The following is a 113,105-nucleotide window of genomic DNA, read 5'->3' on the forward strand; positions in this document are numbered from 1 at the left end:
GAAGCCCACCATCTTCGTGTACGACGGGCATCCCGGCGGTGCAGGCTTTGCGGAACGGGCCTATGAAGCCGCCGAACTGTGGCTGACCGCCACCCGCGACGCTATCCGCGCCTGCGAGTGCGAGCGCGGCTGCCCCTCCTGCGTGCAGTCTCCCAAGTGCGGGAACAAAAACAATCCCCTGTCCAAGGCCGGTGCGGTGACCCTGCTGCAGGTGCTGCTGGACAACGCCCGCAGCAGGGAAACCGAACCCGGCTCCGGCACTGCTCCCGCTGCGGCTGCGGCAGCGCCGGTCCGGCAAGCGGGCTAAGACCAGACTCACGGCGGAGGTCCGGCGCGGGCATGCCCGGTGGCAGGCTGCGGCAGCAGCGGGATCGGTACCCGGGTTTCCACCTGGACGGTCTGCTCTCCGGCTTCCACCGTGCATGCTGCCAGCACGGCGCCGTTGCGCCCGGCCACCTCTGCAGCCACCACGCACGGCTCTCCGCTCCGAAGCTCACGAACCGTGTCAGCGGCCGCGAGTGCTGCCAGATCGGCCGCGGTGGCCGCCCTGCTTGCGGCCACCGCGGTTTGCAGCAGTATCAGAACGGCTGCGCACAGGATCAGCAGCAATAGTCCGGAACCCAGCACCATGACCGTGCCCGCGCCCTCCTCGGTTTTATCTCCTTTCCCGGCCGCAGCGGCCGCTCGCGCTTCTCCCACGGTGGTTCGTCCTCTCGGCTGGTCGTGGTCCGATCTGTCCGGTTGCCCGGCGGCACGCTTCCTCTGGCTTGTTTAGTTTCCGGGTGGCAGGGATTCCGGAAGCGCCGCGGCAGATCCGGTCAGCTCAAGCGGCAGCCGGTCCAGCAGCGGAGCCGAGACGGAGGTCCCTACTTCCACCAGCATCCATTCCCCGTCCGCGGTGACGGTCACCCGTGCACCGGGTCCTGCGATCCGGCGGGCCGCATCCTCCGCTTCGGCGGTGCCTCCGCGCATGATTTCCCGTGCCGCCGCCCGCGCGGCTTCTTCCACCCGCAGTTGGGTGGCTCCCGCTGCCACTCCCGTCAGGACGGCGGCTAGGAGCAGCACGACGGCGGGCAGGCCCACGGCCAGTTCGGCGGTCACCGCTCCGCGTGAGGACTCTGCCGGGGGATTCTCTCGCTGTACGCTACCCAAGGGTGAGGGCACTGCGGATCAGTCCCATGAGCAGGGACCGCACCTCGCCGCTGCCCAGGACCGCTACCAGAAGGGCGGCAAAGGCAACGGCCGCCAAGGTGGCAATCGCATATTCTGCCGTTGCCATTCCTGCTTCGCGGTCGTGGAAGCTCCTCCGGCGGCGCTCCACTCTGTTGAGGGGAATCGAAAACACATTCTCCGTTGCCCGGGGGTAGAGCACGGTCACTGTGCCGAATCCCGAGCCCCAGGGTTGGCTCCCGGAAGCCGGCGCCCCGGGACTGTGCTCCGTTGAAATAATGGGCGCGTCCGGCTCGCAGTTCGGCTCACCGGTGCTGCCCCGGCCGCGCTGGACGGTGGTAACGGATCTGCTTAAACCTGGCATGGTTCCTCCTGATGTGATTGCTGTGAGCTGTAACTGCACCGCTGTTGAGGCGGTGATCCGATCCTTCATCGGCCGGCCCCTCGGAACCAGTGAGGGTGTTGCCGTTCCGGACAACGCCCGCGGGCAAGACGGTTGTGGAGGATGCGCAGCACCCGCGCAGATGTGTCTTAGGGAAGCGACGGCAGCAGGGACATCAGCAGCGGCACCACTGTCAGGGCCACGAATGCCGGGAGCGCACACAGCCCCAGGGGAACCACGAGCCGGACACCCAGAGCCGCGGCACGGCGTTCCGCTTCGCGGGCCCGGCGGCGGCGTATCTGCGCCGCCTCCGCCACCAGGACCGCAGCTGACGGCGCCCCGGTGGTGGCTGCGAATCTCAGTGCTTCGCGGAGGTGTGCTGCGGGCTCGGGGAGTCGGCTGCGCTCCGGTGCTGCCAGATCCCACGCGGCCGCCCAGGGGGCACCCAGCTCCAAGGCAGCCTGCACCCGGCAAAGACACACTGAGGTTTCCGGTTCCACTACCTCTGCCAAGACGGAAAGTGCCTGGAGGAGCGGCTGCCCGGCCTCCAGCATGGCTGCCGTCAGATCCAGCATCAGGGCAGGATCCTCTATGCCTGCCCCGGGAACCGCGTTGTGTCCCGGGGCCCTTTGCGCACCGGACCCGTTTGGGCAGACAGTTAGCGGCGCGGTATTCCATCCCGGGAGCAGGAGCAGCGCAACGGCGGCAGCAAGAAATACCGTCACCAGGGCTCCGGTCATCAGATGCCTGCTGCCTGACGCACCAGCGCACGCGACCAGATCCTTCCAGCCAGGGACAAGGCAACTCCTGCCGTCCCTGCCAACCATCCAAGAGGACTGCCCAGCAGCACGCCCACGGGATCTGCCCCCAGCAAATAGCCAAGGCCCAGCCCTCCCACCGGTAACCAGGTCAGCAGACGGACGGTTGCCTGGGGTCCGGCCATTGCGGTCTCCCGCGCCGCCTGGCTGTCCAAACCGCTCTCCAGCTGCGCGGCATACCGTCCGAGGACACCGGCCAGGGGTGCACCGCTGCGCTCCGTCACGCTTACGCACGCTGCAAGTCCGGTCCACAACCCGGCTAGGGATGCTGCGTCACGGCCCCGGCCCGGCCGCCGCGTCTTCCGAACTGTTCCAGTCTGTTCCTGCGCAGCGGCACGGAAAACCGGTACAGGGCTGATGCCCAGGGACGCGGATTGCGCGGCGGCTTCCAGCACCGGCAGCAGCCGCGCGGGCAGGGAACCGGCGGATTCCTTCCCGGCCGCTGCCTGCAGGGTTGCTGCGTCAGCCCAAAGCTGGTGCGGGGCGCGGCCGGCCGCCAGCAGACCAGTGAGCTGATGGATCAGAAGTGGCAGCTCCTGCAATGCCGGCTCAGAACGGGACCGTCGAAAGTTCGAAGATAGCTGATGCAGAAGCGAGGGTCGCAGGAACCGGTCCTCTGCCCGGCCGGGACCTGAAAGGCGGCGGCCAAGGCCCGGACTCAATTGCCCCGGGTTTCGGGAAGGCGACAGCAGCAGAACCGACGACAGCCCGAGCAGCCCGGTAATCCAAAGACCGGTCATGAAACGGAGGTCGCCAAGGCCCCGGCGATTCCGCAGGACGGCTGTTGCCCGTCTGGGCGGGACGGTGCCGCTTCCTCCCCGGAACCCCCGATCCGACGCTGAAGCGCAGCCCACCCCTCGCCGTGCCGATCTGCAGCATCCGTTGGCACCAGCGGCCGCAACGCCGGCACCGCCAGCAGCCGGCCGTCAGCCGATGCCGTGATCACGGCTATTTCAGCGATCCGGCGGCCGGTGGCGCTGCGGGCCAGATGCACCACCACGTCCAGGGCGCTTGCAGCCTGCAGAGTGACCGCGGTGCTGCTCATGCCGGCGAGCGCCCCGAGAGCTGCCAGCCGGGCGGGAACACTGGCAGCCGAGTTGGCATGGATTGTGCCGCCGGCGCCGTCGTGACCGGTGTTCATGGCGGCCAGGAGTTCACGGACCTCGGCGCCGCGGCACTCCCCCACAATCAGCCGGTCCGGCCGCATCCGCAAGGCCTGGCGCACCAGTTCGGCCTGATCCACTGACCCGGCTCCTTCGACGTTGCCATGCCGGCTTTGCAGGCCCACAACATGCGGGTGGCGGGGATCCAGCTCGGCGGCGTCCTCCACGAGCACCAGCCGTTCGTGCGGGTTGCTCAATGACAGCAAGGTGGAAAGCAGTGTGGTCTTTCCCGTGCCGGTGGCTCCGCTGATCAGAAAGTTCAGGCGGGACGCGATGATGCGCCGAAGCACTGCGGCGCACTCAGGATCCATTGTTCCGCCGGCCTGCAGTTCCTCCATGGTGAAGGTGAGCGTGCGCCGGATGCGGATGGAGAGCAGCGTGGAACCGGTGGATACCGGACGCAGCACCGCGTGGACCCGGTAGCCGCGCAGCTGCACATCCACGCACGGATTGGAGTCATCCAGCCGCCTTCCGCCGGCGGCTATCAGCCGGGCGGCGAGTCCCTGAACCTCCGCGTCGGAGCTGAACCGCAGCCCGGTCAGTTCCAGCCCGTGCCCGCTGTCCACCCATACCCGGTCCGGCCCGTTCACGAGGATGTCGCTGATCCCCGGGAGTAACGCCAGTTCCTGCAGCGGGCCGAGCCCCTGCAGTTCCGCCTGCACCCGGTCAACGGCGCGCAGTGCCCCCTGGGCGCCGAGCAGCCGCCCGCTGGAGTGCACGGCAGCTGCCAACCGGGCGGCGGTGACGGGCTCGCCGTCGTCCAGCATCCTCCGGCGGACCTCCCGCACCATGGTCGAATCACCGGCGCGGGGCGCCTGGTCATCTGCGGGCAAGGAAGATGCTGACCGGCGGCCCTTTGCCCCGCTCATGACAGCGGCCTTTGCCTCGGGGCAGCAGGCTGGGGCGACTCGGCGGCAAACCGTTCCACCAGCTGTCCGGTTACCCGCCGGATGCTGCGGCTGCGGCCACGCTGCAGCAGGAGTCCGCGTGCCTCGGCGTGTTCGAGGCGGCGCGTCGCGGGCAGGTAGCCGGCCAGGGGCAGTCCGGCGGCGTCAGCTGCACGGGCATCGTCCAGTCCGTCGCCCAGCGGTCCGCGGACCACTGCTGCCTTGGGTACGGTGCCTCCCAGGCTCCGACTCAATGATCTGGCTGCGAGTACGGGCCGCAGCCGTCCCGGAACCACCACCAGCAATGCGTCGCAGGAGAGCAGCAGCTGACCGGGCAGGTGCCGTGCGCAGTCCACAATGGTGAGGGCAAAGGCCGCACGGGCTGCGTCCATGACGGCCCGGATGCTTTCTTCTGCGGGAGCGTCAGCCAAGGACTGTGTTCCCGAATACCCGGGTCCCGCCTCGCCGTCGTCGGCATCGGAATCCGCGGAACCACCGGCGAGCAGCGCGAAACCCGACACCCGAGGCAGCGCAGAAGTGAGCTGCACCGGGTTCAACGCCCCGCGGACCTCCGCCAAGTCGGGCCAACGCACTCCGGGGACTTCACCGCTTCCCAGGCTGGCGTCCAGTCCACCGCCGAGGGGGTCGCCGTCCACCAACAGCGTTTCCATCCGGTGTTCGGCAGCTTCCTGGGCCAGCCAGCACGAAAGGGTGGAGGCCCCGGCTCCCCCGCTTCCGCCCATGACTCCCAGCACAAAGCCCGAATTGTTTTCTCGCCGGCGACCAAGGTATTCCGCCAACCAGCCCGAAGCCGCCGGAAGCACGGCTACGCGCGCGGCTTCGAGCCGGGCTGCCTGTTTCCACAAATCCGTGTCCTGCTCGAAGCCCACCAAGATGGTTTCCGCCCGTCGACGCCGGTTCCTGTCCGGTGACATACGGTGTCCGGGTCCCACACCCGCCAGATCGCTGCCCAAGAGCATCACTTCAGGGTTGCGCTGGAATGCGGCGGCTGCGTCCGGCATCACTTCCAACTCCACGCCCGCTGCCGCAGCAATTCTGGCCACCTCATCCTGGAGCCGTTGGGATGCACTGATCAGGATGACCGGTGCCAAGGTGATTGGACCGCGGGCAGTGGCATGGGAAAGGGCGCCCTCCGTGCGCAGGCTAAACCGAGCCGGTGCCCGTGTTTGTTCCGCCGGGAACTGTGCCCGCAGCGCGCGTGCCTTCCGGGACCCGGAAGACGGGACCCACAGCTGTTCTTCGCTCATGCCACCAGACTCGCCCAGCCGTATCAGGAGTACAGCGGACCACTGCAGCGCTGGGGACAAGCCGAGGTTGCCCGTGGGGTGTGGAGGACGGGAGCGCCGGCAGCCCGCGTGGGAGGATGGAGGGGCTGCATCCGCGGTGAAAACAGAAGTGGAACAGGAAGGTATGCCGGACGCATGACGTACCTGCAGATCAACGGCATGGACCTTTATGCAGAGGTTGCCGGCGACGGCGCCCCTGTTCTCCTGCTCCACGGCGGCTTTTGCTCCCTCGAATCGATGCGGGAGCTGTCCGCCTCGCTGCGGACGGATCACCGGGTGCACGCGTTCGAGCGTCCGGGCCACGGCCGCTCTGCCGACATCGACGGCGACTACAGCTACGCCCGGGGCCTCGCCGACACCATCGCGTACCTCGACAGCCAGAACCTCGGGGCGGTTCATGTCATCGGTTACAGCGACGGAGCCATCCTCGGCCTGCTCCTTGCCATGGAGCAGCCGGACCGCGTCCGTTCGCTGACCGCTATTAGCGCCAATCTGGATCCCTCGGCCTTCAGTACCGCAGAAGAGCACCAATCACTCCTGCTCACGCCTGCGCGGCGTGATTCTACGCCGGCCGCGGACGCCGCCACCGACGCAGGCAGCCTTCCGGCCGCCAAGCCCGACGTCGAACGCCTGCATTACGAACGGCTGTCACCCGACGGTCCGAAGCACGCCGACGTCGTCCTCGATAAGTTGTTCCGGCTGTGGACCACTGAGCCAAACATCGACCCGGCCGACCTCGCCCGCATCACCGTGCCTGTCCTCATCATGGCCGGGGACCGCGACTCGATCAGGCCGGACCACGCCCTCCTGGTTGCAGCCTCCATTCCGGGCGCCCAGCTGTGCATAGTGCCGGGCGCATCACACGGGCTGCTGGCCGAACACCCGGAACTGATCAGCAGCGTAATCCGCCGTTTTCTGCACTCATCAGCCGTCCGGCAAATGCGCGCCTAAGGTGAACGGCGCAGCAGCCAGATGAAATAGGGCGCACCGATTAGCGCAATCATCAGGCCGGCGGGAATGGAGGCGGGAGCGATGAGCGTGCGGCCCAGCGTATCCGCAACGCAGACGAGCAGCGCTCCGACCATCATGGACACGGGGATGATGCGCCCGTGCCGCGCTCCGATGAGTGCCCGGGCAAGATGCGGAGCCACCAGGCCCACAAAGCCCACTGCTCCGACGGCGACCACACTGAGTGAGGCGAGGACGGCCGCGATGGACAGCACCCCGAGCCGTGTCCGGTCCAGCTGTACGCCAAGGATGCGCGGAGTGTCCTCATCCACCGCGAGAAGGTCCAGCTGCCGCCGCATGCCAAACAGCAGCGGAACCGCGACAACGAGCGCGATCGCGACCGGAACGACGTCGGGCAGCGTCCTTCCATACGTTGTGCCGGACAGCCAGGTGAGGATCCGCGGCGTATTCCATGGATCGGCGCGGAGCAGGGAAAAGGTCGTCAGGGCGCTCAGCCCGTAGCCGCAGCCGATGCCGATCAGCACAAACCGGTCCGGCAGGAACCCGCCGCGCCAGGTCAGGAGGGCAATCAGGCCGAACGTAGCCAGTCCCGTCGCCACCGCCGTGAGGATGAGGAGCGGCCGTCCGCCGCCGAGCATGGTGACGACAATGACAGCGCCGAGCCCCGCGCCGGCGGTGATGCCGAGGATCCCGGGTTCGGCGAGCGGATTGCGCACCGTGCTCTGCACCACGCAGCCAGCCAGCGCCAGTGCGGCACCGGCCAGCAATGCTGCGGCCACACGCGGCATCCGGTCATCCAGTGCCCGCCCGATCAGGTCCGGTGCCGTGCCGTTGAGCCACAGGGCAACGTCGCCGGTGCGCAGCCACAGGCTGCCGGCGAGCAGGCCCGCCACAGCGGCGGCCGCGAGCAGGACGCCGGCACCGGCCAGTACCAGCACGAAGCGGCGCCGGGTGCGCAGCCCGCCGCGCGCCTGCGGAGGCTGCCGCACCGGGCCGGAGTCCCGCAGCCGCAGGGCAAGCAGAACAATGACCACTGCCCCAAGCAGGGCGGTGGGGATGCCGGTGGGAATCGACGAAGCACCTTCAGCACCGAGGAGAGCCCGCAGCGTCGCGTCGGCCAGCAGGATCAGGAGTGAACCCAGGAGACCGGACACGGGAATCAGGAAGACGTGGCGGTTCAGCACCGGGAGCCGGCTGGCGAGCAGCCGCGCGAACACCGGCGCCCCGAGACCGACAAAGGCGATCGGGCCGGCAAGGGTCACGGAGACGGCGGTGAGCACGACGGCGGCAACAACGGCGGCGATCCGGGTTGAACGGAGCGGCACGCCGAGCGAAAACGCGGTGTCATCGCCGAGGCCGAGAACGTCCAGCCGCCTGGCAAGCAGCAGGGCACCCGCGAGCGCGACAATGATGACCGGCGCTGCACGTACGGACGCGTCGAGGTTCAGCTGCGCCAGGGATCCGCTGCCCCAGGCGAAGAGACCTGTCGTGTTCTCTTTAAAGAGGATCAGGAGCATCGCGGTGGCCGCATCCAGGGCCATAGCGGTCGCGGACCCGGCAAGGATGAGCCGTGTGGTGCCCGAGCCGGCGGATGTTCCGGCGAGCCCCAGCACCAGGGCGGCAGCGGCCAGCCCGCCCACAAACGCGACGCCGCTGGATGCCCAGAGCGGAACGGCCAAGCCAAAGGCGGCGACAATGGTGAGCGCGAAGTAGGAACCGGCGGTGACCGCGAGCGTGTCCGGCGACGCGAGGGTGTTCCGGGAGATCGACTGCAGCAGCGCTCCGGCAACCCCAAGCGCAAAACCGACCCCCACTCCGGCGAACAGACGCGGCAGGCGGGAACCGGTCAAAATGTCGCTGACCGGAACGCCGCCAATGTCCTCCCGGGCACCGCCGGCCAGGCGCACCAGATCCAGCATGCCAACTCCGGACGTGCCCTGGGTCAGGTGCCACATGCCCGCCAAAACGACGGCGGCGAGCAGGGCGGCCAATACGGCCGCCCCGCTCATCCCGGCACGAAGACCGGCGCGAAGACCGGCGTCCGGGACCGGCTGACGATCGTGTCCGGTGCCGGGCGGCGCTGTTCGGGTGGAGTGGCTCAACCCTGCTCGGTAATGATGTTGACGTACGCGTCGATTGCCTGCTGGTTGGACAGCGGACCGCCGGCGCCCCAGACTCCTGCCGGGAACGCGTGCGCACGGCCTTCCTTCACGGCAGGAAGAGCGGTCCAGATCGGGCTCTTCTCGAACTCGCTGACATACCCGTCGGCACCCTCGTCGGCGGAGTAGAAGAAGGTGGCGTTGCCGACGGCGGTGAGGCCCTCGATATCCGTCTGGCCCAGGCCGTACGAGGGATCGACGCCGCCGCTGCCGTAGGAGGCATCAATCTCGTCGGTCCAGGCAGCGGTGAGGCCAAGCTCCTCGCCCAGCGCGGTGAAGAGCGCACCCTCACCGTACGGGCGGATCACCACGTTGCCGCCTTCCATCCATCCGTCGAAGAAGAGGAAGTCGGTGGTCGGCAGGTCCACGGCCTGGACCTTGTCCTTGGCAGCAGCCAGGTGTGCGTCGAAGTCCCCCAGTACTTCTGCGGCACGATCGGTGCGGCCGGTCGCCTCGGCAATCATGTTGAAGACGTTCTTCATGTTGCCGATCGGGTCCGCTCCGTCCGCGCCGACAGTGGCGAGCACGGGAACCCCTCGTTCCTCGAGCTGGGCGATGAGTTCATCGTCGGCACTGTAGGCCTCGATGATGATCAGGTCAGGGTCCGCTGCGTAGAGTGCGTCCATGTCGGGCTCGCCGCGGGTGCCGATGTCGGCAACGCCCTCCGGGATGGTTTCGGCGCTTACGTACGTTCCGTAGCCCTCGGCGTCGGAGACAGCCACAGGTGTTACGCACAGTGTGAGAGCGTCCTCGATCTGCTGCCACTCAAGCACCGCGATGCGCTCGGCGGGCTTATCGAGCTCCACCGTGCGGCCCACGCCGTCGGTCATCGAGACCGCATCGGTGGAGGTGGTCGTCGTGTCGGCCGCGCAGCTCTCGGACGTTGCGGCGGCGACATCGGCAGCTTCGCTGACCTCGGTGGTGCCGCAGGCGCTGAGGGCGAGGGCGGCGACGGCAAGTGTCGCGGCCGTGCTCGCAAAGGAACGGGAACGGATCATCGGTGGTCCTCTCGGGTGGCGCTCCGGGGCGGAGCAGGAACTTGGGTTGCGGTGCGGTTGGCATGGCGTCCAACGGGATCGATGCGCAGGTGGTTAGTGCGCGGGTCGAGGGTGACCTCGACGGAGAGCTCGTACACTTCGCTGATATTCGCGGCGGTCAGTACCTCGAGCGGACTGCCGGAAGCGTGGATGCGGCCGTCCGACAGCAGGAGCAGATGATCGGCGATCCGGGCAGCGTGGTCGAGATCGTGCAGCACGATGCCGACAGCAACGCCGTGGTCATCCACGAGGTCGCGGACCAGATCGAGGGTCTCGATCTGGTAGCGGAGGTCGAGATGATTGGTTGGCTCATCCAGCAGGACGACGCCGGTCTCCTGCGCTACGCACGCGGCGAGCCAGACGCGCTGTACTTCGCCGCCGGAGAGTTCCCCGACCGGCCGCTGCGCCATGTCCATGACGCCCGTGGCACGCAGGGCACGGTTCACTGCGCTGCGGTCAGCAGCGGAAAGGCCGGCAAATCTACGCCGGTACGGGTGGCGGCCGAAGGCAACCACCTCACTCACCGTCAAGCCCTGGGGAGCCGGCCGCGACTGGGCAAACAACGTGACCTCACGCGCGAACTCGCGCGCGCTGAGCAGGGAAGCCTCGCGTTCAGGCCGATCGATTCCGGCGCCCAGCTTTACGGTTCCCCCGTCGACGCGGTGCAGTCGTGCCAGGGAGCGCAGCAAGGTCGACTTCCCGCTGCCGTTTGGGCCGACAAGCGCGGTGACCCGGCCGGGTTCCAGCGTCAGCGAAACACCCTGGACCACGAGCGTGCTGCCGTAGCGGAGTACCAAATTCTCTCCGCGCATCGCCTGAAGCGACGAGCACTGGTCTTGCACTGTGGACATAAGGAACCTGAATCGTCGCGGGCCTGAGGCGGGAGGGCGGCGTACCAAAGGCGTTTACGGACCACGCGAGTTAGGGTTGCCATACCTAATATAAACGATACTGGTGTGACCTATGTAATGACGAGTGACGCACGTTTTTATTCGTCATGTTGAGCCGGCTGAAGCACCGGCGGCATGCAGGGACAATGGAACCATGTACGTTGTCCTCTCCGCCGCCGGGCCGGCCTCCCCCACCGGGTCCCTGTTGCTGCAGGAATTGGACGACGCCGGGCAGCCCGGCGCAGCACCCGCCGTCGTCGCCCCCGGGCAATTGGCCGCCGCGGTGCGACATTACGAGGAACGGCCGCAGAACGTCCGCTGGGTTTTCGGCAGCACACGGGACATCTATCCCCGTCTGCTGGACGCCGGCGTCACTGTGGAACGCAGCCACGATCTGGCCCTGGTCCGCGGGATCCTGCGTTTTTCCGAAGCCGTGCCGGCGTCCCCTTATATCGACAAGCTGCGTGCCGAGACGCCGGGCGAGGATGCGGACCTGCTCCCGCGCCAGCTGCTGCCGGTCCAGCCGGCACCGAACCAGAGCTCGCTTTTTGAGGAACTCGAGGGTTTCGACGCCCTGGCCGGCAGGCGCGGTCCGTCGCCGGAGGACCAGGTGGCCGAGCTGCAGGACCAGCTGGCGGCCGTCGCGGCTTCCACCGCCCCAGGCAGGCTGGCGCTGCTGCTGGCCGCCGAATCCGCCGGCGGCCTGATTGCCGTGGAGATGGAACACGCCGGCCTGCCCTGGCGGCGTGACATTCACGAAGCCATGCTGGAGGCCGAGCTGGGGCCGCGCCCGCCGGAGGGGCAGCGTCCGGTACGGCTGGAACAGCTCGCAGCAGAACTGCGGGACAAACTGCGCAACCCCGGGTTCAATCCGGATTCGCCGCAGGAACTGCTGCGCGCCCTGCACCGGGCCGGCATCGAGGTGAAGACGACCCGCTCCTGGGAGCTGCAGCAGCATGAACACCCCGCCATTGCTCCGCTGCTGGAATACAAACGGCTCTCCCGGCTGCTGAGCGCCAACGGCTGGACCTGGCTGGATGCCTGGGTGGACGGCGGCAGGTTCCGGCCCGAATACGTGGTGGGCGGTGTGGTCTCCGGCCGCTGGGCCTCCCGCGGCGGCGGTGCCCTGCAGATCCCCAAGTACGTGCGTGACGCGGTGCGCCCGGATCCGGGGTACCGGTTGATCGTCGCCGATGCCGCGCAGCTGGAACCCCGGGTGCTGGCCGCTCTGGGCCGAGACAATGCCCTGGCTGCCGCGGCCCGCGGAAAGGACCTGTACCAGGGCATCGCGGACCAGAACTTCAACGGCGACCGGGCGCTGGCCAAAATGGCCATGCTCGGCGCCATGTACGGTGCCACCTCGGGTGAAGCCGGCCGGCTGATGCCCGCCCTGACCCGGTCCTACCCGCAGGCAATTGGGGTGGTGGAGCGCGGTGCCAGGGCAGGGGAAGCCGGAAAGACGGTCAGCAGCCATCTGGGCCGCACCTCGCCCCCGGTCTCTGAACGCTGGCTGAGTGCCCAGCAGACCGCGTCCGCCGAGGAACAGCGCCGCGCCGATTCCCTCGCCCGCTCCCAGGGCCGGTTCACCCGCAACTTTGTGGTGCAGTCCACGGCGGCGGAATGGGCGCTGTGCTGGCTGGCGGAAATACGACGGCGGCTGCGGGCGGCGTCGTCCTCCTCCCCGGCGGGGCAGCTGGTGTTTTTCCTGCATGACGAAGTGATGCTTCATGTGCCCGCAGACCGGGCAGAGGAGGTTAGCGCCCTGGTCACCGAGGCCGCTGCGGCGGCCACCCGCCTGCTGTTCGGCCGGATCCCGCTGGAATTCCCGGTGGTGGCCGTAACCGTGGATTCCTACGCCGAAGCCAAGTAACGCTCCGCCGCACGCGACGGCACAGGTGCCGGAGCCGGGAACCAACGGATGACGATCAGGGAGTAGGCCAACAGGAAGGCCAGCGAGAAGGGCAGGGCGGCCCACGGCAGGTCGGTGGCGTTGAGGTCCCCGAAGCCCGCCGCGCCCAGGCCGAACGCTCCCAGGTTGTTGATGACATGCAGTGCGATCGCTGCTTCCAGCCCGCCGGTGCGCCAGGTGATCCAGCCGGCCGCGACGGCAAAGGCAGCCACGTCAATCTGCCCCGCCGGTCCGTAGCCGTGGCCAAGGACAAACAGGGGAACCGGCAGCAGAATGGCGAAGGCCGGATGGCGCAGCCAGGAACCGATGCCCTGCATCAGCAAACCACGGAAGGCGTACTCCTCTGCGGTTGCCTGCACTGGCACCAGCGCCAGGACCACCAGCAGCAGAAGCCAGACATCACCGGGGTTTGGTCTCCCGTCCGGGACTCCCCCGCTTCCTCGCAAGGACTCCGGCACCAGCAGGCTCAGGGCGTTCACGGCAGCGAACAGGCCGGCGGCGAGGACAAGCGGCTTGGGAAACAACGGCCAGCGAAGCCGGCCGGTGACCGAGGAGAGTGTTCCGGCGGAACGCCTGCCGCCCCACCGCACGCCCAGTGCCGCCGCGGGCCAGAGCAGGCAGACGGTTCCGAGCAGAAAGGCGAGCTGCACCGGGTCGCCGAGGTCTGATTGCGCTGACAATGCCCGGTCAACCATGGCGGAAACCTCCGGCACGAAGATCCCCACCGCCGCCGTTGCCCCCATCGCCAGCATCATCAGGACGAAGAACAGGACAACCGTGACCAACACCGTGGTCAGCGGGTGCCACCAGCGGTAGCCGGGCAGGGAGCGGGGCAGGCGGTGAAAGGGATAGGCGGGAGAAGGGCCGTGAACCGGGCGGGCGGGGGACTCAGCGTCCGGACCAGCCGGAAGATCAGTTGTCATGCTCCCAGCCTGCCCGCCCGGCGCCGCGTTCCGCTTCGGCCAAACGGCTTCCGCCACCAGCCACATGGCGGAAAAGACTTCATGCTTTTGGCTAATTGTTCTCCGGCAGACCGCTCACTAGGATTTCTAGAATGCCGCTCCCGACTCAACGCCCCAGCCCCTGGAAGACGGCCGGCATCACCGCCGCCGCCGCGGCAGTCGGGGTCCTGGTTTTCCTGATCGTCCGCGGCTCCATGCTGCCGCCCGACGACGCCGATCCGCTGCCTTTCATGGGACTGATGTTCCTGGACTTCATTCTGGGTTTGACCGCCGTCGGCCTCCTCCCCATCGCCCTGCGCCGGGCACCGGTTGCCGCCGGACTTGCCATCATTGCCCTCAGCGGACTCTCCACCCTGGCCTTTCCCGCCGCCTGCCTGTGCATCGTCCGCCTCGCGGCCCTGCGGCGGCCGCGCCTGCTGGCCGCCACTGTGCTTGTCTTTCTTGCAGCAGTGGGAGCGGACCTCATCCTCAATCCAGTTAACGACGCCGGCGACGGGGACATCTGGTGGGTTGCGCTCATTGCCCTGGCGTTTCTGCTCGTCCTCATCCTGATCGGGCTGAACCGCGGCGCCAAAAAAGCATTGATCGTCTCCCTCCAGCAGGAAGCGGACAGCGCCCGCCGGGAACAGGATGCGCGGGCAGATCAGGCACGGCTGGCCGAGCGCACCCGGATCGCCCGGGAAATGCACGACACCCTGGCGCACCGCCTGAGCCTGATCAGCATGCATGCCGGCGCCCTCGAATACCGCACCGATCTGGAGCCGGCGACCATCCGTTCCACGGCCGGGGTCCTCCGGGAGACCGCTGCCAAAGCCGCGTCGGAGCTGCGCCAGGTACTGACCGTTCTTCGTGAAGAGCCGGAGGCCTCGGCGCCGCAACCCAATATCTCCTCCATTCCGGCACTGGTGGAATCAGCCCGGGCGGCCGGCACCGACATCACGCTGAGCATCGAACCGGCGCTGCTGGCAGCCGGAGCGGATGGTCCCGCCGATGCCACCTCCCGCCACCTGTACCGGGTGGCACAGGAGGGCATCACCAACGCCCAGAAACATGCTCCCGGCCATCCCGTGGCTGTGTCCCTCACAGGTGCACCCGGGGAGGGCATCACGGTGACGGTCAGTAATCCGGTTTCCCGCTCCACGTCCCCTGCACCGGACGGGCTCGGCCTGATTGGGCTGGCCGAGCGGGCCAGGCTCTCCGGCGGTTCCTTTGAATCGGGTGCTAAGCGCGGGGTCTACACCACCGCAGTGCAGGTTCCCTGGTGAGCGCCGCGTCAATCAAGGTCCTGCTCGCGGACGATGAACCCCTCATCCGGGCAGGGCTGCGGCTTATCCTCGACGGGGCGCCGGATATTGCCATCATCGGTGAAGCTGACGACGGCGACACGGCCGTTCGGCTTGCCGCCGAGCTAGCGCCCGACGTCGTCCTCATGGACATCCGGATGCCACGCCTAAGCGGCATCGCCGCCACGGAGCGCATCACGGCGGCGCCGGAGCCGCCCCGGGTGATCGTCCTGACGTCCTTCGACACCGATGATTTCATCCTGTCCGCGCTGCGTGCCGGTGCGAGTGGATTCCTGCTCAAGGACACGCCGCCGGCAGACGTGGTCTCTGCCGTCCGAGCGGCAGCTGCCGACAACCTGCGCTTCTCCCCCGGTGTCCTGAAACGCATCGTTGCAGCCGCGGCGGCCTCATCCGCAGAATCAGCGGAGTCCGCCTCACAGCACAATCCGCTGGCGGTCCTCAGCGAGCGGGAACACGTCATCGCCTGTGCCGTTGCCCGCGGGCTGACCAACGCTGAAATCAGCGCTGAACTCTACGTCAGCATCGCCACCGTCAAAACCCACATCGCCAACGCCTTCACGAAGCTGAACGTCACCAACCGTGTCCAGCTGGCCGTGACCGTCCTGCAGTCCCAATCAGCGTCTACAGATCGGGAACGATCTCCCGGTTTTCATCCCAGGGCAGGGTCCAGCCCAATTCCTCCAGCACGCCGTTGAGGATGATTCCCGTGAAACCCCACACCAGGACACCGTTCACGAGGAACGCGGGCGAGCGGTGCTTGTTTCGGCCGTGGCTCATCACCGCGGTGCGGCGGTTTTCGGGGTTCAGCAGGTCCGCCACCGGGACCCGGAACACTGACGCCGACTCGCCGTAATCCACCACATCCACCGGGGTGGGCCGGTCCCACCAGCCCAGCACCGGAGTCACCAGGAAGTTGCTGACCGGCAGGCCAACCTCGGGCAGCGTGCCCAGAACGACGACGCCGTCCGGGTCCAGCCCCGTTTCCTCCTGCGCTTCGCGCAGGGCGGCGGCCTCCGGGCCGGAATCCACCGCGTCCACGGAGCCGCCGGGAAAGGCCACCTGCCCGGGATGGTCGTTCAGGGTGGCGGCCCGCTCCACCAGCAGGACGTCCAATTCCTCGGGAACACCGGCGGTACGGAAGTCAGCGGGCTTGTCATCCAGGTTGCCGAAGAGGATCAGCACCGCGGCACGGCGGGCAGTGGCCGGGTCCACGCTGCGGCGCAGCAGCTCCAGATTCGCGTCGAAGCTGGTGCTGCGGGCCGAGGCTGAAACACCCAGCTCCCTCAGATCGGCGTAGGCGCTCATGCTTCCAGCCCGTAGCCCGCGGCACGCAGCTGGGCACGGGTCTCAGCGGCCATCATCCGGGCGTGCAGTTCTTCACGGCCCGGAGCCAGCTCATACTTCAGCAGTTTTTTCGCCTTTTCCGGATCTGTTTCGCCCTCGCCGTAGGACGGGCACAGCGCGGCCACCGCGCAGGCGCCGCAGGCCGGGTTTTTGGAGTGGCAGACTCGCCGGCCGTGGAAAACCACCCGATTGGACAGGGGCGTCCAGTCCTTGGGTTCAAACAACTCGGCGACGTCCTCCTCCACCTTCACGGGGTCCTTGGCAGTCGTCCAGCCGAACCGGCGTGACAGCCGGCCAAAGTGCGTGTCGACCGTGATCCCGGGGATGCCGAAGGCGTTGCCGAGCACTACGTTGGCCGTCTTCCGGCCCACTCCCGGCAGCGTGACGAGCTCCTCCAGCTTGTCCGGCACCTCGCCGTCGTACTCATCCACCAGCCGGGTGGACAACGCCTTGATGCTGGCGGCCTTGGCCCGGAAGAAACCGGTGGGCCGGATCAGCTCCTGCAGCTCCGTCTCGTCCGCCTCGGCCAGTACCTTGGCGTCCGGATAACGGGCAAACAGCGTGGGAGTGACGGCGTTGACCCGGATGTCGGTGGTCTGCGCCGACAAGACGGTGGCCACCAGCAGCTCAAACGCGTTGGTGAAATCCAATTCGGCCACGGCGTAGGGATACAGCTCCCCCAGCATCCGGTTGATCTTCCGGGCCCTGCGTTTCAGGGCCAGCAGGGAGGGATCACTCCCGGTTGCCTTTGCCACTTGGTTGGTGTCCTTCTGTTGCGCCGCTGCGGTGGTGGAGGTTTCCGGACTACTCGCCGGAATCCTCACCAACCCGCTCGATGTTGCTCAAGTCCCGCAGCACGCCGATGCGGCCGGTGCGCTTGTCCTGGACCAGGAATTCGGTGCCGCGGTCTTCCAGGCCCAATTCCCAGTCTCCCGGGTGGAACATGAACAGCGGCAGTCCGGTGCGTTCGTCCACGATCTGGCGCGGGGTTCCCACGGCAAACCAGAACGCTTCCACCACGTTTTCGGACTCTTCACGGGTGGCGCTGATGGATTCAGTGCCCGACGACGGCACCTGGGCCGAAGCCTGCGTGGCCGGTTCCGCCTCTGCGGACTTTGCCGGAACCACCGGGTTGACCGTGGTGGCCGCGAGGGCATCTTCGCTGTCCGGCGCCGCTGCGGGAGCCTGAGACGATGCGGGAGCCTGAGACGATGCGGGAGCCTGAGTCGATGCGGGACCCTGGGCTGCGGCGTTCTGGTCAGCTGAGGATTCCACCCGGGCTGAGTCGGCAGGAACAGCTTCGGTGCGGGCAGGTTCCGTGTGGCCCGCTCCGGAGCCGGCTTCCGCGGCATCTGCAGGGATGCCGTTAACGGCGGGGGCACCAGCGTCGGGGGTCACGCCGTCGTTAGCCTTGCGGCCAAACAATCCGGCCGGGGCCAGCTTGCCCATGCCCTTGCCCATCCCTGCGAAGCGCGATTCTGCAGGCTCGGCGCTGTTGCCGGCGTTCTCGCCGGTGCCGTGCGCGGCACCGGCGGCCGTGGCCCCCTGTGGTGCGGGCTTGGCCGGACGGCGGCGCAAACGGACAGCGTCGCGGGCCATGACGTGGGCCGGTGCCGCGGGGCGCTCGTCGAACTCGCGGGAGAAGGGCGGGATGTGCGGTGCGAGCGTGGTGGAGGCCACCAGGCCCAGGGCTCCGATGAGGGTGACCAGGGCGCCAATCGTGAAGTCGTTGACCACCTGCAGGAAGAAGAAGGCCACCGCCAAAACAGCTACGACGGAACCAAACTGGTCCACGGAGAGCGAGCCAACGCGGTATTTCAGTTCGGGAGCCATCCGGCGGGCGGCAAAGAGCCCGGCGACGAGCAGCGGCAGGATGATGCCGATTCCCAGGAAGAACAACGGGGTCAGTGGGGACCAGAAGGTGGCTTCCAGGCCGAAGGCAAAGCTCCACGGCAGCAGGGAACCAATCAGCATGAGGAGGACGGAGCCACCGGCCACGGTGTCGCGCAGGCCAAACGGACCCAGGACTGCCGTCCGGGCGTTGTCCTCGACGGCGGAATGAATCTCCGACGGTGCCGGAGTCTCCGTCGCCGTTCGGGCGTCGTTCTCAACGGGGGGCTGGTTCATTCGTTTCTCCATTCGCGGCCGCCGCCTGCAGGCCGGCAGAACATCTGCGGTCCGCGGCAGGGCGAGCCGCCTGCACGGGTAAAAAGCGGTTGCTTCCCTGCACAGCCTAGTCAACGCCGGCACCGCAGACTAGCCGAACTGCCGCTGCGACACGGGCCGTGATCTACCGCTCACCGCACAAATACCCCCGTTACCGGGCGTGAATGTGACGGTTAACACACTGGCGGCCGATCGGCGTTAGGGTAATTGCAACGCTACGGCAGCCCCTCGATCCGGGCTGGACCGTGGGCGACAGCTAAGCGAAAGGGTTCATGATGTCTGAACAGTCCCCCGTCAAGCAGCAAGGCGACGCACTGGAGAACCTGCTCCACGAGCGCCGCAGTTTTCCGCCCAGCGCGGATTTCGCCGCCGGCGCGGTTGCCCAGCAGTCGGTCTATGACGAAGCAGCGGCCGAAGGTCCGGAGTTCTGGGCCCGCCAGGCCCGCAGCCTGCTGACCTGGGACGAAGACTTCACCGAGACCCTGGACTGGTCCGACGCGCCCTTTGCCAAGTGGTTCGGCGGCGGAAAACTCAACGCGGCCTACAACGCCCTGGACCGCCATGTTGAAGCCGGCCGCGGCGACCGCGTGGCCATCTACTTCGAGGGCGAGCCCGGCGACACCCGCACCTACACCTATGCCCAGCTCACTGAAGAGGTCAAGAAGGCTGCCAACGCCTTTGAATCACTGGGCGTATCCAAGGGCGACCGGGTAGCCGTGTACCTGCCCATGATCCCCGAGGCCGTGATCACCATGCTCGCGTGCGCCCGCATCGGAGCGGTCCACTCGGTGGTGTTCGGCGGGTTCTCCGCTGATGCACTGCGCAACCGCATTGACGACGCCGAAGCCAAGCTGGTGGTGACCGCCGACGGCTCCTACCGCCGCGGAAAGCCCACCGCCCTGAAGCCTGCCGTGGATGAATCACTGGCGAAGGAAGGCCACACGGTCACCAGCGTCCTGGTCGTTCGCCGCAACGGCGAACCCGTCGAGTGGACCGAGGGCCGGGACATCTGGTGGGACGACGCCGTCGGTTCCGCGAGCGCCGAGCACACCGCGGTGGGCCACGACTCCGAGCATCCGCTGTTCATCCTCTACACCTCCGGCACCACGGGAAAACCCAAGGGCATCCTGCACACCACCGGCGGCTATCTGGCGCAGACGGCGTTCACCCACCTCAACACCTTTGACCTGAAACCGGAAACCGACGTGTACTGGTGCACCGCGGACATCGGCTGGGTCACCGGGCACAGCTACGTCACCTATGCGCCGCTGGTCAACGGCGCCACCCAGCTCATCTACGAGGGCACCCCTGACACTCCGCACCAGGGACGCTGGTGGGAACTGGTGGAAAAGTACAAGGTCTCCATTCTTTACACCGCGCCGACCGCCATCCGCACCTGCATGAAGTGGGGCCGGGACATTCCCGGAAAGTTCAATCTGGACTCCATCCGCGTGCTGGGCTCCGTGGGCGAGCCCATCAACCCCGAAGCGTGGATGTGGTACCGCACCGTCATCGGCGCCAACGGCAACAAGAAGGAAATCCCCGCACCCATCGTGGACACCTGGTGGCAGACGGAGACCGGCGCGCACATGATTGCCCCCATGCCGGGAGTCACGGCCACCAAGCCCGGTTCCGCCCAGGTTGCGGTTCCGGGCATCTCGATTGACGTGGTGGACGAGATGGGAGAATCCGTGCCCAACGGATCCGGCGGTTTCCTGGTCATCAAGGAACCGTGGCCGGCCATGCTGCGCGGCATCTGGGGCGACCCCGAGCGCTTCAAGGCAACCTACTGGTCCCGGTTCGACAACATGTACTTCGCGGGCGACGGCGCCAAGAAGGACGAGGACGGCGACATTTGGCTGCTGGGCCGCGTCGATGACGTCATGAACGTGTCCGGGCACCGGCTCTCCACCACTGAAATCGAGTCCGCGCTGGTGAGCCACCCCTCGGTGGCGGAAGCCGCCGTCGTGGGCGCCGCGGATGAGACAACCGGCGAGGCCGTGGTGGCCTTTGTGATCCTGCGCGGCAGCGCCAAGGACGACGACGACATTGTCGCCACGCTGCGCAATCACGTGGGCAGGGAAATCGGTCCGATCGCCAAGCCGCGGCACATTCTGGTGGTGCCGGAGCTGCCCAAGACCCGTTCCGGCAAGATCATGCGGCGCCTGCTCAAAGACGTCGCCGAAGGCCGCGAGGCCGGGGATTCCAGCACACTGGCGGACAACACCGTCATGCAGCAGATCGCGGAGTCGATGCGGAGCTAACGTCCTGCACTGGGCCAACAAACGCTGGGCCAACAAACGCTGAGCCAACAAAAGGTGCACGCCCCCGGACCGGGGCGTGCACCTTTTTGTGTTTTGTGTTCTGTGTTTTCCGGGACGCCGGTTGTCCCGCGGAGAGAGGCTGTTAGGCCGTGGTGACGTCCAGCTCCACGTCAATGTTGCCGCGGGTCGCGTTGGAGTACGGGCAGACCTGGTGGGCGGCATCCACCAGCTTCTCGGCGGTGGCCTGGTCCACGCCGGACATTTCCACATGCAGGGCCACGCCCAGCTTGAAGCCGACGTCCTGCTTGTGGATGCTGACATCGGCCGTAATGGCAGCGTCGGCGATCGGAGTCTTTTCGGCACGCGCAATCATCTTCAGGGCGGACAGGAAGCACGCCGCGTAACCGGCGGCAAAGAGCTGCTCCGGATTGGTGCCGTCGCCTGAGCCGCCCATCTCCGTGGGAGTGGCCAGGTTGACCTTCAGCTGGCCGTCGCTGGTCTGGGCTTCTCCGTTGCGGCCGTCTCCGGACGCGGTGGCAACTGCAGTGTACAAAGCGCTCATGGCAACTCCTCTAAGTCGGGGGCATCAGGTAGACTAACTAGTACGTCTACTTGGACCCTAGTAAACGCGCCTTCATCGCAAACCGCAACCCCGGGAGGACCCATGGCCGCCAGTCCGCCGGTGCGCACCCGCATCTTGGATGCCGCCGCCCTGCTCTTCTATACCGAAGGCATCCGTGCCGTGAGCGCAGACCGGATCATTGCTGCGGCGGAAACCACCAAGGTGACGTTCTACCGCTACTTCCGAACCAAAGAGGAGCTGGTGGTGGCCTATCTGCAGGCGCAGTCGGAACGGGCCCGGGAGTCAGCGGGACACCTGAGCCCCGATCCCTGCACCGGGCTGCTGGAACTGGCCGAGGCCATGGGTGCGCAGGCCTGCGTCCCCGGGTTCCGCGGCTGCCCGTTCATCAACGCGGCAGCCGAGTATCCGGACCCCGCCTCGCCGGTCCGGTCCGTGGTCCTTGAGCACAGGCAGTGGCTGCACGCAGAGGTCAGCGGCAGGCTGGCGCAGCTGGGGGCAGCAGATCCGGATTCCCTGGCAGATCAGCTGCTGATGCTGCGGGACGGCGCCATGGTCCACGGCTATGTGGGGGATCCCGCGGGTGTTTCGGGGGCACTGATCAGCGGCGGACGGGCCATTCTCGGCAGCCTCGTGGCCTGACCGGTTTTCCGCACCGGCCCCGCGCCCAACACGTCCGTTGGTGAGATGGAACTCATGGAGTTGGCACCACAGCGTCCGGGGTAGCAGAATCAGTGCTCGTGTCCACTTCCAGCACTTCCTCCCCGCTATCCGCTCCCGCACCCTCCACACCTCAGGACCCGCCGGTCCACTCCCGACGCATGGCGCGCAAGGTCGCCGGAGCGTCATTTGTCGGAACAGCCCTGGAGTCCTACGACTTCTATGTTTTTGGAACCGCAGCTGCCCTGATCCTGAACCGGATCTTCTTCCCGGAGGTCGATCCGCTGATCGGCACCCTGCTGTCCTTCCTGTCCCTGGGCATCGGGTTCATTGCCCGCCCCCTTGGAGCCGTCATCTTCGGCCATCTCGGCGACCGCATCGGCCGGAAGAAGTCGCTCATCTGGACCATCGTCCTGATGGGCACAGCCACCGGGATCATCGGCCTGCTGCCGGACTACAACACCATCGGCATCTGGGCCCCCGCCCTGCTCGTGACGCTGCGGCTGCTGCAGGGCCTGGCAGTGGGCGGTGAATGGGGCGGAGCCGTCCTGATCGCCACCGAGCATGCAGAACCCCGCAAACGCGCCCTGTATGCCGCGATCCCGCAGATCGGTTCCCCCGTCGGAACCATCATGGTCACCGGGATCTTCCTGCTGCTGACCAGCGTCCCGCAGGAAACCATGGAGGCCGGCCTGTGGCGGGTTCCGTTCCTGCTGGCCTTCCCGTTCATGGCCATTGCCCTGTACCTGCGGTTTGCCATCGAAGAAACCCCCGTCTTCAAAGATGTTGCCGGGCACCAGGCCCTTCCCCGCGTTCCTGTCCTGGAGGTTCTGAAAACCCAGCGGCTGGCCGTCCTGGTTGCCACGTCCGCGTCCCTGCTCGGCATCGGGTCCTACTTCCTGATGACCACCTATACCCAGGCCTACGGAACCGAACAGCTGGGCCTGTCCGGCACCACCGTACTCAATGCCGCACTGGTGGGCTCGGTCCTGCAGTTGGCCACCATTCCGGCATTCGGCTGGCTCGCCACCAAGATCGGCTCGGCCCGCATGGTCGCCGCCGGCGCCTTCGCCACCCTGCTCATTTCCTTTCCCCTGTACTGGCTCATCAGCACCGCGGACCAAACGACCTACATCCTCACCATCCTCATCGGCGGGATCGCGCCAACCGCCGCGTGGGCGGCCCTGGGCGGACTGATGGCTGATCTCTTCCCGGCCCGCACCAGTTTCACCGCCCTGTCCCTGGCCTACAGCTTTGCGGGCATCCTCGCCGGCTTCGCCCCGGCCGCAACGCAGGCGTTCGCCAAGGCAACGGACAGCGCGTGGTGGCATCCCGGCGTCGTGCTGGCGCTGATGTCGGTGGTGACCATCGCCGGCGCCCTGGCGGCGGGACGCATGACGCGCCGCCGGGATGAGGCAGCAGCACCGGCGCAGGTTGGCGCATAGTTAAGCCATGACTGCCTCCCGCACCCGCAACCTGCTGATCCTCAACGGCCCCAACCTGAACCTCCTGGGCACCCGCGAGCCCGGAATCTACGGCACCGAAACGCTCGACGACGTGGAGGCGCTGGCGCTGGACGCCGCGGAATCCCACGGCTGGACGGTGGACTGCATCCAGTCCAACCATGAGGGCGACCTGATCGATGCGATCCACGGGGCTCCGGGGCTGGCTGACGCGATCATCATCAACCCGGCGGCCTACAGCCACACCTCAGTCGCCATCCCGGATGCGCTGTCCGGCGTCGGTCTGCCGGTGGTTGAGGTGCACCTGAGCAACATTCACCGGCGCGAGGAATTCCGGCACCACTCCTACGTATCGGCGGTGGCGGACGCCGTCATCTGCGGGGCCGGAATTGCCGGCTACAAGATGGCTGTGGACTACCTCGCCGCCCGGCTGGACGGGGAAGCGCAGGCGGAAGCCGGCGCCTGATCCGCTACTCGCCGGAGATGCACTGCCCGGGCGAGACAGGATCGGAATATCCGGCGGCGGCTTCCGCCACCGGCCCAACCTCGCTCAGGGACAGCGCATAACCGATGGGCTGATCGCCGGTGGTCTTGGCGAAGATGACACCGGCCAGCTGGCCGTCGATGTCCAGCAGCGGCCCGCCCGAGTTGCCCTGCTGCACGTTCGCGGCGAGAGTGTAGACCTCCAGCACTTCCGGGGCGGACCCGTAGATGTTACGCACCGAGACGTCGGAGAGCTTTTCAACGTTGGCCGCCTGCAGCTGGAACGGACCGCCGGCCGGGTACCCGGCAAACGCCGCAGTGGTGCCGTCCGGAAGGACGTCGCCCAGCGGGATCGGTTCGGCGTCGAGGCTGTCCACTGCCAGCACGGCCAGGTCACGGGCGCTGTCGAAATAGACCACCTCACCCGGAAGCGCCCCGCCGCCGGGGACCTGCACCACGGGCCGGGAAACTCCGGCCACCACGTGGGCATTGGTGATCACGCGGTCATCGGCGACGACGAAACCCGAGCCCGTCTGGTTCTGCCCGCACTGATAAGCCGTTCCCGTGATCTTCACGACCGACTCCGACGACGCCTGCAAAGCCGCGGATGAGAGCGCCTCATCCGGGGCAACCACTGTATCCGGGGCGGCGCTGTCCAGGATGGTGGGCAGGCCCTCTGCGAGAGTGAAGGAACGCACTTCCGCAGTCCAGGTTTTCACCCGGTCTGGTGTGGCTTCCTCGATGCCGTTCAGCACTTTCGAGGACGTGATCTGCTGCGAAAGGAACGGAACCCCGAGGGTGTTGACGCTGAAAGCGAGCACGGACATCACCAGGGCGGATACGGCCAGGTTCACTCCCCCGCCCAGCAGCCGGTCCAGGAAACGCAGCGGCGGGAAGTTCATCCAGCGCCGGATGGATCCGCCCAGCGCAGCGCCGAGGGCATGCCCGCCCAGGACAAGCACCACAATGGTGGCGATGACAGCGGTCAGGCGCCAGCCGTCGTCGGGCACCCATTCGGTGACCAGGGGGATCGCGAAGAACGCCGCCACAGCCCCGGCCACAAAGCCCACAATGCCGCCCAGCGTCACCACAAGACCGTTCCGCAGCCCGGCGATGAGGTAGAACAGCAGCGCCAACAGCAGAATGATGTCTAGCAGTGAAAATCCGAGCACAAACAGCTCCAAGCGCGGTCTAGGGGGTGTTGCGGGGACTCTTCGAGACTGTCCCTGCCTCCCGAGTTTAGCGGCCCAAACTGGAGACTTCGTCCGCGCCGGACCGAAGAGGGCAGTACGCAGGGGCGTCCTTTTTATCATCCGTGGGCGAACAAAGCTATTACAGGTGTCACATGGGGCCGTAGTGCGAGAAGATAATGGAAGGGACAACTATTTACAGGAGATTTCATGGATATCGAGGTACTGCGCCGTGCGCCACTGTTCGCCTCATTGGGAGACGACGTCTTCGCAGCTCTGACCGACGAGTTGACTGAGGTCGACCTTTCGCGCGGCGCATCAGTTTTCCGCGAGGGTGACCAGGGCGACCAGCTGTATTTCATCGTGTCCGGAAAGATCAAGCTGGGACGCTCGGCACCGGACGGCCGCGAGAACCTGCTGGCCATCCTTGGCCCGGGCGAGCTCTTCGGCGAAATGGCGCTCTTTGATCCGAGCCCGCGCAACGCCACCGCCACCGCGGTGTCCGAAACGCGGCTGGCCGGACTGCGGCACGACAACCTGAAGGCACTGCTGGAAACGCGCCCGGAGGTGTCGGTCCAGCTGCTGCAGGCCCTGGCCCGCCGGCTGCGCCGCACCAACGAGTCCCTTGCGGATCTCGTCTTCTCGGACGTTCCCGGCCGCGTTGCCAAGGCACTGCTGGATCTGGCGGACCGCTTCGGCCGCCCCGCCACTGACGGCATCCTGGTGGCTCACGAGCTGACGCAGGAAGAACTGGCCCAGCTGGTCGGCGCTTCACGTGAAACGGTGAACAAGGCGCTGGCCGAGTTCGTTCAGCGCGGCTGGCTGCGCCTGGAAGCCCGCGCCGTCGTCATTTTGGACGTGCAGCGGCTGCGCCAGCGCTCACGCTAGGTCTTTTCCGACCGCCTTACAGCGAACGACGGCGCCGCTCCCCTTTACCGGGGGCGGCGCCGTCGTTTGCGTTTAAGGTGTGCGGGAATCGGTGTCGGGGCAGGAATCAGCGCCCGTGCTGGGCCGAACCCTCCCCGGCGCCGCTGAGTGAAACGGACAGCCAGTAACCGCCGTCAGCCTCCACCAGCTCGGGCCGGAAGACGGCCGCCGGACGGCGGGACGCAAGGTAGGCAATGCAGCCACGGGCACCGGCCAGTTTCTCCAGCACCAGTTCCACCGGCGGCACGGTGAGTTCAGACAGGGTGAGCCCGATGGTGTCAGGGAGCCCGATCTCATCGCCCAGGGCGGTGGTGTTCCGGGCCGCGATCTCCTCCGCTGCGGACCGCCACTGACCCCAGCTTCCCTTGCCCTCCAGCAGGGAGGCTTCCTGCCCCATCGGCTGAACAACCGCGAAGTACCGGGTGTCGAACCGGCGCAGCGCAAAATCAGCCGTCTGCCAGTTGGCCAGCGGCCGGAGCAGGTCGGTGCGCAGGCCCAGTCCCCGGCGTTTGAGAAGCTCCGGAAAGGACTTGTCTCCGGCTGCCAGCGCAACCCGGGCGGCCATCCAGTCCGGGCCCCGGTTGCCCTCCAGCAGCGTCGATTCGTCCGGTCCGGCCAGCAGAATGCCGGCTTCTTCAAACAGTTCACGGATGGCCGCCACTACGTGCCGGCGGGCCAGACGGGGATCGTCGATGCCCAGTGCCTTGGCCCAGGCTGCCGGAGCCGGACCGAACCAGGTCACGGCGTCGTCGTCCTCCGGATTGATGCTGCCGCCGGGAAACGCCACCCTGCCCAGCGGCGATTCGCCCCGGCGGTAAGCCAGATAGGTCTCGGCGCCGCGCGGCGCGTCCCGCACCAGCACCACGGAGGACGCCAGGCGGGGTTTGCGCGGTGCACGGTCACCGTGTTCAAACCAGCTTTCCGCGGCTCCCCGAAGATACGGGGGAACCGGGAAAAGCCGTACTGATGAACTAGGCAAATTCAGCGATCACTTCTACTTCGACGGGGGAATCCAGCGGCAGCACGGCCACCCCGACGGCGGAGCGGGCATGCGCGCCCGCCTCGCCGAAGACCTTCCCCAGCAGTTCTGATGCACCGTTGATGACGGCCGGCTGCCCGGTAAAGGACGGATCCGATGCCACGAAGCCCACCACCTTGACGATGCGGCTGATGCGGTCCAGATCTCCGATCTGGGCCTTGATGGCAGCCAGCGCGTTAACAGCGCAGGTTGCGGCGTATCCTGCGGCGTCCTCGGCCGGTACCCCGGCGCCAACTTTGCCGGCTGCAGGCAACACGCCCGAGACGAAGGGCAGCTGCCCGGAGGTGTAGACGTAGTTCCCCGTGACAACGGCGGGTACATAGGCGGCCACCGGTGCTGCGACGTCCGGCAGCTCAATACCCAGTTCCGCCAGCCTGCGCTCCACGGCGGAAACCGCCCCGTTCACCTCAGTCACTGCGACTTCTCGCGTTTCATGTACGCCACGGCACCCGTTCCGTTGGGGGCGGGCGTGATCTGGACGAGTTCCCAACCTTCTTCGCCGTGCATGTTAAGGACAGCTCCCGGTGTGTGAAGAGGAAGCGGCGTGATGAAATATTCCCATTTGCTCATAATCCAAAGACTAACGCGTGCTTGTAGACTGATGCGCATGGCAGCTCGCAAATCTCCGTTCTTTGATACGGCTACCACCCTTGGCCAGATTGTCGCCTTCTTCGGCGTCAGCGCGCTTTGTGGTGTTTTGGCCGCGGGTCTTCTGGTTCCCGCCGCCGCCGCCGCGGGCACAGCCGCGTCCGGATCCATCCAGTTCTTCGATGACCTCCCGTCGGAACTGCAGGCCGGCGCGCTGGCCGAGCCGTCAAAAATTTATGCCAATGACGGCTCTCTCATCGCAACCCTGTATGAGGAAAACCGCCAGCCGATCAATCTGGACCAGGTTTCCCCCACCATGATCGACGCGATGCTTGCCATTGAGGATGACCGCTTTTACGAGCACGGCGGCGTGGACGTCCAGGGTGTCATCGGAGCCCTCGCCTCTAACCTCACCTCCGGCACCAACCGCGGCGCGTCCACCATTACGCAGCAGTATGTGAACAGCGTCATCATCGACACCAACCTGCAGAACAAGCAGGAGGTGGTGCTCTCCGGCAACAAGGACTACGGCGACAAGCTGCGGGAGATGAAGCTGGCCATCGCCGTCGAAAAGCAGCTCTCCAAGGATGAAATCCTTGAGGGCTACTTCAACATCGTTCCCTTCAGCGGCACCACCTTCGGTGTCCAGGCCGCGTCCAAGTACTTCTTCAACGTGGACGCCTCGCAGCTGAACATTCCGCAGGCAGCCCTGCTGGCCGGCGTTGTCAACGGTCCGTCCGTCTACAGCCCCACGGGCAATCCGGAACTGGCCCTTCAACGGCGCAACATAGTCATCCGCGCCATGCTCGACAAGGGCCGCATCACGCAGGAAGAGCACGACGCCGCCGTGGCCACGGACCTGGGCCTGAACATCACACCGGTTCCCAGCAACTGCACCGGCGCCGTCCAGGCACCGTACTTCTGCGACTACGTCATGCACCTGATCCTCAACGATGAGAGATACGGTGCCACAACGGAGGACCGGCAGAAGCTGCTCTACCGGGGCGGCCTGAGCATCAACACCACCCTGGATCCGGAGATCCAGAACGCCGCGCAGACGGCCGTCAACGAAACCGCTAACCCGGACACCACGGACCCCGAGATCGGCCACTCCATGGTGTCGATGGAACCGCGAAGCGGAAAAATTCTCTCCATGGCGCAGAACACGCGCTACACACCCGAAGAAGGCGCCGGCAACTCGGTCATCAACTTCAACGTTGACCTGAACCAGGACGGCGACCCCAACAAGCCGCTGGGCGGCATGGGCGGTTTCCAGCCCGGCTCAACGTATAAGCCGTTCACCGTGGCAGCCTGGCTGGACGCAGGCAAAACCCTGAACACCACCCTGAACGGCAGCAAGCGCACTTACCCTGCAGGCCACAGCTGGAACGCCAGCTGCCTGCCGGGCGGACGCTATGGCATTCCGGAGCCTTGGACGCCCATCAACTACGGGGACACCAACTACAAGACCACCACCGTCATCGACGGTCTGGCGAACTCCCTGAACACCATCACCATGGCCGAGATCAACCAGCTTGATCTCTGCAAGTTCCAGGAAATGGCGTTTGCCTCAGGCATCCACAACGGCAAGAGTGCCAGCGGTCAAAACGAAATGCTCGGCGTTAACCCGCCGTCGTCCTTCGGCGGCGGCGGCGACGCCTCCCCGCTGGCCATGGCCACCGGCTTTGCCACGTTTGCAGCTGAAGGCCTGAAATGCGAACCGCGTGCCCTGGAGTCGGTAACGGCCGCGGATGGACGGTCCTTCGAGGTACCGGCCCAGGAGTGCACGCAGGTCATGAAGAAGGAAGTTGCCCAGGGCGTCAACGCGGCAACGCAGCAGGTGATGACCAAGGGCTCCGGCTACTACCTGCAGAACGGCAAGCCGGTTGCCGGCAAGACCGGAACTAATGACTTCCGGTCCCAGACCTGGTTCATGGGCTACACCACGGGCATGGTCACGGCCTCCTGGCTGGGCAACCACGTCTGGGGCAACGAGCGGGGCTCGATGGAAGGCAAGCAGATTGGCGGGCAGGTCTACCCCGAGATCGACGGCTCGAAGATTGCCGGCCCGTCCTGGAAGAACTTCATTGACCGGATCCCGGACCAGTACCAGGCCAATCCGTTCACCCCGCCGCCGGCATCCGTCATGGGCACCGTGGCGGCGCCGCCCCGGCCTGCACCGGCTCCGTCCAATGATCAGAACAAAAACAACAACAACAACGGCGGCAACCAGGGCGAAAACAAGAACGACGGCGACGACTAACGGTGGCTGCTCCTTCCCTTAGCTCTGCCCTGCGTTCGGCCGCCTGGGTTGCCGGCGGCACTGCCGGAGCTGGTGCGGCGGCGCTGGCATACGCGTCGCTGATTGAACGGAATCTCTTTGGAGTCCGTGAAGAGACCGTGGCCGTCCTGCCGCCGGGGAGCGCTCCGCTGCGGGTACTGCACCTCTCGGACATCCATTTTGTGCCCAACCAGAACATCAAGGTTCGCTGGCTGCAGTCCCTCGCTGAGCTCGAACCGGACCTGGTGGTCAACACGGGGGACAACCTGAGCCATCTGGAAGCCGTTCCACCCCTGCTGGAAGCGCTCAAGCCGCTGCTGCGTTTTCCCGGCGTGTACGTTCCCGGCTCCAATGACTACTACGGTCCCCGGGCCAAGAACCCGCTGACGTATTTCACCGGCCCCTCGAAAATCACTAAGGATCCGCCGGCGCTGCCCTTCGGCGAACTCTTTGGAGCGTTCGAGGACGCGGGCTGGGCCGGCCTGACCAACCGCAGGGACTCCATGGAGCTGGGCGGTGTCCGCTTTGATTTCTCCGGGGTGGATGACCCCCATCTGGACCGCGACGTGTACCCCGGATTCCCCGAAGCGGGTTCCAGCGCCGGGCTTCCGGCTGTGCGGGTGGGGGTTGCCCATGCTCCCTACCAGCGGGTGCTCAACTACTTCACCGACGGCGGGGCTGAGCTGATCCTGGCCGGCCACACCCACGGCGGACAGGTGTGCATCCCGTTCTACGGCGCCCTGGTCAGCAACTGCGATCTGCCTACCCGTCTGGCCAAGGGCCTGGCCGTTTGGGAGCACAACGGACGGAAAGTTCCCATGAATGTTTCGGCCGGCATCGGAACCTCCCGTTTTGCTCCGGTCCGGTTCGCCTGCCGTCCCGAGGCTGTCCTGCTGACTCTGACGGCGCGGTCCTAGACCGTTTCCCTCCGCCGGGTCACAGGGTTGCCCACCACAGAGGACCAAACTCCGGACGCGCATCGATTCTCCCCGTAAGCGGGCTTAGGATTGAGCCCTCAAAGGGACACTCTGCTTGTTGCAGCACCCTCCACCCGCTCGAGAAGGTTCCATGCCTGCGCAGACAACCCTGTGGCAATCCCTTGCACGGCTCTATCCGCATCTGCGGCCCATCCTCCCCCGCTTAATCTGCGGGTTGTTCTGTGCCCTCGGAGCCAGCCTCATGGCTTTGGCGATCCCCCAGGTGTTCCGGGTCCTGATCAACACCTCCCTGGCCCCCGGCGGATCCACGGCGGCTGTCTGGGGAGCGGCCGGCGTCGTCCTGGGTTTGGGCATCCTTGAAGCAACCTTCATCGCCCTGCGCCGCCAGTTCGTGATTGCACCGGCCACCACCGTGGAAACCCGGATGCGCACCTCGTTCTACCGGCATCTGCAGGACCTCTCCGTCTCATTCCATGACCGCTGGGGCAGCGGGCAGCTGCTCTCGCGGGCAATGAGCGACTTGAACCTGGTCCGCCGCTGGATGGCGTTCGGTGCCATCATGCTGGTGGTCACGGCGCTGACCGTGGTGGTTGGCTTCACCATCATGCTGTTCACGAGTTGGGTGCTGGCGCTGATCTTCATCGCTGCAGCCGTTCCGATCGTGGTTTACGGCTACCGCTTCAACCGTTTTTACCGGCAGGTTTCCCGCCAGAGCCAGGACCAAACCGGTGACCTGGCCACCACGGTGGAGGAATCCGTCCACGGCATCCGCGTCCTGAAGGCCTTCGGCCGCAGCCGTGAGGCCCTGGACTCGTTTGAGGAGCAGGCCCAGGAACTGCGTGAAACCGAGGTGTCGAAGGCAAACTCGCTGGCCAAGTTCTCCCTCGTGGTGACGCTGCTGCCCGAAGCTGCCCTCGCCGTTGCCCTCGTGGTGGGGATCATTGCCGTAGCGGACGGCAACCTCAGTATCGGTTCGCTGGTTGCTTTCTTTGCCACCGCCGCAGTAGTCGCCGGGCCGGTGGAAGCCGTGGGTCCACTGCTGTCCATGACCCTGACAGCGAAAACCGCGATCGACCGGCATTATGAAGTAATGGACGCGCAGTCCTCCATTCAGAGCCCGCAGCATCCGGTGCACCTCAACGATGTCCGCGGAGAGCTGGTGTTCGACGACGTCCATTTTGCCTATCCGGACACCAAGGACGGCACGCGCAACCTGATCGACGGCGTGACCCTGTGCCTGCGTCCCGGCGAGACCATGGCGCTGGTAGGCGTAACCGGCAGCGGAAAATCCACCCTGCTGCAGCTGGTCCCCCGGTTGTTCGACGTCACCGGCGGATCCATCCGGATCGACGGCACTGATCTTCGCCAGCTGGATCTGGAAGAACTGCGCACCATTGTGGCTGTGGCCTTCGAAGACACCACACTGTTCTCCAGCTCCGTCCGCGACAACGTGCTGCTCGGCGCCGAACCGGCAAGCTCCGCCGAAGCGGACCAGCTCCTGGCCCAGGCCCTGGACGTGGCGCAGGCCGATTTTGTGTACTCGCTGCCCGAAGGCACGGACACCCTCATCGGCGAGGAAGGATTGAGCCTTTCCGGCGGGCAGCGCCAGCGCGTCGCCCTGGCCCGGGCCATCGCCGCCCGGCCCACCGTGCTGATCATGGACGATCCTCTCTCGGCACTGGACGTGCGCACCGAGGAACTGGTGGAAGGCCGGCTCCGCGAGGTGCTGGCGGACACCACCACGCTGGTGGTTGCGCACCGCCCGTCCACCGTGTCCCTCGCCGACCGCGTGGCCCTGATGGAAGACGGACGTATCAGCGCCGTCGGCACGCACGCCGAACTCCTGGCCGGCAACGACCACTACCGGTACGTGATTGCCAGCCTGCCCACGGATCCCGAAGATCTGGACAGTCCGTTGGATGACGGCCCGCTGCCGGCGGAAGCAGCCGACGACGCAGCAGGCGTCCTTGAAGCACCACGCCTGGACGATGAGGAGATTATCCGATGAGCCGCTTCACCGTCCGCCGCGGCAAGGGTGCCGACCCGGCCTACGATGCCACCGCCAGGCTGGGCACCGCCGGCGAGGACGCCGTCCATCTGGGCAAGGAAGAAAACCTCGCTGTCCGCCGCCGGTCACTGGCGCTGCTGGGCTCCCTGATCCGCCCCAACCGCGGACGGTTCATCGGCACGGTGCTGCTGGTGGTCTTCTCCCAAGCTGCACGCGTGGCCGGGCCCGCCATCATCGCCTACGGCATCGACCACGCCCTGCCGGATTTGCAGGCGGGCAACAGCCTGCCGCTGATCCTTTCCGGCGTGGCTTACCTGCTGGCTGCCCTGTTGGCAGCGGGCCTGACGGCCGGTTACGTCCGCGCCACTGCCCTGCTAAGCCAGGCCATGCTGCTGGACCTGCGGCTGCGGGTCTTCCGCCACACCCAGCGCCTGAGCCTGGAATTCCACGAGAAGTACACCTCCGGACGGATCATTTCGCGGCAGACCTCCGATCTGGAAGCACTGCGCGAACTGCTGGACTCCGGCGTCAGCTCCCTGGCCTCCGGCGCCATGTACATGCTGTTCACCGCCGTGAGTATCTTCCTGCTGGACTGGCGCACCGGGCTGCTAATGCTGGTGGCCTTCGTACCGATGTACCTGCTGACCCGCTGGTACCAGAAACGCTCCCAGCTGGCCTACCGTGCTTCCCGGGTCACCTCCGCGAAGCTGATTGTGCACTTCATCGAAACCATGACCGGAATCCGGGCCGTGAAGGCCTTCCGCCGCGAAAAGGTCAACGCAGAGAAGTACGACGATCTGGCCGAGGACTACCGCGTGGCCACCGTCCGTTCCATCAACCTGAACGGAGTCTTCCAGCCCGGGCTGGTGCTCATAGGCAACGCCACGGTGGCCGTGGTCCTGTTGGCGGGCGGCTTCCGAGTGCTCGACGGCGGCCTGGAGGTGGGCGCCCTGCTGGCGCTGCTGCTGTACTCCAAGCGCTTCTTCCAGCCGGTGGACCAGATGGCCATGTTCTACAACTCCTTCCAGTCCGCTTCCGCGGCGCTGGAAAAGGTCTCCGGCCTGCTGGAGGAAGTGCCCACCGTGCGCCCGCCGAAGCATCCGGTGGAATTGAAGCACGCCAAGGGCGACATCCGGTTTGACGGCGTGGAATTCCGCTACGGTGACGGCCCGGTGATCCTGCCGCAAATGAACCTGCACATTCCCGCCGGCCAGACCGTTGCCCTGGTGGGACAGACCGGTGCCGGCAAGTCCACCCTCGCCAAGCTGATCGCGCGCTTCTACGACCCCTCCCAGGGCTCCGTGCTGCTGGACGGCGTGGATCTGCGGAACCTGACCCAGCGGGACCTGCGCCGCGCCGTCGTCATGGTGACACAGGAAGCGTTCCTGTTCAGCGGCTCGGTGGCGGACAACATTGCCCTGGGCAAGCCCGAAGCCACCCGCGCGGAGATCATTGCCTCGGCCAGGGCGGTGGGTGCGCATGAGTTCATCGAAGCGCTGCCGGAGGGATATGACACCGACGTGAACAAGCGCGGCGGCCGGGTTTCCGCCGGCCAGCGGCAGTTGATCAGCTTCGCCCGGGCCTTCCTGGCCGATCCGGCGGTGCTGATCCTGGACGAGGCCACTTCCTCGCTGGACATCCCCAGCGAACGGCTGGTCCAGCACGGGCTCAAGACCCTGCTGGGCAACCGGACAGCGCTGATCATTGCGCACCGCCTCTCCACCGTGGAGATCGCCGACCGGGTACTGGTCATGCACGCCGGCGAAGTGGTGGAGGACGGCACTCCCGCGGATCTCACGGGCGGCACCGGCCGGTTTGCCAAGCTGCAGGCCGCCTGGCAGGAGTCCCTGGTGTAGGACGACGACGGCGAAAGCTCGCCGCCGGGCGATGTTACCGTCCGGCTGCGAGCCCGGTTTCGCGGAATCCACGGTGATCGTCTACACTTGTAAAGTTGCTTCAGCGGCGGGGAAACCCGGCACGGAGCAGTGGTTACGGGGTGTGGCGCAGCTTGGTAGCGCGCGTCGTTCGGGACGACGAGGTCGCAGGTTCAAATCCTGTCACCCCGACCAAACAAAGAGAGTCTGTCATTCGGCAGGCTCTTTTTTGTTGCCCTTCTCCTCCCGGCACCGAGTACGCTTCAATCCAACCCTTTCAGGCCGCACGCTGCTCACCACGGAGGAAACAACCATGGGCATTACCCCTCAGATGATTCGGCAGCTCGTTCCGTTTGCCGAATTCCTGCAGATCGATTTTCCCGAACTGTCGCCGCACCTCGTGGTGGCGCAGCTTGCCGACCGGCCGGAATACGGCACCATCGGAGGCGGAGTGCACGGCGGCGCGGTGATGGCCCTGGCGGACATCGCCGCTGCAGTCATGGCGGTCATGGCCTCCGGTGACCCCTCAGCCGCGCCGGCAACAATGCAATCCTCCACAAACTTCCTGCGGCCGGCACGCGGTGTCCTTCGGGCCGAAGCCGAGGTAACGCGGATGGGCCGCACCACCGTCGTGGACGTCCGGGTTACGGACAGCTCCGGTGAGGCCTGTGCGGTGGTGCGCCAAATCGTGTCCGTCAAACCCGCAGCCCAGCCTGCCTCCATCTGAGCCGGCAAGCGGTGCGTCCCGTTCCCGTACCCTTGATCTGTGAATTCCCGGCGGTAAGCTCGTGGCGACAGCACACGCCACCAGGAGCTCCCCATGGTTGTCCGCGTTGATCTCAATATCTCACTGGACGGGTTCGCCACCACCACCGACCAAACTCCGGAAAACCCGTTTGGTGAAGACTGGTCCCGGCTGGTGGGCCCGTATACCGCCACCCGGACGTTCCAGGACCGCGTCCTGCATGAGCCCGCAGGCGGCACCACCGGTGTGGACGACAAATACGCCGCCGAGTACTTCGACGGCATCGGCGCCGAAATCATGGGAGCGGGCATGTTCGGGCTGCACAACTTCCCCGACGACCCGTCCTGGCAGGGGTGGTGGGGCGACGAAACCCCGTTCCGCTACCCGGTCTTCATCCTTACCCACACCACCCGTGCACCCATCGACGTGCCTGACGGAACAAGATTTGAGTTCCTGGCCGCGTCACCGGAAGAGGCGCTGGAACGGGCGGTCGATGCGGCCGGCGGCGAGGACGTGCGGATTGGCGGCGGTCCCACCGTGGTCAAAGCGTTCCTGGAAGCCGGGCTGGTGGACCGGATCCACGTAGGCATCACACCGATCCTGGGCCGCGGCATCAACCTCTGGGACGGCCTGCGCGGCCTGGAGGACGGCTACCAAGCCAGCGCCGAAGCAGCCGACGACGGCGTCACCCACCTGACCTTCCGGCGCTGAGTCCGCACGCCGCACGCATCAAGTAAAAGTCCGCCCGGTGAGCCGCTCGTACGCCTCGACGTAGCGGGAGCGGGTGCGCTCGACGACGTCGGCGGGCAGAGCAGGCGGCGGAGTGTCCGAAGCCTTGTCCCAGCCGGATTCAGGGGAGGTCAGCCAGTCCCTGACGTACTGCTTGTCGAAGGACGGCTGGGCCTTGCCCGGCTCGTACAGGGACGCGTCCCAGAACCGCGAGGAATCCGGGGTCAGCACCTCGTCTCCCAATGTCACCAGGCCGGTGGCGGGGTCCAGGCCAAACTCCACCTTGGTGTCCGCCAGGATGATCCCGCGGCTCCGGGCAATGGCCTCGGCCGCAGTGTAGATGTCCAGCGTCAGGTCGCGGATCTTCGCAGCCGTTTCGGCACCGACAGCCGCCACAACGGCGTCGTAATTGATGTTCTCGTCATGCTCACCCACCTCGGCCTTCGCAGACGGGGTAAAGATCGCGGGGTCGATCCGTGAGCCGTCAACCAGTCCCGCGGGCAGGGGCACATCGCATACCGTCTGCGACCGGCGGTACTCGGCCAGCCCGGACCCGGTCAGGTAGCCGCGGGCAATGGCTTCCACGGGGTACATGTCCAGTTTTTTGCAGATCATGGCTCGGCCGGACACTTCGGCAGGAACACCCTCATCAGCGGAAATGACGTGGTTGGGGACGTTGCCGAGCTGGTCGAACCACCACAGGCTCAGCTGGGTGAGGATCCGGCCCTTGTCCGGAATGATGCTGGACAGCACGTGGTCATAGGCGCTGATCCGGTCGCTGGCCACCACCAGGACCTTCTCCCCCGCCCCCGGTGCGGACAGATCAGCAGGAACGTACAGGTCGCGGACTTTTCCGGAATAGACATGGGTCCAACCGGCCAGTTCGGGGGCGCTCATGCCAGCTCTCCTTCAATATCACGGCCCGCAGGGGACTGGGAGCCCGCGGGCACCATGACCTCACCCCGCAGTGCTTTCAGGGCGATGTCGCTGCGGTACTGCGATCCGTCCAGCCGGATCTCCTGCACCCCCGCATAGGCGAGCGCGCGTGCTGCCTCCAGATCGGCGCCCAGCCCGACGACGGCGAGCACCCGCCCGCCCGCGGACACCACTTTCCCGTCATCGTTGAGTGCGGTGCCTGCATGCAGCACGTGCACGCCGTCGAGCCTTTCGGCCTTTTTCAATCCTCGGATCCGGTCACCGGTGCGCGGCGTGTCCGGGTAATTGGCGGCGGCAACCACCACGGCAACCGCCGTCCGGGGATCCCATTTGAGCTGTTCCATGGCATCCAGCTCGCCCTTCGCGGCGGCCATCAGCAGTCCGCCCAGCGGAGTCTTCAACCGGGCCAGCACGGCCTGGGTTTCCGGATCGCCGAACCGCGCGTTGAACTCGATGACACGCATCCCGCGTGATGTCAGTGCAAGGCCGCAGTACAGAACTCCAACGAAGGGAGTGCACCGCGCTGCCATCTCATCGATCGTAGGCTGGGCCACGCGGCGGACAACGTCATCAACAAGGTCCGCCGGCACCCAGGTCAGCGGTGAGTAGGCGCCCATTCCGCCGGTGTTGGGGCCGCCGTCGCCGTCAAAAATGCGCTTGAAATCCTGTGCCGGTGCCAGCGGCACCACGTTGCGGCCGTCGGAGAGGACAAAGAGGGACACCTCGGGACCGTCCAGGAACTCCTCGATCACCACGGTGCCGCCAACATCGAAGCAGGCGCGGGCGTGGGCCAGAGCCTCGTTACGGTCGGAGGTGACCACCACTCCCTTGCCGGCGGCGAGCCCGTCATCCTTGACAACGTAGGGGGCACCGAAGGTGTCCAGGGCGTCGGCGGCCTCCTCCGGGTTGGATGCCATCCGGGCCATGGCGGTGGGAACGCCCGCCGCTGCCATCACCTGCTTGGCGAAGGCCTTGGACGCCTCCAGCTGGGCGGCCGCCTTCGAGGGGCCGAAAACGGGGATGCCTGCTTCGCGGAGGGCATCGGCCACGCCGGCGGCGAGCGGAGCTTCAGGGCCGATCACCACCAGGTCCGAGTCGAGGCTGCGGGCCAGCGCCGTCACCTCCTCCGGGCTGGACGCGTTGACCGGGTGCACCGGAACCATCTGCGCGATGCCCGCGTTTCCGGGGGCTGCGTGCACCTCGCGGACGTACGGATCTGCCAGCAGGGATCGGACAAGGGCGTGTTCGCGGCCGCCGGGGCCAACAACTAGAACCTTCACAGTAGTTCAGCGTACTGGGTGCGCTTCGGCAGCCGAAAGAACTGCGGCCTTGTGACGAAGCTGCCCCGGCACAGTGACCGCACCCATACAAACGCCCTCCCGCCGCGAATAGGAGCCATGACCGCTTCCCCGAAGTACCCGGCCCACCGGCCCCGGAACCTTCCAGCCCTGCCCTACGCCGCGCTGGCGGGCATCCTCGCCGCCGGAACCGTCCTGGCTGCAGCGGAACTGGCGGGGGCCTTCTTTACCGCCCGCGCCCGCCCGCTGATTGCCTTGGGATCCACGTTCATTGACTTCACCCCCCTGTGGTTGAAGAACTTCGCGGTGGAAACCTTCGGCACCAATGACAAGGCAGCTCTGTTCGCGGGCATGGCCCTGACCATCGCGGTACTCGCGGGCTGCGCAGGGATATTGGCGCGCCGCCGCTGGGAGCTGGGCGTGGCCGCCGTCCTCATCATGGGTGCGGTGATCGTGGCCTGCGTGGTGACCAGGGCCGGAGCCTCCCCTGTGGACGCCATCCCCACGGTGCTGGGCACTGCAGTGGGAATTGGCGTCCTGCGCGGATTGATCCGCCGCACTCCTGCCGCCGAATCCGGTGAATCCAGTGGCGGCCGGTCCCCCGCTCGGCTCCGGAACCACCCCACCCGGCGAGGCTTCTTCACTGCCGCCGGGCTGACCGTCATCGCGGGAACTGCTGCCGCGGCCGGCGGCCGGGCCATCGGCGCAGCCCGGAACACCACTGCTTCCTTCCGGGCAGCACTAAAACTTCCTGCCGCCGCGCAGACCGCGCCCGCCCTGCCCGCCGGGCTGCAGTCGCCGGTGCCCGGAGTGACCCCGTGGCTGACCCCCAACGCGGACTTCTACCGGATCGACACCGCCCTGAGCGTGCCGGAAATTGACGCCGAAACCTGGGAGCTGCGCATTCACGGGATGGTGGAACAGGAAGTGCGGATCAGTTTCGCCGAACTGCTCGACGCGGACCTCGTGGAACGCCACCTGACCCTGACCTGCGTCTCCAATCCGCTCGGCGGCGACCTCGCCGGCACCGCCAAATGGCTCGGACTTCCCGTACGTGAACTGCTGGCCCGGGCCCGCCCCGCCGCTGACGCGGACATGGTGCTCTCCACCAGCGTTGACGGCTTCAGCGCCTCCACTCCGCTGGAAGTGCTCCAGGATGACCGGGATGCCCTGCTGGCCGTGGGAATGAATGGTGAACCGCTGCCCCCGGTGCACGGTTATCCCGTGCGCATGGTGGTGCCCGGGCTCTACGGATTTGTTTCCGCCAGCAAATGGATCGTGGACATGGAAGTGACCCGTTTCGACGCGCAGACCGCCTACTGGACGGACCGCGGATGGGCTGAGAAAGCGCCCGTGAAAACCATGGCCCGGGTGGAGGTTCCGGCGTCGTTTGCCCGGGTTCCGGCCGGCCCCGTGGACGTGGGCGGCACCGCCTGGTCCCAGCAGCGCGGCATCACCGGGGTGGAGGTCTCCATCGACAACGGCGACTGGCAGCCGGCCGTTCTGGCAGCCGAGGCATCGGTGAATACCTGGCGCCAGTGGTCCTTCCGCACCGAAGACCTTTCCAGCGGCAACCACACGGTCCGGGCCCGCGCCACGGACCCGCAGGACGGTGTGCAGACCGGCGCCCGGGCCGACACGGTTCCGGACGGCGCCTCCGGCTGGCAGTCCGTTCAGTTCATGGTGGAATAGAAACATGCCTGCCACCTTTACCGCGTCCGATGCCGTTGAACTTGCCGTTGTTGAACGCAGCGGTTTCATCGAGTCCCGCCACATCGGTTCCGCGGTGGTCATGGCTGCTGACGGAACCGTTGTCACGGCCCTTGGCGACATCACAACGCCCATCTTTCCGCGGTCTACGCTGAAGCCCTTCCAGGCCGTGGCAGCCATGCAGGCCGGGGTCCCCCTGCGCGGAGCGCAGGTTGCGCTGGCCGCCGCCAGCCACACGGGTTCCAAGGAACACACGGACGTAGTCAAGACGATGCTGGCCGCTGCCGGCGTCACCGAGGACCATCTGCAGTGCCCCGAAGACTGGCCGCAGGATGAGGCCGCCCGCCACGAGCTGATCCGTGCCGGCAAGGGCAAAAACAAGCTGGCCTTCAACTGCTCCGGCAAGCACGCCGCCTTCCTCTGGGCCTGCACCGAAAACAACTGGGACCACGCCACCTACCTGGACCCGCAGCATCCCCTCCAGCAAAGCATCGCGGGCGTCATCGAAGAATTCACCGGCGAAAGTGTCAGCCACTGGGGAACCGACGGCTGCGGTGCGCCCCTGGCCGCTGTTTCGCTCACCGGGCTGGCCCGCGGCATCGGCCGCCTGGCCAAGGCTCCGTCCGGGAAACACGGCAATGCCCGCGCCGCCACGGTGGCCACCGCCATGCTGGACTACCCCTGGGCTGTTCACGGCCACGGCCGTGAAAACACGGTGGTGATGGAGGACCTTGGCATCATTTCCAAGAACGGCGCCGAAGGCGTCCTGGTCCTGGGCACCAACACCGGTGTGTCAGTGGCGCTGAAGATGCTCGACGGCGACACCCGGGCCGCGTCCCTGGTGGGCCTGACCCTGCTGGCCGCCAGCGGCGCGGTGGATCCCGGCAAGATCAGCGCGGTGCTGGACAAGATTGTCCGTCCCGTTCTGGGCGGCGGCGCGCCCGTGGGCAGCATCCGTCTGGGCGCACCCGTGACGGCGCTGCTGGATTCCGCACTCCTGGATTCCTGAGCGGACCGGCTGGACAACCCATGGCACGACGACGGGTCCCCGCCACCGACGGCGAAGCTGCGCTGCGCACTGCCCTCGCTGCCGCTGCTGCAGGGACGAAACCGGACCGGAACACCCTGGCCACGGCCGTCCGCTATTCGCTGGAAGAGCTGGCGGAACGGGCGCCGGGCAACAGCGTAGAGGTTCGGGTGCCGCCGTTCGGCGTCACCCAGTGCGTCGCCGGCCCCCGGCATACCCGCGGCACCCCGCCCAATGTGATGGAAACCGACGCGGCCACCTGGTTGGGCCTGGTCTCCGGGCAGCAGTCCTGGAATGAGTCCGTTCAGGCCGGAAAAGTGGCTGCGTCAGGGCTGCGGGCCAACCTGTCTGAGTGGCTGCCGCTCTTCCGCGCAGGCCAATAACCTCTACTGCCGGTAGAATTTTCGTATGGATTCCCAGGAGCACAGTCCCGAACGCCGCGAAATTACCGTCCGGCGTGCCCCCCGTTTCGTCCCCTTCCTCCTGTTGGGCGTGATCGCAGGCTTCGTCGCAGCGCTGCTGGTCGCCTATATCGGCCCGGAAAATCCCACGTACACGCGGGAAGCCACCTTGGGCTTCTTCACCATCATGTTCGCGATTCCGGGTGTGTGCCTCGGCGCCCTGGTTGCCCTGCTCCTGGACTGGAACAGTGTCCGTAAAACCCGCCGTGCCGTCGTCGAACGGGACGAAGAGTAGTCCTGCTGCCACCGGCCGTAATGGTTGCGCACGAAGGTCTGGCTTTCCCCGCGGCGTGAGAGACTAATCTCATGGCACGCGGTGATGGAAAGCTTTCCCACGATCTCATGCCCGGCGAAAAAGGTCCGCAGGATGCCTGCGGAGTTTTCGGCGTCTGGGCCCCCGGCGAAGAGGTAGCAAAACTTACCTACTACGGGCTCTATGCACTGCAGCACCGCGGACAGGAGTCCGCCGGCATAGCCACCAGTGACGGCACAAGAATCAGCGTTTACAAGGACATGGGTTTGGTGTCCCAGGTCTTTGACGAGACGACGTTGAACACCCTGGGCGGTCACATCGCGGTGGGACACTGCCGCTACTCAACCACCGGTGCCTCGCACTGGGCCAACGCACAGCCCACTCTCGGCGCAACCGCCAGCGGCACAGTGGCGCTGGCCCACAACGGGAACCTGACCAACTCTGCTGAACTCTACGAAATGATCGTTGCGCGCGAGGGACGGCCCCGCTCCGGCGAGATCGCCCAGGGCAACACCTCGGACACGGCACTGGTCACGGCCCTGCTCAACGGTTCCGACGGGCGCTCGCTCGAGGAAACGGCCCTGGAGCTGCTGCCCAAACTGCGCGGCGCATTCTCCTTCGTGTTCATGGATGAAGGCACCCTTTATGCCGCCCGTGACACCTACGGAGTGCGCCCCCTGGTCCTCGGACGGTTGGACCGCGGCTGGGTCGTAGCCTCGGAAGGCTCCGCCCTGGCCACCGTGGGCGCCAGCTTCATCCGCGAAATCAAACCCGGTGAGTTCATTGCCATTGATGAGAACGGCATCCGCAGCAGCAGTTTCGGCGAGCCCACTCCCGCCGGCTGTGTCTTCGAATACGTCTACCTGGCCAGGCCCGACGCCGTCATCAACGGACGCTCCGTGTATGAAAGCCGGGTGGAAATGGGTCGCCAGCTCGCCCGCGAGCACGCGGTCGAAGCGGATATTGTGATTCCCGTGCCTGAGTCCGGAACTCCCGCCGCCGTGGGTTATGCCGAAGAGTCCGGCATTCCGTTCGCCCATGGATTCGTCAAGAACTCCTATGTGGGACGCACTTTCATCCAGCCCAGCCAGACGCTGCGTCAGCTGGGCATCAAACTCAAGCTCAACGCGCTGGAATCGGTGATCCGGGGCAAGCGCGTGGTGGTGGTCGATGACAGCATTGTGCGAGGCAACACCCAGCGGGCCATTGTGCGGATGCTGCGCGAAGTCGGCGCCAAAGAGGTGCACGTCAAGATTTCCTCGCCGCCCGTCCAATGGCCCTGTTTCTACGGGATCGACTTCGCCTCCCGCGCAGAACTGATTGCCAACGGTGCGGCCGTGGAGGAAATCTGCACGTCCATCGGGGCCGACAGCCTGGCGTACATCTCCGAGGACGGCATGATCGGAGCCACCCAGCAGCCCCGCCAACGCTTGTGCACTGCCTGCTTCACCGGCGTGTATCCGATTGAGCTGCCGGCAGCGGACAAACTGGGCAAGTCCCTGCTGGAGTCCGCGGCGCCGGCCAACCCTGCGGACGCAGACAGCGCCAACGGCTGTGATCCCGGACCCGATTCCGAGTTTGAGAACCTCCTCACCGAATCCGATAAGAAGGAAGCCGTATGAGCTCGTCCGACACCGCCATCACCTATGCCTCTGCGGGCGTGGACGTTGAGGCCGGAGACAAAGCCGTTGAACTGATGAAGGCAGCTGTGAAGGCTACCCACAATTCCTCCGTTCTGGGAGGAGTCGGCGGTTTCGCCGGGCTCTATGATGTGTCCCGGCTCCTGACCTACAAGAAGCCCCTGCTGGCAACGTCCACCGACGGCGTGGGCACCAAGGTTGCCATTGCCCAGGCCATGGACATCCACGACACCATCGGTTTTGACCTGGTGGGCATGGTGGTGGATGACATTGTGGTGGTGGGTGCCGAACCGCTGTTCATGACCGATTACATTGCCTGCGGCAAGGTGGTTCCGGAACGTATCGCGGACATTGTCCGCGGCATTGCTGCGGCGTGCGAGGTGGCCGGCACAGCGTTGGTGGGCGGTGAAACCGCCGAGCACCCCGGGCTGCTGGGCGAACACGAGTACGACGTCGCCGGCGCAGCTACCGGTGTGGTGGAGGCCGCCAATCTGCTGGGCCCCGAACGCGTCCGCGACGGAGACGTGGTGATCGGAATGGCCTCCTCCGGCCTCCATTCCAACGGTTACTCGCTGGTCCGCCGCGTCATCAACCGTGCCGGCTGGCAGCTGGAGCGCCAGGTCAGCGAGTTCGGTCGGACACTGGGTGAAGAGCTCCTGGAACCCACCCGCGTCTATGCCGCTGATTGCCTGGATCTGGCCCGGCTGGAAACCGCAGGCGTCCACGGTTTCAGCCATGTCACCGGCGGCGGCCTCGCCGCCAACCTGGCACGCGTGCTGCCCAAGGGCCTCGAAGCGACGGTGGACCGCTCCACCTGGGAGCTGCCGCCCATCTTCAAGCTCGTGGGTGAGCTGGGCAATGTGCCGCAGTCCGATCTGGAACGCACCCTGAACCTCGGCGTGGGCATGGTGGCCATCGTGGACGCGGCCGGCGCGGATGCGGCTCTGGCCCGGCTGGCAGAGCGCGGCGTCCCCGCCTGGGTCATGGGTACCGTAGGTGCCGCGGGCCCGGCGCAGGCAGGCCCGGACTACGTCCAGGGAGCCAAGGGCGTCGACGGCGGAGCCGTCCGGCTGGTGGGGAACTACGCAGGCTAACGGGCCGAACCTCCACCAGGGCCTCAACACAAAGGGCGCTCATCGGCTTCGATGGGCGCCCTTTGTTGTGCCCCGTCCAGGGAGAGGAAAGGTCCTGCTGCGGACGGTAACGCGCCTTAACGGCCTTCAGCGGATCCACCCGAAGGTGATCCGCTGAAGGATAGCAATTGGCCGACGCTTTGAAGTGCCGCTTTAGCCGGTGCGGCGGGAAGTACCTTCATCGTCGTCATCGTCGCCAAATTGATCCGCGTACTTGTCTTCGTACGCCGAGTAATCCGGCTCGGCCGGTTCCTCGGGATATCGACTCGATGGACGGCTCGTTGGTCCCGCAAGCTCACGCTGCAGTGCCGAGTAGTCCGTGGCCGGGGTGAAGTACTTCATTTCCCGGGCCTGCTTGGTTGCTTTTGCCTTTTGACGGCCGCGCCCCATGGCGTGACCCCCTTTTTGCGTCGATCCGGAGGTGGTCGCTCTGAGCAAGATGAGCGAGGCCCCGGAATATTTGGTCAATTTGTCGTAAGTACAGGTTACATGTTTTCGGGCGGCCTTGTGCCCCGCCTCGCCCGATGTGGCGCTCCAAGACCCCTGATTGTTCGCGGCGCCCCGCACCCCTCATCCTGCACGACCGCACCCACACTGGGTAAAGTCAGGGGTAGAGACAGATTTTGGGCCCTTTTCGGGCCGCCTACAGGGAGGACTGACGTTCACCATGAGCGATAAAAACAGCACGCCGGGGACAGATTCCCCTCCCGCTTCGGGAGCGTCCCCGATAAAGCCAGCAGCGGATGAGGCTGGGGCAGCGACCGCCGCATCACCCGGGCTGCCGGACCTTGAAGCCCATGCCGAGGCACCGCAGTGGCTGTCAGGGGACATCGGACACGACACCCGCGTTTGGTCCGCCGCGTTCGAAGGCACCGACGCCGGACAGGACGACGGTGGCAGTACAGCCCCTGAAGCCGCTGACGCAAAGCCTGGCGCAATGGTGACTGAGGAACCGGAACTGACCAACCCGGACGAAGTCACGTTGGAAGAGCCGTCCCTGGGCAGCCCGGACATCAGCTCCGATGCAGCCGACGCCGCCTCGCTCAACGATGCAACTGCAGAAGTTAAGGCAGTGGAGGCTGAAGCGGCGGATGCGGCTGTCCTCACCGATCCGGCTGCCAATCATCCTGCGGCGGTCAGCCACACCGCGGGAATAACGGCAGCGGCTCCCATGACTGGCCCAGGGACCGCAGATGACACAGGGACCGCGGATGACGAATCCATGAAGGAGGAGGCTCCCCGCTCCGATGGCAACACGGATGGGACCTCCGGCAACGGCGAAGCTGCGGAGCCGCAGGCCGCTGCAGAGCCTGCGGACTCCCGGCGTTCCCGCCGCGGCACAGAGCCACGCGGCACCGCAGCACCACCCGAATCATCCGGGGAGCCTTCCGGCAACGGAACAACCAAGCGCACCCTGCTCATCATTGGTGTGCTCGGGGTGCTCGCCGTCCTCGTGGTGCTGTTCTTCACCGTGATCCTGGGTTCGGAAAAGGAACCGGGGGTGCTGGAAGAGAACGTTGCACCCATAGAACTGGATGCCGGAGCCTGCCTTGCCGATTTCACCGGAGTCAACGAGCCCGCCACGGTGGTCACCTGCGAGACTCCGCACAATGCCCAGCTGGTCGCCGCAGCCACCTATCCGGACAGCGACGAGTTCCCCGGCACCGAGGCACTCTCGGAACGGGCCACTGAGATATGCTCCCAGGTCCGCTACTCCGAGGCGTTGACCGAGTCCCCTGACCTGGAGCTTCAGGAGAACAAGGTCATCCCCACCCGCGAGTCGTGGGAAGACGGCGACCGCCGCATCGACTGCTTTGTGGTTTCCAGCAAAGAAGCGGACCTGACTGCCTCACTGCTCGCCGACTAGCTTCCCGAGGGCAGCCAGGCCGGCCGCTTAGGCGGCTTCCACCGTCAGACCCACCGGTTCCGTCACCAGCTCCTCGCCGTCCATGCTCACGTTTCCCTCCGGGCGGTCCACCAGCACGGTGTCTCCGTCACTGATCCTGCCGGCGAGGATGCCCCGCGCCAGCTTGTCGCCGATTTCGCGCTGCACCAGCCGGCGCAGCGGGCGGGCGCCGTAGGCCGGGTCATACCCGGTCAGCGCCAGCCATTCGCGTGCCGCGTCGGTGACGTCCAGCACCAGACGGCGTTCATGCAGCCGCTTCGCCAGCGCCTGCACCTGGATGTCTACGATCCTGGACAGATCCTCGAGGCTCAGCGGATCAAACAGGATGACGTCGTCCAGCCGGTTCAGGAACTCGGGCTTGAAGTTGGCGTTGACCATGGACATAACCGACTCCCGCTTCTGATCTTCCGTCAGACCGGGATCCACCAGGAACTGGGACCCGAGGTTGGACGTCAGAATCAGAATGACGTTGCGGAAGTCCACGGTGCGGCCCTGACCGTCGGTGAGCCGACCGTCGTCGAGCACCTGGAGCAGAATGTCAAAGACTTCCGGATGGGCCTTTTCCACCTCATCCAGCAGGATGACGGAGTACGGCCGGCGGCGCACCGCCTCAGTCAACTGGCCGCCCTCCTCGTACCCCACATATCCGGGAGGCGCTCCCACCAGGCGGGAAACCGCGTGCTTCTCCGAGTATTCGCTCATGTCAATGCGCACCATGGCACGCTCATCGTCGAAGAGGAACTCGGCGAGCGCTTTGGCGAGCTCGGTCTTGCCCACGCCGGTGGGTCCCAGGAAGAGGAAGGAACCAGTGGGCCGGTCCGGGTCGCTGACACCGGCGCGGGAACGGCGGACTGCGTCCGAGACGGCGCTCACTGCCTTGGTTTGGCCAATCAGGCGCGAACCGATGTTGGCCTCCATGTCCAAAAGCTTTTGTGATTCACCCTGAAGCATCCGGCCGGCCGGAACACCGGTCCAAGCGGAGACAACCTCGGCAATGTCGTCCGCCGTGACTTCCTCCGAGACCATCAGTTCATGGGTTTCCTCGCCAAAGTTGCTTTCTTCCGCCTGCTGGGCAGCTTCCAGCTCCTTTTGCAGCGCGGGAATTTCACCGTAAAGAATCCTCGAAGCTTCCGTGAGGTCGCCGTCGCGCTGGAACTTCTCCGCCTCGCTGCGCAGTTCATCGATCTGGGCCTTCAGATCACCCACGCGGTTCAGGCCCGCTTTCTCCGCTTCCCAACGGGCGTTCAGGGCAGCCAGCTCTTCCTTCTTATTGGCCATGTCTTCGCGCAGGACCGCCAGCCGTTCCACTGAAGCTTCGTCCGTTTCGTTTGCGAGCGCCAGTTCCTCCATGGTCAACCGGTCCACGGCGCGGCGGAGTTCGTCGATTTCCTCCGGCGCGGAGTCAATCTCCATCCGCAGCCGGGAAGCGGCCTCGTCCACCAGGTCGATAGCCTTATCGGGAAGCTGGCGGCCCGTAATGTACCGGTTGGACAGCGTAGCCGCGGCCACCAGGGCAGCATCGGCGATGGCCACCTTATGGTGCGCCTCGTAGCGTTCCTTCAGGCCGCGCAAAATCCCGATGGTGTCCGGAACACTGGGCTCCCCCACATAAACCTGCTGGAAGCGCCGCTCCAGCGCGGCGTCCTTTTCGATGTTCTCGCGGTATTCATCCAGTGTGGTGGCGCCAATCAGGCGCAGTTCCCCCCGTGCCAGCATGGGCTTGAGCATGTTCCCGGCGTCCATGGAGCCTTCAGCGGCCCCGGCGCCAACCACGGTGTGCAGCTCGTCGATGAAGGTGACAATCTGGCCTTCGGCGTTGGAGATCTCCTCCAGCACGGCCTTAAAGCGCTCCTCGAACTCGCCGCGGTATTTGGCACCGGCCACCATTGACCCCAGATCCAGGGACAGGAGGGTTTTGCCGTTGAGGCTCTCCGGAACATCGCCTGCCACAATCCGCTGGGCAAGTCCCTCGACGACGGCGGTCTTACCTACGCCGGGTTCCCCGATCAGCACAGGGTTGTTCTTGGTGCGGCGGCTCAGCACCTGGATAACGCGGCGGATTTCTGAATCCCGCCCGATAACCGGATCAAGTTTGCCGCTGCGCGCCATCTCGGTGAGGTCGGTGCTGAACTTCTCCAGCGCCTGGAAGGTGTTTTCCGGATCAGCATTGGTCACTTTTCGATCTCCTCGTACAGATGGAAGGGCTGCCTTCAAAGCGTCGTGGCCGGCTCCGTTGTCCCGCAGCGCCTTGCCGGCCGGGCCGCTGTCCAGGGACAGTCCGAGCAGTAGGTGCTCGGTGGACACGTAGGCGTCGCCCAGCTGTTCAGCTTCCTGCTGAGCCGCAGTGATCACCTGCAGCATGGAACGCGAGAACTGCGGCTGTGCCACGGAGGAGCCCGAAGATGACGGCAGCGAGTGGATCGCGTTGGACGCTGCGGCACTGACCGTATCCGCGCTCACGCCCGCTGCCTTGAGCAGGGCCACCGCAACCCCCTGACGCTGGTCCATCAGTGCTTTCAGGAGATGGGCAGGCTCGATTTGGGGGTTGCCTGCCGTGGCAGCGTTCATGGCAGCTGCCTGGAGCGCTTCTTGGCTCTTGTTGGTGAATTTGGTGTCCACTACGGGTTCCTTCCAAGCTCAAACTGGATTCCAGCTTCCGGAGCGAGTCCCAGAAAAGATCATCCCACCGGACGCAACAAAGTTGAGTCAATTCGACTCAACTTGAATTGTATAGGTTATCCACGGCGTTTGCACGACGATGAGGCACGGTTTTAGCGCACTTGGACCCAAAAATGTCGAACGCAGTTTCCGGACTGCGCGAGCCCGTTCTAGGAGAGGCCGGGAACGGCTTCGTGCTCGTGGTCCCAGTCCTCTTTGGCCCGCTCCCACTGGGCGTTTCGCGCCTCGTACAGCCGCAATTGCTCCCCTTCCAGCGAGGACCAGCCGATCACTCCCATAGTTTCCTGGAACTCCTCCCCACCGAGATGGCCGGTGAGGTGGTCGAGGAAGAATTCCCATCCCGGACCTGCTGCCCATTCCCCGGAATCCGAGTTAATGAGGAAGAAACCGCTGCGTACCGAGGCGTACTTCAGCTCCACATGCGTGTATGAATCCTCTGCAGCCAAATGCACTTCCAGTTCGGCAGTTTGGCCGCCCGGACGGGTAAAGGAGACCGTCAGCAACCGGGGTGGATCGCACCGCAGGATAGCACCCCTGGTCCCGTCGGGGAGCTCGTAGTTGCCTCCCCGCCGTAAATCTCCTTCTGGCCGTCCCACGTATTTCTCCAGGGCATCCGGCTCCGTCAGGGCCGCCCACACTTCTCCAATGGGATAGGGAATGATCCTGCCGACGACCATCATGAGCGCGTGGCCGGCTTGGATTTGCCGCCTGCCAAAAGTGCGTTCGGTGGCTGCAGCCGAGGCATACGGTTCAGGCATAGCTTCCACTCCTCTGTAGAACAACCGGCTGGGAACTCCGGCTCTTCCAGCGGCCGGCGGCGCCCGGGGTGCCACTGGGAGGAATCGCCGAAGCGGGTATGCGACAGGGCCGCGGAAGGCCGGCTTTCCATGACGGTAGCAGGGAAAATCTACGCTGCACAGGGTTCACGGCGTCATTGAATGACAGTACGCCTATGACTAAAACCATGGAAATGGAGGCCGGCAACAGGCATTTTATAGGTTCAAATTGTCCCCCCTTGCCGCACCAAAACCCAGCTGCCTACGCCCTTTTCCGAGGAAAATGCCGGAGGCTGCACTGCCGGGCTGTGCAGGATGGCTGGCTGCCGGAACATGCCAAAACACAGTTCGGACTCTTTACCTGGGCCTCCATGCTCTTTGCTGCGGGTATCGGGATTGCAGCACACACACCCCCGCAATGCGGTCGGATATATCCGGCCGCCCTCCGCGTGTGTCTTATGTCTTTGACCGGCCCCGGGCACGGGTACCCTGACCGGATGGGGAAAAACCGCACACTCACAACCGTTCTGGCTGTTTCGGCTCTCACGCTGACGCTGGTGTCCTGCTCCAGCGAGAAGCCGTCGCCCGATGATGCCGCAGCAGCGCTGGCGGAAGGCCTCAGCAACGCCGATCTGTCGGCGTCCTCCTTCACCGCGGGTACGCCAGCCCAGGTGAACACCGAACTGGAGACGCTGCTGGCCGGCATGGGCCCGGCCCGTCCCGCCGTCACCGTGGCCGGGATCGATGAAGACGCGGAGAACGACGACGCCGCCGCCGTCCGCCTGGCCTACGCCTGGGATGTGAACATGGACTCGGCTCCGGACTGGTCCTATGAAAGCACCGCCCAGCTGCGACGCGGCGAAGATGACGCCTGGCAGGTCCAGTGGGCCCCCTCCGTGCTCTTCGAGTCCCTCGCCGACGGCGACCGACTGGTCCGCACCACATCTCCCGGACTGCGCGCCGACATTCTGGACCGCAACGGCCAGCCCCTGATGGGCTCCCGCCCCGTGCTCCGGATCGGGATCAACAAGCCGGACATTCCTGAGGACCGGCAGGCGGCCTCCGCCACTGCGCTGGCCGAACTCGCAGGTTTGGATCCGGCAGGGTACGCGGCCCAGGTGGCGGCGTCCGGCCCCGAAGCCTTTGTAGAAGCCATCGTGCAGCGCCAAGAGGCGGACGGCCCCGTAACTCCGGAAGCCCTCGCCGGTATTCCGGGCGCGCTGTCAATCCCCGATTCGCGGGTGCTGGCCCCCACCAGGACCTTTGCCCGCGCACTGCTCGGCACGGTGGGCGAAGCCACTGCAGAGCTGATCGAGGAATCCGAGGGCCGTCTTTCCGCCGGCAACCAGACCGGGCTCTCCGGATTGCAGCAACAATATGACGAGCAGCTGCAGGGCACCCCCGGCGTGGCGGTCACCCTTGAGAACACGTCAGGCAACAACATCGTCTTCAGCATCAATTCCGAGGACGGCACGGCTCTGCAGACCACCCTCGATCCCCGGCTGCAGTCCCTCGCTGAGGGGATCCTGGAAGACGAGCCGTCGGCGTCGGCCATTGTCGCTATCCAGCCCTCAACCGGAGACGTCCTCACCGTGGCCAACGGGCCCGGCAGCGAGGGACAGCAGACTGCGCTTCTGGGCCAGTATCCGCCCGGCTCAACGTTCAAGATTGCCACCTCGCTGGCCCTGCTGCGGCAGGGAGTCACGCCCGACAGTTCCCTCTCCTGCCCAGCGGAACTCAGCGTTGACGGGCGCAAATTCAACAATGCGGGCAGCTATCCGGCGGCCTTTGTCGGGGAGATTCCCCTGCGGGATGCTTTTGCGCAGTCCTGCAACACCGCCTTCATCAATACCCGGGACACGGTGCCGCAGGACGCGCTGGCCTCCGCCGCACAGGATCTGGGCATCGGGGTTTCCGCTTCCATGGGCGTACCCGCGTTCTTCGGCTCCGTCCCGGAAGAAGCCGACGGAACGGCACACGCAGCGTCCATGATCGGTCAAGGCGAAGTCCTCGTCTCTCCGCTGGCTCTGGCCGTTGCCGCCGCATCCGTGGGCAAGGGCGAACGGGTGACTCCGCTGCTGGTTACCTCCAGTCCCGAGGCGGAAACAACGGACGCAGAGTCAGGATCGGCGTCAGCACCGGCTTCACCGTCCCCTTCCCCGGCGCCCACAGGCGCCGGCGACGCCGGAGCATTCACTGCGGCAGAGGCTGCGTCGCTGCGCGACATGATGCGCGGCGTTGTCACCGACGGCGGCGCCAACATGCTGGTGGACGTCCCGGGAGAACCGGTGCTGGCCAAGACCGGTACGGCGGAATTCGGCAGCGAGACCCCGCCGCGCACGCATGCCTGGGTGGTGGCTGTGCAGGGTGACCTGGCTGTGGCGGTGTTTGTGGCCGAAGGCGAACTGGGCTCCACCTCGGGCGGACCGCTGATGAAGGCTTTCCTGGACGGTGCCGCCGGCCAGCCTTAGCCCCGGTACTGTCCGCCGCGGGGAGGTCCGTACTGCCCTCCGGGTCCGTACCCGCCGGGCCCGTAAACACCGTACGGTGGGGCCGAGCCATACGGCATGATCCCGGGACGCCCGGTGGGAACAATGACCTTCCCCAGCGGCATCAGCGAGATCGGCACCATCTTCAGGTTCGCAATGCCCAGCGGAATGCCGATGATGCTGATGAACATCGGTATGGCCGTCATGATGTGCCCGGCGGCGATCCACACCCCTGCCACCACCAGCCAAATGACGTTGCCCGCCGTGGACAGCAGCCCGGGTGCGCCGCCGCGGTCCACTATGGTGCGGCCAAAGGGCCAGAAGGCGTAAGACGCGATCCGGAAAGAGGCGATGCCGAACGGGATGGTCACGATCAGCAGGCAGCACACGATACCGGCCAGCACATATCCCAGCGCCAGCCAGATGCCGCCGAACAGGAGCCAGATGAGGTTCAGGATGAGGTTCATCGTCTCATTGTGGTGCACCGTGGCCTGCAGCACCATGTCCCGGACGCCCGTTCATTGTGGTCGGTGCCCGTGCAACTAGACTGGAGGAATGTTGCCAATCAAAGATGATGCCGGGACACCTGCTACCAAGCCCGTGGAACTGACCGCCAACCAGTGCTGGGATTACATCCGCCAGGCTCCGATCGGCCGGCTGGCCGTCATTGCCGACCAGCACCCCGAAATTTTCCCGATCAACTTCGTCGTGGACCGGGGATCCGTTGTCTTCCGGACCGCCGAAGGCACCAAGCTTCGGGCAGCCCTGGAAGGCGCTGCCGTGGCTTTCGAGGTTGACGGTTACGATGACCGGCTAGGTTTCGCCTGGAGCGTTGTCCTGAAGGGCTCGGCGGCCCAGTTGGAGTCCATCGAAGAGGTCCTCGCCTCAGAGGAGCTTCCCCTGTTCCCCTGGCAGGCCGGGGATAAGAACCACTTCATGCGGATTGAACCGGCGGAGACCAGCGGCCGCAGTTTCCAAATCAACAGCGCAGCCCGCAGGCATTACCTGCGCGGCAAGCCGCAGCCTTCCGTCGAGTAAAAGAGCTAAGTAAGGACACCGTGACCAGCACAGTGAATGCTGCCTCCCCGATCATCCGGTTCCCGGAACTTCCCTCGGTTCCCTGGGGAAAGAACAACGGCCGGGTCAAGGAAATCGCTTCGGGAACAGGCTGGCGCCTCAGTGTTGCCTCCATCGACAAGCCCGGTGCCTTCACGGCCTTTCCGGGAATGGACCGGATTACGGTTCCGGTGGAGGGTGAACTGCTGGTCCTCACCGTGGACGGCGCCGAACACGGGATGGAGAAGTTCCGCCCGTTCCGCTATTCCGGAGACTCCGCAGTGGAGGCTGCCCTGCCCACCGGGCCGGTCACGGTGCTCAACACGCTTGCGGACCGCACCACCACCGGCGGCGCGGTGATGGTGGCCGAATTGTCCAAGAAGAATCCGCAGACGCTCGGATCCGGCCAGTTCCTGGTCCTGCTTCACGGCAGGGCCACGGTTACTGCGGACGGTGGTACGGCAACAGCACTTGAGCCGCTGGACACCGTGGTCGGTGCCGATGAACGCCCGTCAGTGCTGGGACGCGGATTCGCCGCCGTCGTGTCCTTCTACGACTTGGACTAACCCGGAACACAACAGCGAAACACAGAAAAGGCGCCTGCCCCCCAAAGGGGAACAGGCGCCTTTTGCGCTTTAGTGCTGAACCCTAGCGGGAACGGCGCTCATTCGACGCCGGAGCCGTGGCGCGGCGGGGGCCGCCGCCTCGTGCGGGACGGCCGGCACCGGAGGGTGCCTGCGCACGCGGTCCGGAAGCCGAACGGCCTGCGCCTGCCGGAGCAACATCACCGGCGCGCTGGCCGGTGGCCGGACGGCGGTTGCGGCCCTGCGCAGTGGACGCAGCGGCAGCGCCGCGGCGTCCGTCCTGCGAGCGCTGGGCACGGGGAGCATCGGGAGTGAAATCGTTGCGGTCACGCTCGCTGCGTTCACTGCGTTCAGCCGAGACGCGTCCGCGTCCGCCGGATCCGCCCCGGCCGCCGGCACGCGGCGCGGTGGTGGAACGGGCGGCGCGCTTGCGCTGGGCATTGGCGCCGGTGGACCGGCCGCCGCCCTGCTGCGGAGACTTCGATGCCAGTTGGGCGGCGCGCACATGCGGCTCCACAACAGCGGCTCGGTCACCGATCAGCTTGGCGATGGACGGAGAATTGTGCGAAACCTTTTCGATGGAGACGTCAACGCCCGCAGCCTTCATCAGCTTGGACACTTCACTCTTCTGCTCCGGCAGCGTCAGCGTGACAACGGTTCCGGACGAACCGGCGCGTGCCGTACGGCCTGAACGGTGCAGGTACGCCTTGTGCTCCGTGGGGGGATCAATGTGGACGACCAGTTCCACGTCATCCACGTGGACGCCGCGGGCTGCGACATCGGTGGCAACCAGCACGCGCACGTCACCGGAGGAGAATTCCGCCAGGTTCCGGTCGCGGGCATTCTGGGACAGGTTGCCGTGCAGGTCAACGGTGGGAATTCCGCTGTCCGTCAGGAACTTGGCCATCTTCCGGGCGTGGTGCTTGGTGCGCATGAACATAATGCGGCGGCCCGAGCCGGAAGCCAGTTCCTTGACGAGCAGCTTCTTGGCCGTCTGGTCCTGAACCAGCAGCACGTGGTGCTCCATTGTGGACACAGCTGCCTGCGGCTCATCCACCGAGTGGGTCAGCGGGTTGGACAGGTAACGGCGGACGAGCTTGTCCACGCCGTTGTCCAGCGTGGCGGAGAACAGCATCCGCTGCCCCTTTTCGGGGGTGCGGTCCAGCAGCCGCTGGACTACCGGCAGGAATCCGAGATCAGCCATGTGGTCGGCTTCATCGAGCACAGTGATTTCAATGGATTCCAGGCTGATGACCTTCTGCTTCATCAGGTCTTCAAGCCGGCCGGGGCAGGCAATGACAATGTCAACGCCCGCCTTGAGCGCCTTTTCCTGGCGCTGCTGGGAAACGCCGCCGTAAATAACGGTGGTGGTCAGGCCCAGTTCCTTGGCGAGCGGCTCAATCACGTTGTTGATCTGCGTGGCCAGTTCGCGGGTGGGTGCCAGGACCAGGCCCAGCGGGCGGTTCGGCTTGCGGCGGTAGGCCGCTTCAGCCTCAGCCAGCCGGGTGACCAGCGGAAGTGAGAAAGCGAGGGTCTTACCGGAGCCGGTGCGGCCCCGGCCGAGCACGTCGCGGCCCTTGAGGGTATCGGGGAGGGTTTCAACCTGAATCGGGAATGCTTCGTCAATTCCTGAAGCGGAGAGGGAGGAAACCAGAGCCTTGGGTACACCAAGGGCAGCAAAAGTAGTCATTAAAAGACAAGCAACTTTCGGTAAGTGGCCCCAAAGCCGTATGGCACCGGGGTTCGCCGAAGAAAAGTCAGACAGTGTCCAGTGGCTCGGCCTTATGTGACCGGCGGGACAAAAGAAAGCGTTCATCGACGCAGGTTGCGCTGCTTACACACGCGGCTTTTAGGCGCGGCAGTCACAACAACTTCGTCCAGTTTACCGGTTTGTGCCCAGTTTCCTAATCGCCGCCCGCACGCAGGGTCCTGGAACTGTCCGGGGAGAGGCAATTGTGGACAGTTTCATGCCTGCAAACACGCCGCGGCGCAGCCGATAACATTAACAGTAATGACTACTGAACCAGCCCTGCCCGACGCCGGATCCCTGCACGCTGAAAGTCCGGCGGACGCAAGCACGCCGGACGAGACTTCAGACCCCCGGCACTTCCGCTCGCCGGTGTCCTTTGTCCGGCGCGGTTCCCGCCTCCAGGGCCGCCGCCAGCAGGCCTGGGATGAACTGTCGGACCGGTTTGTCATTGACGTTCCGCGTGCGGAAGCGGATACCTCAGTGGATCCCGATTACGTGTTCGACGCCGCCGCCGAGTTTGGACGCACCGCTCCCCTGGTGGTGGAAATCGGTTCCGGCCTGGGTGAAGCCGTGACTCATGCGGCTGAACAGAATCCGGACAAGAATTACCTCGCCGTGGAGGTCTACCTTCCCGGCCTGGCCCAGACCCTGCAGCGCATCGGCCAAAAAGAGCTCACCAACGTCCGCGTGGTCCAAGCCAATGCCCCCGAGGTCCTGACCACCATGCTCCCCGCCGGATCCGTGGATGAAGTCTGGGTGTTCTTCCCCGATCCCTGGCACAAGACCCGCCATCACAAGCGCCGCATGGTCAAGGATGAATTTGCCGAACTGGTTGCCCGCGTCCTGGTGCCGGGCGGCATCTGGCGGCTGGCCACCGACTGGTCCGACTACGCCGTGCAGATGCGTGAAGTCCTCGACGCGTCCGCCCGGTTTGTGAACCTGCACGACGGCGAGCAGGCCGGCGAGGACAGCCCGCTGACGCGCGTAAACCGGGAAGGCCTGGAAAAGAAGGCTCCGGTGGAGGACGTCGACACCCGGGGAGGGTGGGCGCCGCGGTTTGAGGGACGCACCCTGACCAGCTTCGAGAACAAGGCCCACCAAGCCGGCCGCCTGATCTTCGACCTGACCTACCGCAAGGCCTGATTCCCATGACTGAACCCAATGATGCCCGTGTCGGCCTCTACATCGACTTCGACAACATCGTCATTTCCCGCTACCAGCAGCTGCACGGCCGCAATGCCTTCCAGCGCGACGGCATCCGCAATTTCGACAAGTTCAGCCGTGACGCCGACCCCGATATCGCAGCAAAACTGACCTCCGCCACGGTCGATTTCAACGCCATCATCGACTTCGCTGCGTCCTTTGGCACGCTGGTGGTCAACCGTGCGTACGCCGACTGGTCGGTGCCCGTCAATGCCAGCTACCAGCGCCAGCTGATGTCCCGGGCGGTGGACCTCACCCAGCTGTTCACCACCACCACCCGCGGCACCAAGAACGGCGCGGACATCCGTCTTGCGGTGGACGTGGTGGAAGATCTCTTCCGGCTGCCGGACCTCACCCACGTTATTATCGTCGCCGGAGATTCGGACTACATTGCGCTCGCGCAGAAGTCGAAGCGGCTGGGCCGGTTCGTCGTGGGCATCGGCGTTGCCGGATCCACCAGCACGTCGCTGGCCGCCGCGTGTGACGAATTCGAAGACTACGATTCGCTGCCGGGCATCAATAAGGCCGCAGCGCCGGAGCGCGTCGATAAGGACCGGGTGCCCGAAGCGGCGCAGGCCCAACTGGATCCCGCCCCCGGCAAGGTCCACCAGCTCACCACGATCCCCATGTTCTCCGATGCCGGGGACACCCAGTTCAGTGATGAGCCGGAAACACACGAGGACATCGACCCGCAGACCATTGCCACCGAACTCCTCATCCGCGCCCTGCAGATCGGCCACGCGAAGGGCGACTCCGACGAGTGGCTCAACTCCGGGACCATCAAGAACCAGATGCGCCGGATGGACCCCTCCTTCAATGAGAAGCCGCTCGGTTACCGGTCCTTCACCGATTTCCTCGCTTCCCACAGCGACTTGGTGGAACTGGAGGAAAGCGGCCCGCAGCGCCTCATCCGCCTGCGCCCGGACGCCGGGAACACCGCAAGCTAGTTTCTCGCGGCGTCTGAGTATCTGGCGACGTCTGGCAAAGGGGTGGGCGGGCCGGTTTGCCAGGGCGGCAAAAGGACTTTGCCGCCTGTGTATTCCCGGTGCATGCTTCAGTAATGGAACATGGAAACCATCACGCTGCCTCCGAGCCGGTTGAGTCCGGCAACGTCACCCCGCAGACACCTGAGGAAACCAGCGACTTCTGGGACCGGCGCTACTCCGAAAGGCCCGCACTGTGGAGCGGGCAACCCAACGCCGCTCTGGTGAGCGAGGTCCGCGGGCTGAAGCCCGGAAGGGTTCTGGACGTAGGTTGCGGTGAAGGCGCCGACGCGGTGTGGCTGGCGGAGCAGGGTTGGGATGTCACGGCACTGGAGGTCTCCAACGTGGCGCTGGACCGGGCAGCCCGGCAGGCCGAACAGCGGGGCGTAACCGTGCACTGGCTGCACTCCGGCTTGGTGGAAGCCGCCCTCCCGCCCGCTTCCTTCGACCTGGTATCCGCCCAGTATCCGGCGTTGCTGCGCACCGACTCGAACGCGGCCGAACGTGCTTTGCTTCGTGCCGTGGCCCCCGGGGGCGTTCTCCTCCTGGTGCACCATCAGCTGCCGGCCGACGGGGACGCCGGGGCACACACCGCCGCGCTCCGGGACTACGTGGGACTCGCCGACGTGGCAGCCCTGCTGGACGAGAACTGGCAGATTGAGCTGGACGAGATCCGGCCCCGGAACGTTTCAGCCGGTGCAGGTGCCCACCACACCGAGGATGTTGTCCTGCGGGCGCGCCGCCTGCGCTGATCGCTGACGGTGTTCTTAGTTGGCTGTCGCGTTCTTAGTTGGCTGTCTGCGTTCTTATTTGTCTGCGTGCTTAATTGTTTTGGCGAACCTCTTGCCGCAGACCAGTTTGCGGCGCAAACTACTTTGCAACCGGTGACATTCGCTTCCCGCAAACTTGAGCGGAGAACTCCATGGCAAAGAAACCAGCCGGCCTGCGGGGCGGCAGCGGCCTCCAAGGCAACACCGTCCCAAACGCTGCCGTTCCCGACCAGCCCCTTGACCTCGCATCCGCCCTGCGCATTGTCGACGACGCCGAACGGTCCGTCCGGCGGCAACTGAACGGGAATGCCGCCCTGATCTACCTGCTGTGGGCGCTGGCATGGGTTGCGGGTTACGGGGCACTGCAGGGCAGCAGGGACGGGTGGCTGCCGATTCAACTCTCCAGCGCCCTCGCCGTGCTGGGAGCAGCCCTGGCCGCAGCCACCATCGCCACGGTCATCCTGTCGGTCCGCGGCGCCCGGGGACTTCGAGGCCCCACTTCTTTCCAAGCCGGCATGTACGGCGCCTCTTGGGCCCTGGGATTCCTCATCATGGGCATCCTCAGCGTCCTCATTGGCCGGGCAGTGGACGATTTCTGGGTCCGGGGCATGCTGATCAACTCCGTTGCCGTGTTGATCGTCGGCCTGCTTTACGTCACGGGCGGCACCACCTTCAATGATCAGCGTCAGTGCTACCTCGGACTATGGCTGCTGGTGGTGACCATCGCCGCCCTCCTCTCCGGACCCAACCACTTCCTGGCTGTGTTCCTGTACCTGGGATCAGCAGGGCTCCTGGCGGGGTCCGTCACCGAGTACCTCGCAACACGGCGCCGTCGCCCCGCTGCGGTGAACCATGCCTGAACTTGATCCGGTGATCCACGCCGAAGCACGGCTACGGGCGCTGACCATGCTCAACGAGGTGGGTGAGAGCAACCGCATCGCTTTTACCAAGCTGCGGGCAATGCTGGACATGACGGCAGGAAACCTGTCCACCCATCTGCGAAAGCTCGAAGATGCGGGCTACATCGTGGTCACCAAGACCATAGAAGGCCGTTCCCCCATCACGTATCTGGGGATCAGTCCGGAGGGGAAGCTGGCTTACGCCCAGTACCGGACAGCCCTTCAGGATTTGCTGGCCACACCACAACTATCGGAGGCACCGTGACTTCCATTCCCAGTTCAGCCATCCGGCCGGCCAGCCTCGCCGGCACGTCCGACGTGCTGGCGGCTGCCAGGGGCGTCACCAAAAGCTACGCCGGCAAACCCGCCCTCAGCGGCGTCAGCCTGGACATCCGGGCAGGGGAAGCCCTGGGATTGCTGGGTCCCAACGGAGCGGGAAAGTCCACCCTCCTGAATTTGCTGTGTGGAATCCGCACTCCGGACGCAGGAACGGTGGAACTGTTTGGCCGCAATCCCCGCGAGCCCGCCGCGCGGCGGCAACTGGGGACTACTCCTCAGGCAACGTCCGTGCCGCCTACTCTGCGCGTCCGGGAAACTGTGGACTTTGTTGCTGCCCACTACGAGCATCCGGTGCCGAGAACCCGGCTGCTCAAGGAATTCGGGCTCACGCATATCGCAGACAAACAGTGCGGCGGGCTCTCCGGCGGGCAGCAGCGGAGGCTGCTGGTGGCACTTGCGCTGGTGGGAAGGCCCCGGCTGGTCATCCTTGACGAGCCAACCACCGGCCTGGATGTTGAAGCGCGCGAAAACCTCTGGGAGCGTCTGGGCCAGTACCGCAGGGACGGCGGCACGCTGCTGGTGACCAGCCACTATTTGGAGGAGATTCAGGCCCTCTCGGGGCGGGTGACGGTTCTGAACAACGGGGAGGTTGTTGCTGACGGAACCGTGGACCAGGTCCGCAGCCGGGTCTCCGTCAGCAGAGTCTCTTTCCGTACCCACCTTCCGCCGTCGTTGTTCGAGTCCTTACCCGAAAGCGCGGGAGTCACCGCTGGCGGGGACAACGTCGTGACGGTGCTGAGCCGGGACTCGGATGCGACCGTCCGGCGCCTGGTCCGCGACAACATTCCGTTTTCCGGGCTCGAGGTCCACACGGCCAGTCTCGAAGAGGCGTTCCTGTCCCTGACCCACCTATCTGCCGGCCCCGAGACAAGAGCCCGGGAGGAGAAGCTATGAGCACCGCAACGCTGGTCCGCGCGCACACCAAGGCACAGGTTCTTGAGCAGCTGCGCATTCCCATTTCCGTTATTTCGTCGACGCTGTTCCCCACGCTGGCCCTGGTGTTTTTTGTCCTCCCGCAGCAGGCGGTGACTTCCAATCCCGTGGCCTCGCTCATCGCCGTCGCGCAACTGGCGCTCTTTGGGGTGATGAGTTCATTCCTGTTCAATTACGGCATTGGCGTTGCGGAGGACCGCGCCAATCCGTGGAGCAGCTATGTGCGGACGCTGCCCGCCGGCGCCGTACCGCCCACTGCGGCCCGCGCCCTGACCGCCATGTTGTTTGCCTTCTTTTCCCTGATCCCGGTGATGCTCGTGGGCATGTTCACCACTTCGGCACTGGAGGCCTTCACAACGGGGGCGCTGTCCTGGTGGCGGGTGCCGGCGGCCATGCTGGTATGGCTGGTGTGCGGCCTGCCGTTCCTGTTCCTGGGCCTGCTGATCGGTTACCTCTGCACTTCCAAGGTGGCCATCGCCGTCACGCAGGTGGTGTTTTTTCCGCTGGCCTTCGGCGGGGGGCTGATGCTTCCTCCGGACTTGTTCAGTCCGGGGCTCAACGCGCTGTCCCTGTTCCTGCCTACCCGGGCTGCCCGTGACCTGGCGGTGACGGTCTTCGCAGGGCAGCCGCTGAGCCCGTCCGCCATCCCCTGCCTCGTCGCCTGGACGCTGCTGCTGGGAACACTGGCGGTGTGGGCGAACCGCCGCGACCAGGGCCGGCGGTTTCGCTGAGGGCGGCCGGACAAAGCAGTCAGAGAGACTGAACGTAACCGCCGTCGTAGTCCACGGCGTCCTGTTTCCCGGCAGGAAGGGCCCGCAGCTTGCCGCGGCGCTGCACCAGGGAAGCGAGGCTGAGCTGTGTAGCGAAAGGCCGCGAAGCGGGCGGCCGCTGCCCGCGGGTCAGGGTCACGACGTCGCCGGCCAGTCCGGCAGCAAACACCCGGCTGCGGTCCGGGGTGCGCTGCTGGATGGAGTCCAGCTCCGCGGAAAGTTCATCGATGCGGGCGCGCAGCCCGGACACCTGGTTTTCCAGCTGCATGATGCGCTTGATGCCCTCCAGGGACACGCCCTCCTGGGAAAGCCGCTGAACCTCACGAAGCATGTCAATGTCATGCTGTGAATACCGCCGGGACCTTCCGGGAGCGCGGCTGGGGCAAACGATGCCCAGCCGGTCATACTGCCGCAGGGTCTGCGGATGCATATCCGCCAACTCCGCGGCAACGGAGATCACAAAGATAGGCGCGTTCACGTCTATGCCCATTGTTCCTCCTTGACAGCTGTTGACGTTAGTAACCATAGCCCGGTTCCGTTTCCGGAGCACCGGAAACCGAACCGTGTTTCGCGGGCTACAACCTGGCCTTGGAGGCTAGGCCGGCGCGCGGATCCTCGCCCTTTGTAGCCTCGGCGAAGGCCTCCACTGCGGCCTTGGCTTCCTTGTTGAGATGCGAAGGGACGGCGACGTCGATGGTTACCAGCAGGTCCCCGTTGCCCTTGGACGTTTGAACGCCACGGCCCTTGACCCGGAGGGTGCGCCCGGAGGGGGTGCCGGCAGGCACCTTGAGCTTCACTTTCTCCGCAGTCAGCGTGGGAACTTCGATCGTGGCACCCAGCGCAGCTTCGGGGAAGCTGACCGGCACATGGATGCGGATATTGTTTCCGTCGCGGACAAAGAAGTCGTGAGGGGTGACGTTCACGGTGACCATCAGATCGCCGTTTCCGGCGGCACCCGGTTGGCCCTTGCCGCGGACGCGGATCTTCTGGCCGTCCTTGACCCCGGCGGGAACACGGACTTCCACCACTTCGCCGCTGGGCTCGCGCAGCCCAATGACGGTGCCGTTGATGGAGCCTGCGAAGGAGATGGTGGTGCTCGCCGTGCGGTCCGCCCCCTTCTGCGGCTGCGCTGAGCCGAACCCGCCGCCAAACCCTCCGCCGCCAAACAGGTCGGCGAATTCCGGGGGAATGTTACTGCCGCCGGTGCTGTAGCTGGTGCGGCGGCTGCCGCCGGGACGTGCACCCTGGCCAAAGAGCCCGCCAAAGAGATCCTCGAAGCCGGCGCCTCCCGCGGGACCTGCGCCGCCGGGACCGCCCGCCGAGAAGCGTGCTCCGCTGCCCATGGCACGGATCGCGTCATACTGCTGGCGTTCCTCGGGGTCGGAGAGAACCGAATACGCTTCGGAGAGATCCTTGAACATCCGCTCGGCTGAGGGATCATCCTGGTTCTGGTCCGGATGGTACTTGCGCGCCAGCTTCCGATAGGCCTTCTTGATATCGGCTTCCGACGCGTCCTTGGGGACACCCAGAATCTTATAAAAATCCTTATCGACCCAATCCTGACTAGCCAATTGGCGTCCCCTTCCTCAATTTACTGCTCCTGCCCACACCCCGCGGGTTGCGGACCGGACGTTCACTGCTGAAAAAAAGGTGCCCAGAGCCGCCGTGAGACGGCCCCGGGCACCCCTGCCTACTGCTCCGGAACGGAGACGATAACCTGTGCCGCCCGCAGGACCCGGTCATTGGACTTGTAACCGGCCCGCAGAATCTGCGTCACTGTATCGAACTGGACGTCCGGGCTTTGCTGCTGGATCAGGGCTTCATGGATGTTGGGGTCAAATTCAACCCCCACCTCGTCAATCCGTCCCAGGCCGTACGTCTTCAGCGAATTTTCCAGCTTGTTGGCGATGGAGGCAAAAGGCCCCTCCGCCAAGTCGCCGTGCTGGCGTGCGGCGTCAATGTCATCCAGGACCGGCATCAGGGAGTTCAGCACTCCAATGACTGCCATCTCCCGGGCAACATCGCGGTCCCGCTCCACCCGCTTGCGGTAGTTGACGTATTCCGCCTGCAACCGCAGCAGGTCATTGCGCAGTTCCGCCGCTTCCGGTGATCCCGCGGCAGCGGGTTCCGGGGGGACATCGGCACTGTTGAGGATCTGCTCGGCCTGAGCCAGAGCATCGCCTTCAGCACCGTTGTCCGCAGCGGGAGCCTCACCGGAGGCCGCAGCTTCGGACTCCGCCGGCGATGTGCCGGCGGGATCCTGCTCGTCGCCGTTGTGCTTCTCGTTGTTTGCTTCAGTCATGATTACTTCTTGTCTTCGTCGTCGACAACCTCTGCGTCAACGATGTCTTCGTCACCTGCGGAGGATCCGCCGGCTGCACCTGCATCACCGGCGCCGGCACCGCCTGCGGCACCTTCAGACTGTGCCTGAGCGTAGATGGCTTCGCCCAGCTTGGTCTGCGAGGTCTGCAGCTTCTCGAACGCCGACTTCACTTCGTCGTCGTTCTCGGTGCCTTCGAGGGCCTTCTTCAGTGCGTCAACGTCGCCCTTGACCTCGGTCTTGACGTCTTCGGGCAGCTTGTCATCGTTGTCCGTGAGGAGCTTGTCCACGGAGTAGGCCAGCTGCTCGGCGGAGTTGCGGACGTCGGCAGCCTCGCGGCGCTTCTTGTCCTCCGCTGCGTGCTCTTCGGCTTCGCGGACCATGCGGTCGATGTCTTCCTTGGAGAGCGAAGAACCACCGGTGATCGTCATGGACTGCTCTGCGCCGGTGCCCTTGTCCTTGGCGGACACGTGCACAATGCCGTTGGCATCGATGTCGAAGGTGACCTCAACCTGCGGGACGCCGCGCGGAGCCGGAGCAATACCGGTCAGCTCGAACGTGCCCAGCGGCTTGTTGTCGCGGGTGAACTCGCGCTCGCCCTGGAAGACCTGGATGGCCACGGACGGCTGGTTGTCATCCGCCGTGGTGAAGGTCTCGCTGCGCTTGGTGGGGATGGCCGTGTTGCGCTCGATCAGCTTGGTCATCACACCGCCCTTGGTTTCAATGCCCAGGGACAGCGGGGTGACGTCGATCAGCAGAACGTCCTTGCGCTCACCCTTCAGGACACCGGCCTGCAGTGCGGCGCCAACGGCCACAACCTCATCCGGGTTCACGCCCTTGTTCGGCTCCTGGCCGCCGGCCAGTTCCTTCACGAGGTCGGTGACGGCCGGCATACGGGTGGAACCGCCGACGAGGATGATGTGGTCAATGTCGGAAACCTTGATGCCGGCTTCGGAGATGACGTCCTTGAACGGCTTCTTGGTGCGGTCCAGCAGATCCTTGGTCAGGTCCTGGAACTTGGCACGCGAGAGGTGCTCGTCCAGGTGGACCGGCCCCTCGGGAGTCACGGAGAGGTACTGCAGGGAGATGTTGGTGGAGGTGGCCGAAGAGAGTTCCTTCTTGGCCTGCTCCGCAGCTTCCTTCAGACGCTGGAGGGCAATCTTGTCCTTGGACAGGTCAGCACCCTTGGCCTTGGCCTGGCTCAGCAGGTAGTCAACGATGCGCTGGTCCCAGTCATCGCCGCCGAGCCGGTTGTCACCGGCGGTGGCGCGCACCTGGATGGTGGAGAAGTCATCTTCATCCTTGCCAACTTCCAGCAGGGAAACGTCGAACGTTCCGCCGCCGAGGTCGAAGACCAGGATGAGTTCATCTTCCTTGCCCTTGTCCAGGCCGTAGGCCAGAGCAGCCGCGGTGGGCTCGTTGACAATGCGCAGCACGTTCAGGCCGGCAATCTCGCCGGCTTCCTTGGTGGCCTGGCGCTCGGCATCGTTGAAGTACGCGGGAACGGTGATCACGGCGTCCGTGACCTTCTCACCCAGGTACGACTCGGCGTCGGACTTCAGCTTCTGGAGGATGCGGGCGGAGATTTCCTGGGCGGTGTACTTCTTGCCGTCAACGTCCACGCTCCAGTCGGTGCCCATGTGGCGCTTGACGGAGGAGATGGTGCGGTCAATGTTGTTGACGGCCTGGCGCTTGGCGATCTCGCCTACGAGAACCTCTCCGGACTTGGCGAAAGCAACAACGGACGGCGTGGTGCGGCCACCCTCTGCATTGGCGATAACGGTGGGCTCGCCACCTTCAAGGACGGAGACAACCGAGTTGGTGGTTCCAAGGTCAATACCTACTGCACGTGACATTTGCTTCCTCTTTCCGTGGAAAACGACGCCGTCGAGGGGCCTGAGCCTCCGCAACGCGTCTTGAGCGTTCTGCACTCAACTTTACTCACGCTCCGATCTTTGTCAATAAAGTTGAGTCTGATCGACTCAAGTTCTTCCATCGGGTGCCCCGGTCTTGACGTTCCGGCTCCGGGACAAAAGAAGGTACCCACAGAGGCATAGTCCCCAAAACAGGAACAGCGGATCCCATAGCCAGGCGTGGCCGGCCAGGGCGGGAAGGTTGTATCCGCCTGCCGGCACCACCCATCCGGCCAGCACCGCATTGCTGACTGCTGTGTTTATGCCGCCATACAGGATCAGCAATAGAGCCCCTGCCCAGCTCAGCCCGCGCCATAGTCCTGTGCAACCGATCCGGCCGTAGGCAACTGCCACCGGGATGACGGCGCCGCAGGCCTTGGCAAGGGCCACCAGCCCCAGTCCGAGTCCGGTCAGCAGCCGTGAATCCGAGGAGACCCGCAATGCGTCCCTGCCCACCGTGTCCAGCAGCCACTGCCCGCCAAGGGCCCAGTAACCGCTAAACGAGGCATGCGCCAATCCTGCGGCGCACGCCGTCCACACGCAGATTCGGGCGGCCTTCTCCCTTGACGATTCCATCTTTGCCTTCCGAGGTATCTCCCCAGGCAACGCCCGGCCGTTGGAGGCGGGTCCAGATGCCATCGTCCCGAACTCTTCGACCCGGGACAAGGGCTCATGCCCGGCAACGGCGACGAAGCCCGGACGACACAGGCCGCAGACTCCCCAAGATACGGGCACGCCTGCGCGTATCCTCCTGCTATGGCTTCCGAACAGTATTCGCACGGCCACCACGCCAGCGTGGTTGGCGCCCACGCCGTGCGTACGGCCGCCGATTCAGCGGCGTATCTGCTCCCTTACCTTGAACCGGGAATGGCACTGCTGGATGTAGGCTGCGGCCCGGGCAGCATCACGGCTGACCTCGCGAACCTCGTAGACCCCGGGCCCGTCACCGGACTGGACCAGTCCGAGGACGTGGTGGCCCAGGCCCGGAAGCTCGCCGCCGCCCGGGGACTGGACAACGCGGAGTTTGCCGCGGGGAATGTGTATGACCTGGACTTTCCGGACGCCGCGTTCGACGTCGTCCATGCCCACCAAGTGCTTCAGCACCTCGCAGATCCGGTGGCGGCCCTGCGGGAGATGCGGCGCGTCACCCGGCCCGGCGGGATCGTGGCGGTCCGGGACGCCGATTTCCACGGCATGAGCTGGTACCCGGAGCTTCCCGAACTCTCTGAATGGATGGACACCTACCAGCGGATTGCCCGCGGCAACGCGGCGCAGCCCAACGCCGGCCGGCGCCTCGTTTCGTGGATCCTGGAGGCAGGCTTTACGGAATTTGTGCCCTCGGCGTCCAACTGGCTTTACGCCACTCCTGAACGCCGCGCGTGGTTCGGTGACGGCTGGGCCCAGCGGGTGCTGCATTCCGCATTCGCCGCCCAGGCGCTGGACCGCGAGCTGACTGACCAAGCCGGTCTGGCCCGGATGGCAGGCGGCTGGCGGCGCTGGTCACAAAGTCCGGACGGATGGTTCCTGATTCCGTCCGGGGAGATCATCGCCTGGGCCTAGCTGTTCGGTGCCGGTCTTCTTCGCCCGTCATCTTCTTCGGTGGGTAGGCTGGATGAATGTACAGAATCATCACGGTCTGCACCGGCAACATTTGCCGCTCCCCCATGGCCCAGTTCTGCCTGACCCGTGCTTTTGACGAGGCGGGACTCGGAAATGACGTCCGTGTGGATTCCGCCGGGGTGACCGCTTGGGAGGCCGGGCGCCCCATGGACCCCCGCGCCGCGGAGGAACTCCAAAACCACGGTTTCGGTGCCGGGGAGACGCGGGTATTCCGGGCACAGGAGTTCAAACTGGAATGGTTCGCCGACCGTGACCTCGTGCTGGCCATGGATTACGGGCACTACACCGAGCTCCGGGATCGGGCAGCAACTCTTCAGGACCGGGACAAGGTTCGCCTGATTCGCAGCTTTGATCCGTCCTCGGCAAAGCTTCCGGTCGAAGAACAGGGCATTGAAGATCCCTGGTACGGCGACATGAGCGACTTTGACTCCTCATACGCCCTGATCCAGGCTTCAGTGCCCGGCGTGGTGCAGTATGTGCGGGACGCCCTCGCATCCGCCGGCGGATCGCACTGAAACCGCCCCGGGTCTTTCCCCGCGCCGGCACGCTGCCTGTCCTCATTGCCGTTGACGGCTTCTCCGGTGCCGGCAAAACCACCCTCGCAACAGAGTTGGCAGCGGCACTTCGCGCCCACCACACCGTGTCCCTCTTCCACCTGGAAGACATCTATCCGGGATGGGACGGATTGGCGGAGGGAATCGGGTACTTCCGCCGGCACGTCGCCGAACCGCTGTCTGCGGGCCGCGCCGCCGTTTGGCAGGCCTGGGATTGGAGCCTGGGCCGGTATGCCGACGCGCGCCGCACCGAGCCTGCTGACATCATCATCTTCGAGGGCGTGGGCTCCTCGAGCGCCGCCGTGCGCAGCCTGCTCCATGCTGCCGTGTGGGTTAGTGCACCGCCGGAACTTCGGCGGAAACAGGCACTGGCGCGCGACGGCGACACCTACGCACCGCATTGGGACCGGTGGGCCGCACAGGAGCAGGCCTGGGCGGCGGAGGATCCGGCGTCGTCTTGCGCGGACATCACTGTGGACCTCGGCGTGGACCGGAACGCCGGCGCGCCGGATCCCGCGGCCACCGTCCAATACGTGCTGCAGGCCCTGGGGGAACTGGCACTTCCGCTAACGCCCGGCTGGCCGGGAGCCGGCACGGACGCCGGAACTGTCCGGGTTCAGCGGCTGGACACCTGGGTGCACCCCGAGCTGCTGTACGCCGCACTGTACGGCAGTTCTTCCTGCGCCGTCTGGCTGGACAGCTCCAGTGCTCCGGACTCAGTCGTGCCGGACCCGGAGGTGCCGGTTGGCCCGGAACGGTCCGGTGCCGCGCACGTTTGGGCCCGAAGCCGCTTCAGCATCATGGCCGACGACGGCGGCCCGCTGGGACGCTACGCCGAGCACCGGCGCGAAACCGGCGGCGGAGTGACCACCATCGTGTCCGGACCGGTGAGCGCCCGTCGGCCGGGAGCGTTCTTCCCCTGGCTGGACTCGGTCTGGGGGCGGCCCCGGGGACAGGCCCCGGCCGACTACCCCTGCGGTTTTGCCCTGGGCTGGCTCGGGTACCTGGGCTACGAATTGAAACGGGAAACCGGCGGCAGCAACACTTCGGCGGCTCCGGGCACAAACCCGGATTCCGTCCCGGACGCCGCCCTCATTTATGCCGGGCGGGCTGTGGTGCTGGACCACGAGCTGAGGTGCGTCTACGTGCTGACCCTTTCCGGCAACAGCCCGGACGGCGGTGAAAGCAGCGCGGACAGCTGGGCGGCGCTGGTGCGGCGGGCCGTCGAAACTGCTGCCGCTGTCCCTCCGGGAACCATGCCGGATCTTCCGCCCAACGGTTCTTCCCTGCCCGTCCCGCAGTTTGCTGTGCGGGACAGCAGGGATTCCTATCTGGCCAAGGTCCGTTCCGCGCAGGCAGAAATCAGCAACGGCAACTCCTACGAGGTATGCCTGACCACCTCGCTTACCGGGCACCTGGCCGAGCCGCCGGGCCCGGCAGACGTCCTGGGGCTGTACCGCAGACTCCGGCGGCGCAGCCCTGCACCCTTCGCCTCGCTGCTGCGCTTCGGAGGGTACAGCCTGGCCGGAACCTCTCCGGAACGCTTCCTGTCCTTCGACGCCGCCGGACGCATGCGGGCCGAGCCGATCAAGGGAACCCGCCCGCGCGGTGCCACGGCCGCGGAGGACCGGGAACTGGAAGCAGACCTGGTCTCATCGGCGAAGGACCGCGCGGAGAACATCATGATCGTGGACCTGCTGCGCAATGACCTGTCCCGGTTCGCTGTCCCGGGCTCGGTCACCGTGCCACGCCTCTGCGCGGTGGAAACCTACGCCACGGTCCACCAGCTGGTCAGCACAGTGGACGCGGTGCTGCTTCCCGGGGCGTCCCGGGCCGAGGCCCTTGCCGTTGCCTTCCCGCCCGGGTCCATGACCGGGGCTCCCAAGATCAGCACCATGGCTATCCTGGACCGGCTGGAGGGCGCCCCGCGGGGACCCTATTCCGGCGTCGTCGGCTGGTTTTCCCTGACCGGTGCCGCGGATCTGTCCGTGGTGATCCGTACCCTGGAAATACGGAACCGTTCCCTGTCCCTGGGGGTTGGCGGAGCGGTCACGGCGGACTCGGATCCGGAGGCGGAGTGGGAAGAAGTCCAGGCAAAGGCCTTCGGGGTACTCAGTGCGCTTGGAGCCCGGTTTCCGGAGTAGTCTCCTGTGCCTCCGGCCGCACCGGACGGACCACGAAACTTACTGCAGCGTGGCGGTCAGCCGGCATACGTTGTCGATGTAACGCTGCCAGACGGGGCGCCCCACCCATTCGGAGAGCAGCAGCTCCCGGGACATGGACCGGTAGGTGTCTTCAATCCGGCGCATGTCGGTCACGATGTTCCCGTCGAACATCATGACCGACACTTCCAGGTTCAGGGAAAAGGACCGCATGTCCATGTTCGAGGACCCCAGGACGGCCACCTCGTTGTCGATGGTGAAGTGCTTTGCATGCAGCACCAGCGGCTTGGGATACAGGTAGATCCGGATGCCTGCACGCAGCAGAGCTTCATAGTAGGAACGCTGGGCATGGTCGACGAGGAACTGGTCGCCCCGCTCGGAAACGAACAGCTCCACCTGAACGCCGCGCTGGGCAGCCGTGGTGATGGCGTACAGCAGGGAATCATCGGGCACGAAGTAGGGGCTGGTGATGGAAATGCGGTCCGAGGCCGAGTAGATCAGGGAGGTGAACAGGCGCAGGTTGTTTTCCGTGGTGAACCCGGGGCCGCTGGGCACCACCTGGCATGTCACCTCGCCGGGGTGGCTGGTCCATTCATAGAGACTCAGTTCCCGTTCCAGGTTCTCATCCGTCTCCGCGTTCCAGTCGGTGGCGAAAACCACGTTGATTTCATCGACCACCGGCCCTTCCAGCCGCGCCATCAGCTCCACCCATTTCCGGCCCATCTTCTGGTTATGAGGCTTGCGGTAGGAGGGTTCCACCAGGTTCTGTGATCCCGTGTACGCCACTTTGCCGTCCACCACGAGGATCTTGCGGTGGTTGCGCAGGTCCGGCCGCCGCCACAAACCGCGGGCCGGGAGCAGGGGCAGCATCCGCCGCCACTGAATGTCAGTGCTGCGAAGTTCCTTCAGCAGTTTCCGATAGCCCTTCACCCGCAGTGTGCCGATGTGGTCAAACAGCAGGCGCACCCGGACTCCGCGCGCGGCGGCGTCCTTCAATGCGGCGAAGAATTCCCGGGTGACGCTGTCGTAACTCATGATGTAGAACTCGACGTGCACGTATTTCTGGGCGTTGCGGACCACTTCGGTCATTTCACGGATGGACTCGTTGTAGTCCCGCTGCAGCTCCACTTTGTTGCCGTCCAAGCTCGGGAAGGATCCCAGCCGGCGGTTCAGCTCGGTGGCCGAGACCACCCATTCCGGCCCGGAATACCGGCTGCCCTCGGCCTCCAGTTCGCGGGTGTTCTCACGGACCGCCCGGTTGACCTCAGCCTGGCGCTTGACCCGGTGTTCGGAGAGCCGGAAATTGCCGAAGAGCAGGAACAGGATGATTCCCGGCACCGGGAGGAAGAAGATGCACAGCAGCCAGGCCATGGCGGTGGTGGGCCGCCGGTTCCCCGGCACCACGCCCAGGGCGATGATGCGGATCGCGTAATCCAGCACGGTTAGTGCCGTGGCGATCCATACTGGGAGCGCCGTGCCCGTTAATGCAACCCACACACGAGGCTCCTATCAGCTGACCGGTTCCCCAATAGCCTAGTCTGCCGGATGAACAAACTAGGCTGGGGTCATGACTGTTCTGGTGTTCCTGGATCCGAAGTTTCCCGAAGGCCGTCTCGCGGATGCCGCCGTCCCGCAGCTGATGGCCGCCGATCTGGGGGCCACCCGCGGCGACGGCGTGTTTGAATCGATGCTCGCCGTTGACGGCACTGCCCGTAAAATGGACGCCCATCTGGACCGGATGGCGTCTTCGGCGCAGGCTCTTGACCTTGCTTTTCCGGAACGGGAGAGCTGGGAACGTGCCGTTTCCACGGCCCTTTCCGAGCTGCTGATTCAGGCCGGACCCACAGAGGCGGTGGTGAAGCTGCTGCTGACCCGCGGAGTCGAGGGCACCGGCTCTCCCAGCGCGTGGGTTGCGGCTTCCCCCGTACCCGCCGAGGTCAGGGAACGCACCGCCGAGGGCCTGGCTGTCCTGCTGCTGGACCGGGGTTATGACAGCACCGTGGCCGACCGGGCGCCCTGGCTGCTGCTGGGCGCCAAGACTCTGTCCTACGCCGTCAACATGGCGGCCCTGCGCTACGCAAAAGCTCAGGGCGCCGACGACGTCATCTTTACTTCCTCCGACGGAAAGGTCCTGGAGGGTCCGACGTCGAGCGTCATCCTTGCGGTCGAGGAAGACGGCGTCAAAACGCTGCTGACGCCCGAGCTTGAGAGCGGCATCCTTCCCGGGACCACTCAGCGCGCTCTGTTTGACGCGGCTGAAGCCGCAGGATGGGCCCGGGGCTACGGCCCCCTGGAGCCGGCCCACCTGATGGAAGCCGACGCCGTGTGGCTGGTTTCCAGCATCCGGCTCCTCGCCCCGGTGACCTCCATCGACGGAACCCCGATCCCGTCATCCCCCGAGCTGACCGAGGAACTGACCGCACTGCTGCGCGGGGCCTTGTAGCCCGGGAGCTCGGTCCGGGAGCTCACGTCAGGATAAAGTTGAACGTTCCGGCGGCAACGGCAGCGGTCAGCGCCGCACCGGCCAGCAGCACCCCGTAGAGGGCAACCCAGGCATCCAGCACCGTGAACACCGAGGTGCGGGCCCACGTCCGCCCCCCGCTGCCAAAACCGCGGGCTTCCATGGCTGCGGCCAGCCGGGTGGCCCGGCGCACCGCCTGCACCAGCAGGGCAACCGCCTGCCCCAGGAAGGAACGAACGCGGGTCAACGGGCCGGAATCCGCGCCCACGCCCCGGGCATGCCGGGCCATGCCCAAGCTTTGCCATTCGGAAACCAGCAACCCCACCAGACGCATGGCGGCCAGTGCCCCGAGCACAAACCGGTGCGGCAGCCTCATCTTCTGCGCGAGGGCGTCCGCCAGATCCGTGGGGTCTGTCGAGGCCAGCAGGTAGATCCCCGGCAGGGCTATCGCCAAACCGCGCAGTCCGATGGCGATGCCGGCGGCCACCGAATCCGAAGTGAACAGGACCGGCCCGGCATCCAGGAGGACGGTGCCGGTCTTTTCCGCCAGCAGCGCCGTGCCCCAGGCGCCAACCAGAGCGGCAATAACCAGGGGCCAGATCCGTTTGAGCAGAACCAGCGGCCGGATCCTCAGCAGCGGCAGCAGGAGCAGCTCACCGGCCAGGACAATACTTGCGCTGATCCAGTCCACACTCACCAGCACCGCGAGCGTTACGGCCGCGGCAGCTGCAAGTTTTGACAGCGGATTTGCCCGCTCCAACAGTGTCCCCGCCGGACGCCGGGTCGGATTCCGCAGGTCCGTCATCATTTCCGTGCTGCTCACTTCCACACCGCATTCCGAACAGCCTTGCGTGCCGTGGCCGCGCCGTCCTCCACGTGCAGGACATCTCCGCCCAGCGCCTGCAGGAACTCGGCGTCGTGGGTCACGGCCACCACGGAGCGCCCTTCGGCCAGCAAGCTGCGGAGCAGGGTCACAAGCTCAGCCCAGGTGTTGGCATCCTGACCAAAGGTAGGTTCGTCCAGCAGCAGGATGTCCGGTTCCGTGGCGATCATCGTGGCAACCGAAAGCCGGCGCTTCTCTCCCCCGGAGAGGGTGAACGGGTTGGCGTCCAGCAGGGAGGCGAGCCTCAGCCGGTCCGCCAGCCGTTCCACCAGATCGGTAATCTCCGCCTCCGTCAGCCGTCCTGCACGGCGGGGGCCAAAGGCCAGTTCCCCGCGGACCGTGCCGGTCAGGAACTGGTGTTCCGGTTCCTGGAAAACCGTGCCGATCCGGGTCACCAGTTCGGTCGATTTCCAACGGCCGGGATCAGTTCCGGCGGAACCCGCAAGCGCGGGTGAGGCACGCAGTGCGCCGGCCACGGGTGGAAGCAGTCCTCCCAGCGTCAGGGCAAGGGTCGTCTTTCCGGCACCGTTTGGGCCGGTGATGCCGAGTGAGGTTCCGGCCCGCAGCGTCAGGTCCACCCCGCTGACGGCAGCCGGTTTCCTTTTCCCGCGCCCGGCGGCCAGCCCGCCGGCAACAAGCAACTCAGCTCCGGCGTCCTGCGCCGGAGGGTCAGAGACCGCAGGCCTGGCCCCCGGAAGCCAGACACCGGCAGCGGCGAGGCGGGCACGGTTCCCCGGCTCCGCCAACACCTGCGACGGCGGTCCGTCGGCCAGGATTCCGCCGTCGGCCGCCAGGACCACCACCCGGTCCACCACGTCCGCCCAAACGGCAACACGGTGTTCCACCACAATGAGCGTGGCGCCCGTTCGCTCCAGCACGCGTTCGACGGCGGCACGGACCTCCAGCACGCCGTGCGGATCCAGATTGGCGGTGGGTTCATCCAGGAGCAGCAGGCCCGGCTGCATGGCCAGCACGCCGGCCAGGGCCAAACGCTGTTTCTGCCCTCCGGACAGGGCGGACGTCGAATGGTGCAGCGGCACCAGCAGGCCAACATCGTCCAGGCTGGTGCGCACCCGCTCCCAAATCTCCTGCGGGGGGATCCGGAGGTTCTCCGCACCGAAGGCAACCTCATCCCCCACCCGGGAGAGCACCAGCTGCGAGTCGGGATCCTGCAGTACCAGGCCCGCCCGGCCGCGGGCCTGCAGCGGATGCGCCCCGTCCAGGGTGAGGCTGCCGTGTTCCTCCCCCGCGGCGTCGGGTCCGGTGCCTTCGCCGAGGACACCTGCGAGGGCGTGCAGCAGTGTGGATTTCCCGGCCCCGGAAGCGCCCAGGAGCAGGACCTTCTCCCCTGCTTCGATGTCCAGCGTCAGGGAGGAGAGTGCGGGCGTGCTGCGGCCGGCGTGCCGCCAAGAGTAGTCCCGCGCCCGCACGGCCACGGGGGAAGACACGGGGGAAGACGCAGGGGACGCCCCAGGGGAAACGTCAGGAACGCGCATCTGCTGCCCGTCCCGAGGCGAACGATGCCAGGACTCCGGTCCGGGCCAGCGCCCGGGCGGCAAGCCAGGACAGCACCCCGGCAAGGACGGCACCGGAGACGGCGGCGAACAGGGTGTACAGAGCCTGCCACTGCAGGGCCCATTCGGGCCGGTAGAGGATGTTTTCGCTAACCCCAAGGAACACTCCGGACACCAGTCCGGCCAGCACTGCAACGGGAAGGGTGTACCGGACGTAGAGGAAGGCCAGGAAGACCAGCTCGGCCCCCAGCCCCTGGATGAAGCCGGACAGCAGCACCGAGAGGCCGAACTGCGTTCCCAGCACGCCGGACACGGCCGAGGCGAGGACCTCACAGTAGATGGCAGCTCCGGGTTTGCGGATGATCAGGGCGCCCAAGACGCCTGCGATGAGCCAGCCGCCGGTGTAGAGGCCGCCCAGCGGCGGAAAGGCAAGAAACATAACCTCCACGCCGCTGTAGGCCAGCGACCAGACCCAAAAGATGACGCCTACGGCTACTGCGAGCACGGATGCCACCACAATGTCGACCACCCGCCAGGGGCGCCGCCACGGTGAATCCTGCCGGCCGGAGCGTTGTGCCGGGGAATTGTTCTGCTGCATGAAAAAAACCTCCTGAGGTACAGGAGGGGAGGGACTGTTCACGGCGGACTGCCGTGAGATCCCGTGAGATCTCGACTCCCTAGCGCCGGTACTAACCGGATCAGGTTCGAGGGTCTGCGGTTGTCCGCACTCTCAGCGCCTGGGTCTTTCCGCAGCATGCCTGGGCATGGGCGGGAAGGGCGCTCCCCTGTCGTATGTCTTGCGAGTCCCACTCTACACACGGGCAAACCATTTTGGGCGGCCCGGCGGGTAGGGTTAGGGAAACGGCCCACAAACACTAGGAGCATCCATGAACCTGATCCTTAAACTGCTCGGTACCGGTGCGAGCCTCGGCGCAGGAATTCTTTCCGCCAAACTGCTGGACTTCCTTTGGACCCGGATTACCGGCAACGAGCCTCCCCGGGACAAGGACGGAGTGCTGGATGTCAGCCTCCGCACCGCCGTGATCTTCGCCGTCGTCTCCGGCGCCGTCAGCCAGGCCATCCGGGTGCTCACCAACCGCGGCACCCAGCGCGCCATCCAGCGCTACCAGAAGACCCCCGACGTCGTCTAAGCAGCACCGGGTTTCACCACAGGGCGCTCAGCCCTCGGGACTGTGTCCCGGGCGGCGGGCGCCCTGCGCTGTTTCCACCGAGGAATCGTCGTCCAATGACCCTGTCTCGTTGTGGGCTCCGGGATCGTCATCCACGCGCGGGTCTTCATCTTCGTCGCCATTGTCGGTATCGCCGGCCCGGGATTGGAGCAGCAGCTCCTGGGCCCGGCCCACCACGTCGTCAAGCTCGTCGATGGTGAGCAGTTCGGGCCGCAGGTGCTTGGTACGGTAGCCCGCACGCCCCACCATGTGTGCGGACACCGGCGCGGTAAGGATCATGAACAACCAGCACACGCCCAGGACCGGAAGCAATGCCCAGCTTTCAAACTGGACGGCCATGGCCAGCAGGAACAGCAGCAGTCCAAGCACCTGCGGCTTGGACGCGGCGTGCATGCGGCTCATCAAGTCCGGGAAGCGGGTCAGACCGATGGCGGCCGCCAAGGACATCAGCGCCCCGCCGAGCATCAGGATTCCAACAATGAGGTCATTCAGTTCCGGGCTCACGGGCTACCTCCGGTCCGTAACAAAGCGGGCAACGGTCACGGAACCGATGAACCCGATGAGTGAAATCGAGACCAGCAGCGCCAAATAGTTCAGGTTCCGGTTCACGATCATGTCCGTGGCCAGGGCAGCTCCCACGATGGTCAGCAGGACGTCAGCCGCCAGCACACGGTCCAGGATGGAAGGACCGCGCGCGATCCGGAAGATGGCACCGGCTGCCGCGACGGAGAGCATGACTGACACCAGGACCACAAAGATGCTCATCATGGGTTCACTTCCTTGCTGGTTGCGGCCGGGAGGGCGCTCTCCGATCTGGCCAAAGCCTGCTCTGCCTTCAGCACGTCCAGGTCCTCACGGGTGCCAATGCTGCGGATCAGCCAGGACTCGGTGTCCCGCACGTCCTTGCGGACCTTGTCCGCTTCCTCCGGTGTGGAAACGTTCAGGCAGTGCAGGTACAGGGTGGAAGTGGACCGGTCAACTTCCACCACGAGCGAGCCGGGGATCAGCGACAGTGCGTGTCCGGTGGCAGTGACGAGCAGGTCCGAGCGGCTGCGCAGCTTCACTCCCACCACGGCATTCTTGATGTTTGGGCCCCTGGTCAGGGACAGCCACAGCACTTCGAAGCTGGCGTGCACCAGTTTGTAGAAGAACCGGACCAGGAAACCCGCAGCGTAGAGCGGGTTGAACCGTCCGCTCAGTTCCACGGGAGGCAGGTAGAAGATGTTGGCCACAATGAACGCGATCACGGCCCCGAAGATCAGGTTGCCGGCACTGAAGTCCTGCCAGAGGGCGCCCCACAGGAACACCAGCCAGATCAGCAGCGGGATTTCCTTCAGCAGCGGTACGCGCGGACGGTTCCGCATTTGGGCTCTGCGGGTCATTGTCCGGCCCCCTCTCCAAGAACGGCTTCAATGTACGGGGTACGGTCCAGCAAATCCTGCGCAGCGTGGTCGCTGAGCGAGAACAGCGGACCGGCCAGGACGGTCAGGGCAACACCAAGCGCCACCAGTCCCACTGTGGGGTACACCATGGTGCGCGGCAGCAGGTCGACGGCGCCGCGGCCCGAGAACTTTCCGGTGGACTTTTCGGTGACGTCACCGGAGGTCCGCAGCGACGATCCGTCGGTGCCGGTGGCCAGCAGGATCGGATCGGGGTGCACGGCGTCTTCCGGGGTTCGCCAGAAGGCACGGTTCCAGACCCGGGCCATCACCAGCAGGGTCAGCAGGCTGGTGAGGACGCTGGCCCCCACCAGGGTATAGGCCAGCGGCGTGCCCAGCTCAACGCCTGCCTCCAGCAGCCCAAGCTTGCCCAGGAAGCCGGAGAACGGCGGAATGCCGCCCAGATTGATGGCGGGGATGAAGTAGAGCACGGCCAGGATCGGCGACAGCTTGGCCAGTCCGCCAAGGCGGTCCATGTTGGCGGTGCCGCCCCGGCGCTCGATCAGGCCGGTCACCAGGAACAGCGAGGTCTGAATCGTAATGTGGTGGACCACGTAGAACACCGCGGAACCGATGCCGATCACGGATCCGACCGCCAGGCCGAAGACCATGTAGCCAATGTGGCTGACCAGGGTGAAGGACAGCATTCGCTTGATGTCTGTCTGCGCCAGGGCACCGAGGATGCCCACCACCATCGTCAGCCCGGCAACCACCATCAGCAGCGAGTTGATCCGGTCGCCGGGGAAGAGCAGCGTCTCGGTGCGGACCATGGCGTAGACGCCCACCTTGGTCAGCAGGCCGGCGAACACTGCCGTTACCGGTGCCGGAGCGGTTGGGTAGGAGTCAGGCAGCCAGAAGGACAGCGGGAACACCGCCGCCTTGATGCCGAACGCCACCAGCAGCATCAGGTGCAGCATCAGCTGGGTTCCCGAATCCAGGTCTCCCAGCTTCACCGCCAGGTCTGCCATGTTTACGGTGCCGGTGGCAGCGTAAATCATGGCGATGGTGATCAGGAAGAGCAGGGAGGAGACCACGCTGACCACCACATAGGTGACACCGGCGCGGATCCGCGGCGTAGTCCCGCCCAGCGTCATCAGCACGTAGCTGGCGGTCAGCAGGATTTCAAAGCCCACGTAGAGGTTGAAGAGGTCCCCGGCCAGGAAGGCGTTGGATACCCCCGCAACCAGGATCAGGTACGTCGGATGGAAGATCGAGATGGGTCCGTCTTCATCGCCGTCGGCCATGCCCTGCCCGGCCGCGTAAATGAGCACCGCCAGGCTTACGGCCGTGGAAATGACCAGCATCAGGGCGGAGAACTGGTCCACCACCATGGTGATGCCCACCGGCGGGAGCCACCCGCCCAGGTTTACTGCCTGAGCCCCGGTCTCCCAGACGGAAAACAGCAGGATAACTTCCAGTACCAGGGTGACGGACAGGATGCTGACGCTGATGATGCGCTGAGCGCTCGTGTGGCGAATCAGGATGAAGGCGAGGGCTGCACCGAAGAACGGCAGGACAACGGCCAGCGGGGCCAAGCTTATGGTGTTCATTCCTTGGCCTCCGGGCTGGTGCTTTGACCGGTGGCGCGCAGGGAGCCCGGCGCCTCTTCAGCCTCTTCGGGCGGGGTGAATTCAGTGGTGTCCTCGGGGACGTCGGCGTCGTCCTCGGCGTCGAAGCTGCTCTGGCTGGCCACGCGGCGGTCCTCGATATCGTCCTGGACCTCGTCCTGGCGGCTGAGTACCCAGGACCGGTAGATGATGCCCAGCATGAACGCGGTCACGGAGAAGGAGATCACGATGGACGTCAGGATAAAGGCCTGGGGCAGCGGATCGTTGTAATCCTCCGCCGCGATCTCCGCGTTGAACAGCGGCGCCAGGCCCTGGAAACCGCCGGTTGAGAGCAGCAGGATGTTGGTGGCGTTGGTGAGCATGGTCAGTCCCAGCACCACGCGGGTCAGGCTGCGTTCAAGGAGCAGGTAGATGCCGCAGGCGTACAGCGCTCCCATAATGATCATGAAGGTGATGTTGACGCTCATCGGGCCACCTCCTCTTCCTTGCTGACTATCTCGGGTTCGGGTTCCAGAAGGTCCTCGTCGTCGGAGGATCCGCCTTCGCTGCGTTCATCGATTTCGGAGCCCAGGCTGCGCAGGACATCCAGGACCAGCCCCACCACCACCAGATACACGCCGATGTCGAAAATGGTGGACGTGACGAACTTGATCTCGCCAAAGATCGGCCAGGTGAACTTGATGATCGCGCTCTGCAGGATCTGGCCGCCGAAGAGCAGCGGCGCCGCGGCCGTGAGGCCGGCGATGCCCAGCCCGCCGCCCAGCAGCAGGCCGGCGCTGACCGGGCTCGCTTCAGCCAGTTCAAAGCGTCCGCCTGCCAGGTAGCGGATGGTCAGGGCAAGTCCTGCCATGAGCCCGCCGGCGAAGCCGCCGCCGGGAATGTTGTGCCCGGCCAGCAGGAGGTAGATCGAGAACATGATGACTGAGTGGAACAGCAGCCGCGTAATTACTTCAAAGATGATGGAACGGCGTTCCGGTGCCAGGGTCCGCCCGGCCACCAGCCAGGCATCACGGCTGACGCTGGAGAACTTCCGGGCCAGGGCCAGCGTGGCTTCCTGGCGGCCTGTCGAAGCGAAGTGTTCGCGGCCGCGGTCCACCGAGCCGGTGGCAACTCCCTCGGCACGACGGCGCTTGTCGCCGCGTCCGCGGACAAAGATCAGCGAGGCCACGCCTGTGGCGGCCATGGCCAGCACGGAGATCTCACCAAAAGTGTCCCAGGCGCGGACGTCCACAAGTGTTACGTTCACGATGTTGGCGCCGCCTCCCACCTCATACGCGAGGTCCGGGTACAGCAGCGAGATGGGCTCGGCGACGCGGGAGTTCATGGCCGTCATGGCGATGAGCACCATGGTGGCGCCGAAGGCGGTTCCGAGCAGGGCCCGGAGCAGGCGGTGGCCGGCGGGTTCCCGCTTCCACAGCCGGGCCGGCAGTGACCGCAGGGCCAGCACAAAGGCAACCAGAACGATGGTTTCCACCAGCATCTGGGTTAGGGCCAGGTCCGGTGCGCCCTGCAGGGCAAAGATCAGGGCAATGCCGTAACCGGTGACACTGACCATCAGCACCGCCAGGAAGCGCTTGTTGGCGCGGGCTGCGGCCAGGGCGCCCAAGATGATCGCCACGCCGATCACTGCCTGCAGCGGGGTGTCCCACCAGTGGAACTGGTCGGGAAGGGACGCTCCGCGCCAAAGCAGGGCGGACAGCGGTGTCAGGACGGCCACCGTCAGGATGACGAACAGATAGAACATCAGCGAACCGCGCTGCGTGCGGCCGGTAATCCAGACCGCGACGTCGTCGAGCACGCCAATGATTCCGCGGTAGGAACGCTCGGCGTCCAGCGGTGCGGTGAAACGTGCCTGGAGCTTTTCGACCCGCAGCCGCTGCCAGAACAGCAGCACCCCGGCGCCGATGGTAATGACCGTCAGCAGCAGCGCCGTGGTGAAACCGTGCCACAGCGCCAGATGGGTGGGGGCGCCGTCGGCCGGGTACAGATCGGCGTAGGAGCTGACGGCGGCATCGATCGGGGCCGGCCAGAGACCGAACAGCACCGTAACCGCCGCGAGGATGGCCGGCGCGCCGATGAACGCCCACGGAACCGGCTTGAAGGGCGTCGGACGGCAATTGGGTTTGGCCGCAAAGCCGCCCCAGACGAAGCGCGCGCTGTAGGCGAAAGTCAGGATGGAGCCGACGACGACGCCGGCCAGCAGGACGGCCGCGCCGAAAGTTCCCTGCTTTTCGGCAAAGTGGACGAACGTTTCGTAGACGGATTCCTTGGCCACAAAACCCAGCAGCGGCGGAACGCCGGCCATGGAAGCGGCGCCGATGACGGCCACGACAAACAGTTTCGGTGCGGAGCGGTAAATGCCGGAGAGTTTGCGGATGTCGCGGGTACCGGCCTGGTGATCCACGATGCCCACCACCAGGAACAGGGTCGCCTTGAAGAAGCCGTGAGCCAGCAGCAGTCCCAAACCGGCGATGGCAGCCTCACGGTTGCCGAGACCGACCACCAGGGTCAGGAAGCCCAGCTGGCTGACCGTTCCGTAGGCCAGGATCAGTTTGAGGTCATGCTGGCGCAGCGCGCGCCAACCGCCCAGCAACATGGTGGAAAGGCCCAGAACGAGCACCACCGCATGCCAGTAGGTGCTTTCCGAAAAGCCGGGGGCCAGCCGCGCAACAAGGTAAATGCCGGCCTTGACCATGGCTGCGGCGTGCAGGTAGGCGCTGACCGGGGTGGGTGCGGCCATGGCGGCGGGCAGCCAGAAGTGGAAGGGGACCAACGCGGATTTGGAGATGGCGCCGATGAGCATGAGCACAACGGCGATGTCCACGAGGGCGCCGCGCTCCAGCAGTTGCGGAGCCATGGCCATGATCTCTGAAATCCGGAACGTTCCGGCGGCATCACCGATCAGCACCATGCCCACGAGCATGGTGAGCCCGCCGAAGGTGGTAACCACCAGTGCCTGCAGGGCGGCCCGGCGCGCCGACAGCCGATGCGCCGAGTACCCGATCAGCAGATAGGACAGGACGGTGGTTATTTCCCAGAAGATGAACAGCAGGATCAGGTCATCCGCCGTCACCAAACCGAACATGGCTGCGGCGAAGGCCAGCAGCTGGGAGCCAAAGGCGCCCATCTGGGCGTCCCCCGGGCGGAAATAGCGTGCGCAGTAGAACAGCACGAGCGAGCCAACGCCTAGGATGAGGATGGACAGGACCGCGGCCAGGGTGTCCATCCGGAACGCGAGCTCAACTTTGAGATCGGGAATCCAGGGGATCACTACGGACGGCGGGGCGTTGGGAGCGCCCGAGGCCAGCGTCTGGTCGGCACCTGTGTACCGGGGGAACGTGACCAGCAGCCAGATGAACGCTGCTGCGGGGACGGCGGCCAGGACGTAGAACGCCGACCTGCCGATCCTGCGGAACATTATGGGCGCCACCAATGCCACCGTAAACAAAACGGTGAGCACAATTAGCACTAGATCTCCCGAGCTTTTTTGACAGTCTTCCAGCCACAAACACAGCTGTAGTTATCAAGGTGGTGGTCAGAGGGCGTATATCTATTCTACTCATGGCATACACCCAAGCCCCATTCGAGGGCCGGGCACCCATGCCCAAGGACATGCCGGAGTGCCGGTTGCGGCCCTGCCGGACGCAGGCCCCGATAGCATCTGCCTATGGTCTCCAACACAGAAGTTCACAGCACCCTGCCCGGCGGGCTGCGTCCGCATTTCCGGAAACGGCAGGTCCTTGCCTGGGCCTCGTGGGACTGGGGGTCCGCCGCCTTTAACGCCGTCATGACCACCTTCGTCTTTACGGTGTACCTGACCTCGGAGAGCTTCGGCGGAAAAGACCATGCTTCCTCCGTCCTGGGGTACGGCATTGCCCTGGCCGGAGTGGCAGTGGCAGTGCTCGCCCCCGTCATGGGACAGCGCTCGGACGCCGGCGGCCGGCGCCGGCTCTGGCTGGGCATCAACACGGCCCTGGTGTGCCTGGTCACCGCCCTGTGCTTCTTCGTCTTTCCCCGGCCGGAGTTCCTGCTGCTCGGCGTTGCGCTGATCGCCTTGGGCAACGTCTTCAGTGAGTTTGCCGGCGTGAACTACAACGCCATGCTGTCCCAGATTTCGACGCCGGCAACGGTGGGCCGGGTCAGCGGCTTCGGCTGGGGCATGGGGTATGTGGGCGGGATTGCTGCCCTTGTTGTGGTGCTGGTGGGCTTCATCAACCCCGACGTGGGCTGGTTCGGCGTTACTTCGGAGAACGGCTTGAACATCCGCGCCGTCGCCGTTTTCGCCGCCGTCTGGCTGGCCGTCTTCGCGTTGCCCGTCCTGTTTGCGGTTCCCGAAGTTCCCCGTCAGGAGCGAGCTGCCGGAATTGGCTTCCTGGCGTCCTACGGACTGCTGTTACGTCGCGTCAAGGCCATCTACAAGACCAGTCCGCACACCATCTGGTTCCTGCTGGCCAGCGCAGTTTTCCGTGACGGCTTGGCCGCGGTGTTCACGTTCGGCGGAGTAATAGCACACGGGACCTTTGGATGGCCCCTCTCACAGGTCATCATCTTCGCCATCTTCGGCAACGTGGTGGCAGCCGTCGGCGCCATTGCGGGCGGCTTCCTCGACGACCGCGCCGGCCCCAAGAAGGTCATTGTCTTCTCACTGATCGGGCTGCTGGTCTCCGGCGGGTTCATTGCGCTGTTCGGAGCCGGGGACCAGCGCCTCTTCGGGCTGCAGTGGAGCGGCGACACCACGTTCTGGATATTCGGACTGCTGCTGTGCCTGTTTGTGGGGCCGGCCCAGTCGGCGTCCCGTGCGTTCCTGGCCCGGCTTGCCCCGGAAGGCGAGGAAGCCGAGCTGTTTGGGCTTTATGCCACCACCGGCCGAGCCGTGAGCTTCCTGGCACCCACGCTCTTCGCCGCCTTCATCACCATCTTCGGCGCACAGAGGTACGGCATCATCGGCATCCTGCTGGTGCTGCTGGCAGGCCTGCTGGTGCTGCTGCCGGTGCGATCACCGGACAAGGTACCGCGCGCGGTGGTTCCGAAGGCCTAACCGGCGCGCTGCCGGCTTTAACCCGGCGCTACACCTCGGAGCGGTGGAAGTTCAGGTGGCTGCGCGACGCCGTCGGGCCCCGCTGGCCCTGGTAGCGGTTTCCGTACTGTCCGGACCCGTAGGCATATTCGGCCGGGGAGGTCAGGCGGAAGAAGCACAGCTGGCCGATCTTGGAACCGGGCCACAACTTGATCGGCAGCGTTGCCATGTTGGACAGCTCCAGGGTCACGTGCCCGGAGAAGCCGGGGTCAATGAAACCGGCAGTGGAATGCGTCAGCAGCCCCAGACGGCCCAGCGAGGACTTACCCTCAAGCCGCGCGGCAATGTCATCGGGCAGGGTGACCGTCTCGTAGGTGGACCCGAGGACAAATTCGCCCGGATGCAGGATGAAGGGCTCGTCCGGATCGACCTCCACCAGGCGGGTCAGGTCCGGCTGGTCCAGGGACGGGTCGATGTGCGCGTATTTGTGGTTGTCGAAGAGCCGGAAGAACCGGTCAATGCGCACGTCCACGCTGGAGGGCTGAACCATTGAGGGATCGTAGGGATCGAGGACGATCCGCTTGTCGGCAATTTCGGTTCGAATGTCGCGGTCAGAAATCAGCACTATCTAAAAATAGCGCATGCACACGCGGGTGCCGGCCGGGGCTGTCAGCGGCCAATCTCCGTCCGGACGGCATACAGCTCAGGAAAAAACGTCAGCTCCAGCGCCCGCTGCAGGAAGGACGCACCGGAGGATCCCCCGGTTCCCCGCTTGAATCCTATGGTGCGCTCCACGGTCTTCAGATGGCGGAAACGCCAGAGCTGGAAGTTGTCCTCCAGGTCCACCAGCTCTTCACAGGCTTCATAAATGTCCCAATTCTGAGCGGCGTTCTCATAAACGTGTTTGTAAACACGCATGAGGCCCTCGTTGGCCACATGAGCCTGCGTGACGTCACGGTGAAGCAGTTCCGCGGGGACGGCATAGCCGCGGCGGTGCAGGAACCGGATGAACTCGTCGTAGATGCTGGTTTGTTCCAACAGCTCCGTGAGCAGGGCCTGCGCCGCCGGATCGGCTGCGAAAACGTTCACCATGGCGGCGTTCTTATTGCCGAGCAGGAATTCCACGGCGCGGTACTGATAGGACTGGAACCCGCTCGAGGCGCCCAGATCTCCCCTGAACTCGGCGTATTCCGAAGGGGTCAGAGTGGCCAGCACCGACCACTGCTCGGTCAGCGAGCGCTGGATGTGCTTGATCCGGGCGATGCCCTTCATGGCGGTGCGCAGGTCATCCGCGGCCAGGTTGGACCGGACGGCCCGCAGTTCATGCAGGACAAGTTTCAACCACAGCTCGGAGGTCTGGTGCTGGATGATGAAGAGCATCTCATCGTGGTGCTCCGGACTGCTCACGGGATGCTGGGCAGCCAGGAGATCATCCAGTGCCAGATAGGAGCCGTAGCTCATCTTGTCGGTGAAGTCCCGTTCAATGCCCGGCTCCAGGTTTCGGGTGTTCCTGCTCACGCTCATTCTCCCACCGTAGCTTGATTCACCCCCATGCCGCTGTGCCAGACTTGCGGCTGAGCCTTTGACGAATAATCCAGCACTCAAGGAGATCCCCATGACGGAGAATACGGACAGCACGCACGGCACGGCGGATGCGGAAGGCGCACTTCCCGGCCAGGCGCAGTATCAGGACCCCGAAGGTGCGGCAGCGCTCGAAGAAGCCATCCTCGCCGGTCAGGAAGGCCGGATCACCAGCCAGGAGCTGGTGGCCCGGATCTGTGAATCGGAGCTGCTCAGCGTCGGCCGGCTGCTGGACGAGAATGACCCCGCGTCCTTCCAGGCCCTGGTGTTGAAGGCCCCCGAGGGGGACTCCGCTGTAGCCGCAACGTTCACCAGTGCCCAGCGGGTGCCGGAACAGATCCGCGAAGCGGCTCCGGTCATGGTGAAAGCCGGCGGTGAAGCTACCCTGCGCAGCATCGGGGCAGGCTACGGACTGGCCATCAACCCCGGCAGCAACCTGGGACTCGAGCTGGGACCGGAAGGAATCGCCGCCATCGTTGCCGCCTACGATCAGGCAGCGGCCAATCAGGCAGCAGCCGGTGCGGCGAACGAAGCAGGCAGCAGCGAGACGCAGCCTCAGTAGCCACCCTTGCGCTGTCAGAGGTGGCCTCTAGGCTGGGGCCACACGCGTGGAGGGAAACCAGTTGCCCTGCACCCGGACTCCGGAGGACAGCATGACCTGTTCAATTGTTCCCCCTTATCTCCTGACACGCATTGCCGAACTGCAGGGCGGAGGCTTTAGCCGGGCGCCGGAAGCTGCGCAGCGGGCGCTGGCAGAGCTCCCTCCGGTTCATCAGGCACGGTCGCAGACACTGCAGCCGCCGTTTCCCCCGCGCGGCAGCGCACTGGCCCCCACACTGCGGCGGGAGATTTCCGACGCCGGTTCACTGGAGATCCTCCCGGGCACCCTGGTCCGTCCAGAGGGCGCAGATCCAACCGGCGATGCAGCAGCGGATGAGGCCTATGAAGGGCTCGGGGCTACCCACGCGCTTTTCCGCGACGCCTACGGCAGGGACTCGGGGGATGGCGCCGGCGGCCTTTTGGCGGCCACTGTGCACTACGGCCGCGACTATGACAACGCATTCTGGAACGGTGAACGGATGGTGTGCGGCGACGGCGACGGCGAGATCTTCCAGCGGTTCACCAAATCGCTGACAGTTATTGGGCATGAACTGACCCATGGCGTTGTCCAGTACACCTCCCGGTTTGAGTATTCCGGCCAGGCCGGCGCGCTGAATGAATCGGCCGCAGACGTTTTCGGGGTCCTCGTGGAGCAGAAACTCCTGCACCAGGAAGCTGCGCAGGCAACGTGGCTAGTGGGCGCGGGGTTGTTCACCGACCAGGTGTCGGGCGCTGCGCTTCGGTCCCTGAAGGCCCCCGGCACGGCGTATGACGACGACGTGATCGGCCGTGACCCGCAGCCGGCCACCATGGCGGGTTACGTGGACACTGAATCGGACAACGGCGGAGTCCACATCAATTCCGGCATTCCCAACCACGCCTTCTATTTGGCCGCCACCGCCATGGGAAACCTCGCCTGGGAACGTGCCGGGCAAATCTGGTATGACACGTTGGCGGAGCAGGACCTCCCTGCGGACTGCACTTTTTCACTGTTCGCGGCCGGAACGCTCGCCGCTGCGGAAAAACGCTACGGCAGCTCGGGAGCAGAGTACGCTTCCGTGTCCGATGCCTGGGAAGCCGTGGGCGTGCTGGCATGAGGATTGTGGTGGTCCGCACCGGCGGCTTCGCCGGCCTGACCCGGGTGTGGAGCACCCAGGTCAGCACCGAAGAAGCGGAGCGGGAGTGGCTGCCGCTGCTGCAGGAGCGTCCGCCGGAAAAGGCTGACGGATCAGACCGCTTTGTCTACGAGATTAGCGTGGGCCCGGCTGCGGTTACCCTGCCCGAGCACTGTGTTCAGGGTAAATGGCGGGATCTGGTGGACCGCGCGCGGCAGGGCGGCAGGGAGACAGACAGCGACGACGGGTGAACACCGAATTCGGCCCGGCGCGGGTTCCATGTAAAGTGGTTTTTTGTGCCGGACCCTTCCGGCGCTGCGGGCGTAGCTCAATGGTAGAGCGCTAGCTTCCCAAGCTTGATACGCGGGTTCGATTCCCGTCGCCCGCTCCGAGAAAAAGACCCCTGAGAATCCTCCGCCATTCTCAGGGGTCTTTTGTTGTCTGCGCTGTCTTTCGGCGGGGATATACTGAGCCGGTGTTGGGGGTACTTACCGGGTTCACCGTTGTCTGGATCATCATTCTTGCGGGATACCTGATCGGCAGGCTCAAGGTCCTGGGCGCAAACGCGCAAAATGTCCTGAGCCGGCTGGCGTTCTTCGTTGCCTCCCCCGCCCTGCTGCTCGTAACCCTCAGTGATGCGGACCTGCACACGGTCTTTTCCCTGCCGCTGCTCGTAGCGGCAGCCAGCGCCGTCGTAACGGCAGGCGTCTTTGTACTCTGCACCCGCTGGTGGCTGCGCCGCCCCCTGCCCGAGGCGCTGATCTCGGCCATGTCCTCGTCGCTGGTCAACGGCGCCAACCTGGGCCTGCCCATAGCCGTCTATGTCCTGGGCGATGCCGCCTTTATTGCCCCGGTCCTGATTTTCCAGATGGCCTTCTTCACTCCGCTGTTCCTGATGCTTCTGGATTCGGCGACGAGCGGGCGGCGGACCTCGCTAATGACCTTCCTGGCCCAAATTATGCGCAATCCGATCATTATCGGAACCTTGATCGGCCTGTTCCTGGCCGCCACGGGCCTTACCCTGCCGGTCATCATCCTGGAGCCCATTACCCTCATCGGCGGAGCTGCGGTACCCGCCATGCTGCTTGCCTTCGGCATCTCCCTCGTCGGATCACGCCTCTTGGAGCGCGACGGCGGCCGCCGGGCCGACGTCCTCCTCGCCACGGCATTCAAACTGGTGCTGCAGCCGCTGCTGGCCTACGCCCTGGCGCATTACATCCTGGGGCTGGAGGGAACCCTGCTGTTTGCCGTCGTTGTAACCGCTGCCCTGCCCACCGCACAGAATGTCTTCGTGGCAGCCAACCGCTACGGCCAGGGCGAGCTCGTAGCCAAGGACACAGTTCTGCTGACCACCATTCTCTCCCTTCCGGTCCTCATAGTCATTGCCGCACTCCTGACCTGAGGTTTCTCTAACCGCCACTCGTCCTGAGAGTGGCGGAATTCACACCCAAGGCATAGTGTCTTTTCGAAAGGCTGCTTAGGGTGGCAGTTTTGCGGAAAGTTCTATTAATCCGCGCCTACGACGAGGTGGAGGCACAACACCGATGCCAATGGATGCGAGACACTACGGCCGGCCCCGCAAACGGGCGCGTGCAGCTGCGGGGATTGCCCTCGCTATCGGAGCGACGCTGTTGACCGGCTGTTCCTCCGAAGAAGGTCCCCCAACCCTCACCTGGTACATCAACCCGGATGACGGCGGACAGGCAACGATCGCCGAAATTTGCACCGAACAGGCAGATGGCGCGTACACCATCCAGACCTCGCTACTGCCCAGCGATGCCGGAGCACAGCGGGAGCAGCTCGCCCGCCGGCTCGCAGCCGGCGACGACACCATGGACATCATGAGCCTGGACCCGCCGTTTGTCCCCGAACTGGCCGAACCCGGCTACCTCGCTCCTGTTCCGCAGGAGGTCATCGACAGCACCACGCAGAATGTGGTCGAAGGTGCGCTCACCGGAGCGAAGTGGAAGGACAAGGTGGTGGCCGTTCCGTTCTGGGCCAACACCCAGATCCTCTGGTATCGGAAGTCGGTGGCGGAAGCCGCAGGGTTGGACATGACCCAACCGGTCACCTGGCAGCAGCTCATTGACGCAGCCGCCAGCCAGGGCAAGTTCCTGGGGGTCCAGGGTGCCCGTGCCGAATCCATGACCGTGTGGGTCAACGCACTGGTCGAATCCGCGGGCGGCACCATCGTGGAGAATCCGGACGCCCCTGCAGACGAGATTAAGCTGGGCCTCAATTCCGGGGCGGGAACCCAGGCCGCGGAAATCGTGTCCACCATCGGCAAGGAAGGCCTCGGCGGCCCCGGACTGCCGACCCAAACCGAAAACACCTCCATGATCCAGTTCCAGGGAGACCAGGGCTCGTTCATGGTCAACTACCCCTTTGTCTGGCCTGCCACCAATGCAGCAGTGGAAGCGGGAACACTGCCCGCAGACCTGATCGATGACATTGGCTGGACCCTGTATCCGCAGGTCAATGCGGGTGAAGAAACCGCTCCCCCGCTGGGCGGGATCAACCTCGGTGTGGGGTCCGAGAGCAAGCATCAGGATCTGTCCTACCAGGCCATTGAGTGCATTGTCAGCCCGGATAACCAGTCCCTGTACTTCACCAGCAACGGCAATCCCCCGGCCAACATCGATGCCTATGATGCTCCGGGAGTATCGGACACCTTCCCCATGGCGGAAACCATCCGTGAGTCCCTGGAGCTGTCCAAGCCCCGGCCGCAAACCCCGTACTACAACGAAGTTTCAACCGGCATCCAGCAGACGTGGACCCCGCCAAGCGATGTTGATCCGGCAACCACGCCGGAAACCAGCTCCGAGTTCATCCTTGCGGTCCTGAAAGGGGAGAAGCTGTTGTGAGCACTTCCGTAGAAGCTCAGCGGGGAGCAGCACCCGCGCCCAAACCCGCCAAGCCGCGCCTGAGTGACAGGGCACGGTCCGAACGCAGGCTCGGGCTGTGGCTGGCCGGCCCGGCATTCGTGATCATGCTGGCCGTCACTGCCTATCCGATCCTCCTGGCCGTGTGGGATTCACTGTTCAAGTACCGACTGACGGCGCCGGGCGACAGGGAATTCATTGGCCTCGGCAATTACAGCGTTATTCTCACCGACAGCGTTTTCTGGCGCGACCTCGGCGTGACGCTGCTGATCACGGTCATTACCGTGGCGGTGGAACTCGTTCTGGGCTTTGCCCTGGCCCTGGTGATGAACAGTGCGTTGAAGGCCGTCCGCGGCTGGCTGCGCACCGCCATCCTGGTCCCCTACGGCATCATCACCGTGGTTTCGGCCTTCGCCTGGTTCTACGCCTTCGACATTAACTCCGGCTACATCAACCACTGGTTCGACTGGGTGCCGGGCATTAGCCCGGACCTGAACTGGTTTGCTGACGGGCCCACCGCCCTGTTCGTGATTATCGCCTCCGAAATCTGGAAGACCACACCGTTCATTTCTCTCCTGCTGCTCGCCGGGCTGGCGCAGGTTCCCGGAGAACTGACCGAAGCCGCGGAAGTGGACGGTGCCTCCTGGTGGCAGCGGATGTCACGGGTGATCCTGCCGAACATGAAGGCCGCCATCATGGTTGCCGTCCTGTTCAGGGCGCTGGATGCGTTCCGGATCTTCGACAACGTCTACATCATGACCAACGGTGCCTACGGGACCGAAGTTCTCTCGCTGCTGGCATACCGCACCTCAATTTCCCGGCTGGAGATCGGCATGGGCTCAGCGATTTCAGTCCTGCTGTTCCTTTGCGTAATCATCATCTGTTTCATCGCCATCAAACTGTTCAAGGTGGACCTCACCGGTGCACGAGGGGGTAACTAGTGAAATCCTCACCTGTTCGTCGCAGGCTGACCTGGACCATCATCTCGATTGTGGTGATCGTCTATGCACTGTTCCCGGTAGCCTCGATTCTCGCCACCTCGTTCAAGATCCCCAGCGACCTCACATCGGGAACGTTCCTCCCCAATACGTGGTCCACCACCAACTATGAAGAGATCCTTGTGGGGGACGCCCAGGATCTCTTCCTCTCCGCACTGCGCAACTCCATCGGCATTTCCCTGATCGCCACGTTTGTTGCCGTGGTGCTGGCTACCCTGTGTGCCTACGCGATTGCACGGCTGGACTTTCCCGGCAAGAAGCTGATCCTGACCACTGCGCTCGGCGTCTCGATCTTCCCCGTAATTTCCATCGTGACTCCGTTGTTCAACCTGTGGCGCAACATCGGGCTGTATGACACTTGGCTCGGACTGATCATTCCGTACCTGTCCCTGACCCTGCCGATTTCCATCTGGACGCTGTCAGCGTTCTTCCGGCAGATTCCCTGGGAGCTGGAACAGGCAGCCCAGGTGGACGGAGCCACCACCTGGCAGGCTTTCCGCAAGGCTATTGTTCCCCTCGCGGCACCCGGGGTGTTCACCACGGCGATCATTGCGTTCTTCATCGCCTGGAACGACTTCGTGTACGGCATTTCACTGACCTCAACCGATGCAGCAAGGCCGGTTCCAGCAGCCCTGGCCTTCTTCACCGGCGCCTCCCAGTTCGAAGAACCGACGGGCGCCATCTCGGCGGCCGCAATTATTGTCACCATCCCCGTTGTAGTGCTGGTGCTGGCGTTCCAGCGCCAGATCGTCTCGGGCCTAACCCAGGGCGCCGTCAAGGGCTAAGTTCCTTACGTCCGGTCGAAGAAAAGGATTTATTCTCATGGCATCGATCACCCTCAACCACCTCGTCAAGAAATACGGCGACGGTTTCCCTGCCGTCAACGATGTCAGCTTGGATATCGCAGACGGTGAGTTCATCATCCTGGTTGGCCCGTCCGGCTGCGGAAAGTCCACCCTCCTGCGGATGATCGTAGGTCTGGAAGACATCACGTCCGGAGACCTGCTGATCAACGGGGAGCGGGTGAATGACAAGGCACCCCGTGACCGCAACCTGGCCATGGTGTTCCAGAACTACGCCCTGTACCCGCACCTGACGGTCTTCGAGAACATCGCGTTCCCGCTGCGCCTCGCCAAGGGCAAGTACACCGATGAGCAGGTGAACAAGCTGGTCAATGACGCTGCTGCCACCTTGGAGCTGACCGAGCACCTGGACCGGAAACCTGCCAACCTTTCCGGCGGTCAGCGACAGCGCGTTGCCATGGGCCGCGCCATTGTCCGCCAGGCGGATGCCTTCCTCTTTGACGAACCCCTCTCCAACCTGGACGCCAAACTGCGCGGCCAAATGAGGTCGGAGATCTCGCAGATGCAGCGCCGGCTGGGAACCACCAGCGTGTACGTGACCCACGACCAGACTGAAGCCATGACCCTCGGCGACCGCGTAGCCGTGCTCAAGAAGGGCATCCTGCAGCAGGTGGCATCGCCGCGCGAGCTGTATGAACAGCCCGTCAACCTCTTTGTAGCGGGCTTCATCGGCTCTCCGTCGATGAACTTCCTGCCGGCCACGGTGGACGGCAACGTGCTCCGGACTGCGGTTGGCGACATCACGATTCCGCAGGATAAGGCCAGCAAGGCGGCGGGGAAGAACATTGTGCTCGTAGGGCTGCGGCCGGAGTTCTTCGAGGATGCCAAGTTTGTGGACGAGGCCAAGCTCCACCACGGCTCAACGTTTACCGCACCCATCAGCCACACCGAATGGCTGGGCAACGAGCAGTACGGCTACATCCCCTTCCACCCGGATCCCGAGGTCAAGGAACTCCTGGACAACCTGGCACGGGATATGGACGCCGACGAGCTCCGGCCGCAGATTGTGGTTACCATCGACGCAGCCTCCCGCATCCGCGGCGGACGCGACGCCGAGCTGTGGCTGGACACCCGCAAGGTGCACCTGTTCGATCCCGAGACCGGGGAGAACCTCACCCGGGATGCCGAAGCAGGTGCGGAGCTGACCGAGGAAGCCAACGCAGCACGTGCCGAAGAAATCGCCATGGCACGCGAGAATGACAAGGTGGGCAGCGGAAACTAAGTTCCGGCGGATTTGCCCGGAGAAGCCCGGACGGCGGCAGGCCCGCGGTCCGGGCTTCTCCTGTTTCACCCGGTATCGTTTGATCGGTGCATGGAACAACATCGGTAATCAAAGCAGTGGCCACGTGGCTGCTTGCCCTCATGCTCACCATCGCTGCGGCAGTGGTGGTCATTTATTTCGTCAATGCGAAGGTGTACGGGCCGGGGCACCAGGTGAGCAGCTACTTCGACGCCCTCCAAGAAGGAGACGGGGAACGCGCCCTAGGGCTGCTGGCCGCCAAGGTTCCGCAATCCAATGCCGCCCTGCTTGACGGAGACGCGCTGCGGGCCGCAGCCGCGGACCTTGAGCTGGTTCAGATCGGTGAACCCCGCGACGCCGGTGAGGACAGGGTGGATATTGACGTCACCTATGCCATGGGCGCCGAGGAGGCGCAGAGCACCTTCCGCCTGACGCGTACCGAAAAGCACTGGTTGTTTTTTGACCAGTGGTCCTTTGTCCCTTCGGTCCTTCCCACGGTGACTGTAAGCGCGCCCAGCCAGCGCGAAGCCGTCCTCAATGGCGTTCAGGTGGCCCTGCCCGAAGAGACCACCACGTTTGCTTCCTTCTATCCCACACGCGTGGAAGCTTCCTACGAGTCGGAGTTCTTCGCCGCCCCGGCGGAATCAGGAGTCCTGACTTCGCCGCGTGATACCGTCTCCCTGGTCCTGGCAACCGAGGCCACCGAGGCCCTGAGAAATGCCGTAGACGCCAAGGTCCGCGATTTTCTCGCCGGCTGCACCGGCGCCCAGGACCGGCTCGCCCCGCCGGGCTGTCCGTTCTTCCATTTCACCGACAACCGGGTCCAGCCGCCCATCGTCTGGGAAATCACGCAGTACCCGGAAGTCAATATTCGTTCAGTGTCGGGGAAGTGGGTACTCTCTCCGCTCAACGGCAAGGCCCGTCTCACCGCTGAGCAGACGGACCTCTTCAGCGGCGTCAAGAGCCCGCTGGAGGTTGAGAAGGATTTCAGCTTCGCCGCGCAGCTGTCCGTTGGTGCAGGCGAGGTGTCCGTTACTCCCCTGATCGACTAGCCCGGCCGGATGTCTGTGGCCGGGCTGGTCGCTTGCCGCACAGATTCCGCTAGTCGAGCCCGCGCAGGTCCAGGGTGAGCTCAGTGTCTCCCGCGGCGTCGATGGTCACCGGGATGCCCCAGTCCTGCTGGTACAGGTGGCAGGCGGCATGGTCGGGGATCTCGCCGCCGGGCTCTCCGTCGCAGGCCGCGGCGCGTGCCGTGATGTGCAGAACACCGCCGGACACGGAGTCCGAAAGCACCAGCTCCCGTGTCAGCCCGGTGGAAGTCCCGCCTCCGGAAACCAGCAGTTCCTCCGGGGAGGATGAGATCTTCAGCTGCGTGGGATCTCCCCACCGGTCGTCCAGCTTCTGGCCCTTGGGAGCGGCAAAGCGGACGGAAAGCGCCACCGTGCCCGCGGCCATCGGGCTGGCAGGGCGCTGCGTCTGCCGGGCACCCTCGTCCACCGACTGGGCTTCCTTGGGAATGGGCAGCCGCACCAGTTCGTGTTTGTTGGCTTCCACCACGATCAGCAGCGGTTCCCCGGCAGTGGTGTCCACCAGGACGCCGGAAGGCTCGGAGAGTCCGCGGGCCAGGGTGGAAACAGTTTCAGTTGCGGGGTCGTAACGGCGAACAGCACCGTTGTAGGTGTCGGCGATGGCCACCGAACCGTCCGGCAGCACTGCAACTCCCAGCGGGTGCTGCAAACGCGCCTCCCCGGCAGGCCCGTCGCGGAAGCCAAAGTCAAAGAGCCCGGCTCCGACGGCGGTGCTGACGGACACCCGCGTGGTGCCGCCGGCTGCACTAAAGGCCAAACGGCGAACCGCTGAGGTTTCCGAATCGGCGACCCAGATGTTGCCGTCAGCGTCTTCGGCCAGGCCGGAGGACTGGGCAAACCAAGCCTCGGCACCGTCGCCATCCAGCAGGCCTTCAAGCCCGGTGCCGGCCAGGATGCCCAGTGCGCCGGTGAGCGGATCGAAGCTGAAAATCTGGTGCGTGCCTGCCATGGCCACTACCAGGCGGCCCAGCGCAGTGGACCAGGTCACGTCCCACGGCGAGGACAGGGACACAGCCAGCGGGTCGGCACCGAGAACCTGCTGCACGGACTCCGATCCGGGAACGGCACTGCCGTCCGCTGAGGCGGCTTCGGAGGGGTGGTCTGCGCCCGGAGCCCGCTTGGTCTGGTTACCCGCGTCCAGGAGCCGCTGTACGCCGTTTCCGGCCACTGTCGTGACTGTTCCGGAAGCCAGGGCCACTGCGCGCAGCCGGTGGTTGACCGTGTCCGCCACCACGACGTCGTACCCGGTCTGCTCCGCCACGGCGGCGGGCAGGACGGCCAGGCCCTGGGGTTCGTTGAACCGGGCCGTGCCGGCATCGCCGTCGCGCCACCCCTTTGTGCCGTCACCGATAACAGAGCGCACTGTGGTGAGATCATCCTCAAGCTCCACGAGGCGGTGGTGCCCGGTATCGGCCACCAGGAAGGTCCCGCCGGGAAGGGGAACGGCCTTGCCGGGAAAACGCAGGTTGCCGGCGGTGGGTTCGGCAGGAACGTACGGACCGTTTCCGCGGTGCAGCGTCCCCTTGGCTTCGTGCTCTTCGACGAGCTCGCTGATCAATGATTCGAGGCCGGCGGCGTGACCTTCACCCGACAGGTTGGCCACGATGTAGCCTTCCGGATCCAGGACCACCAGGGTTGGCCAGGCGCGGGCCGCGTAGGCCTGCCAGGTGATCAGCTCCGGGTCGTCCAGGACCGGGTGGTGGATTTCGTAGCGTTCCACAGCCGCTGCCAAGGCCACGGGATCTGCCTCGTGCTCGAACTTGGGCGAGTGCACACCCACCGTCACCAGCACGTCGGAGTACTTCTCCTCCAGCGGGCGAAGCTCGTCCAGGACGTGCAGGCAGTTGATGCAGCAGAAGGTCCAGAAGTCCAGAAGCACGATCTTCCCGCGCAGGTCTTCCAGCCCGAGCTGGCGGCCGCCGGTGTTCAGCCAGTTGCGGCCCTCCAGGGCGGAGGCCCGCACCCGGTATCCGGTGCGCACAGTTTCAGTCATTAACGGTCTCCTTCAGAGCTGCTGGCATCCCGCTTGGCCAGATTGGCAAACATGTTGTTGTAAGCGGCCAGTTCAGCCTCATTATTCCTTTCGGCTGCCCGATCTTTACGCCGTGTTTCGCGGGCGTCAGTCCGGGACCACTGCAGCGCCACCCCAATGGCCACCATGACGGTGGGAATCTCACCCAGGCCCCACATGATGGATCCGCCGAGCTGCTGGTCAGCGAGGGCGGACAGTCCCCAGTCCCGGCCCATGTTTCCAAAGTAGGAGGCCTGGATCAGGGAGGTTCCGCCCATGACCGCCACACCGAAGAAGGCGTGGAAGGCCATCGTGGCCAGCAGGATCACCAGGCGCAGCGGATACGGCGCCCGGTAGGGCAGCGGGTCGATGCCGATCATGGTGAGGACAAAGATGTAGCCGGTCAGCAGGAAGTGCACAACCATCAGTTCGTGGCCCACATGCTGGCGCAGGGCGAACCCGAACAGCTCCGAGTAGTAGAAGATCACGATCGACCCGGCAAAGTTGACGGCCGCGAAAATCGGGTTGGTGACCAGTTTGGAGAACCACGAGTGCACGCCGACAAGGATCCACTCCCGGATCCCGCGGGTGCCGTCACCGCGCGGTGTCAGCGCCTTCAGCGCCAGTGTTACGGGGGCACCGAGCACCAGGAACAGCGGAACCACCATGGTCAGGGACATATGGGCCAGCATGTGGGTGCTGAAGAGCACCATGCCGTACACGGCAGGGGCACCGGACGTGACATAGGTCAGCGCAGCAAGGCCAAACAGCCAGCACAGGGCACGAACAATTGACCACTTATCACCGCGGCGGCGCACCTTGACCATTCCGGCAATGTAGGAAACCGCCAGGACAAGCACGATCGCGACCCACAGCCAGTCGAAGCGCCACTCGGTGAGGTAGCGTTCATTCGTCAGTTCCGGCGGCAGGTCATATCCGGTGAGGATCCGCGCCGGCGACGCGTTGGGCGGCAGCTCCTCCGGCCGCGGGGTGGCGGTGCGGCCCAGGGCCACGGCCACGCCGGAGACAGCGGCCATGATCAGCAGTTCCACACCGATCAGCTGCCAGAGAATGCGGTTGGCGCTCTTCGCCCGGGGGCCGCCCTGTTCGTTGGAGCCTGCGGCGGAGCCGGGAATCTTGGCGGGCAGCTGGGGAATAATCCAGCGGCGGTGCAGGAACCCGATCACGCCCAGCAGCAGGGTTGCCGCCGCCTTGAAAATAACCAGGCTCCCCCACTCGGAATTCAGCTGGGAAAGCGAAGTGATGCGCAGGGAGGCGTTGATGACGCCGGACAGGAAGACCAGCGCGAAGGCGAAACCGGCAAGCGCGGAGTAGCGGCGCAGCACCACGCCGGTAATGGGACCCAGCTGGCGGGAGACAACAGCCAGGACAATGAGTCCCCCAATCCACAGGCACACACCGGCCAGGTGCAGCCCGATGGAGTTCACGGCGGCACTGTGGTCGTCGCCGCCTGCTGAGTGGCCCACGAGCGCGATGGGGATGATGGCCCCGGCGGCCAGCACGGTGGTGGCGGCGAGGCCGTTCAGGGACCGGACGCCGAAGGCCAGGGTGGTGACCACTGCTGCAATGATGCTCACTGCCAGCCAGGCGCGGCCGGTGGAGAAGTCGGTGACGAAGGCGCCAAGGCCCTGGGTGTAACTTGCCTCCGCGCTCAGCGGCAGGCCGGAGACATCCGAGTAGGTGAAGAGCAGCACGGCGATGGCTGACAGTGTCCAGACCGCTGCTGCGTATCCTGCCAGCAGCAGGGCACGGGCGAACGCGGGGTGTTCCGGTTCATCCGCCCGGACCTTGCGGGCCCGCGTGAATTTCAGCGACTTCGGCAGGATGGCGACTGAGAACACCAGCGCTCCAATGACCGCCGCCATGGCACCGTTCTGCACGGCCTTGGCAACAGGCAGGGCCCATCGGGTCAGCGCACCGGGGTCGGAAAGCTGCTGGGCCGCGGCGGCGCCGGAGAAGACCAGTGCCCCGGCAAGGGCCGTGAACAGGACGGCAGCGGCGGCGGCGAGCCAGCTGCCCCCAACGGCTCCGGCAGACGTGGAAGCGCCGGACGGCAGGCGGGCGCCGGCGGTATCGGTGTTGGCAGTTTTAGGCACGATACCTATTCTCTACCCACGGTAGAAATTTGGGCTAATTGCACAAAAAAGGCCGGCGCCCTCAGGCGCCGGCCCTTGCCTCAGGAAAGGAGGTTACTTCTTGGTGGAGACAGCAGCCTTCAGCTTGGAGCCGGCGGTCAGCTTGACGCTGTGGCCTGCCGGGATCTGAATGGTTTCGCCGGTCTGCGGGTTGCGGCCCGTGCGGGCAGCGCGGTCAGTGCGCTCGACTGCGAGCCATCCGGGGATGGTGATCTTCTCGCCATTGGCAACGGAGGTTGCGAAGATGTCGAAGACAGCGTCGAGAACGCCGTTCACTGCCGTCTGGCTGTTGCCGGACTTCTCTGCCACTGCTGCAACAAGTTCACTGCGGTTCATAGCCAATTTATGTCCTCCTGGACTAGGTGTTAGCTCGAGCGGATCACGGATGCGAAACCGCCACTGTTGGAAACTTACCAGTCCGCGCCCGGAAATCAGGAAAAATCCGCTGTTTTTCGCGGTTTTTTCAGCTCTCAGCCCAGAAAAAGGTGCCATTTACCCCATCGGGGCCCTTAGCCTGTTTCCTTGCAACGGCGCGGATTTTATGCACGCCCGCCGCCAAACAGTCCCGGGGCATGCAAAAGGGCGGCAACCCGTAGGTTGCCGCCCTTTTGAAAGCTTAGCTAAGCAGTGCTTACCAGCTGGACTTCTTCACGCCGGGCAGTTCGCCTGCGTGGGCCATGTTGCGGAAACGCACACGCGAGATACCGAACTTCTGGAGGGTACCGCGGGGGCGGCCGTCAATCTGGTCACGGTTGCGAAGGCGTACCGGCGAGGCGTTGCGCGGAAGCTTCTGCAGGCCGAGGCGTGCAGCTTCGCGGGCTTCGTCGGTGGCGTTCGGGTCCACCAGGGTCTTCTTCAGTTCGAGGCGCTTTGCGGCGTAGCGCTCAACAACGACCTTGCGCTGCTCGTTGCGGGCAATCTTGGACTTCTTTGCCATTCTTAGCGCTCCTCACGGAATTCGACGTGCTGGCGGATCTTCGGGTCGTACTTCTTCAGGACCATGCGGTCCGGGTCGTTACGACGGTTCTTGCGGGTCACGTAGGTGTACCCGGTGCCGGCGGTCGACTTCAGCTTGATGATCGGACGTACGTCCTTGTCCTTAGCCACTAGAGCTTCACACCCTTCGCGATAAGGTCAGTGATGACGGCGTCGATACCGCGCACGTCAATCGTCTTGATGCCGCGGGCCGAAACCTGCAGCGTCACATTGCGGCGCAGGGACGGAACCCAGTAGCGCTTCTTCTGAATATTCGGGTCGAACCGGCGCTTGTTGCGGCGGTGCGAGTGCGAAATGCTGTGACCAAAGCCGGGGATGGCTCCGGTGACCTGGCAATAAGCTGCCATGATCTCTCCTCCAGTTGTAGTAAATATGACGGTCCTCAAAAAACAGACACAGGGCGTTTGCCTAAGCACCTGCCATAAAGAGCGTCCCGCCACCAGTTTTGACACCGTTATTACTGCGACTTTCCGGAGGTTGACCTGGCGGGGTGAGATCCAGCCGAAGTGCCTCGCCGCGGGGAAGACGGTGAAGTTCAGGATGCCAAGCAGTATCTGCCGGGACAGCCTTCAATTCTAGGTTTATACGGGTGGCCGCGCAAATGTCTCCAGGCCCGCCTTACGGCATCCCTCTCGAACATAGGCGCAACTTAACGCCTCTCTATCCTAGGGGCAACCCGGCTTTCATTCAAACCGGCGGGATACTGTACCCGTTAAAGGTGCCTGACCTCACCCTTTAGACGGCGACGACGGCGTTTGTACTGCCCCGTCCGCCCCGACAACCACCACTGCCGCCTCCGGATCCAGCTCAGCGCCGTCGAGTTCGGTGCCGCCGCCCACCACTGCGCCGGCATCCACAATGGCGTTGCGCAGCTTTGCGCCGGAACGGATCTTCACGTCACCCAGGAGAACACAGTTCTCCACTTCGGCGCCGGCTTCCACCAACACGCCGGCCCCCAGGACGCTGCGCCGGACGCTGCCTTCCACCCGGGAGCCCGGCGCGAGGAGGCTGCTGGAAACCCGGGCCGCCTCGCCGGCGAAACCGGGCAGCCGGCGCGGTGAGGCACTGAGGATGGGCCATTGAGGGTCATCGAAGTCCAGCCCGCGGCCGTCAATCAGGTCCATGTGGCCCTCGTGGTAGCTGCTCGGCGTGCCCATGTCCCGCCAGTAGCCATCCAGCCGGTGTTCCGCCACCTTTTCCGTCTTTACGAGGTGGGGAATGAGCTGGTCGCCGTAATCCTCCAGCTGGCCGTCCCTTTCCATCAGCTCATCCATGGCATTCAGGAGCACCGCCGCATCATAAAGGAAGATCTCGGCAGCCACGAGGTCGGTCTTGGGCTTCTCAGGCTTGTACTCAAAGCCGGTCACGAAGCCGCCCTCGACCTCCACCACGCCGTGGTCGGAGGGATTCCTGCGGATCTTGGTCGTAACCACGGTCAGGGCAGCACCGGAACGCTCATGGGTGGCAAGAACGTCCCGGTAATCGAGCCGGTAGAGATGGTCGGCGCTGAGCACCAGGACCAGGTCCGGATCATAATCGCGGATGTAGTCGGCTTGACGGTAGAGAGCGTCAGCATTGCCTTGCGCAAACCCCTCCCCTTCGCCGCCCTGATAGGGCGGCAGCACCCGCAGGCCCCCGTTGGTCCGGTCCAGGTCCCAGGGGCGGCCGCTGACCAAATGGTCATTGAGTGATTTGGGCTTGTACTGCTCCACGATCCAGACGTCAGACAGGCCGCTGTTGTGGAGGTTTGACAGGGGAACGTCGATCAGCCGGTAGGAGCCGGCAACCGGCATGGCCGGCTTGGCGCGATGGTCGGTAAGGGAGCCGAGGCGGCCTCCCGTTCCGCCGGCAAGAATCAGTGTCAGAATGCGGGGGGTGTGCATGTGGTACCTCTCGCTGGGGGGGGCGTGTTGGCTGCTCTCCATTTACACCAAGGCTAACAAAACGCCCTGACGCCGCTCTCAGGAGGGATCGGCGGGGGTGTTGTCTTCAACGATGCTGTTGCCCGGTTCCAGCCGGCCCAGGATGCGCCGGCCAATGCGTTCGAGGTCACTCACGTCGCGGGCGTCCAGTCCGTCGAAGACCAGGTCCCGGACGGAGCGGACGTGGTCGGGAGCGAGTGAGGCCAGGGCTGCCATACCCTCGTCCGTGAGCGCGGCCATGGTGACGCGGGCGTCGTCGGGCGACTGCGAGCGTTCCATCCAGCCGCGGCCCTCAAGTTTCTTCACCACGTGCGAAAGCCGGGAGAGGGATGCGTTGGACCGGGCCGCCAGCTCGCTCATCGGCAGCGCACGCTCCGGCGCCTCGGAGGTCATCGCCAGCACGTGGTAATCGAAAAGCGTGATCCGTGCCCGCTTGGACAGCTCAGCATCCAGCGTGGGGTTGAGCCGTGTGGCCACGGCGTAAAGAGCCAGCCACGCCCGTCGTTCATCGGGACTCAGCCAGGGGACGGAGGAGAACTCGGTGTCGCTCATTTGTCTATACTCCCATGGTTGCTTGAGCCTTCAATGATTCGGCGGGCGGGCCGGCGCGCTTAGCTGTCCTGTTGTTTAGGCGCCCCAGTGCCTTCCACACCGAACGGCAGGGAATCGACGTCGAGCCGGGGGTTCTCATCCTGGGTTGCCACAAGCTCGCGTGCCTCGGCGTGAGTATCCACGCTGGGCATGGACCCGGGCATGGGCCGGTTGGCGGATTCCTTCATGATGTACACGGCCACCGCTCCAACAACGGAAGTTGCCATCAGCCAGAATGCCGGCATCAGGTCATTGCCGGTCAGATTGATCAGCCCCTGCATGATCAGCGGTGCGGTGCCGCCGAAGATCGCCACAGCGAAGTTGTAGGAGATACCCATGGCGCCGTAGCGGCTCGCCGTGGTGAACAGTGCCGGAAGCGCCGAGGCCAGGTTGGACACGTAGAGGGTCACGGGAACGGCCAGCAGGCCCAGTCCCAGCAGGGTCGACCAGACAGGGCCGTGGGCAATCAGCAGGAACGCCGGAACAGCCAGCACAATGGTGGACCCGGCGCCCATCAGCAGCACGGGACGGCGGCCGATGCGGTCCGACAGCTTTCCGCAGAGAGGAATGCACAGTGCCATCGCCACCAGGACGGGGATGGTCAGCAGTGTGCCGTGCACGGCGTCGTATCCCATTGAGTCGGTGAGGTAGGACGGCATGTAGGAGGTCAGGGTGTAACCGACAGTGTTGGCTGCGGCTACCAGGACCATTGCGACGATGATCGGGCGCCAGTACAGGCCAATCATGGCCAGCGTTCCCGGAGGTGCCGTTTCGCCGTCGGGGTTCCCCGAAGCGGCGTTCTCCTCCTGCGCATCCAGGGTGGCCTGGAAGGCCGGTGACTCTTCAATCTTGAGCCGGAAGTAAATGGCGATCAGGCCCAGGGGGCCTGCAACGAGGAAGGGAATGCGCCAGCCCCAGTCGAGCATGGTTTCGGCACTGAGCGTCAGCTGCAGGATGGACACGACCCCGGCGCCGAGGGCAAAGCCCATGTAGCTGCCGAGGTCAAGAATGCTGGAGAGGAAGCCGCGGCGCTTGTCGGAGGCGTACTCCGTCACGAAGGTTGTGGCACCGGCGTACTCACCGCCGGTGGAGAAGCCTTGGAGCAGCTTCATGAGGACCAGCAGCACCGGAGCCCACATGCCGATCTGGTCGTAGCCGGGGAGGAGTCCAATCACGAACGTTGAGCCGGCCATCAGCATCAGAGTGGTGGCCAGCGTCTTCTGGCGGCCCAGACGGTCGCCGAGCCGGCCGAAGACAATGCCGCCGAGCGGGCGGGCCAGGAAAGTGGCGGCGAAAACGCCCAGGCTGAAGATGAGCTGGGCGGAGGCGTCGGCCTCGGAGAGGAAAACCGCTCCCATGGTGACGGCAAGATAGCCGTAGACACCAATGTCGAACCATTCCATGGTGTTGCCGACGACGGTTCCGCCCACGGCTTTCTTCATCATCGATTTGTCGACAACATTCACGTCGTCAACCTTCAGGCGCCGGCGCCTCAGGACGGGACGGCGGAGGGTGGGTGCATCTTTAGGCATGTTGGCTTTCTTTCCTAGAAGTCAGCTGCGTGTATCGGAAGCAACCGGCCGGACGCGGCTACAGGCGTCAGGCAGACCAACAAGTTTAGGAAAAACAGCGGGGGATACCGAATTATCAGCCTTCTGATGATGCGTTCAGGACACCATTTGCCGGGAAAACACCCACGCAGTCATTGGGCTCTTGGGGAATTCTGTGAATCACCTCACCCCGGAGGTTTTACGCACCGATCAGGGGCCCTTTTTCAGGAACGGGCCGGAACTTTGGGGTGTACCGGAATCGGGTATTTAGGGGTCAGTTTGTCACCTGAGGAAACCCCCCGCAGCCGGCGCCCAACCCACGGTCCGAGGTATTCCCGGGCCCACTGGGCATCACGGCGCAGTTGCTCGGCACGGGTCCGCGCGGGCAGCTCATCCAGCTCCGGGACATCGATGGTGTCGGTGCGGCGCAGGACTTCGAGGACTTTCTTGGCGGTGAACATATGTCCGGCCGGGGCCATGTGCAACCGGTCAATGTCCCAGTACCTTTCGTCCTGCAGTTCCTTCATGCGCCAGTAATCCACGAGCTCGGCACCGTGGCGGTCAGCGACCTCGCGCACCAGCTCGTTGTACAGCGCCGTCCGCCCCCGGGTGGCCCCAAACACCGGTGACCGGCCCGAATCGAATCCGGTGAACATCAGCACAGCGGCGCCGGAGGCACGCAGCTTGGCAATGGCGCCGTCGTACGAGTCCATCAGTGTGTCAATGTCCACCCGGGGGCGCAGAATGTCGTTGCCGCCTGCGTAAATGCTCACCAGCGTTGGTTCCAGTGCGATGGCGGCGTCCACCTGTTCCGCCAGGACCTGATGCAGTTTCTTGCCGCGGATCGCCAGATTGGCGTATCCCCAGGAGTCCTCGGCGAGGATCAGCTGCTCGGCGACGCGGTCCGCCCAACCCCGCACTCCGTTGGGCAGGGAGTCATCCCAGTCCCCCACGCCTTCAGTGAATGAATCGCCCAAAGCCACATACCGAGAAGTAAAAGTCACTCCCACAGGGTACAAGTTGATTCTGTTGTTTCCGCATTGACAGCTAGCTGCACGCCCGGCGGATTAGACTCTGAACAATACCGTCACCGTTTCGCAGTACACCGCGAGCAACCAAAGGAACCCATGGCCAGCTCAGCAGCCGGACCGCGCCAACGTGCCGCAGTCATCATGAACCCCATCAAAAAGACCGATGTGGACATCCGCGCCCTGGTTGAGAGTGCCTGCCGGGACCAGGGCTGGGATGAGCCGCTGTGGCTGGAAACCACCAAGGAAGATCCGGGGCGCGGCATGGCCAAAGAGGCCCTGGAGGCCGGCGTGGATGTGGTGATCGCGGCAGGCGGTGACGGAACCGTACGCTGTGTTGCCGCCGAACTGGCAGGCACTGACACGCCGCTGGGGCTGATCCCGCTCGGAACGGGGAACCTGCTGGCCCGCAATCTGGATATCGCCGTCGACGATCCGGAGGCAGCGGTTGCCGCCGCCCTTACCGGGACGGACCGCAATATCGACGTCGTCCACGTCACTCTGGACCGCGCGCTGAAAGGCGACGTTTTCCTGGTCATGGCCGGACTCGGGTACGACGCCGCTCTCATGGGCGATACGAACGACACGCTCAAGGACCGCGTCGGCTGGCTGGCCTACATTGACGCTGGTGTCCGAAACCTGCCAGGCAAACCGGTCAAGAGCACCATTCGGCTCGACGGCGGCAAGGAGATCTCCGGCTTTCCCCGCAGCGTGATGGGCGGCAACTGCGGAAAGATCATGGGCGGCCTGGAGATTTTCCCCGGTGCCCGGATTGACGACGGGCTGCTGGACATCATGACCATGGCCCCCAAGGGGCGGCTGGGCTGGCTCGGTGTTGTGGCCGGCCTGCTGCGCCGGGGGAAGGGCAAGGGAACTTCCGTGGAGTATTACCAGTGCAAGGAAGCTGAAATCTTCACGCAGACCCCGCAGGAATTCGAAGTTGACGGTGACCACCTGGGCAAGGCCTCGCACGTGGCTTTCCGCGTCGATCCCAGCGCTTTGCGGGTTCGGATGCCGCAGGGCGAAAAGGACCCGGCCATTCTGACCGACCCTGAAGTCTAGAAGGCCGCTGCCCCGGGCCGGGGCAGCGGCCTTCGCTGCTAGAGTCCCATCCAGACTGCGGGATCCTGATATTCGCCATCTTTCAGCACTTCAAAGTGCAGGTGCGGTCCGGTGGAGTTTCCGGTGCTTCCAACGGACCCGACCTCCTGGTTGATATCCACCCACTGGCCCACCTCAACAAAGATGTCATTCAGGTGGTTGTAGGTAGTTTCCACACCGTCTCCGTGGTCAACAACAACCCGCAGTCCGCCGTACTGGTGATATTCCGCATAGACCACCGTGCCAGGCGCAATTGACTTGACGGGTGTGCCCAGATTGGCACCGAAATCAATTCCGGTGTGCCATTCCAGTGCACCGTTTCCAAGCAGCGGGTTTTCCCGCCAGCCGAACGGAGACGTCACGCGCAGCTCGTCCAGCGGCACCGACGGGGGTTCCGGAGCAGGTTCTGCGGGTGCCTCCTCCACAGGCGTCGTGGAGCCCTGCCCGTTTTCCGCAGGGGGCGCTTCGGCCGGCTCCCCGGAACTCTCTCCGTGTTCCGCGGAGCTGTCTCCGTGTTGTGCGGACAGGTCGGAAGTCACAGACGCCCGCTCCAAAAGGAGGGCATCCTGCCCGGCGCTGTGGGCAGTGCCTGCCACGGCCGACCCGAGCACCAGCGCCGCCCCGGCCCCGAGGGCACAGGTTTTGCGGGCGGGGGTGGACAGCCAGCGCAGGTCTGCAGGCAGGGATTGTACGGCCGCCGGTACCTTTTCGAGCCGGGACTTCATTGTCTCCGGCCAGTACTTTGCAAGTCTCGAGGAAATACTCTTTCCGGGCGGTGCACTTTCTGTGGTCCAGCTGAGGACCTTTTCCCGCAATTCCGGCAGGACACGGTCCCGCAGTTCCGGCAGAAGCCGTTCCCGGATTTCGGTCAGATGATCTGAGTACTTCGTCGTAATCCATCACCTCTTGTGCAGTTGTCGGCAAAGGGGCAGTGAACAGCAATAGTTCTCATAGGCGGGAGCCAGGCTCCCACTCGTTTTACTTTACCGACGCGGCACTTTGGGATGAAAGCAAATGTGATGAAGGACAGTCATCCCTTGGCGGCAGATCACACTCCGTAGAAGTGGCTCCGAACCTTAGCCTTCGGCGCGGCCCCTGCGCCAATAGCCCATGAACGCAACCTGTTTGCGGTCGATTCCGGCTTCGCTCACCAGATAGCGGCGCAACCCGCGGACCACGGCGGCCTCGCCGGCAATCCAGGCATAGAACGGCAGCGCGCCCGACGGCGTGTGCGGGTTGGGTGTTCCCTGGACCGCCGCCGGAGTAAGCCGCTGAGGTGTCTCCCAAAGGATGGTTTCGTCCACGTTGATGTCTTCGATCCGGGGGCGGGGCGGCACCGGCGCACCGTCCACGGAAGCCCATCCGGGAAGCGCCACGGCCTGGCGGACAGCGGCTTCCAGCAGTTCACCGTGGGGCCGGCCGCTTCGGGCAAGCCAGCTCACCCGGACCGAAGATTCCGTGGACACCTGCTGCTCGTCGGCGGCTGTTGGAACTTCCAGCAGGGCGTGGCCTGTCACGTCCCGGGGCAGGCCCTCCAGGATGGCCGTGATCGCCGGTACGGCCGTTTCGTCGCCCGCCAGCAGGATGTGGCGTGCCATCCCGGGACGCCATTCAATCCCGCCGTAAGACTCCGCCGTGACACAGTGGGCGGCGTTGGGCCCAATGATGCTGACCCGGTCCCCCGGTTCCGCAGCGGCAGCCCAGCTGGACGCGGGGCCGCCCCTGCCCTCTTCATCGAAGTGCAGGACAAAATCGACGTCGATCTCCGGCTCGGCACCCGAGCACCGGGCAGCACGGACGGTGTAGGTGCGCATGGAACCGCGCACAGCCTCGTCCAGCTGCAGCCAGTTCCGGTACCAGGCGGTATCACTGCAGTCGAACTCCGGCACCGGAATCCGGGTGCCGTCGGCAGCAATGGAAGGAACCACTACTTGGATCCGCAGATCGTGGGTCTGCCCCTGGATCCCAAACTCGGAAAGGCTCGCACCCGCAAAGGTGATGCGCTGGAAATTCTCGCTCAGGCGCTGGACCCGCCGCACTTGGACGTCGAAGCACATCACGGCTCCGCCACCTGAGGCACGGCGTGCCTTGCGGGGTACCGCTGTTACTCCGGTGCGGGTGCTGACCTGAGTCATGATGCGGCCTCCAGGCGGGTTTTTGGTTCGCGTGCGGTTAGGGTGTCGTGCGGGTTGGGCAGGTAGCCCACCTCTCTGGCAGGGTCCTCATCAGCCGGCTGCAACGCATGATGACGGCCAATGGGAACCACCATAGGGGTTCCGGAGACAGGATCGGGAATGACTTTGGATTCCAGACCAAAAACGTCACGAACCAGGTCTTCGGTAACAACGTCGGCCGGGGCGCCCTGAGCGGCGACGGCACCGGACTTCATCGCAATCAGGTGGTCTGCATAGCGGGCGGCGAGATTCAGGTCATGCAGCACAATCGCCACGGTGGTGCCTGCCCGCCGGTTCAGGTCCGTGATCAGGTCCAGCACTTCAATCTGGTGGGTGACGTCCAGGAAAGTGGTGGGCTCATCCAGCAGAAGAATCCGGGTCTCCTGCGCCAGGGCCATGGCAATCCACACCCGCTGGCGCTGGCCTCCCGAGAGCTCATCAACGTTCCGCTCCGCCAGGTCCAGAGTGCCGGTGGCTTCCAATGCGGCGGCAACGGCGTCGTCATCCCCGGGTGTCCACTGACGGAACCAGCCCTGGTGCGGGTAGCGGCCGCGGCCCACCAGATCCGCCACGGTGATGCCGTCCGGCGCCACCGGAGTCTGGGGCAGCAGGCCCAGGATGCGTGCCACCTCGCGGGCAGGCCGGGAATGGATGTCCCTCCCGCCCAGCAGCACCGTGCCGCCGGCAGGTTTGAGCAGCCGTGAGAGGCCGCGCAGCAGTGTGGATTTGCCGCAGGCATTGGCGCCGACAATGATCGTGATCTGCCCGGCGGGGAGTGTGACCGACAAACCGTCCACCACCAGGCGCTCGCCGTAGGAAAGAACCAGATCCTGTGCGCTCAGGGTGTTCGGATCAGGGGTATTGCCCATATCAGCCTCCTCGGCCTACACGGTTGGAAGTCACCAGCAGCCACAGCAGGAACGGCGCCCCGAGGGCACCTGTCACCACGCCCACGGGCAGTGAAACACCGGGAACCAGGTTGGCTCCGACAAAATCTGCGGCCAGCACGATGACGGCGCCCACCAGGGCGGAAACCGTTAGAGAGTGCCGCCCGCCCAGCAGGCGCCTGGCAATCGGGCCGGAGAGAAAGGCAATGAAAGCCACCGGCCCCGCAGCAGCGGTGGCCGCGGCAGCCAGAGCCACCCCGGCAACCAGCAACCCCAGTTTGGACGCCTCAACCCGCAGTCCAAGCCCCGCTGCTGTGTCCTCTCCCAGCTCCAGCCCGCGAAGCCGACGCGCAAGGACCGCAGTAACGGGCAGCAGCACAAGCAGGGCCAGGGCCAGAACGGCGGCACGGTCCCAGTTGCTGGAGTTCAGCGAACCATTCAGCCAGACCAGCACCTGGGAAGCGGTCCGCACATCGGCACGCGTCATCAAAAAGGTCACCAGGGCCTGCATAACGGCGGCGAAGCCGACGCCGACCAGAATCAACCGGTAACCGGCTGCACCGCCGCGCCGGGAAAGCAGGTAGATGGCCATCGCGACAGCCAGGGCTCCGCACAGGGCGGCCAGGGAAACAGTAGTCCCGGCGGCACCGAAGACCACTATGGCCACCACGGCACTGGCACTGGCTCCGTAGCTGATGCCAATGATGTCCGGACTGGCCAGCGGGTTGCGCAGCATGGTTTGGAAAATGCTGCCGGAAATCCCGAAGGCGGCACCCACCAGAAGTCCAATAACGGCGCGCGGCAGTTTGCTCTCCATCACGATGAACGTGGCGCCGGGAAGCTGTTCCCCGCCGAGTATCCGGAAGAAGTCCGGGATGGTGACGGTGTAGGTGCCCAGCAGGATACTGACTGCAAAGAGAACGACGACGACGGCCGCCAGGACAGTGGTCACGACGCGGCCGCGTTTCAGGGACCGCCGGCGGGCGGCGCGGACCAGGAGGGCTCCCGGTCCGGCTGCGGAACGGTCCAGCAACGCGCTCACAGTTGGGCCTGCTTCCGCCGCCGGACCAGCCAAATAAAGACAGGGGCTCCGATGACAGCGGTCATGACGCCCACTGGAATTTCTCCCGGCGGGAGGGCAAGGCGCCCAATGATGTCGGCAATGATCAGCAGCACCGGCGCCAGGACCAGGGAAAAGGGAAGGATCCACCGGTAGTCCGGTCCGGTGAAGGACCGGACCATGTGCGGGATGACCAGTCCGACAAAGCCGATCGGGCCTACGGCGGCAGTGGCGGCACCGCACAGCAGCACCACTCCCAGGGCAGTGATGCCGCGGCTGAGGCCCACCCGCTGCCCCAGCCCCCGGGCCACGTCATCCCCCAGGGACAGACCGTTCAGTGCCCGGCCGGCGCACAGCGTGATGACGGCGCCGGCTGCCAGGAAGGGAACGACGGCGCTGATCACGTCCCAGCCCCGACCGGACAGACTGCCCGCCTGCCAGAAACGGAAGATGTCCAGAGTCTGCTGGCTGGAAACCAGCACTGCGCTCATGAGTGAACTCAGTCCGGCGGACAGGGCAGCCCCGGCGAGGGCCAGCTTGACCGGAGTGGCGCCTTCCCTGCCCAGGCTCGCCACGGTGTACACAAGGACGGCGGCCAGTGCCGCACCGGCCAGCGCAAACCAGATGTAGCCAAGGAAGGTGGAAATGCCGAACCCGTAAATGCCGAGCACCACAAAGAAAGCCGCTCCGGCGTTGACCCCCAGAATTCCGGGGTCCGCCAGTGGATTGCGGGCCACGCCCTGCATGGCGGCCCCGGCCAGCCCCAGTGCTCCGCCTGCCAGCAGGCCAAGGACGGTGCGGGGAATTCTCGACACCACCACCGCATGGTCTCCGTTGCCCGGGTCGTAGGCGGTCAGGGCTTCGAGCACGGTTCCAAAGGACAGGGCCCGTGCGCCGAAGGCCACGGATGCCAGGCAGGCCAGCGCCAGCACGCCGATCGCGGCCGCCAGCAGGGCCGCCCGGCGGCCGTTCCGGGGAACCGCCGCGCGGGACGGCATTTGTACTTCCGTCCCGGCAAAGCGGAGGGTTTTAGGTGCCGGTGCGGAGGAGCTGGCGTTCACGCCCACCGCGGCACCTCCTTAAGACGGAATGATCTTAAGTAAGGCTAACCTACGGTCCCGGTCCTTAAGAAACGTTTCTGTGCCCTATTCGCCGGGCGGAAAGCAATCAGCGCGCACCGTGTCCCGGGGCCACCTCTTCGCCGGGACGCACAGGTCCCGGCGGGGTTCCGTTGCCGAACGGCCGGCCGCCGAGCTGCTCCCGGTGATGCTCGGTGAGCCACCCGGACAAATCCGGCCCCTTGGGAACGATACCCGTGGGGTTAATGTCCTCATGGACGATGTAGTAGTGGGCCTTGATCTGTTCGAAGTCGACAGTGTCGCCAAAGCCCGGTGTCTGGAAGAGGTCCCGGGCGTAGCCCCAAAGGTTCGGCATCTCGGTGAGCTTGTTCCGGTTGCATTTAAAGTGTCCGTGGTAGACCGCATCGAAACGGACCAGGGTGGTGAACAGGCGGACGTCGGCCTCGGTGATGGTGTCGCCAATGAGGAAGCGCTGGCGGGAGAGCCTGTCCTCCAGCCAGTCCATTGCGGCCCACAGCCGGTCATAGGCGGCGTCATACGCCTCCTGCGATCCGGCGAAGCCGCAGCGGTACACGCCGTTGTTGATCTCGGTGAAGACGCGCTTGTTGACGGCCCGCATTTCCTCCAGGTGCTCTGCAGGCAACAGGTCCGGCGCACCCTCGCGGTGGAAGTCCTTCCACTCGGTGGAGAAATCCTCGGTGATCTGCGGAAAATTGTTGGTCACCACGGCGCCGGTGGGAATGTCCACGACGGCCGGTACGGTGATGCCGCGGCTGTAGCCGGGTGTGCGGCGGAAGAACGCCTCCTGCAGGCGTTCGATCCCCAGCACCGGGTCCCTCCCGTCCGGATCCAGGTCAAAGGTCCAGCTCCGGGCATCGTGGGTGGGGCCGGGGGTTCCCAGCGAAATGGCATCTTCAAGACCCAGCAGGCGCCGCACAATGATTGTCCGGTTGGCCCAGGGGCAGGCCCGTGCTGCGATCAGCCGGTATCTGCCGGCTTCCACCGGATAACCGTCCCGGCCGTCGCGCGTGATCCGCGTTTCGATGTAGTTGGTGTCCCGGGTGTATTCCGTACCGCCGGTGACATAGGCTCCGCGAGTGCTGAAGCCGGAGCCGTTGTCCTGGTCTGTTGCCGTGTTCTCAGCCATGGGAATCCTCGTTCGGGTGCGTGTGCCTGATCCTGCACCCAACACTAGTGGCTCCGAACGGGTCCCGCCTGTCCCCCTGCTCTGGGGCCCGCCTCACCGGTAGAGTCGAAGGACAACGTTTGCTTATCCACGCGATCACCACAGCCGGAGGAATTGAGCCACATGCGAGTAGCTGTCATCGGAGCAACCGGAAACGTCGGCACAGCCCTGCTCCGCCGGCTGGCCCAGGCCCGCAGCGAACGTCCGGAGGGCCTGGAGATCGTGGGCATTGCCCGGCGGATCCCCGACGGCGGCATCCCGCCGTACGACGGCGTTCAGTGGCACAGCATCGATATCGCCACCTCTGAGGGCCGTGAAAAGCTGACGGAGGCGCTGCGCGGGGCCGACGCCGTCGTCCATCTCGCCTGGGCCATCCAGCCCAACCGGGACGAGGCGGAGCTGCACCGCATTAACGTGCACGGCACCGAAAACGCGCTGGCCGCTGCGGCGGCCGCCGGCGTGCGCCAGTTTGTCTGCGCCTCATCCGTGGGCGCCTACTCCCCCGCATCCAAGGACCGGATCACC

107 protein-coding genes, 2 tRNA genes, 2 pseudogenes and 1 riboswitch (2 of these 112 only partly in view) are annotated in these 113,105 nt (G+C 65.3%); of the genes and pseudogenes, 52 read left to right on the forward strand and 59 right to left on the reverse strand.

The window, feature by feature from the left end; genetic code table 11:
- Positions 1-307, forward strand: partial view of a DEAD/DEAH box helicase gene (locus CXR03_RS03295; protein WP_104101913.1) — the 3' portion only. 2,084 nt of this gene lie to the left of the window's left edge; 307 of the gene's 2,391 nt are visible here — the last part of the coding sequence; its start codon lies beyond the left edge, outside the window; its stop codon occupies positions 305-307.
- An 8-nt stretch (positions 308-315) separates the two neighbouring features.
- Here CXR03_RS03295 and CXR03_RS03300 read toward each other — a convergent pair whose 3' ends face one another.
- The 7 genes from CXR03_RS03300 to ssd form a co-directional block, all read right to left on the reverse strand.
- Positions 316-699, reverse strand: a complete 384-nt coding sequence (locus CXR03_RS03300) for an Rv3654c family TadE-like protein (protein WP_258073467.1) — start codon at positions 697-699, stop codon at positions 316-318.
- A 72-nt stretch (positions 700-771) separates the two neighbouring features.
- Entirely contained in the window at positions 772-1,101 is a 330-nt protein-coding gene (locus CXR03_RS03305) for a TadE family type IV pilus minor pilin (protein WP_237688611.1), read from the reverse strand.
- Between the two features lie 43 nt (positions 1,102-1,144).
- Positions 1,145-1,534, reverse strand: a complete 390-nt coding sequence (locus CXR03_RS18550; protein WP_104101914.1) for a DUF4244 domain-containing protein — start codon at positions 1,532-1,534, stop codon at positions 1,145-1,147.
- A 167-nt stretch (positions 1,535-1,701) separates the two neighbouring features.
- The gene (locus CXR03_RS18225) at positions 1,702-2,127 is read right to left on the reverse strand and encodes a type II secretion system F family protein (protein ID WP_181034477.1); all 426 of its coding nucleotides are present in this window, start codon (positions 2,125-2,127) and stop codon (positions 1,702-1,704) included.
- A gap of 164 nt (positions 2,128-2,291) precedes the next feature.
- On the reverse strand, positions 2,292-2,912 hold the full coding sequence (locus CXR03_RS03320; protein ID WP_258073468.1) for a hypothetical protein: 621 nt from the start codon (positions 2,910-2,912) through the stop codon (positions 2,292-2,294).
- A 194-nt stretch (positions 2,913-3,106) separates the two neighbouring features.
- Entirely contained in the window at positions 3,107-4,324 is a 1,218-nt protein-coding gene (locus tag CXR03_RS03325) for a TadA family conjugal transfer-associated ATPase (RefSeq protein ID WP_104102785.1), read from the reverse strand.
- A gap of 74 nt (positions 4,325-4,398) precedes the next feature.
- Positions 4,399-5,688 (reverse strand): septum site-determining protein Ssd, encoded by a 1,290-nt coding sequence (gene ssd / locus CXR03_RS03330; protein WP_104101917.1) that lies wholly within the window; start codon positions 5,686-5,688, stop codon positions 4,399-4,401.
- A gap of 174 nt (positions 5,689-5,862) precedes the next feature.
- Between ssd and CXR03_RS03335 the strand changes: the two genes are divergently transcribed.
- Positions 5,863-6,678: an alpha/beta fold hydrolase gene (locus CXR03_RS03335; RefSeq protein WP_104101919.1), complete on the forward strand. Its 816-nt coding sequence runs from the start codon at positions 5,863-5,865 to the stop codon at positions 6,676-6,678.
- Here the strand turns inward: CXR03_RS03335 and CXR03_RS03340 are convergent.
- The 3 genes from CXR03_RS03340 to CXR03_RS03350 form a co-directional block, all read right to left on the reverse strand.
- Complete coding sequence (locus CXR03_RS03340; protein ID WP_104101920.1) at positions 6,675-8,705, reverse strand: iron ABC transporter permease; 2,031 nt, start codon at positions 8,703-8,705, stop codon at positions 6,675-6,677. The genes CXR03_RS03335 and CXR03_RS03340 overlap by 4 nt on opposite strands.
- A gap of 89 nt (positions 8,706-8,794) precedes the next feature.
- The gene (locus CXR03_RS03345) at positions 8,795-9,853 is read right to left on the reverse strand and encodes an iron-siderophore ABC transporter substrate-binding protein (RefSeq protein WP_104101922.1); all 1,059 of its coding nucleotides are present in this window, start codon (positions 9,851-9,853) and stop codon (positions 8,795-8,797) included.
- On the reverse strand, positions 9,850-10,743 hold the full coding sequence (locus CXR03_RS03350; protein ID WP_104101923.1) for an ABC transporter ATP-binding protein: 894 nt from the start codon (positions 10,741-10,743) through the stop codon (positions 9,850-9,852). The genes CXR03_RS03345 and CXR03_RS03350 overlap by 4 nt, the downstream gene beginning before the upstream one ends.
- Positions 10,744-10,936: 193 nt before the next feature.
- On the opposite strand from CXR03_RS03350, the gene CXR03_RS03355 reads away from it, so the two are divergent.
- Positions 10,937-12,652: a bifunctional 3'-5' exonuclease/DNA polymerase gene (locus CXR03_RS03355; RefSeq protein ID WP_104101925.1), complete on the forward strand. Its 1,716-nt coding sequence runs from the start codon at positions 10,937-10,939 to the stop codon at positions 12,650-12,652.
- On the opposite strand, the gene CXR03_RS03360 is transcribed toward CXR03_RS03355, so the two are convergent.
- Positions 12,634-13,614 carry a CPBP family intramembrane glutamic endopeptidase gene (locus CXR03_RS03360; RefSeq protein WP_181034478.1) on the reverse strand — a complete coding sequence of 327 codons (981 nt, stop codon included), beginning with the start codon at positions 13,612-13,614 and terminating at the stop codon, positions 12,634-12,636. The genes CXR03_RS03355 and CXR03_RS03360 overlap by 19 nt on opposite strands.
- A gap of 131 nt (positions 13,615-13,745) precedes the next feature.
- On the opposite strand from CXR03_RS03360, the gene CXR03_RS03370 reads away from it, so the two are divergent.
- Positions 13,746-14,918 (forward strand): sensor histidine kinase, encoded by a 1,173-nt coding sequence (locus CXR03_RS03370; RefSeq protein WP_181034479.1) that lies wholly within the window; start codon positions 13,746-13,748, stop codon positions 14,916-14,918.
- On the forward strand, positions 14,915-15,652 hold the full coding sequence (locus tag CXR03_RS03375; RefSeq protein WP_258073469.1) for a response regulator transcription factor: 738 nt from the start codon (positions 14,915-14,917) through the stop codon (positions 15,650-15,652). Before CXR03_RS03370 ends, CXR03_RS03375 begins: the two co-directional genes overlap by 4 nt.
- On the opposite strand, the gene CXR03_RS03380 is transcribed toward CXR03_RS03375, so the two are convergent.
- Genes CXR03_RS03380 through CXR03_RS03390 form a run of 3 tightly spaced genes read right to left on the reverse strand, consistent with a single transcriptional unit; the run spans position 15,579 to position 18,428 of the window.
- Positions 15,579-16,262 carry a CoA pyrophosphatase gene (locus tag CXR03_RS03380; protein ID WP_104053100.1) on the reverse strand — a complete coding sequence of 228 codons (684 nt, stop codon included), beginning with the start codon at positions 16,260-16,262 and terminating at the stop codon, positions 15,579-15,581. The two genes, CXR03_RS03375 and CXR03_RS03380, sit on opposite strands and share 74 nt — an antisense overlap.
- On the reverse strand, positions 16,259-17,056 hold the full coding sequence (gene nth, locus CXR03_RS03385) for an endonuclease III (protein WP_258073470.1): 798 nt from the start codon (positions 17,054-17,056) through the stop codon (positions 16,259-16,261). Before nth ends, CXR03_RS03380 begins: the two co-directional genes overlap by 4 nt.
- Positions 17,057-17,105: 49 nt before the next feature.
- Positions 17,106-18,428 carry a hypothetical protein gene (locus CXR03_RS03390; protein WP_104101930.1) on the reverse strand — a complete coding sequence of 441 codons (1,323 nt, stop codon included), beginning with the start codon at positions 18,426-18,428 and terminating at the stop codon, positions 17,106-17,108.
- Positions 18,429-18,742: 314 nt separating this feature from the next.
- Here CXR03_RS03390 and acs point away from each other — a divergent pair, with 314 nt between their 5' ends.
- Positions 18,743-20,731 (forward strand): acetate--CoA ligase, encoded by a 1,989-nt coding sequence (acs, locus tag CXR03_RS03395; protein ID WP_104101931.1) that lies wholly within the window; start codon positions 18,743-18,745, stop codon positions 20,729-20,731.
- Between the two features lie 142 nt (positions 20,732-20,873).
- On the opposite strand, the gene CXR03_RS03400 is transcribed toward acs, so the two are convergent.
- Positions 20,874-21,293, reverse strand: a complete 420-nt coding sequence (locus CXR03_RS03400; protein WP_104101933.1) for an organic hydroperoxide resistance protein — start codon at positions 21,291-21,293, stop codon at positions 20,874-20,876.
- Between the two features lie 102 nt (positions 21,294-21,395).
- Here CXR03_RS03400 and CXR03_RS03405 point away from each other — a divergent pair, with 102 nt between their 5' ends.
- The 3 genes from CXR03_RS03405 to aroQ all read left to right on the forward strand — a co-directional run bounded on the left by CXR03_RS03405 (position 21,396) and on the right by aroQ (position 23,900).
- Positions 21,396-21,953 carry a TetR/AcrR family transcriptional regulator gene (locus tag CXR03_RS03405; protein WP_104101935.1) on the forward strand — a complete coding sequence of 186 codons (558 nt, stop codon included), beginning with the start codon at positions 21,396-21,398 and terminating at the stop codon, positions 21,951-21,953.
- A gap of 179 nt (positions 21,954-22,132) precedes the next feature.
- Positions 22,133-23,416, forward strand: a complete 1,284-nt coding sequence (locus CXR03_RS03410; RefSeq protein ID WP_104101936.1) for an MFS transporter — start codon at positions 22,133-22,135, stop codon at positions 23,414-23,416.
- Between the two features lie 7 nt (positions 23,417-23,423).
- Positions 23,424-23,900 (forward strand): type II 3-dehydroquinate dehydratase, encoded by a 477-nt coding sequence (gene aroQ / locus CXR03_RS03415; RefSeq protein WP_104053106.1) that lies wholly within the window; start codon positions 23,424-23,426, stop codon positions 23,898-23,900.
- A 4-nt stretch (positions 23,901-23,904) separates the two neighbouring features.
- Here the strand turns inward: aroQ and CXR03_RS03420 are convergent, their stop codons facing one another.
- Positions 23,905-25,089 carry a MarP family serine protease gene (locus CXR03_RS03420; protein WP_104102789.1) on the reverse strand — a complete coding sequence of 395 codons (1,185 nt, stop codon included), beginning with the start codon at positions 25,087-25,089 and terminating at the stop codon, positions 23,905-23,907.
- Positions 25,090-25,317: 228 nt separating this feature from the next.
- Here CXR03_RS03420 and CXR03_RS03425 point away from each other — a divergent pair, with 228 nt between their 5' ends.
- Complete coding sequence (locus tag CXR03_RS03425) at positions 25,318-25,995, forward strand: Crp/Fnr family transcriptional regulator (RefSeq protein ID WP_104053107.1); 678 nt, start codon at positions 25,318-25,320, stop codon at positions 25,993-25,995.
- 106 nt (positions 25,996-26,101) lie between these two features.
- Here the strand turns inward: CXR03_RS03425 and CXR03_RS03430 are convergent, their stop codons facing one another.
- From CXR03_RS03430 to CXR03_RS18110, 3 genes are read right to left on the reverse strand one after another with little or no spacing between them, the layout of a single operon-like run.
- Positions 26,102-27,013, reverse strand: a complete 912-nt coding sequence (locus CXR03_RS03430; RefSeq protein ID WP_104101938.1) for an NUDIX hydrolase — start codon at positions 27,011-27,013, stop codon at positions 26,102-26,104.
- Positions 27,006-27,488, reverse strand: a complete 483-nt coding sequence (locus tag CXR03_RS03435; protein ID WP_104053109.1) for a RidA family protein — start codon at positions 27,486-27,488, stop codon at positions 27,006-27,008. The genes CXR03_RS03430 and CXR03_RS03435 overlap by 8 nt, the downstream gene beginning before the upstream one ends.
- Positions 27,485-27,643, reverse strand: a complete 159-nt coding sequence (locus CXR03_RS18110) for a DUF4177 domain-containing protein (protein WP_146067190.1) — start codon at positions 27,641-27,643, stop codon at positions 27,485-27,487. Before CXR03_RS18110 ends, CXR03_RS03435 begins: the two co-directional genes overlap by 4 nt.
- A gap of 37 nt (positions 27,644-27,680) precedes the next feature.
- On the opposite strand from CXR03_RS18110, the gene CXR03_RS03440 reads away from it, so the two are divergent.
- The 7 genes from CXR03_RS03440 to CXR03_RS03470 all read left to right on the forward strand — a co-directional run bounded on the left by CXR03_RS03440 (position 27,681) and on the right by CXR03_RS03470 (position 36,218).
- Positions 27,681-29,924: a transglycosylase domain-containing protein gene (locus CXR03_RS03440; RefSeq protein ID WP_104102791.1), complete on the forward strand. Its 2,244-nt coding sequence runs from the start codon at positions 27,681-27,683 to the stop codon at positions 29,922-29,924.
- 2 nt (positions 29,925-29,926) lie between these two features.
- Positions 29,927-30,859, forward strand: coding sequence for a metallophosphoesterase (locus CXR03_RS03445; RefSeq protein ID WP_104101939.1), 933 nt, complete (start codon positions 29,927-29,929; stop codon positions 30,857-30,859).
- Between the two features lie 151 nt (positions 30,860-31,010).
- Entirely contained in the window at positions 31,011-32,888 is a 1,878-nt protein-coding gene (locus CXR03_RS03450; protein WP_104101941.1) for an ABC transporter ATP-binding protein, read from the forward strand.
- Positions 32,885-34,744 (forward strand): ABC transporter ATP-binding protein, encoded by a 1,860-nt coding sequence (locus CXR03_RS03455; protein WP_104101943.1) that lies wholly within the window; start codon positions 32,885-32,887, stop codon positions 34,742-34,744. The genes CXR03_RS03450 and CXR03_RS03455 overlap by 4 nt, the downstream gene beginning before the upstream one ends.
- Positions 34,745-34,880: 136 nt before the next feature.
- Positions 34,881-34,957: transfer RNA gene (locus tag CXR03_RS03460), tRNA-Pro, on the forward strand.
- A 118-nt stretch (positions 34,958-35,075) separates the two neighbouring features.
- Positions 35,076-35,489 (forward strand): PaaI family thioesterase, encoded by a 414-nt coding sequence (locus CXR03_RS03465; protein ID WP_104101944.1) that lies wholly within the window; start codon positions 35,076-35,078, stop codon positions 35,487-35,489.
- A 93-nt stretch (positions 35,490-35,582) separates the two neighbouring features.
- The gene (locus CXR03_RS03470; protein WP_104101946.1) at positions 35,583-36,218 is read left to right on the forward strand and encodes a dihydrofolate reductase family protein; all 636 of its coding nucleotides are present in this window, start codon (positions 35,583-35,585) and stop codon (positions 36,216-36,218) included.
- A gap of 18 nt (positions 36,219-36,236) precedes the next feature.
- On the opposite strand, the gene CXR03_RS03475 is transcribed toward CXR03_RS03470, so the two are convergent.
- Complete coding sequence (locus CXR03_RS03475; RefSeq protein WP_104101947.1) at positions 36,237-37,133, reverse strand: phosphoribosylaminoimidazolesuccinocarboxamide synthase; 897 nt, start codon at positions 37,131-37,133, stop codon at positions 36,237-36,239.
- Positions 37,130-38,452, reverse strand: a complete 1,323-nt coding sequence (gene purD, locus CXR03_RS03480) for a phosphoribosylamine--glycine ligase (RefSeq protein WP_104101949.1) — start codon at positions 38,450-38,452, stop codon at positions 37,130-37,132. Before purD ends, CXR03_RS03475 begins: the two co-directional genes overlap by 4 nt.
- 117 nt (positions 38,453-38,569) lie before the next feature.
- Here purD and CXR03_RS03485 point away from each other — a divergent pair, with 117 nt between their 5' ends.
- From CXR03_RS03485 to purM, 6 genes are all read left to right on the forward strand, one after another.
- On the forward strand, positions 38,570-40,162 hold the full coding sequence (locus tag CXR03_RS03485) for a molybdopterin-dependent oxidoreductase (RefSeq protein WP_104101950.1): 1,593 nt from the start codon (positions 38,570-38,572) through the stop codon (positions 40,160-40,162).
- A gap of 4 nt (positions 40,163-40,166) precedes the next feature.
- A complete protein-coding gene (locus CXR03_RS03490; RefSeq protein WP_104101952.1) occupies positions 40,167-41,189 on the forward strand; it encodes an asparaginase in 1,023 nt (340 codons plus the stop codon).
- 20 nt (positions 41,190-41,209) lie between these two features.
- Positions 41,210-41,590, forward strand: coding sequence for a sterol carrier family protein (locus CXR03_RS03495; protein WP_104101953.1), 381 nt, complete (start codon positions 41,210-41,212; stop codon positions 41,588-41,590).
- Positions 41,591-41,615: 25 nt separating this feature from the next.
- On the forward strand, positions 41,616-41,903 hold the full coding sequence (locus CXR03_RS03500) for a hypothetical protein (RefSeq protein ID WP_104101955.1): 288 nt from the start codon (positions 41,616-41,618) through the stop codon (positions 41,901-41,903).
- Positions 41,904-41,974: 71 nt separating this feature from the next.
- Positions 41,975-43,543 (forward strand): amidophosphoribosyltransferase, encoded by a 1,569-nt coding sequence (gene purF, locus CXR03_RS03505; protein WP_104101956.1) that lies wholly within the window; start codon positions 41,975-41,977, stop codon positions 43,541-43,543.
- A complete protein-coding gene (purM, locus tag CXR03_RS03510; protein ID WP_104101958.1) occupies positions 43,540-44,655 on the forward strand; it encodes a phosphoribosylformylglycinamidine cyclo-ligase in 1,116 nt (371 codons plus the stop codon). The genes purF and purM overlap by 4 nt, the downstream gene beginning before the upstream one ends.
- 192 nt (positions 44,656-44,847) lie before the next feature.
- On the opposite strand, the gene CXR03_RS03515 is transcribed toward purM, so the two are convergent.
- On the reverse strand, positions 44,848-45,084 hold the full coding sequence (locus tag CXR03_RS03515) for a DUF3073 domain-containing protein (RefSeq protein WP_104102792.1): 237 nt from the start codon (positions 45,082-45,084) through the stop codon (positions 44,848-44,850).
- Between the two features lie 277 nt (positions 45,085-45,361).
- On the opposite strand from CXR03_RS03515, the gene CXR03_RS03520 reads away from it, so the two are divergent.
- Positions 45,362-46,561, forward strand: a complete 1,200-nt coding sequence (locus CXR03_RS03520; RefSeq protein ID WP_104101959.1) for a septum formation family protein — start codon at positions 45,362-45,364, stop codon at positions 46,559-46,561.
- 27 nt (positions 46,562-46,588) lie between these two features.
- On the opposite strand, the gene clpB is transcribed toward CXR03_RS03520, so the two are convergent.
- Positions 46,589-49,219 carry an ATP-dependent chaperone ClpB gene (clpB, locus tag CXR03_RS03525; RefSeq protein ID WP_104101961.1) on the reverse strand — a complete coding sequence of 877 codons (2,631 nt, stop codon included), beginning with the start codon at positions 49,217-49,219 and terminating at the stop codon, positions 46,589-46,591.
- 209 nt (positions 49,220-49,428) lie between these two features.
- On the reverse strand, positions 49,429-50,037 hold the full coding sequence (locus tag CXR03_RS03530) for an SRPBCC domain-containing protein (RefSeq protein ID WP_104101962.1): 609 nt from the start codon (positions 50,035-50,037) through the stop codon (positions 49,429-49,431).
- Positions 50,038-50,552: 515 nt separating this feature from the next.
- Here CXR03_RS03530 and CXR03_RS03535 point away from each other — a divergent pair.
- A complete protein-coding gene (locus tag CXR03_RS03535; protein WP_104101964.1) occupies positions 50,553-52,526 on the forward strand; it encodes a penicillin-binding transpeptidase domain-containing protein in 1,974 nt (657 codons plus the stop codon).
- Positions 52,527-52,639: 113 nt separating this feature from the next.
- Here CXR03_RS03535 and CXR03_RS03540 read toward each other — a convergent pair.
- Positions 52,640-53,011 (reverse strand): annotated as a pseudogene (locus tag CXR03_RS03540) (YccF domain-containing protein); the annotation flags it as partial.
- Positions 53,012-53,099: 88 nt separating this feature from the next.
- Between CXR03_RS03540 and CXR03_RS03545 the strand changes: the two are divergent.
- Together CXR03_RS03545 and CXR03_RS03550 are read left to right on the forward strand one after the other, a co-directional pair.
- Positions 53,100-53,582, forward strand: a complete 483-nt coding sequence (locus CXR03_RS03545; RefSeq protein ID WP_104101965.1) for a pyridoxamine 5'-phosphate oxidase family protein — start codon at positions 53,100-53,102, stop codon at positions 53,580-53,582.
- Between the two features lie 20 nt (positions 53,583-53,602).
- The gene (locus CXR03_RS03550; RefSeq protein WP_104101967.1) at positions 53,603-54,166 is read left to right on the forward strand and encodes a HutD family protein; all 564 of its coding nucleotides are present in this window, start codon (positions 53,603-53,605) and stop codon (positions 54,164-54,166) included.
- Positions 54,167-54,248: 82 nt separating this feature from the next.
- Here CXR03_RS03550 and CXR03_RS03555 read toward each other — a convergent pair whose 3' ends face one another.
- Positions 54,249-55,874: a DEAD/DEAH box helicase gene (locus CXR03_RS03555; protein WP_104101968.1), complete on the reverse strand. Its 1,626-nt coding sequence runs from the start codon at positions 55,872-55,874 to the stop codon at positions 54,249-54,251.
- A gap of 321 nt (positions 55,875-56,195) precedes the next feature.
- Between CXR03_RS03555 and trmB the strand changes: the two genes are divergently transcribed.
- The 7 genes from trmB to CXR03_RS03590 all read left to right on the forward strand — a co-directional run bounded on the left by trmB (position 56,196) and on the right by CXR03_RS03590 (position 61,792).
- Positions 56,196-57,077 carry a tRNA (guanosine(46)-N7)-methyltransferase TrmB gene (gene trmB / locus CXR03_RS03560; protein ID WP_104101970.1) on the forward strand — a complete coding sequence of 294 codons (882 nt, stop codon included), beginning with the start codon at positions 56,196-56,198 and terminating at the stop codon, positions 57,075-57,077.
- 5 nt (positions 57,078-57,082) lie between these two features.
- Positions 57,083-58,084, forward strand: coding sequence for an NYN domain-containing protein (locus tag CXR03_RS03565; protein ID WP_104101971.1), 1,002 nt, complete (start codon positions 57,083-57,085; stop codon positions 58,082-58,084).
- Between the two features lie 113 nt (positions 58,085-58,197).
- Positions 58,198-58,872, forward strand: coding sequence for a bifunctional 2-polyprenyl-6-hydroxyphenol methylase/3-demethylubiquinol 3-O-methyltransferase UbiG (locus CXR03_RS03570; RefSeq protein WP_104102795.1), 675 nt, complete (start codon positions 58,198-58,200; stop codon positions 58,870-58,872).
- Between the two features lie 170 nt (positions 58,873-59,042).
- A complete protein-coding gene (locus tag CXR03_RS03575) occupies positions 59,043-59,750 on the forward strand; it encodes a hypothetical protein (RefSeq protein WP_258073471.1) in 708 nt (235 codons plus the stop codon).
- Complete coding sequence (locus CXR03_RS03580) at positions 59,743-60,054, forward strand: transcriptional regulator (RefSeq protein WP_104053135.1); 312 nt, start codon at positions 59,743-59,745, stop codon at positions 60,052-60,054. Before CXR03_RS03575 ends, CXR03_RS03580 begins: the two co-directional genes overlap by 8 nt.
- Positions 60,051-61,022: an ABC transporter ATP-binding protein gene (locus CXR03_RS03585; protein ID WP_258073472.1), complete on the forward strand. Its 972-nt coding sequence runs from the start codon at positions 60,051-60,053 to the stop codon at positions 61,020-61,022. The genes CXR03_RS03580 and CXR03_RS03585 overlap by 4 nt, the downstream gene beginning before the upstream one ends.
- Positions 61,019-61,792: an ABC transporter gene (locus CXR03_RS03590; RefSeq protein ID WP_104101973.1), complete on the forward strand. Its 774-nt coding sequence runs from the start codon at positions 61,019-61,021 to the stop codon at positions 61,790-61,792. The genes CXR03_RS03585 and CXR03_RS03590 overlap by 4 nt, the downstream gene beginning before the upstream one ends.
- A gap of 19 nt (positions 61,793-61,811) precedes the next feature.
- On the opposite strand, the gene CXR03_RS03595 is transcribed toward CXR03_RS03590, so the two are convergent.
- From CXR03_RS03595 to CXR03_RS03615, 5 genes are all read right to left on the reverse strand, one after another.
- Complete coding sequence (locus CXR03_RS03595; protein ID WP_104101974.1) at positions 61,812-62,321, reverse strand: heat shock protein transcriptional repressor HspR; 510 nt, start codon at positions 62,319-62,321, stop codon at positions 61,812-61,814.
- Positions 62,322-62,406: 85 nt separating this feature from the next.
- Positions 62,407-63,402, reverse strand: coding sequence for a DnaJ C-terminal domain-containing protein (locus CXR03_RS03600; protein WP_104053139.1), 996 nt, complete (start codon positions 63,400-63,402; stop codon positions 62,407-62,409).
- Positions 63,403-63,521: 119 nt separating this feature from the next.
- Positions 63,522-64,133: a nucleotide exchange factor GrpE gene (locus CXR03_RS03605; RefSeq protein ID WP_104101976.1), complete on the reverse strand. Its 612-nt coding sequence runs from the start codon at positions 64,131-64,133 to the stop codon at positions 63,522-63,524.
- A 2-nt stretch (positions 64,134-64,135) separates the two neighbouring features.
- Positions 64,136-66,007: a molecular chaperone DnaK gene (dnaK, locus tag CXR03_RS03610; protein WP_104053141.1), complete on the reverse strand. Its 1,872-nt coding sequence runs from the start codon at positions 66,005-66,007 to the stop codon at positions 64,136-64,138.
- A 126-nt stretch (positions 66,008-66,133) separates the two neighbouring features.
- Entirely contained in the window at positions 66,134-66,640 is a 507-nt protein-coding gene (locus CXR03_RS03615; RefSeq protein ID WP_104101977.1) for a DUF3995 domain-containing protein, read from the reverse strand.
- Positions 66,641-66,820: 180 nt separating this feature from the next.
- On the opposite strand from CXR03_RS03615, the gene CXR03_RS03620 reads away from it, so the two are divergent.
- From CXR03_RS03620 to CXR03_RS03630, 3 genes are all read left to right on the forward strand, one after another.
- Complete coding sequence (locus CXR03_RS03620; RefSeq protein WP_104101979.1) at positions 66,821-67,624, forward strand: methyltransferase domain-containing protein; 804 nt, start codon at positions 66,821-66,823, stop codon at positions 67,622-67,624.
- Between the two features lie 56 nt (positions 67,625-67,680).
- Positions 67,681-68,199: a low molecular weight protein-tyrosine-phosphatase gene (locus tag CXR03_RS03625; RefSeq protein WP_104101980.1), complete on the forward strand. Its 519-nt coding sequence runs from the start codon at positions 67,681-67,683 to the stop codon at positions 68,197-68,199.
- 95 nt (positions 68,200-68,294) lie between these two features.
- The gene (locus CXR03_RS03630) at positions 68,295-70,382 is read left to right on the forward strand and encodes a chorismate-binding protein (protein ID WP_258073473.1); all 2,088 of its coding nucleotides are present in this window, start codon (positions 68,295-68,297) and stop codon (positions 70,380-70,382) included.
- A 39-nt stretch (positions 70,383-70,421) separates the two neighbouring features.
- On the opposite strand, the gene cls is transcribed toward CXR03_RS03630, so the two are convergent.
- Positions 70,422-71,897 (reverse strand): cardiolipin synthase, encoded by a 1,476-nt coding sequence (gene cls / locus CXR03_RS03635; RefSeq protein WP_104101983.1) that lies wholly within the window; start codon positions 71,895-71,897, stop codon positions 70,422-70,424.
- Positions 71,898-71,967: 70 nt separating this feature from the next.
- Between cls and CXR03_RS03640 the strand changes: the two genes are divergently transcribed.
- Complete coding sequence (locus tag CXR03_RS03640) at positions 71,968-72,843, forward strand: aminodeoxychorismate lyase (RefSeq protein WP_104101985.1); 876 nt, start codon at positions 71,968-71,970, stop codon at positions 72,841-72,843.
- A gap of 22 nt (positions 72,844-72,865) precedes the next feature.
- On the opposite strand, the gene CXR03_RS03645 is transcribed toward CXR03_RS03640, so the two are convergent.
- The 3 genes from CXR03_RS03645 to CXR03_RS03655 are packed head-to-tail and all read right to left on the reverse strand — an operon-like array spanning position 72,866 to position 75,856.
- Positions 72,866-73,666 (reverse strand): energy-coupling factor transporter transmembrane protein EcfT, encoded by an 801-nt coding sequence (locus CXR03_RS03645; RefSeq protein ID WP_104102800.1) that lies wholly within the window; start codon positions 73,664-73,666, stop codon positions 72,866-72,868.
- Between the two features lie 14 nt (positions 73,667-73,680).
- Positions 73,681-75,240, reverse strand: a complete 1,560-nt coding sequence (locus tag CXR03_RS03650; protein WP_104101986.1) for an ABC transporter ATP-binding protein — start codon at positions 75,238-75,240, stop codon at positions 73,681-73,683.
- The gene (locus tag CXR03_RS03655; protein ID WP_104053149.1) at positions 75,227-75,856 is read right to left on the reverse strand and encodes an ECF transporter S component; all 630 of its coding nucleotides are present in this window, start codon (positions 75,854-75,856) and stop codon (positions 75,227-75,229) included. The genes CXR03_RS03650 and CXR03_RS03655 overlap by 14 nt, the downstream gene beginning before the upstream one ends.
- A gap of 59 nt (positions 75,857-75,915) precedes the next feature.
- A riboswitch (TPP riboswitch) is annotated at positions 75,916-76,055 on the reverse strand.
- 90 nt (positions 76,056-76,145) lie between these two features.
- Here CXR03_RS03655 and CXR03_RS03660 point away from each other — a divergent pair.
- On the forward strand, positions 76,146-76,409 hold the full coding sequence (locus CXR03_RS03660) for a DUF4235 domain-containing protein (protein ID WP_104101988.1): 264 nt from the start codon (positions 76,146-76,148) through the stop codon (positions 76,407-76,409).
- Between the two features lie 201 nt (positions 76,410-76,610).
- On the opposite strand, the pseudogene mnhG reads toward CXR03_RS03660, so the two are convergent.
- The 6 genes and pseudogenes from mnhG to CXR03_RS03690 all read right to left on the reverse strand — a co-directional run.
- Positions 76,611-76,952: pseudogene (gene mnhG / locus CXR03_RS03665) on the reverse strand (monovalent cation/H(+) antiporter subunit G); the annotation flags it as partial.
- 3 nt (positions 76,953-76,955) lie between these two features.
- The gene (locus CXR03_RS03670; RefSeq protein ID WP_104101991.1) at positions 76,956-77,216 is read right to left on the reverse strand and encodes a monovalent cation/H+ antiporter complex subunit F; all 261 of its coding nucleotides are present in this window, start codon (positions 77,214-77,216) and stop codon (positions 76,956-76,958) included.
- Positions 77,213-77,830 (reverse strand): Na+/H+ antiporter subunit E, encoded by a 618-nt coding sequence (locus CXR03_RS03675; RefSeq protein WP_258073474.1) that lies wholly within the window; start codon positions 77,828-77,830, stop codon positions 77,213-77,215. The genes CXR03_RS03670 and CXR03_RS03675 overlap by 4 nt, the downstream gene beginning before the upstream one ends.
- Positions 77,827-79,437 (reverse strand): Na+/H+ antiporter subunit D, encoded by a 1,611-nt coding sequence (locus tag CXR03_RS03680; protein ID WP_104101994.1) that lies wholly within the window; start codon positions 79,435-79,437, stop codon positions 77,827-77,829. Before CXR03_RS03680 ends, CXR03_RS03675 begins: the two co-directional genes overlap by 4 nt.
- Positions 79,434-79,922 (reverse strand): Na(+)/H(+) antiporter subunit C, encoded by a 489-nt coding sequence (locus CXR03_RS03685; protein WP_104053155.1) that lies wholly within the window; start codon positions 79,920-79,922, stop codon positions 79,434-79,436. Before CXR03_RS03685 ends, CXR03_RS03680 begins: the two co-directional genes overlap by 4 nt.
- Positions 79,919-82,924, reverse strand: coding sequence for a Na+/H+ antiporter subunit A (locus tag CXR03_RS03690; protein ID WP_104101995.1), 3,006 nt, complete (start codon positions 82,922-82,924; stop codon positions 79,919-79,921). Before CXR03_RS03690 ends, CXR03_RS03685 begins: the two co-directional genes overlap by 4 nt.
- A 198-nt stretch (positions 82,925-83,122) precedes the next feature.
- Here CXR03_RS03690 and CXR03_RS03695 point away from each other — a divergent pair, with 198 nt between their 5' ends.
- Positions 83,123-84,493: an MFS transporter gene (locus tag CXR03_RS03695; protein WP_104101997.1), complete on the forward strand. Its 1,371-nt coding sequence runs from the start codon at positions 83,123-83,125 to the stop codon at positions 84,491-84,493.
- Between the two features lie 28 nt (positions 84,494-84,521).
- On the opposite strand, the gene dcd is transcribed toward CXR03_RS03695, so the two are convergent.
- A complete protein-coding gene (dcd, locus tag CXR03_RS03700; RefSeq protein ID WP_104101998.1) occupies positions 84,522-85,097 on the reverse strand; it encodes a dCTP deaminase in 576 nt (191 codons plus the stop codon).
- Between the two features lie 44 nt (positions 85,098-85,141).
- A complete protein-coding gene (gene kynA / locus CXR03_RS03705) occupies positions 85,142-85,996 on the reverse strand; it encodes a tryptophan 2,3-dioxygenase (protein ID WP_104102000.1) in 855 nt (284 codons plus the stop codon).
- A gap of 91 nt (positions 85,997-86,087) precedes the next feature.
- Here kynA and CXR03_RS03710 point away from each other — a divergent pair, with 91 nt between their 5' ends.
- The 10 genes from CXR03_RS03710 (at position 86,088) to CXR03_RS03755 (ending at position 94,803) form a co-directional block, all read left to right on the forward strand.
- Positions 86,088-86,615, forward strand: coding sequence for an SseB family protein (locus CXR03_RS03710; RefSeq protein WP_104102001.1), 528 nt, complete (start codon positions 86,088-86,090; stop codon positions 86,613-86,615).
- A gap of 91 nt (positions 86,616-86,706) precedes the next feature.
- Positions 86,707-87,750, forward strand: coding sequence for a M4 family metallopeptidase (locus CXR03_RS03715; protein WP_104102002.1), 1,044 nt, complete (start codon positions 86,707-86,709; stop codon positions 87,748-87,750).
- A complete protein-coding gene (locus tag CXR03_RS03720; protein WP_146070448.1) occupies positions 87,747-88,019 on the forward strand; it encodes a protealysin inhibitor emfourin in 273 nt (90 codons plus the stop codon). The genes CXR03_RS03715 and CXR03_RS03720 overlap by 4 nt, the downstream gene beginning before the upstream one ends.
- Before the next feature lie 66 nt (positions 88,020-88,085).
- Positions 88,086-88,156: transfer RNA gene (locus tag CXR03_RS03725), tRNA-Gly, on the forward strand.
- A gap of 87 nt (positions 88,157-88,243) precedes the next feature.
- Positions 88,244-89,170, forward strand: a complete 927-nt coding sequence (locus CXR03_RS03730) for an AEC family transporter (RefSeq protein ID WP_104102005.1) — start codon at positions 88,244-88,246, stop codon at positions 89,168-89,170.
- Between the two features lie 148 nt (positions 89,171-89,318).
- Positions 89,319-90,632: an extracellular solute-binding protein gene (locus CXR03_RS03735; RefSeq protein WP_104102006.1), complete on the forward strand. Its 1,314-nt coding sequence runs from the start codon at positions 89,319-89,321 to the stop codon at positions 90,630-90,632.
- Entirely contained in the window at positions 90,629-91,591 is a 963-nt protein-coding gene (locus CXR03_RS03740; protein ID WP_104102008.1) for a carbohydrate ABC transporter permease, read from the forward strand. Before CXR03_RS03735 ends, CXR03_RS03740 begins: the two co-directional genes overlap by 4 nt.
- Positions 91,591-92,433 (forward strand): carbohydrate ABC transporter permease, encoded by an 843-nt coding sequence (locus tag CXR03_RS03745; protein WP_104102009.1) that lies wholly within the window; start codon positions 91,591-91,593, stop codon positions 92,431-92,433. The genes CXR03_RS03740 and CXR03_RS03745 overlap by 1 nt, the downstream gene beginning before the upstream one ends.
- Before the next feature lie 37 nt (positions 92,434-92,470).
- Positions 92,471-93,733 (forward strand): ABC transporter ATP-binding protein, encoded by a 1,263-nt coding sequence (locus tag CXR03_RS03750; RefSeq protein ID WP_104102011.1) that lies wholly within the window; start codon positions 92,471-92,473, stop codon positions 93,731-93,733.
- 86 nt (positions 93,734-93,819) lie between these two features.
- Positions 93,820-94,803, forward strand: a complete 984-nt coding sequence (locus CXR03_RS03755) for a hypothetical protein (protein ID WP_146070449.1) — start codon at positions 93,820-93,822, stop codon at positions 94,801-94,803.
- Positions 94,804-94,852: 49 nt separating this feature from the next.
- On the opposite strand, the gene CXR03_RS03760 is transcribed toward CXR03_RS03755, so the two are convergent.
- The 10 genes from CXR03_RS03760 to CXR03_RS03805 all read right to left on the reverse strand — a co-directional run bounded on the left by CXR03_RS03760 (position 94,853) and on the right by CXR03_RS03805 (position 105,069).
- On the reverse strand, positions 94,853-96,832 hold the full coding sequence (locus tag CXR03_RS03760; protein ID WP_104102014.1) for an NHL domain-containing thioredoxin family protein: 1,980 nt from the start codon (positions 96,830-96,832) through the stop codon (positions 94,853-94,855).
- Positions 96,832-98,859 carry a bifunctional copper resistance protein CopD/cytochrome c oxidase assembly protein gene (locus CXR03_RS03765; RefSeq protein WP_258073529.1) on the reverse strand — a complete coding sequence of 676 codons (2,028 nt, stop codon included), beginning with the start codon at positions 98,857-98,859 and terminating at the stop codon, positions 96,832-96,834. The genes CXR03_RS03760 and CXR03_RS03765 overlap by 1 nt, the downstream gene beginning before the upstream one ends.
- Positions 98,860-99,060: 201 nt before the next feature.
- The gene (locus tag CXR03_RS03770; RefSeq protein ID WP_104053170.1) at positions 99,061-99,348 is read right to left on the reverse strand and encodes an HU family DNA-binding protein; all 288 of its coding nucleotides are present in this window, start codon (positions 99,346-99,348) and stop codon (positions 99,061-99,063) included.
- 289 nt (positions 99,349-99,637) lie between these two features.
- On the reverse strand, positions 99,638-99,943 hold the full coding sequence (rpsN, locus tag CXR03_RS03775) for a 30S ribosomal protein S14 (protein ID WP_104102015.1): 306 nt from the start codon (positions 99,941-99,943) through the stop codon (positions 99,638-99,640).
- 2 nt (positions 99,944-99,945) lie between these two features.
- A complete protein-coding gene (rpmG, locus tag CXR03_RS03780) occupies positions 99,946-100,113 on the reverse strand; it encodes a 50S ribosomal protein L33 (RefSeq protein ID WP_013602737.1) in 168 nt (55 codons plus the stop codon).
- Complete coding sequence (rpmB, locus tag CXR03_RS03785; protein ID WP_104053173.1) at positions 100,113-100,349, reverse strand: 50S ribosomal protein L28; 237 nt, start codon at positions 100,347-100,349, stop codon at positions 100,113-100,115. The genes rpmG and rpmB overlap by 1 nt, the downstream gene beginning before the upstream one ends.
- Before the next feature lie 381 nt (positions 100,350-100,730).
- Positions 100,731-101,885, reverse strand: a complete 1,155-nt coding sequence (locus CXR03_RS03790; RefSeq protein WP_104102017.1) for a glucose-1-phosphate adenylyltransferase family protein — start codon at positions 101,883-101,885, stop codon at positions 100,731-100,733.
- Between the two features lie 78 nt (positions 101,886-101,963).
- Complete coding sequence (locus tag CXR03_RS03795; protein ID WP_104102018.1) at positions 101,964-102,476, reverse strand: MarR family winged helix-turn-helix transcriptional regulator; 513 nt, start codon at positions 102,474-102,476, stop codon at positions 101,964-101,966.
- A gap of 59 nt (positions 102,477-102,535) precedes the next feature.
- A complete protein-coding gene (locus CXR03_RS03800) occupies positions 102,536-104,047 on the reverse strand; it encodes an MFS transporter (RefSeq protein WP_104102020.1) in 1,512 nt (503 codons plus the stop codon).
- A 242-nt stretch (positions 104,048-104,289) separates the two neighbouring features.
- A complete protein-coding gene (locus tag CXR03_RS03805) occupies positions 104,290-105,069 on the reverse strand; it encodes an SGNH/GDSL hydrolase family protein (protein ID WP_104102803.1) in 780 nt (259 codons plus the stop codon).
- 123 nt (positions 105,070-105,192) lie between these two features.
- Between CXR03_RS03805 and CXR03_RS03810 the strand changes: the two genes are divergently transcribed.
- Complete coding sequence (locus tag CXR03_RS03810; RefSeq protein WP_104102021.1) at positions 105,193-106,155, forward strand: diacylglycerol kinase family protein; 963 nt, start codon at positions 105,193-105,195, stop codon at positions 106,153-106,155.
- Between the two features lie 38 nt (positions 106,156-106,193).
- On the opposite strand, the gene CXR03_RS18555 is transcribed toward CXR03_RS03810, so the two are convergent.
- From CXR03_RS18555 to CXR03_RS03840, 6 genes are all read right to left on the reverse strand, one after another.
- On the reverse strand, positions 106,194-106,919 hold the full coding sequence (locus tag CXR03_RS18555; RefSeq protein ID WP_258073475.1) for a M23 family metallopeptidase: 726 nt from the start codon (positions 106,917-106,919) through the stop codon (positions 106,194-106,196).
- A gap of 351 nt (positions 106,920-107,270) precedes the next feature.
- Entirely contained in the window at positions 107,271-108,251 is a 981-nt protein-coding gene (locus CXR03_RS03820) for a siderophore-interacting protein (protein ID WP_219816199.1), read from the reverse strand.
- A 74-nt stretch (positions 108,252-108,325) separates the two neighbouring features.
- Positions 108,326-109,237 carry an ABC transporter ATP-binding protein gene (locus CXR03_RS03825; RefSeq protein ID WP_104102024.1) on the reverse strand — a complete coding sequence of 304 codons (912 nt, stop codon included), beginning with the start codon at positions 109,235-109,237 and terminating at the stop codon, positions 108,326-108,328.
- A gap of 1 nt (position 109,238) precedes the next feature.
- Entirely contained in the window at positions 109,239-110,225 is a 987-nt protein-coding gene (locus tag CXR03_RS03830) for an iron chelate uptake ABC transporter family permease subunit (RefSeq protein ID WP_258073530.1), read from the reverse strand.
- A gap of 68 nt (positions 110,226-110,293) precedes the next feature.
- Positions 110,294-111,313, reverse strand: coding sequence for an iron ABC transporter permease (locus tag CXR03_RS03835; protein WP_104102806.1), 1,020 nt, complete (start codon positions 111,311-111,313; stop codon positions 110,294-110,296).
- Between the two features lie 169 nt (positions 111,314-111,482).
- Complete coding sequence (locus tag CXR03_RS03840; RefSeq protein ID WP_104102027.1) at positions 111,483-112,541, reverse strand: glutathione S-transferase family protein; 1,059 nt, start codon at positions 112,539-112,541, stop codon at positions 111,483-111,485.
- Positions 112,542-112,703: 162 nt separating this feature from the next.
- On the opposite strand from CXR03_RS03840, the gene CXR03_RS03845 reads away from it, so the two are divergent.
- Positions 112,704-113,105: the 5' end (the start) of an NAD-dependent epimerase/dehydratase family protein gene (locus CXR03_RS03845; RefSeq protein WP_104102029.1), read on the forward strand. The gene runs 636 nt beyond the window's last position; the window shows 402 of its 1,038 coding nt (coding positions 1-402); it begins with the start codon at positions 112,704-112,706; the stop codon falls past the right edge of the window.

Origin of the sequence: Arthrobacter sp. 08Y14 (genome assembly GCF_002929455.1) — a bacterium.
Classification (GTDB): Bacteria; Actinomycetota; Actinomycetes; order Actinomycetales; family Micrococcaceae; genus Arthrobacter_B; species Arthrobacter_B sunyaminii.

Bases quoted from the DNA above. Each gene is read 5' to 3' on its own strand.
- CXR03_RS18550 (WP_104101914.1), bottom strand. From the start codon at position 1,534: ATGCCAGGTTTAAGCAGATCCGTTACCACCGTCCAGCGCGGCCGGGGC.
- CXR03_RS18225 (WP_181034477.1), bottom strand. From the start codon at position 2,127: ATGCTGGATCTGACGGCAGCCATGCTGGAGGCCGGGCAGCCGCTCCTC.
- CXR03_RS03325 (WP_104102785.1), bottom strand. From the start codon at position 4,324: ATGGTGCGGGAGGTCCGCCGGAGGATGCTGGACGACGGCGAGCCCGTC.
- ssd (WP_104101917.1), bottom strand. From the start codon at position 5,688: ATGAGCGAAGAACAGCTGTGGGTCCCGTCTTCCGGGTCCCGGAAGGCA.
- CXR03_RS03335 (WP_104101919.1), top strand. From the start codon at position 5,863: ATGACGTACCTGCAGATCAACGGCATGGACCTTTATGCAGAGGTTGCC.
- CXR03_RS03340 (WP_104101920.1), bottom strand. From the start codon at position 8,705: ATGAGCGGGGCGGCCGTATTGGCCGCCCTGCTCGCCGCCGTCGTTTTG.
- CXR03_RS03345 (WP_104101922.1), bottom strand. From the start codon at position 9,853: ATGATCCGTTCCCGTTCCTTTGCGAGCACGGCCGCGACACTTGCCGTC.
- CXR03_RS03350 (WP_104101923.1), bottom strand. From the start codon at position 10,743: ATGTCCACAGTGCAAGACCAGTGCTCGTCGCTTCAGGCGATGCGCGGA.
- CXR03_RS03355 (WP_104101925.1), top strand. From the start codon at position 10,937: ATGTACGTTGTCCTCTCCGCCGCCGGGCCGGCCTCCCCCACCGGGTCC.
- CXR03_RS03360 (WP_181034478.1), bottom strand. From the start codon at position 13,614: ATGACAACTGATCTTCCGGCTGGTCCGGACGCTGAGTCCCCCGCCCGC.
- CXR03_RS03370 (WP_181034479.1), top strand. From the start codon at position 13,746: ATGCCGCTCCCGACTCAACGCCCCAGCCCCTGGAAGACGGCCGGCATC.
- CXR03_RS03380 (WP_104053100.1), bottom strand. From the start codon at position 16,262: ATGAGCGCCTACGCCGATCTGAGGGAGCTGGGTGTTTCAGCCTCGGCC.
- CXR03_RS03390 (WP_104101930.1), bottom strand. From the start codon at position 18,428: ATGAACCAGCCCCCCGTTGAGAACGACGCCCGAACGGCGACGGAGACT.
- acs (WP_104101931.1), top strand. From the start codon at position 18,743: ATGTCTGAACAGTCCCCCGTCAAGCAGCAAGGCGACGCACTGGAGAAC.
- CXR03_RS03400 (WP_104101933.1), bottom strand. From the start codon at position 21,293: ATGAGCGCTTTGTACACTGCAGTTGCCACCGCGTCCGGAGACGGCCGC.
- CXR03_RS03405 (WP_104101935.1), top strand. From the start codon at position 21,396: ATGGCCGCCAGTCCGCCGGTGCGCACCCGCATCTTGGATGCCGCCGCC.
- CXR03_RS03410 (WP_104101936.1), top strand. From the start codon at position 22,133: ATGGCGCGCAAGGTCGCCGGAGCGTCATTTGTCGGAACAGCCCTGGAG.
- aroQ (WP_104053106.1), top strand. From the start codon at position 23,424: ATGACTGCCTCCCGCACCCGCAACCTGCTGATCCTCAACGGCCCCAAC.
- CXR03_RS03425 (WP_104053107.1), top strand. From the start codon at position 25,318: ATGGATATCGAGGTACTGCGCCGTGCGCCACTGTTCGCCTCATTGGGA.
- CXR03_RS18110 (WP_146067190.1), bottom strand. From the start codon at position 27,643: ATGAGCAAATGGGAATATTTCATCACGCCGCTTCCTCTTCACACACCG.
- CXR03_RS03440 (WP_104102791.1), top strand. From the start codon at position 27,681: ATGGCAGCTCGCAAATCTCCGTTCTTTGATACGGCTACCACCCTTGGC.
- CXR03_RS03450 (WP_104101941.1), top strand. From the start codon at position 31,011: ATGCCTGCGCAGACAACCCTGTGGCAATCCCTTGCACGGCTCTATCCG.
- CXR03_RS03455 (WP_104101943.1), top strand. From the start codon at position 32,885: ATGAGCCGCTTCACCGTCCGCCGCGGCAAGGGTGCCGACCCGGCCTAC.
- CXR03_RS03465 (WP_104101944.1), top strand. From the start codon at position 35,076: ATGGGCATTACCCCTCAGATGATTCGGCAGCTCGTTCCGTTTGCCGAA.
- CXR03_RS03470 (WP_104101946.1), top strand. From the start codon at position 35,583: ATGGTTGTCCGCGTTGATCTCAATATCTCACTGGACGGGTTCGCCACC.
- CXR03_RS03475 (WP_104101947.1), bottom strand. From the start codon at position 37,133: ATGAGCGCCCCCGAACTGGCCGGTTGGACCCATGTCTATTCCGGAAAA.
- CXR03_RS03485 (WP_104101950.1), top strand. From the start codon at position 38,570: ATGACCGCTTCCCCGAAGTACCCGGCCCACCGGCCCCGGAACCTTCCA.
- CXR03_RS03490 (WP_104101952.1), top strand. From the start codon at position 40,167: ATGCCTGCCACCTTTACCGCGTCCGATGCCGTTGAACTTGCCGTTGTT.
- CXR03_RS03495 (WP_104101953.1), top strand. From the start codon at position 41,210: ATGGCACGACGACGGGTCCCCGCCACCGACGGCGAAGCTGCGCTGCGC.
- CXR03_RS03500 (WP_104101955.1), top strand. From the start codon at position 41,616: ATGGATTCCCAGGAGCACAGTCCCGAACGCCGCGAAATTACCGTCCGG.
- purF (WP_104101956.1), top strand. From the start codon at position 41,975: ATGGCACGCGGTGATGGAAAGCTTTCCCACGATCTCATGCCCGGCGAA.
- purM (WP_104101958.1), top strand. From the start codon at position 43,540: ATGAGCTCGTCCGACACCGCCATCACCTATGCCTCTGCGGGCGTGGAC.
- CXR03_RS03515 (WP_104102792.1), bottom strand. From the start codon at position 45,084: ATGGGGCGCGGCCGTCAAAAGGCAAAAGCAACCAAGCAGGCCCGGGAA.
- CXR03_RS03520 (WP_104101959.1), top strand. From the start codon at position 45,362: ATGAGCGATAAAAACAGCACGCCGGGGACAGATTCCCCTCCCGCTTCG.
- CXR03_RS03530 (WP_104101962.1), bottom strand. From the start codon at position 50,037: ATGCCTGAACCGTATGCCTCGGCTGCAGCCACCGAACGCACTTTTGGC.
- CXR03_RS03535 (WP_104101964.1), top strand. From the start codon at position 50,553: ATGGGGAAAAACCGCACACTCACAACCGTTCTGGCTGTTTCGGCTCTC.
- CXR03_RS03545 (WP_104101965.1), top strand. From the start codon at position 53,100: ATGTTGCCAATCAAAGATGATGCCGGGACACCTGCTACCAAGCCCGTG.
- CXR03_RS03555 (WP_104101968.1), bottom strand. From the start codon at position 55,874: ATGACTACTTTTGCTGCCCTTGGTGTACCCAAGGCTCTGGTTTCCTCC.
- trmB (WP_104101970.1), top strand. From the start codon at position 56,196: ATGACTACTGAACCAGCCCTGCCCGACGCCGGATCCCTGCACGCTGAA.
- CXR03_RS03565 (WP_104101971.1), top strand. From the start codon at position 57,083: ATGACTGAACCCAATGATGCCCGTGTCGGCCTCTACATCGACTTCGAC.
- CXR03_RS03570 (WP_104102795.1), top strand. From the start codon at position 58,198: ATGGAACATGGAAACCATCACGCTGCCTCCGAGCCGGTTGAGTCCGGC.
- CXR03_RS03575 (WP_258073471.1), top strand. From the start codon at position 59,043: ATGGCAAAGAAACCAGCCGGCCTGCGGGGCGGCAGCGGCCTCCAAGGC.
- CXR03_RS03580 (WP_104053135.1), top strand. From the start codon at position 59,743: ATGCCTGAACTTGATCCGGTGATCCACGCCGAAGCACGGCTACGGGCG.
- CXR03_RS03590 (WP_104101973.1), top strand. From the start codon at position 61,019: ATGAGCACCGCAACGCTGGTCCGCGCGCACACCAAGGCACAGGTTCTT.
- CXR03_RS03595 (WP_104101974.1), bottom strand. From the start codon at position 62,321: ATGGGCATAGACGTGAACGCGCCTATCTTTGTGATCTCCGTTGCCGCG.
- CXR03_RS03605 (WP_104101976.1), bottom strand. From the start codon at position 64,133: ATGACTGAAGCAAACAACGAGAAGCACAACGGCGACGAGCAGGATCCC.
- dnaK (WP_104053141.1), bottom strand. From the start codon at position 66,007: ATGTCACGTGCAGTAGGTATTGACCTTGGAACCACCAACTCGGTTGTC.
- CXR03_RS03615 (WP_104101977.1), bottom strand. From the start codon at position 66,640: ATGGAATCGTCAAGGGAGAAGGCCGCCCGAATCTGCGTGTGGACGGCG.
- CXR03_RS03620 (WP_104101979.1), top strand. From the start codon at position 66,821: ATGGCTTCCGAACAGTATTCGCACGGCCACCACGCCAGCGTGGTTGGC.
- CXR03_RS03625 (WP_104101980.1), top strand. From the start codon at position 67,681: ATGTACAGAATCATCACGGTCTGCACCGGCAACATTTGCCGCTCCCCC.
- CXR03_RS03640 (WP_104101985.1), top strand. From the start codon at position 71,968: ATGACTGTTCTGGTGTTCCTGGATCCGAAGTTTCCCGAAGGCCGTCTC.
- CXR03_RS03645 (WP_104102800.1), bottom strand. From the start codon at position 73,666: ATGACGGACCTGCGGAATCCGACCCGGCGTCCGGCGGGGACACTGTTG.
- CXR03_RS03650 (WP_104101986.1), bottom strand. From the start codon at position 75,240: ATGCGCGTTCCTGACGTTTCCCCTGGGGCGTCCCCTGCGTCTTCCCCC.
- CXR03_RS03655 (WP_104053149.1), bottom strand. From the start codon at position 75,856: ATGCAGCAGAACAATTCCCCGGCACAACGCTCCGGCCGGCAGGATTCA.
- CXR03_RS03660 (WP_104101988.1), top strand. From the start codon at position 76,146: ATGAACCTGATCCTTAAACTGCTCGGTACCGGTGCGAGCCTCGGCGCA.
- CXR03_RS03670 (WP_104101991.1), bottom strand. From the start codon at position 77,216: ATGATGAGCATCTTTGTGGTCCTGGTGTCAGTCATGCTCTCCGTCGCG.
- CXR03_RS03675 (WP_258073474.1), bottom strand. From the start codon at position 77,830: ATGACCCGCAGAGCCCAAATGCGGAACCGTCCGCGCGTACCGCTGCTG.
- CXR03_RS03680 (WP_104101994.1), bottom strand. From the start codon at position 79,437: ATGAACACCATAAGCTTGGCCCCGCTGGCCGTTGTCCTGCCGTTCTTC.
- CXR03_RS03685 (WP_104053155.1), bottom strand. From the start codon at position 79,922: ATGAGCGTCAACATCACCTTCATGATCATTATGGGAGCGCTGTACGCC.
- CXR03_RS03695 (WP_104101997.1), top strand. From the start codon at position 83,123: ATGGTCTCCAACACAGAAGTTCACAGCACCCTGCCCGGCGGGCTGCGT.
- kynA (WP_104102000.1), bottom strand. From the start codon at position 85,996: ATGAGCGTGAGCAGGAACACCCGAAACCTGGAGCCGGGCATTGAACGG.
- CXR03_RS03710 (WP_104102001.1), top strand. From the start codon at position 86,088: ATGACGGAGAATACGGACAGCACGCACGGCACGGCGGATGCGGAAGGC.
- CXR03_RS03715 (WP_104102002.1), top strand. From the start codon at position 86,707: ATGACCTGTTCAATTGTTCCCCCTTATCTCCTGACACGCATTGCCGAA.
- CXR03_RS03720 (WP_146070448.1), top strand. From the start codon at position 87,747: ATGAGGATTGTGGTGGTCCGCACCGGCGGCTTCGCCGGCCTGACCCGG.
- CXR03_RS03735 (WP_104102006.1), top strand. From the start codon at position 89,319: ATGGATGCGAGACACTACGGCCGGCCCCGCAAACGGGCGCGTGCAGCT.
- CXR03_RS03750 (WP_104102011.1), top strand. From the start codon at position 92,471: ATGGCATCGATCACCCTCAACCACCTCGTCAAGAAATACGGCGACGGT.
- CXR03_RS03760 (WP_104102014.1), bottom strand. From the start codon at position 96,832: ATGACTGAAACTGTGCGCACCGGATACCGGGTGCGGGCCTCCGCCCTG.
- rpsN (WP_104102015.1), bottom strand. From the start codon at position 99,943: ATGGCAAAGAAGTCCAAGATTGCCCGCAACGAGCAGCGCAAGGTCGTT.
- rpmB (WP_104053173.1), bottom strand. From the start codon at position 100,349: ATGGCAGCTTATTGCCAGGTCACCGGAGCCATCCCCGGCTTTGGTCAC.
- CXR03_RS03790 (WP_104102017.1), bottom strand. From the start codon at position 101,885: ATGCACACCCCCCGCATTCTGACACTGATTCTTGCCGGCGGAACGGGA.
- CXR03_RS03795 (WP_104102018.1), bottom strand. From the start codon at position 102,476: ATGAGCGACACCGAGTTCTCCTCCGTCCCCTGGCTGAGTCCCGATGAA.
- CXR03_RS03800 (WP_104102020.1), bottom strand. From the start codon at position 104,047: ATGCCTAAAGATGCACCCACCCTCCGCCGTCCCGTCCTGAGGCGCCGG.
- CXR03_RS03810 (WP_104102021.1), top strand. From the start codon at position 105,193: ATGGCCAGCTCAGCAGCCGGACCGCGCCAACGTGCCGCAGTCATCATG.
- CXR03_RS18555 (WP_258073475.1), bottom strand. From the start codon at position 106,919: ATGAAGTCCCGGCTCGAAAAGGTACCGGCGGCCGTACAATCCCTGCCT.
- CXR03_RS03820 (WP_219816199.1), bottom strand. From the start codon at position 108,251: ATGTGCTTCGACGTCCAAGTGCGGCGGGTCCAGCGCCTGAGCGAGAAT.
- CXR03_RS03825 (WP_104102024.1), bottom strand. From the start codon at position 109,237: ATGGGCAATACCCCTGATCCGAACACCCTGAGCGCACAGGATCTGGTT.
- CXR03_RS03835 (WP_104102806.1), bottom strand. From the start codon at position 111,313: ATGCCGTCCCGCGCGGCGGTTCCCCGGAACGGCCGCCGGGCGGCCCTG.
- CXR03_RS03840 (WP_104102027.1), bottom strand. From the start codon at position 112,541: ATGGCTGAGAACACGGCAACAGACCAGGACAACGGCTCCGGCTTCAGC.